The sequence below is a fragment of the Gaetbulibacter jejuensis genome (genome assembly GCF_039524015.1).
GTDB lineage: Bacteria > Bacteroidota > Bacteroidia > Flavobacteriales > Flavobacteriaceae > Gaetbulibacter_B > Gaetbulibacter_B jejuensis.
The window spans coordinates 115343-230685 of record NZ_BAAAGF010000002.1 but is presented as its reverse complement, the minus strand read 5'-3'; the positions used below and the strand labels follow the sequence as shown (position 1 = coordinate 230685).

103 protein-coding genes and 1 tRNA gene (1 of these 104 cut by a window edge) are annotated in these 115343 nt (G+C 32.9%); 72 read left to right on the top strand and 32 right to left on the bottom strand.

Annotated features, from left to right (window positions below; all coding sequences use genetic code 11):
- Positions 1-61 precede the first annotated feature (61 nt).
- Complete coding sequence (locus ABD011_RS07620) at positions 62-904, top strand: GIN domain-containing protein (RefSeq protein WP_343797145.1); 843 nt, start codon at positions 62-64, stop codon at positions 902-904.
- 21 nt (positions 905-925) lie between these two features.
- Entirely contained in the window at positions 926-2746 is a 1821-nt protein-coding gene (locus ABD011_RS07615) for a M2 family metallopeptidase (protein WP_343797143.1), read from the top strand.
- A gap of 72 nt (positions 2747-2818) precedes the next feature.
- Here ABD011_RS07615 and trxB read toward each other — a convergent pair whose 3' ends face one another.
- Entirely contained in the window at positions 2819-3799 is a 981-nt protein-coding gene (gene trxB, locus ABD011_RS07610) for a thioredoxin-disulfide reductase (RefSeq protein WP_262732692.1), read from the bottom strand.
- A 195-nt stretch (positions 3800-3994) separates the two neighbouring features.
- Between trxB and ABD011_RS07605 the strand changes: the two genes are divergently transcribed.
- Positions 3995-4465: a hypothetical protein gene (locus ABD011_RS07605; protein WP_343797140.1), complete on the top strand. Its 471-nt coding sequence runs from the start codon at positions 3995-3997 to the stop codon at positions 4463-4465.
- Between the two features lie 35 nt (positions 4466-4500).
- Here the strand turns inward: ABD011_RS07605 and ABD011_RS07600 are convergent.
- Positions 4501-4575 (bottom strand) — tRNA-Pro (locus ABD011_RS07600).
- A 94-nt stretch (positions 4576-4669) separates the two neighbouring features.
- Here ABD011_RS07600 and ABD011_RS07595 point away from each other — a divergent pair.
- The 14 genes from ABD011_RS07595 (at position 4670) to ABD011_RS07530 (ending at position 17329) form a co-directional block, all read left to right on the top strand.
- Complete coding sequence (locus ABD011_RS07595) at positions 4670-5776, top strand: PQQ-dependent sugar dehydrogenase (RefSeq protein ID WP_343797138.1); 1107 nt, start codon at positions 4670-4672, stop codon at positions 5774-5776.
- Positions 5773-6189: a c-type cytochrome gene (locus tag ABD011_RS07590; RefSeq protein ID WP_262732669.1), complete on the top strand. Its 417-nt coding sequence runs from the start codon at positions 5773-5775 to the stop codon at positions 6187-6189. Before ABD011_RS07595 ends, ABD011_RS07590 begins: the two co-directional genes overlap by 4 nt.
- 46 nt (positions 6190-6235) lie before the next feature.
- The gene (gene udk, locus ABD011_RS07585) at positions 6236-6841 is read left to right on the top strand and encodes a uridine kinase (RefSeq protein ID WP_131507661.1); all 606 of its coding nucleotides are present in this window, start codon (positions 6236-6238) and stop codon (positions 6839-6841) included.
- 6 nt (positions 6842-6847) lie between these two features.
- Positions 6848-7177, top strand: a complete 330-nt coding sequence (locus tag ABD011_RS07580; RefSeq protein ID WP_129760500.1) for an FtsB family cell division protein — start codon at positions 6848-6850, stop codon at positions 7175-7177.
- On the top strand, positions 7167-8540 hold the full coding sequence (locus tag ABD011_RS07575) for a methylmalonyl-CoA mutase subunit beta (RefSeq protein WP_343797131.1): 1374 nt from the start codon (positions 7167-7169) through the stop codon (positions 8538-8540). Before ABD011_RS07580 ends, ABD011_RS07575 begins: the two co-directional genes overlap by 11 nt.
- Before the next feature lie 10 nt (positions 8541-8550).
- Positions 8551-9219 (top strand): hypothetical protein, encoded by a 669-nt coding sequence (locus ABD011_RS07570; RefSeq protein ID WP_129760496.1) that lies wholly within the window; start codon positions 8551-8553, stop codon positions 9217-9219.
- A complete protein-coding gene (locus tag ABD011_RS07565; protein WP_343797129.1) occupies positions 9200-9841 on the top strand; it encodes a hypothetical protein in 642 nt (213 codons plus the stop codon). Before ABD011_RS07570 ends, ABD011_RS07565 begins: the two co-directional genes overlap by 20 nt.
- A complete protein-coding gene (gene scpA / locus ABD011_RS07560) occupies positions 9841-11997 on the top strand; it encodes a methylmalonyl-CoA mutase (protein WP_343797127.1) in 2157 nt (718 codons plus the stop codon). The genes ABD011_RS07565 and scpA overlap by 1 nt, the downstream gene beginning before the upstream one ends.
- Before the next feature lie 106 nt (positions 11998-12103).
- Positions 12104-12868: a ParA family protein gene (locus ABD011_RS07555; protein WP_131507669.1), complete on the top strand. Its 765-nt coding sequence runs from the start codon at positions 12104-12106 to the stop codon at positions 12866-12868.
- Complete coding sequence (locus tag ABD011_RS07550) at positions 12868-13767, top strand: ParB/RepB/Spo0J family partition protein (RefSeq protein ID WP_131507671.1); 900 nt, start codon at positions 12868-12870, stop codon at positions 13765-13767. The genes ABD011_RS07555 and ABD011_RS07550 overlap by 1 nt, the downstream gene beginning before the upstream one ends.
- Entirely contained in the window at positions 13757-14374 is a 618-nt protein-coding gene (locus tag ABD011_RS07545; protein ID WP_131507673.1) for a DUF5683 domain-containing protein, read from the top strand. Before ABD011_RS07550 ends, ABD011_RS07545 begins: the two co-directional genes overlap by 11 nt.
- A 29-nt stretch (positions 14375-14403) precedes the next feature.
- Positions 14404-15102 (top strand): 4-hydroxy-tetrahydrodipicolinate reductase, encoded by a 699-nt coding sequence (gene dapB / locus ABD011_RS07540; protein WP_131507675.1) that lies wholly within the window; start codon positions 14404-14406, stop codon positions 15100-15102.
- 57 nt (positions 15103-15159) lie between these two features.
- Positions 15160-16695, top strand: coding sequence for a signal peptidase I (lepB, locus tag ABD011_RS07535; RefSeq protein ID WP_343797122.1), 1536 nt, complete (start codon positions 15160-15162; stop codon positions 16693-16695).
- A gap of 16 nt (positions 16696-16711) precedes the next feature.
- Positions 16712-17329 (top strand): WbqC family protein, encoded by a 618-nt coding sequence (locus tag ABD011_RS07530; RefSeq protein WP_343797120.1) that lies wholly within the window; start codon positions 16712-16714, stop codon positions 17327-17329.
- A 1-nt stretch (position 17330) separates the two neighbouring features.
- On the opposite strand, the gene ABD011_RS07525 is transcribed toward ABD011_RS07530, so the two are convergent.
- From ABD011_RS07525 to ABD011_RS07490, 8 genes are all read right to left on the bottom strand, one after another.
- Positions 17331-18353, bottom strand: a complete 1023-nt coding sequence (locus tag ABD011_RS07525; RefSeq protein ID WP_343797118.1) for an endonuclease/exonuclease/phosphatase family protein — start codon at positions 18351-18353, stop codon at positions 17331-17333.
- Positions 18354-18359: 6 nt separating this feature from the next.
- Positions 18360-19229, bottom strand: a complete 870-nt coding sequence (locus ABD011_RS07520; RefSeq protein ID WP_343797116.1) for a rhomboid family intramembrane serine protease — start codon at positions 19227-19229, stop codon at positions 18360-18362.
- A complete protein-coding gene (locus ABD011_RS07515; RefSeq protein ID WP_131507685.1) occupies positions 19230-19982 on the bottom strand; it encodes a rhomboid family intramembrane serine protease in 753 nt (250 codons plus the stop codon).
- Between the two features lie 3 nt (positions 19983-19985).
- A complete protein-coding gene (gene mutL / locus ABD011_RS07510; protein WP_343797113.1) occupies positions 19986-21848 on the bottom strand; it encodes a DNA mismatch repair endonuclease MutL in 1863 nt (620 codons plus the stop codon).
- Positions 21848-22129, bottom strand: a complete 282-nt coding sequence (locus ABD011_RS07505) for a riboflavin synthase subunit beta (RefSeq protein ID WP_129760470.1) — start codon at positions 22127-22129, stop codon at positions 21848-21850. The genes mutL and ABD011_RS07505 overlap by 1 nt, the downstream gene beginning before the upstream one ends.
- Positions 22130-22143: 14 nt before the next feature.
- Positions 22144-22362 (bottom strand): hypothetical protein, encoded by a 219-nt coding sequence (locus ABD011_RS07500; RefSeq protein ID WP_343797111.1) that lies wholly within the window; start codon positions 22360-22362, stop codon positions 22144-22146.
- 107 nt (positions 22363-22469) lie between these two features.
- Positions 22470-22949 (bottom strand): 6,7-dimethyl-8-ribityllumazine synthase, encoded by a 480-nt coding sequence (gene ribH, locus ABD011_RS07495; RefSeq protein WP_343797109.1) that lies wholly within the window; start codon positions 22947-22949, stop codon positions 22470-22472.
- Between the two features lie 5 nt (positions 22950-22954).
- Positions 22955-23719: a tetratricopeptide repeat protein gene (locus ABD011_RS07490; protein WP_129760464.1), complete on the bottom strand. Its 765-nt coding sequence runs from the start codon at positions 23717-23719 to the stop codon at positions 22955-22957.
- 134 nt (positions 23720-23853) lie between these two features.
- Here ABD011_RS07490 and recF point away from each other — a divergent pair, with 134 nt between their 5' ends.
- Genes recF through ABD011_RS07475 form a run of 3 tightly spaced genes read left to right on the top strand, consistent with a single transcriptional unit; the run spans position 23854 to position 25648 of the window.
- Complete coding sequence (gene recF / locus ABD011_RS07485; protein WP_134200410.1) at positions 23854-24933, top strand: DNA replication/repair protein RecF; 1080 nt, start codon at positions 23854-23856, stop codon at positions 24931-24933.
- Positions 24930-25352, top strand: coding sequence for a hypothetical protein (locus ABD011_RS07480; RefSeq protein WP_343797105.1), 423 nt, complete (start codon positions 24930-24932; stop codon positions 25350-25352). Before recF ends, ABD011_RS07480 begins: the two co-directional genes overlap by 4 nt.
- Entirely contained in the window at positions 25352-25648 is a 297-nt protein-coding gene (locus ABD011_RS07475; protein WP_129760459.1) for a DciA family protein, read from the top strand. The genes ABD011_RS07480 and ABD011_RS07475 overlap by 1 nt, the downstream gene beginning before the upstream one ends.
- Before the next feature lie 48 nt (positions 25649-25696).
- On the opposite strand, the gene ABD011_RS07470 is transcribed toward ABD011_RS07475, so the two are convergent.
- Positions 25697-26116 (bottom strand): nucleoside-diphosphate kinase, encoded by a 420-nt coding sequence (locus ABD011_RS07470; RefSeq protein ID WP_129760457.1) that lies wholly within the window; start codon positions 26114-26116, stop codon positions 25697-25699.
- An 88-nt stretch (positions 26117-26204) separates the two neighbouring features.
- Here ABD011_RS07470 and ABD011_RS07465 point away from each other — a divergent pair, with 88 nt between their 5' ends.
- Genes ABD011_RS07465 through ABD011_RS07455 form a run of 3 tightly spaced genes read left to right on the top strand, consistent with a single transcriptional unit; the run spans position 26205 to position 28996 of the window.
- Entirely contained in the window at positions 26205-27224 is a 1020-nt protein-coding gene (locus tag ABD011_RS07465; protein WP_343797102.1) for a DHH family phosphoesterase, read from the top strand.
- Positions 27217-27762, top strand: coding sequence for a gliding motility-associated peptidyl-prolyl isomerase GldI (gene gldI / locus ABD011_RS07460; RefSeq protein WP_131507697.1), 546 nt, complete (start codon positions 27217-27219; stop codon positions 27760-27762). The genes ABD011_RS07465 and gldI overlap by 8 nt, the downstream gene beginning before the upstream one ends.
- A gap of 10 nt (positions 27763-27772) precedes the next feature.
- Positions 27773-28996, top strand: coding sequence for a peptidylprolyl isomerase (locus tag ABD011_RS07455; RefSeq protein ID WP_131507699.1), 1224 nt, complete (start codon positions 27773-27775; stop codon positions 28994-28996).
- Positions 28997-29064: 68 nt separating this feature from the next.
- Here the strand turns inward: ABD011_RS07455 and ABD011_RS07450 are convergent, their stop codons facing one another.
- The gene (locus ABD011_RS07450) at positions 29065-30528 is read right to left on the bottom strand and encodes an aminoacyl-histidine dipeptidase (protein ID WP_343797099.1); all 1464 of its coding nucleotides are present in this window, start codon (positions 30526-30528) and stop codon (positions 29065-29067) included.
- Between the two features lie 194 nt (positions 30529-30722).
- On the opposite strand from ABD011_RS07450, the gene ABD011_RS07445 reads away from it, so the two are divergent.
- The 16 genes from ABD011_RS07445 to ABD011_RS07370 all read left to right on the top strand — a co-directional run bounded on the left by ABD011_RS07445 (position 30723) and on the right by ABD011_RS07370 (position 53507).
- Positions 30723-31790, top strand: a complete 1068-nt coding sequence (locus tag ABD011_RS07445) for a DUF3810 domain-containing protein (RefSeq protein ID WP_343797097.1) — start codon at positions 30723-30725, stop codon at positions 31788-31790.
- A gap of 84 nt (positions 31791-31874) precedes the next feature.
- Entirely contained in the window at positions 31875-34859 is a 2985-nt protein-coding gene (locus tag ABD011_RS07440; protein ID WP_343797095.1) for an amidohydrolase family protein, read from the top strand.
- A 13-nt stretch (positions 34860-34872) separates the two neighbouring features.
- A complete protein-coding gene (locus ABD011_RS07435; RefSeq protein WP_343797092.1) occupies positions 34873-36183 on the top strand; it encodes an amidohydrolase family protein in 1311 nt (436 codons plus the stop codon).
- An 89-nt stretch (positions 36184-36272) separates the two neighbouring features.
- Positions 36273-37073, top strand: coding sequence for a TrmH family RNA methyltransferase (locus tag ABD011_RS07430; RefSeq protein ID WP_343797090.1), 801 nt, complete (start codon positions 36273-36275; stop codon positions 37071-37073).
- Between the two features lie 13 nt (positions 37074-37086).
- A complete protein-coding gene (locus tag ABD011_RS07425) occupies positions 37087-38319 on the top strand; it encodes a M48 family metallopeptidase (RefSeq protein WP_343797088.1) in 1233 nt (410 codons plus the stop codon).
- A gap of 35 nt (positions 38320-38354) precedes the next feature.
- A complete protein-coding gene (locus ABD011_RS07420; protein WP_343797086.1) occupies positions 38355-39980 on the top strand; it encodes an aryl-sulfate sulfotransferase in 1626 nt (541 codons plus the stop codon).
- A gap of 69 nt (positions 39981-40049) precedes the next feature.
- A complete protein-coding gene (locus ABD011_RS07415) occupies positions 40050-42260 on the top strand; it encodes a RelA/SpoT family protein (protein WP_343797084.1) in 2211 nt (736 codons plus the stop codon).
- A 25-nt stretch (positions 42261-42285) separates the two neighbouring features.
- Positions 42286-42732 carry a Fur family transcriptional regulator gene (locus ABD011_RS07410; RefSeq protein ID WP_343797082.1) on the top strand — a complete coding sequence of 149 codons (447 nt, stop codon included), beginning with the start codon at positions 42286-42288 and terminating at the stop codon, positions 42730-42732.
- A 16-nt stretch (positions 42733-42748) separates the two neighbouring features.
- The gene (locus ABD011_RS07405; protein WP_343797080.1) at positions 42749-44023 is read left to right on the top strand and encodes an adenylosuccinate synthase; all 1275 of its coding nucleotides are present in this window, start codon (positions 42749-42751) and stop codon (positions 44021-44023) included.
- Positions 44024-44146: 123 nt separating this feature from the next.
- Positions 44147-45946: an OstA-like protein gene (locus ABD011_RS07400; RefSeq protein ID WP_343797078.1), complete on the top strand. Its 1800-nt coding sequence runs from the start codon at positions 44147-44149 to the stop codon at positions 45944-45946.
- 1 nt (position 45947) lies between these two features.
- A complete protein-coding gene (locus ABD011_RS07395) occupies positions 45948-47126 on the top strand; it encodes an aspartate aminotransferase family protein (RefSeq protein WP_343797076.1) in 1179 nt (392 codons plus the stop codon).
- Between the two features lie 171 nt (positions 47127-47297).
- Complete coding sequence (locus tag ABD011_RS07390; RefSeq protein ID WP_131507719.1) at positions 47298-48701, top strand: tetratricopeptide repeat protein; 1404 nt, start codon at positions 47298-47300, stop codon at positions 48699-48701.
- Positions 48702-48746: 45 nt separating this feature from the next.
- Complete coding sequence (locus ABD011_RS07385; protein WP_343797073.1) at positions 48747-49667, top strand: polyprenyl-phosphate transporter; 921 nt, start codon at positions 48747-48749, stop codon at positions 49665-49667.
- A 2-nt stretch (positions 49668-49669) separates the two neighbouring features.
- Positions 49670-50689 carry a DUF368 domain-containing protein gene (locus ABD011_RS07380; RefSeq protein ID WP_343797071.1) on the top strand — a complete coding sequence of 340 codons (1020 nt, stop codon included), beginning with the start codon at positions 49670-49672 and terminating at the stop codon, positions 50687-50689.
- Positions 50682-51419 (top strand): shikimate dehydrogenase family protein, encoded by a 738-nt coding sequence (locus tag ABD011_RS07375; RefSeq protein ID WP_131507725.1) that lies wholly within the window; start codon positions 50682-50684, stop codon positions 51417-51419. The genes ABD011_RS07380 and ABD011_RS07375 overlap by 8 nt, the downstream gene beginning before the upstream one ends.
- A gap of 87 nt (positions 51420-51506) precedes the next feature.
- The gene (locus tag ABD011_RS07370; protein ID WP_343797068.1) at positions 51507-53507 is read left to right on the top strand and encodes a DUF349 domain-containing protein; all 2001 of its coding nucleotides are present in this window, start codon (positions 51507-51509) and stop codon (positions 53505-53507) included.
- 192 nt (positions 53508-53699) lie between these two features.
- Here ABD011_RS07370 and mazG read toward each other — a convergent pair whose 3' ends face one another.
- From mazG to ruvX, 5 genes are all read right to left on the bottom strand, one after another.
- Complete coding sequence (gene mazG / locus ABD011_RS07365) at positions 53700-54473, bottom strand: nucleoside triphosphate pyrophosphohydrolase (RefSeq protein ID WP_262732632.1); 774 nt, start codon at positions 54471-54473, stop codon at positions 53700-53702.
- A gap of 103 nt (positions 54474-54576) precedes the next feature.
- Positions 54577-55002 carry a DUF5606 family protein gene (locus ABD011_RS07360; RefSeq protein WP_129760430.1) on the bottom strand — a complete coding sequence of 142 codons (426 nt, stop codon included), beginning with the start codon at positions 55000-55002 and terminating at the stop codon, positions 54577-54579.
- 63 nt (positions 55003-55065) lie between these two features.
- The gene (gene def, locus ABD011_RS07355; protein ID WP_129760429.1) at positions 55066-55656 is read right to left on the bottom strand and encodes a peptide deformylase; all 591 of its coding nucleotides are present in this window, start codon (positions 55654-55656) and stop codon (positions 55066-55068) included.
- A 112-nt stretch (positions 55657-55768) separates the two neighbouring features.
- The gene (locus ABD011_RS07350) at positions 55769-56365 is read right to left on the bottom strand and encodes a T9SS type A sorting domain-containing protein (protein WP_343797064.1); all 597 of its coding nucleotides are present in this window, start codon (positions 56363-56365) and stop codon (positions 55769-55771) included.
- A 114-nt stretch (positions 56366-56479) separates the two neighbouring features.
- Positions 56480-56890 carry a Holliday junction resolvase RuvX gene (gene ruvX, locus ABD011_RS07345; RefSeq protein WP_335974727.1) on the bottom strand — a complete coding sequence of 137 codons (411 nt, stop codon included), beginning with the start codon at positions 56888-56890 and terminating at the stop codon, positions 56480-56482.
- Between the two features lie 231 nt (positions 56891-57121).
- On the opposite strand from ruvX, the gene ABD011_RS07340 reads away from it, so the two are divergent.
- Together ABD011_RS07340 and ABD011_RS07335 are read left to right on the top strand one after the other, a co-directional pair.
- A complete protein-coding gene (locus ABD011_RS07340; protein WP_129760426.1) occupies positions 57122-57937 on the top strand; it encodes a 2,3,4,5-tetrahydropyridine-2,6-dicarboxylate N-succinyltransferase in 816 nt (271 codons plus the stop codon).
- Positions 57938-57986: 49 nt separating this feature from the next.
- On the top strand, positions 57987-59054 hold the full coding sequence (locus tag ABD011_RS07335; RefSeq protein WP_343797060.1) for a glycosyltransferase family 9 protein: 1068 nt from the start codon (positions 57987-57989) through the stop codon (positions 59052-59054).
- Here ABD011_RS07335 and ABD011_RS07330 read toward each other — a convergent pair.
- Positions 59051-59872, bottom strand: coding sequence for a glycosyltransferase family 2 protein (locus tag ABD011_RS07330; RefSeq protein WP_335974723.1), 822 nt, complete (start codon positions 59870-59872; stop codon positions 59051-59053). The genes ABD011_RS07335 and ABD011_RS07330 overlap by 4 nt on opposite strands.
- A 145-nt stretch (positions 59873-60017) precedes the next feature.
- Here ABD011_RS07330 and ABD011_RS07325 point away from each other — a divergent pair, with 145 nt between their 5' ends.
- Positions 60018-60779 (top strand): glycosyltransferase family 2 protein, encoded by a 762-nt coding sequence (locus ABD011_RS07325; protein WP_343797057.1) that lies wholly within the window; start codon positions 60018-60020, stop codon positions 60777-60779.
- Here ABD011_RS07325 and ABD011_RS07320 read toward each other — a convergent pair.
- Entirely contained in the window at positions 60776-61549 is a 774-nt protein-coding gene (locus tag ABD011_RS07320; protein ID WP_343797055.1) for a lipopolysaccharide kinase InaA family protein, read from the bottom strand. The two genes, ABD011_RS07325 and ABD011_RS07320, sit on opposite strands and share 4 nt — an antisense overlap.
- A 103-nt stretch (positions 61550-61652) precedes the next feature.
- Between ABD011_RS07320 and ABD011_RS07315 the strand changes: the two genes are divergently transcribed.
- From ABD011_RS07315 to ABD011_RS07285, 7 genes are all read left to right on the top strand, one after another.
- Positions 61653-62570, top strand: a complete 918-nt coding sequence (locus tag ABD011_RS07315) for a polysaccharide pyruvyl transferase family protein (RefSeq protein WP_343797053.1) — start codon at positions 61653-61655, stop codon at positions 62568-62570.
- Between the two features lie 5 nt (positions 62571-62575).
- Complete coding sequence (locus ABD011_RS07310) at positions 62576-63433, top strand: glycosyltransferase (RefSeq protein WP_343797051.1); 858 nt, start codon at positions 62576-62578, stop codon at positions 63431-63433.
- 1 nt (position 63434) lies between these two features.
- Entirely contained in the window at positions 63435-63995 is a 561-nt protein-coding gene (locus ABD011_RS07305; protein ID WP_343797049.1) for an L-threonylcarbamoyladenylate synthase, read from the top strand.
- 43 nt (positions 63996-64038) lie between these two features.
- Positions 64039-65457 carry a CCA tRNA nucleotidyltransferase gene (locus tag ABD011_RS07300; protein WP_343797047.1) on the top strand — a complete coding sequence of 473 codons (1419 nt, stop codon included), beginning with the start codon at positions 64039-64041 and terminating at the stop codon, positions 65455-65457.
- Positions 65454-66479 carry a COX15/CtaA family protein gene (locus tag ABD011_RS07295; RefSeq protein ID WP_343797046.1) on the top strand — a complete coding sequence of 342 codons (1026 nt, stop codon included), beginning with the start codon at positions 65454-65456 and terminating at the stop codon, positions 66477-66479. The genes ABD011_RS07300 and ABD011_RS07295 overlap by 4 nt, the downstream gene beginning before the upstream one ends.
- Positions 66480-66510: 31 nt before the next feature.
- A complete protein-coding gene (locus ABD011_RS07290; RefSeq protein ID WP_343797044.1) occupies positions 66511-67026 on the top strand; it encodes an IS1096 element passenger TnpR family protein in 516 nt (171 codons plus the stop codon).
- 78 nt (positions 67027-67104) lie between these two features.
- The gene (locus ABD011_RS07285) at positions 67105-68070 is read left to right on the top strand and encodes a hypothetical protein (protein WP_343797042.1); all 966 of its coding nucleotides are present in this window, start codon (positions 67105-67107) and stop codon (positions 68068-68070) included.
- Between the two features lie 238 nt (positions 68071-68308).
- Here the strand turns inward: ABD011_RS07285 and ABD011_RS07280 are convergent, their stop codons facing one another.
- On the bottom strand, positions 68309-69385 hold the full coding sequence (locus ABD011_RS07280) for a hypothetical protein (RefSeq protein ID WP_370450272.1): 1077 nt from the start codon (positions 69383-69385) through the stop codon (positions 68309-68311).
- A gap of 84 nt (positions 69386-69469) precedes the next feature.
- On the opposite strand from ABD011_RS07280, the gene ABD011_RS07275 reads away from it, so the two are divergent.
- The 5 genes from ABD011_RS07275 to ABD011_RS07255 all read left to right on the top strand — a co-directional run bounded on the left by ABD011_RS07275 (position 69470) and on the right by ABD011_RS07255 (position 81537).
- Positions 69470-70366, top strand: coding sequence for an ABC transporter ATP-binding protein (locus ABD011_RS07275; protein WP_131507756.1), 897 nt, complete (start codon positions 69470-69472; stop codon positions 70364-70366).
- A gap of 32 nt (positions 70367-70398) precedes the next feature.
- A complete protein-coding gene (locus ABD011_RS07270; RefSeq protein WP_129760413.1) occupies positions 70399-71226 on the top strand; it encodes an ABC transporter permease in 828 nt (275 codons plus the stop codon).
- Between the two features lie 123 nt (positions 71227-71349).
- Positions 71350-74751: a T9SS type B sorting domain-containing protein gene (locus ABD011_RS07265; RefSeq protein ID WP_343797036.1), complete on the top strand. Its 3402-nt coding sequence runs from the start codon at positions 71350-71352 to the stop codon at positions 74749-74751.
- A gap of 36 nt (positions 74752-74787) precedes the next feature.
- Positions 74788-76572: a T9SS type B sorting domain-containing protein gene (locus ABD011_RS07260; protein ID WP_343797034.1), complete on the top strand. Its 1785-nt coding sequence runs from the start codon at positions 74788-74790 to the stop codon at positions 76570-76572.
- A 141-nt stretch (positions 76573-76713) separates the two neighbouring features.
- Positions 76714-81537 (top strand): choice-of-anchor L domain-containing protein, encoded by a 4824-nt coding sequence (locus ABD011_RS07255; RefSeq protein WP_343797032.1) that lies wholly within the window; start codon positions 76714-76716, stop codon positions 81535-81537.
- Positions 81538-81540: 3 nt separating this feature from the next.
- On the opposite strand, the gene ABD011_RS07250 is transcribed toward ABD011_RS07255, so the two are convergent.
- Entirely contained in the window at positions 81541-83109 is a 1569-nt protein-coding gene (locus ABD011_RS07250; RefSeq protein ID WP_343797030.1) for a TlpA family protein disulfide reductase, read from the bottom strand.
- Positions 83110-83232: 123 nt separating this feature from the next.
- On the opposite strand from ABD011_RS07250, the gene ABD011_RS07245 reads away from it, so the two are divergent.
- The 3 genes from ABD011_RS07245 (at position 83233) to uvrB (ending at position 90598) form a co-directional block, all read left to right on the top strand.
- Positions 83233-85575, top strand: a complete 2343-nt coding sequence (locus ABD011_RS07245; RefSeq protein ID WP_343797028.1) for a choice-of-anchor L domain-containing protein — start codon at positions 83233-83235, stop codon at positions 85573-85575.
- A 68-nt stretch (positions 85576-85643) separates the two neighbouring features.
- Positions 85644-88556: a T9SS type B sorting domain-containing protein gene (locus tag ABD011_RS07240; RefSeq protein ID WP_343797026.1), complete on the top strand. Its 2913-nt coding sequence runs from the start codon at positions 85644-85646 to the stop codon at positions 88554-88556.
- Between the two features lie 35 nt (positions 88557-88591).
- Positions 88592-90598, top strand: a complete 2007-nt coding sequence (uvrB, locus tag ABD011_RS07235) for an excinuclease ABC subunit UvrB (RefSeq protein ID WP_343797023.1) — start codon at positions 88592-88594, stop codon at positions 90596-90598.
- A gap of 42 nt (positions 90599-90640) precedes the next feature.
- Here uvrB and ABD011_RS07230 read toward each other — a convergent pair whose 3' ends face one another.
- Complete coding sequence (locus tag ABD011_RS07230) at positions 90641-91042, bottom strand: TerB family tellurite resistance protein (RefSeq protein ID WP_129761634.1); 402 nt, start codon at positions 91040-91042, stop codon at positions 90641-90643.
- A 314-nt stretch (positions 91043-91356) separates the two neighbouring features.
- Between ABD011_RS07230 and ABD011_RS07225 the strand changes: the two genes are divergently transcribed.
- The gene (locus ABD011_RS07225) at positions 91357-91614 is read left to right on the top strand and encodes a DUF1456 family protein (protein ID WP_129761633.1); all 258 of its coding nucleotides are present in this window, start codon (positions 91357-91359) and stop codon (positions 91612-91614) included.
- Positions 91615-91661: 47 nt separating this feature from the next.
- On the opposite strand, the gene sucC is transcribed toward ABD011_RS07225, so the two are convergent.
- Positions 91662-92852, bottom strand: coding sequence for an ADP-forming succinate--CoA ligase subunit beta (sucC, locus tag ABD011_RS07220; protein ID WP_343797021.1), 1191 nt, complete (start codon positions 92850-92852; stop codon positions 91662-91664).
- Positions 92853-93089: 237 nt separating this feature from the next.
- On the opposite strand from sucC, the gene lysA reads away from it, so the two are divergent.
- The 14 genes from lysA (at position 93090) to ABD011_RS07150 (ending at position 107100) form a co-directional block, all read left to right on the top strand.
- Positions 93090-94295, top strand: coding sequence for a diaminopimelate decarboxylase (gene lysA / locus ABD011_RS07215; RefSeq protein ID WP_129761631.1), 1206 nt, complete (start codon positions 93090-93092; stop codon positions 94293-94295).
- Positions 94296-94355: 60 nt separating this feature from the next.
- Positions 94356-95711 carry a Kelch repeat-containing protein gene (locus ABD011_RS07210; RefSeq protein WP_343797017.1) on the top strand — a complete coding sequence of 452 codons (1356 nt, stop codon included), beginning with the start codon at positions 94356-94358 and terminating at the stop codon, positions 95709-95711.
- Between the two features lie 71 nt (positions 95712-95782).
- Entirely contained in the window at positions 95783-97666 is a 1884-nt protein-coding gene (locus ABD011_RS07205) for a sensor histidine kinase (protein WP_343797015.1), read from the top strand.
- Entirely contained in the window at positions 97666-98406 is a 741-nt protein-coding gene (locus ABD011_RS07200; protein ID WP_343797013.1) for a LytR/AlgR family response regulator transcription factor, read from the top strand. Before ABD011_RS07205 ends, ABD011_RS07200 begins: the two co-directional genes overlap by 1 nt.
- A gap of 148 nt (positions 98407-98554) precedes the next feature.
- On the top strand, positions 98555-98986 hold the full coding sequence (locus ABD011_RS07195; protein WP_131507778.1) for a hypothetical protein: 432 nt from the start codon (positions 98555-98557) through the stop codon (positions 98984-98986).
- A gap of 17 nt (positions 98987-99003) precedes the next feature.
- Positions 99004-99780, top strand: a complete 777-nt coding sequence (locus ABD011_RS07190) for a hypothetical protein (protein ID WP_343797010.1) — start codon at positions 99004-99006, stop codon at positions 99778-99780.
- Positions 99781-99791: 11 nt separating this feature from the next.
- The gene (locus ABD011_RS07185) at positions 99792-100310 is read left to right on the top strand and encodes a nuclear transport factor 2 family protein (protein WP_131507782.1); all 519 of its coding nucleotides are present in this window, start codon (positions 99792-99794) and stop codon (positions 100308-100310) included.
- Between the two features lie 151 nt (positions 100311-100461).
- Positions 100462-100920, top strand: a complete 459-nt coding sequence (locus ABD011_RS07180; RefSeq protein ID WP_343797006.1) for a hypothetical protein — start codon at positions 100462-100464, stop codon at positions 100918-100920.
- Positions 100877-101131, top strand: a complete 255-nt coding sequence (locus ABD011_RS07175; RefSeq protein WP_343797004.1) for a Rossmann-fold NAD(P)-binding domain-containing protein — start codon at positions 100877-100879, stop codon at positions 101129-101131. The genes ABD011_RS07180 and ABD011_RS07175 overlap by 44 nt, the downstream gene beginning before the upstream one ends.
- A 44-nt stretch (positions 101132-101175) precedes the next feature.
- On the top strand, positions 101176-102216 hold the full coding sequence (locus ABD011_RS07170; RefSeq protein WP_343797002.1) for a hypothetical protein: 1041 nt from the start codon (positions 101176-101178) through the stop codon (positions 102214-102216).
- A gap of 2 nt (positions 102217-102218) precedes the next feature.
- On the top strand, positions 102219-103634 hold the full coding sequence (locus ABD011_RS07165; protein ID WP_343797000.1) for an MBOAT family O-acyltransferase: 1416 nt from the start codon (positions 102219-102221) through the stop codon (positions 103632-103634).
- A gap of 139 nt (positions 103635-103773) precedes the next feature.
- The gene (locus ABD011_RS07160; protein ID WP_343796998.1) at positions 103774-105078 is read left to right on the top strand and encodes an APC family permease; all 1305 of its coding nucleotides are present in this window, start codon (positions 103774-103776) and stop codon (positions 105076-105078) included.
- A gap of 134 nt (positions 105079-105212) precedes the next feature.
- A complete protein-coding gene (locus ABD011_RS07155; protein WP_343796996.1) occupies positions 105213-106700 on the top strand; it encodes a PAS domain-containing sensor histidine kinase in 1488 nt (495 codons plus the stop codon).
- Positions 106687-107100 (top strand): response regulator, encoded by a 414-nt coding sequence (locus ABD011_RS07150; protein ID WP_343796994.1) that lies wholly within the window; start codon positions 106687-106689, stop codon positions 107098-107100. The genes ABD011_RS07155 and ABD011_RS07150 overlap by 14 nt, the downstream gene beginning before the upstream one ends.
- Here ABD011_RS07150 and ABD011_RS07145 read toward each other — a convergent pair.
- The 9 genes from ABD011_RS07145 to dnaJ all read right to left on the bottom strand — a co-directional run.
- The gene (locus ABD011_RS07145; protein ID WP_343796992.1) at positions 107097-107666 is read right to left on the bottom strand and encodes a DinB family protein; all 570 of its coding nucleotides are present in this window, start codon (positions 107664-107666) and stop codon (positions 107097-107099) included. The two genes, ABD011_RS07150 and ABD011_RS07145, sit on opposite strands and share 4 nt — an antisense overlap.
- A 12-nt stretch (positions 107667-107678) precedes the next feature.
- Entirely contained in the window at positions 107679-108413 is a 735-nt protein-coding gene (locus tag ABD011_RS07140) for a hypothetical protein (protein ID WP_262732600.1), read from the bottom strand.
- A gap of 88 nt (positions 108414-108501) precedes the next feature.
- Positions 108502-109905: a M20/M25/M40 family metallo-hydrolase gene (locus tag ABD011_RS07135; RefSeq protein ID WP_343796989.1), complete on the bottom strand. Its 1404-nt coding sequence runs from the start codon at positions 109903-109905 to the stop codon at positions 108502-108504.
- A 72-nt stretch (positions 109906-109977) separates the two neighbouring features.
- Positions 109978-110859 carry a PPK2 family polyphosphate kinase gene (locus ABD011_RS07130; RefSeq protein WP_343796987.1) on the bottom strand — a complete coding sequence of 294 codons (882 nt, stop codon included), beginning with the start codon at positions 110857-110859 and terminating at the stop codon, positions 109978-109980.
- An 11-nt stretch (positions 110860-110870) separates the two neighbouring features.
- The gene (locus ABD011_RS07125) at positions 110871-112034 is read right to left on the bottom strand and encodes a sigma-54-dependent transcriptional regulator (protein WP_129761614.1); all 1164 of its coding nucleotides are present in this window, start codon (positions 112032-112034) and stop codon (positions 110871-110873) included.
- A gap of 3 nt (positions 112035-112037) precedes the next feature.
- The gene (locus ABD011_RS07120) at positions 112038-112871 is read right to left on the bottom strand and encodes a mechanosensitive ion channel family protein (RefSeq protein WP_343796984.1); all 834 of its coding nucleotides are present in this window, start codon (positions 112869-112871) and stop codon (positions 112038-112040) included.
- 4 nt (positions 112872-112875) lie between these two features.
- Complete coding sequence (locus ABD011_RS07115) at positions 112876-114189, bottom strand: ABC transporter permease (protein WP_335974649.1); 1314 nt, start codon at positions 114187-114189, stop codon at positions 112876-112878.
- A gap of 2 nt (positions 114190-114191) precedes the next feature.
- The gene (locus tag ABD011_RS07110; protein ID WP_131507812.1) at positions 114192-115118 is read right to left on the bottom strand and encodes an ABC transporter ATP-binding protein; all 927 of its coding nucleotides are present in this window, start codon (positions 115116-115118) and stop codon (positions 114192-114194) included.
- A 223-nt stretch (positions 115119-115341) separates the two neighbouring features.
- Positions 115342-115343, bottom strand: partial view of a molecular chaperone DnaJ gene (gene dnaJ / locus ABD011_RS07105; protein WP_343796981.1) — a 2-nt sliver only. Its footprint extends 1123 nt past the window's final position; only 2 of the gene's 1125 nt are visible here; the start codon falls outside the window, past its right edge — the gene reads right to left on this strand; only part of the stop codon is in view: it crosses the right edge, with 2 bases visible at positions 115342-115343.

Sequence of the window (115343 nt, the reverse complement as noted above, 5' to 3'; positions counted from 1 at the left end):
CTCTAGTTAGAGTTTGGGATGGTTTTTGCATATATTTGTTGTACAATTTTAAATTTATACAATGAATAAAATCCTTTTCGTTTTACTATTCAGCTTAGGTTTTACATCATCCTTTTTTGCTCAAAACAGTGAAAAAGTAAAAGGTAATAGAGATGTTACCATTGAACAAACCTATTTAGATGATTTCACTAAAATAATTGTAGGTGGCGACTTTTCAATAGAAATCATATACAACTCAAAGTCTTCAGTAGAAATTGAAACTGACAGTAATCTTCATGATATCATTAAAGTTGAAGTCGTTGATAGTACACTAACTTTCTCTACAACTCAAGAAATTTCTTCTAAAAAGAGATTGAATATAACGGTAAATTACAGCACTCCATTAGAGTATATCGAAACTAAAGACGATGCTGAAATTCGCTCATTAACGTCTTTAGAGCTTAACGACGTTGTCTTAAAAACCACAGGAACCTCCAAAGCATACTTAAATATTAATGCCAATAACTTTGAGTACACAAGTTTAGACAAAGCAAAAGTAAAATTAAACCTTACAGCCAAAGGTACATCAACAGTTGTTTTAAGTGATAACAGTAAGTTAGACGCTCTTGTAAACAGTAAAGAAGCTAAAATTGACTTATACCAAAGAGCGACTATAAACATTGAAGGAGATACTAATAATGCAATTATTAGAACTGATAATAATTCTGATTTTAACGGAAAAAACTTTACAACCAAAACCTGTACTTTAATCTCTGAAGTTGCTAGTGATGCGCACGTAAATGTATCTGAAGCTATCACTCTAGAAATTACCGGAAGCAGTGAAGTTTACTTATACAACAACCCAAAGATAACTATCAATAAATTTATTGATACTGCAAAATTGCTTAAAAAAGAAACTAATTAACTTTTAACCCTTTTTATTTAAATGAAAAAACTAATTGCCTTATCAATTGTTCTTTTTTCCATGGTTTCATGTAAAGAAGACACATCTAAAACCAGCAATAATTCAGCTGAATTGAAAGCTGAAGTTCAAGCGTTTTTAGATGATTACACTTATACTTTCGTAAAATTATATTACGATTCTGCACTTGCTGAGTGGGATGCCAACACACGTATTGTTGCTGGCGACACAACCAATGCTTACAATGTTCAAAAAGCAAACGAAGCCTTTGCTAAATTTACAGGAAGCACTGAAAATATTGAAAAAACAAGAAAATTTTTAGAGAATAAAGATGCTTTAGATATTGTTCAAGTAAGACAACTTAATACAATTCTTTATGCTGCTGCTAACAACCCTGAAACAGTTTCCGATTTAGTTTCAGAACGTATTGCTGCCGAAAATGCTCAAAACGAAACTTTATTTGGTTTCGATTTTAAAGTTGATGGCAAATCAGTAACCACAGGAGACATCGACAAAGTATTAAGAGAATCTAACAATTTAAACGAAAGACTTGCCAATTGGGAAACTTCAAAAGCTGTTGGTAAAGATTTAAAAGATGGATTGGAAAACTTAAGATCGCTTCGTAACAAAACTGTACAAGCTCTAGGTTATGACGATTACTTTACTTACCAAGTATCAGATTATGGTATGTCACGTCAAGAAATGCGTGATGAAATGAACAAAATGGTTAAAGAAGTTTGGCCACTGTATAGAGAATTACACACTTGGGCTAGATATGAATTAGCTAAAAAATTCAATGCTGAAGTACCTCAGTATTTACCTGCACATTGGTTACCAAACCGTTGGGGACAAGATTGGAGCGCACTGGTTAATGTTGAAGGTTTAGATATTGATGCTGCTTTAGCTGACAAAGAACCAGAGTGGATTGTAAAAGAAGGTGAAAACTTCTATAAGAGTATTGGTTTTGACCCATTACCTGCAAGTTTCTACGAAAAATCTAGCATGTATCCTTTACCTGCTGATGCACCTTACAAAAAGAATAATCATGCTTCTGCATGGCATATGGATTTAGAAAACGACTTACGTTGTCTAATGAGTGTTGAAGCAACTGCCGATTATTATGAGACTATTCATCATGAATTAGGTCATATTTATTATTATCAAGCTTACACCAATCCTGATGTTCCACCTTTATTACGTGGAGGCGCAAACAGAGGATACCACGAAGCTATTGGTAGTTTATTAGGTTTAGCTGCTATGCAAAAGCCATTTTTAGCTGAAAAAGGATTAGTTGATGCTAATGTTGAAATTGATGAAACTCAAAACCTATTAAAAGAAGCTTTAAACTATGTTGTGTTTTTACCATTCTCAGCAGGTGTAATGACTGAGTTTGAAAATGCTGTTTATGCTGAAAACCTTCCAAAGGATGAGTTCAACAAAAAATGGTGGGAACTCGCTCAAAAATACCAAGGTATGGTTCCTCCTTCTGAAAGAGGTGAAGAGTTTTGTGATGCTGCTTCAAAAACACACATCAACAATGATGCTGCTCAATATTACGATTATGCAGTATCTTATATTTTATTATTCCAATTCCATGACCATATTTCTAAAAATATCTTGAAGCAAGATCCACATGCTACAAATTACTATGGTAGCAAACCTGTTGGAGATTTCCTTAAAGAAGTTTTAAAATCTGGTGCTAATAATGATTGGAGAGAGTTATTAAAAGAAAGTGTTGGTAGCGAAATGAGTGCAAAACCAATGTTAGACTATTTTGCTCCTCTTATGGATTACTTAAAAGAACAAAACAAAGGCAGAACATACACACTACCAGAAAGTTTATAATATTTAAACTTTAATACATAAAAAAAACCGAAGCTATAAACTTCGGTTTTTTTTATCTCTATTATTTATGTTCTAGTTATAGGTAGAAGTACTAACTTCAAAAGTAGTATCTTTTGCAGCTAACCAACGTTCTGCATCAAGAGCAGCCATACAACCTGTTCCAGCAGCAGTTATTGCTTGTCGGTAAACATGATCGGCAGCATCACCACTCACAAAAACACCTTCTACATTAGTTTTAGATGTTCCAGGAACATTTATAATATATCCAGTTTCATCTAAATCTAAATAATCTTTAAAAATATCAGTATTAGGCTTATGTCCAATAGCTACAAAAAATCCTGTTGCAGGAATTTCGTGCTTCTCATCAGTTTGGTTATTAAACACTTTAACACCTGTAACTACTTGTCCATCTCCTAAAACCTCTTCAGTTTCAGTATTGAATAGTATTTCAATATTTGGTGTGTTTTTAACGCGTTCAGCCATAATTTTTGAAGCTCTAAACTCATCACGTCTTACAAGCATTGTTACCTTTTTACAAAGCTTAGATAAATAATGTGCCTCTTCACAAGCACTATCTCCTGCTCCAACAATCACTACTTCTTGATTTCTGTAGAAAAAGCCATCACAAACAGCACATGCAGAAACACCTCCTCCTAATTTTAAATATTTTTGTTCAGATTCTAATCCTAAATATTTTGCTGAAGCTCCTGTAGAAATTATAACTGTATCGCAGTGTATTTCTTTAGTATCATTTACCCATACTTTGTGAACATCACCAGAAAAATCTACTTTGGTAATCCACCCATCTCTTACGTCAGTTTCAAAGCGCTCAGCCTGTTTTTGTAACTGAATCATCATTTCAGGACCAGTTATTCCTTCAGGGTAACCTGGGAAATTTTCAACTTCATTAGTAGTTGTCAATTGTCCTCCTGGTTGTGCTCCTTGGTATAAAACTGGAGACATATTTGCTCTTGCTGCATAAATAGCTGCTGTATAACCTGCAGGTCCAGAACCTATTATCAAACACTTTACTTTTTCAATTGTTTCAGACATAATCGTATCATTAATTTTACTAAACAAAAGTAGGTTTTTTGGGCAAATCCTTACATATAAGTTATTAACAGTTTGTATACAACTATAAGTAAAAATTATACATAGCTACATATTTTTTACATTGAATAGTTTAAAAATACCAGTAGATTTTTGTAAATTTAGAAGGCAACACATTTAAAACTAAAACATTCTGTCATGAAACATTTAGCACTAATAATATTCACTGCTCTATTAGTAATTGCTTGTAAAAACAATGCAAATCAAAACGTCCAAGACAACACTAAAACACAAGATTCAATCAACGCGTCACTAGAAGGCACTTGGGAATTGGTAGGTTTTTATAACTACATCAACAATAAAGTATCCGATTCGTTTAACCCATCTACAGGTTATCGTCAAGTAAAAATGTATACCTCAACCAAAGTAATGTGGAGTAAAAATGTACCAACCGACAGTACTGAATGGTTTGGTTATGGATATTATAATATTAATGGTGATACGCTTACCGAAGTTTTGGATTATGGCTCTAAAATGATGAAAAAAATTATTAATGAACGAAAAGAATTTAAATACGAGCTCGACTTAAAAGAAAACACCTTTAGTCAAATTGAAGTTGATGATGAGGGTAACCGTATTTACTCAGAAAACTACAAACGTATTGAATAAAAAAAAAGCTGAACAAAACAGTTCAGCTTTTAAAGTCGGGGTGGCAGGATTCGAACCTGCGACCTCCGCGTCCCAAACGCGGCGCGATAACCGGGCTACGCTACACCCCGAATTTTGGTTATCATTTTTAGGACTGCAAATATATACCTTTTTTTAAAAACTGACACATTTTATCATTAAATTTAAGCTCAAAATCATTTTTATATGAAATTTAAAAAACAGTACATGCTTTTTATAGCATTATTAAGTGTTTTTGCTTGCGCTCAAGATAAAAATCCCGTAAATACAAACCACGATTACGAACTAGTTGTAAAAGAACTTAATATACCTTGGGGATTTGCATTTTTACCTGATAACTCAATACTAATTACTGAAAAAAGTGGTGAACTCATTCATTTTAAAAATGGTCAAAAAACTACTATCTCTGGTTTACCGGAAATATATGTAAGAGGTCAAGGAGGTTTATTGGACATTTGTTTACATCCTGAGTATAAAGATAACGGTTGGATTTATTTCACCTATGCATCTCCTGAAGGAGAAGAAAAAGGAGGCAACACAGCCTTAATGAGAGCAAAACTAAAAAACAACACTTTAGTTGATAAACAACTATTGTACAAAGCTAGTCCTAATACAACAAGAGGTCAACATTTTGGTTCAAGAATAGTTTTTGACAACCAAGGGTATTTATATTTTACTATTGGTGAACGTGGAGATAGAGATACAAACCCACAAGACATAACAAGAGATTGCGGGAAAGTTTATAGGTTAAATAGTGATGGGTCAATCCCAATAGATAATCCGCTTGTAAACACACCTAACGCAAAACCTGCAATTTTTTCCTATGGTCATAGAAATCCGCAAGGTATGGTTTTACACTATGAAACTGGTGAAATATGGACTCATGAACATGGTCCTAGAGGAGGAGACGAAATCAATATTATAAAACCTGGAAAAAATTACGGATGGCCAGTTATAAGTTATGGTATCAATTATAGTGGAACAAAATTTACTGACATTACCGAAAAAGAAGGCATGGAACAACCCTTTCATTATTGGGATCCTTCAATTGCTCCTAGCGGAATGGCTTTTATAACTAGCGATAAATATCCTGGTTGGAAAGGAGACCTTCTAGTTGGTTCATTAAAATTTCAATACCTTGATAAATGTGTCATCAAAGATGGTAAAGTAATTAAGGAAGAACGTCTTTTAGACAACTTAGGCCGTGTGCGTTCAATAAACCAAGGACTAGACGGTTACATTTATGTAGGCATTGAAAACTTAGGAATTGTAAAACTGTTACCAAAAAAATGATAAAAACCAAACCACTATTATTTATTATAGCTTTCGCTACATTAACGTTTTGCAATAGCAAGAAAGAAGATAAAAGCCCAGAAATACAAGAAAGTATACAACGTGGTTCTGAAGTGTACAACGACTTTTGTATGGCTTGCCATTTACCAAACGGACAAGGTGTACCACGCACATTTCCGCCTTTGGCAAAATCGGATTATTTAATGAACAAAAGAGCTGAAAGTATAAAAGCTATTAAGTACGGACAAAAAGGAAAAATAACAGTTAATGGTGTTGAATATGATAATGTAATGACACCTTTAGGACTAAGCGACCAAGAAGTTGCCGATGTAATGAATTACATTACAAACTCTTGGGGAAACACCAATAATAAAATGATTACCGAAGATGAAGTTTCAAAAATTCAGCCTTAATTTTTCTTGTAAATACTTAAATTTGCCTAAATTCTAAACAAAAAATATGCTCATTATAGGAATCGCAGGAGGAACTGGTTGTGGTAAAACAACTGTGGTTAATCAAATATTAGCTCAACTTCCCGAAGGTGAAGTTGGGGTCATCTCTCAAGACTCATATTACAAAGATACGTCTCATTTGAGTTATGACGAACGTGTAAAAATCAATTTTGACCATCCTCGTTCTATCGATTTTGAACTTTTGGAAGAACACCTTAAAGAGTTAAAAAAAGGAAATACAATAGACCAACCTGTTTACTCTTTTGTAAAACATAACAGAACAGGTGATGTTGTAAAAACCAAACCAAGAAAAGTGATGATTGTTGAGGGTATTCTTATCCTTACCAATCCAGAGTTGAGAGACATGTTTGATATAAAAATATTTGTGCATGCTGATAGTGATGAACGCCTTATACGTCGTTTAAAACGAGATATTTCTGAAAGAGGAAGAGACATTGACGAAGTATTATCGCGTTACCAAAACACATTAAAACCTATGCATCAGCAATTTATAGAACCTATGAAAGAGTATGCAGACATTATTATACCAAACAATAAGTACAATACTGTAGCAGTTGATATAGTTAAAACTATTATTAATCAACGCTTGTAACTTACAATGCCAAAAAAGAAAAACATAAAATATTTAAAACCTTTCAAAAATCTTTTTGTAATCATACTTGTGCCTTTTGCAATATGGATGCTGTTTTTTGACACTAACTCCTTTTTAATTCATCATGAATTAAATTCAGAAATGGAGGATTTAGAAAACGAAAAAGAGTATTATAAAAAGGAAATTGAAAAAGACAATAAAGCTATTAAAGAGCTAAAAACCGAAGAAGGTATTGAAAAACTAGCTCGAGAAAAATACTATATGAAAAAGGAAAATGAAGAGATTTATATCATTGAGTACGAAGATAGCTTAGCAAAACAGAGTAATGAAAAATAATCCATTATTTTCCACCTTTGATGATGTTTCATCAAAGCAATGGAAACAAAAAATTCAAGCTGACCTTAAAGGTGCTGATTATAATGATACACTAATATGGAAATCAAACGAAGGCATTGATGTAAGACCATTTTATCATGCTGATGAGTTTGATACACTTCCTGAAATTTCAGATGCTAAAGCAACACAATGGCACATTTGCCAAACTATTTTTGTTGCTGATGCTAAGAAATCCAACGAAAAAGCTAATGATGCACTTTCTAGAGGAGCCGAAAGCATCAAGTTTATTATTCCTAACACTAAAATAAACTTAGAAGAACTCCTCAAATCAATTGACACCAACACTACGCTACTCTATTTTGAATTACAGTTTTTAGATACTGAATACGTTACTGAAATCCTCAGCAAAACTTCAAAAGACAAGGTTTATATCCCAACAGATATTATTGGTCAATTAGCAAGAGCTGGCAATTGGTTTAAAGACTTAAAAACCGATCATTCTATTTTTGAAAGTATTGTAAAAAGTACCAATTCTTTAAGTGTTGATGTTGCTTTATATCAAAATTCTGGAGCAACTATTGTGCAACAATTAGCATATGCGCTAGCACATGTTAATGAATATTTCAATCATCTTGATGCACTACTTTCAACTGAAGCAAAAAAAGAATTCAACATTATTTTTAATGTTTCAGTAGGCACAAATTATTTCTTTGAGATTGCCAAACTTCGTGCTTTAAGATTGTTGTTTTCAACACTTGCCGAAGCTTTCAATTTTAATACACAGTGTCACATTTTTGCTACACCTTCAAAGCGCAATAAAACCCTTTATGATTATAACACCAATATGCTACGTACTACAACAGAGTGTATGAGTGCAATTCTTGGTGGCTCAAATTCGGTATGTAATTTACCTTATGATGCTATTTATCATAAAGACAACGAATTCGGAGAGCGAATCTCGAGAAATCAGTTATTAGTTTTAAAGCACGAAAGTTACTTTGACAAAGTCAATAATCCTGCCGATGGTAATTATTATGTAGAAACGTTAACTGAGCAAATTTCAGAAAAAGCCTTAGCATTATTTAAAGATATAGAAAGTAATGGTGGGTTTTTAAACCAACTTAAAGAAGGCACTATTCAACGTAAAATAAAAGAAAGTGCTACTAAAGAACAAGAAGATTTTAATGCTAACAAACTCATTTTATTAGGAACAAACAAGCATCCAAACCCTAACGATAAAATGAAACACGAGCTTGAGCTATACCCTTTTGTAAAACACAATCCTGTAAAAACACTTATTGCTCCAATAATTGAAAACAGGTTAGCTGAGTCAATGGAACAAGAACGAATTAATAATGAATAAACACAACATCATGAAGTTTAAATTAATTATTACATGCCTTATTGCAAGTTTAGTATTGTGGAACTGTAAGCAAGAACCAAAAACGCCTGAAGTAGATTACAAATATGCTAACAATAACGAATTAAAAGACTGCAAAAGTAAAGACTCTCTTCTACTTAACGAAGCATTAATGTCTTTTGAAAAAGATTTAATAAACGCTTACGATCCAAAAACCCAAAGTCCAAATAGGTCTTATGTTAGGTTTTTAAGCGATGTAAGAGTTAATAAAGTTAATTATATAGCTATCACATCAAAACACACAAAAGAACTGTTTGAAGCTTTAAAATCTAAATCCGATTTATGGAATACTAAAGAGGGTGATTATACTTTAAACTACGCTAACCCTTTAGTCGCTTGTATTGCTTCTAATATGCAAGAAGGTGATTTAAAAATTACTTTCAATGCTTTAGTTGACACTAATAGTATGAGCTACAGAATGTATAGCGAAGAATTAAGACGAAACACCATAAGCATAACAAAAGACAAGTATTTAGCTCTTTTTGTAGCATTAGATTTATACTATGCTAAACTATTTGGTGTAGACTTTAACAAACAACCAGAAGCAAACATAGATTTCAATAAGAAACCTGTAAAAAAAGAAATTGAATCAAAAGATTCGCATGAAGGTCACAACCATTAAAATAACAGTATTATTAATTGTTGTAGTAACATTTCAATCGTGTCTTAATGTTGCCAATGACGTCAAAAGCTGGATAGAATTAAATGCTGAAGACGAAATTTTTGGTAAATACCACATGCTTGAAGACGATGGCATAAAAATATATCTACCTGATGTTTTTAAACGTTACTCATCAGTAGAGTATCAACAATTACTAGATTCTTTAGCCACAAAAAAAGACTATGAGTACGAGTCTAAAAGACTAAAGTCTATGAGAGAATTGGAAGGTAATTTGTATTTATATTTTGATGAAACCACGCGTTCTACCTATAGTATAAACACAATGCCTTATATGCCACTTTACAAAAGAGACGCTCAATATTTATTAGGAATGATACGTCTTGGCAATGAAAGAGTAGCTGAAAACACCGATTTAAAATTCACTAAAATCACAGCCAAGTATAATGCGAGTAATGGTCCGCAAATTTTCAAAGTTGTACACAGAATTGATAATGAAGCTAAACAAACATCAACCTTTAGTACAACTTATATTATTTCGTCTAATCACAAAACGGTCTTCATTAACCTAACCACACCTTTTGACGTCTATTTTGACCCATTTCTTCAAAAAATGATTTTATAATGTCTAGAAAAAACATTCAACATATTACCATAAAGAAGCAAGAATCAAGAGCAAAAAACCAAAATTCGCTCCCTTTGGGAGAGATGTCCGAAGGACAGAGAGGGCTTTTTATGACTGCAGAAGACATAAATGTTCAATCAACCTACTCTAAAGATGACCTTAAAGATATTGAACATCTAAATTTTGTAGCTGGAATAGCTCCAAACCTTCGTGGTCCATACAGCACAATGTATGTTCGAAGACCATGGACTATTCGTCAATATGCAGGATTTTCAACAGCAGAAGAAAGTAACGCTTTTTACAGACGTAATCTTGCTGCAGGTCAAAAAGGATTGTCTGTAGCCTTCGATTTGGCTACACATCGTGGATATGATAGTGACCACGAACGTGTTGTTGGAGATGTTGGAAAAGCAGGAGTTGCTATTGATAGTGTTGAGGACATGAAAATTCTCTTCGATCAAATTCCGCTAGACAAGATGAGTGTATCTATGACCATGAATGGTGCTGTACTACCAATTATGGCATTTTACATTGTTGCTGCCGAAGAACAAGGTGTAAAACCTGAACAGTTAGCTGGTACTATTCAAAACGACATTTTAAAGGAGTTTATGGTAAGAAACACTTACATCTATCCTCCTACACCATCCATGAAAATCATTTCAGATATTTTTGAATATACCAGTAAAAACATGCCTAAATTCAATAGTATTAGTATTTCCGGATACCACATGCAAGAAGCTGGTGCTACTTGTGATATTGAATTGGCTTATACTTTAGCTGATGGATTAGAATACATTAGAAAAGGGCTTGATGCAGGAATGGATATTGACACCTTTGCTCCACGATTGTCGTTCTTTTGGGCCATTGGAATGAACCATTTTATGGAAATTGCCAAAATGCGTGCTGCAAGAATGCTTTGGGCTAAATTGGTAAAACAATTCAATCCTAAAAATTCAAAATCTTTAGCATTGCGAACCCATTGTCAAACCAGTGGTTGGAGTTTAACAGAACAAGATCCTTTTAATAATGTAGCACGAACAACTATTGAAGCTGCAGCTGCAGCTTTTGGTGGCACACAAAGTTTACACACCAATGCATTGGATGAAGCTATTGCACTACCAACAGATTTTTCGGCTAGAATTGCGCGTAACACACAAATATTTTTACAAGAAGAAACCCATATTACGAAAACTGTTGACCCTTGGGCAGGAAGCTATTATGTTGAAAAACTAACACATGACATTGCTCAAAAGGCATGGGAATTGATTGAAGAAGTTGAAGCATTAGGCGGAATGACAAAAGCTATTGAAGCTGGTATTCCTAAAATTAGAATTGAAGAAGCTGCTGCACGAAAGCAAGCTCGAATTGATTCTGGTCAAGACATTATAGTTGGTGTAAACAAATATAGATTACAAGAAGAAGATCCAATCGCTACACTTGAAGTTGACAACCAAATTGTACGCAACTCCCAAATAGAACGCTTAAAAGCCATTAAAGCAGAAAGAAATACCGGAAAAGTACAAGCAGCATTATCAAAATTAACTGAAGTTGCTAAAACAGGACAAGAAAATTTATTAGCTTTAGCTGTAGAAGCAGCTCGAGAACGAGCAACTTTAGGAGAAATAAGTGATGCTTTAGAAGCTGCTTTTGGTCGCTATAAAGCGCAAATTAAATCATTTAGTGGTGTGTATAGTAAAGAAATCAAAGACGACGAATCCTTTAAAAAAGCTAAAGAATTAGCTGATAAATTTGCTGAACAAGATGGACGACGTCCTCGTATTATGATAGCAAAAATGGGACAAGATGGTCATGATCGTGGTGCAAAAGTTGTAGCTACAGGTTATGCTGATGTTGGTTTTGATGTAGATATTGGTCCACTGTTTCAAACACCACAAGAAGCCGCTAAACAAGCTGTAGAAAACGATGTACATATTTTAGGCGTTTCATCATTAGCTGCAGGACATAAAACTCTAGTTCCACAAGTTATTGAAGCACTTAAAAGTTATGGTCGTGATGATATTATGGTAATTGTTGGTGGCGTAATACCAAAACAAGACTATCAATATTTATTTGATGCAGGAGCTGTGGCTGTTTTTGGACCTGGAACAAAAATTAGTGATGCTGCTATAAAGATTTTGGAGATTTTGATTGATTAATAGCGGTTAAGTGCATTACATAAATATTCACGAACTGTTAACAACTTCCATTTTATAAACTCGTAAATAATTGTATTTTTACGGGACAAAAAACCAAATCATATTAATGGGTAAAATCATTGCAATTGCCAATCAAAAGGGAGGAGTAGGTAAAACAACTACTTCTGTTAACTTAGCCGCATCTTTAGGTGTTTTAGAAAAAAAAGTGTTGCTCATTGATGCTGACCCTCAAGCCAATGCTACTTCAGGTCTTGGTATTGATGTTGAAACTATTGAAATAGGAACCTATCAATTATTAGAGCATACTACTTCAGCTGAAGAATGTATAATGTCTACCGATTCACCAAATGTAGATATTATTCCAGCTCATATTGACCTAGTGGCTATTGAAATTGAACTAGTAGATAAAGATGAACGTGAGTACATGCTTAAAAAAGCGGTTTCTCACCTAAAATCATCTTACGATTATATTTTAATTGACTGTGCACCATCGTTAGGTTTGTTAACATTAAACGCTTTAACGGCTTCAGACTCTGTGATTATTCCAATTCAATGTGAATATTTTGCTTTGGAAGGTTTAGGCAAACTACTAAACACCGTAAAAAGTGTTCAAAAAATCCATAATCAAAACTTGGATATTGAAGGTATGCTTTTAACCATGTATGACCAACGTTTACGACTTTCAAATCAAGTTGTAGAAGAAGTTCAAAAGCATTTTAGTGATATGGTTTTTGAAACCATTATTCAGCGTAATGTAAGATTAGGTGAAGCTCCTAGCTATGGTGAAAGCATTATTAACTACGATGTAAGTAGTAAAGGTGCTACAAATTACTTAAGTTTGGCAAAGGAAATTATTAAAAAGAATGGCTAATGGCGAAGGCAACAAAAAAACAAGCATTAGGTAGAGGACTTTCAGCACTGCTTAAAGACCCTTCTAATGATATCAATTCAGTTCAGGACAAAAATGCAGATAAGGTAATTGGTAATATTGTTGATTTAGATATTGAAGCTATTGAGATTAACCCTTTTCAGCCTCGTACAAACTTTAACGAAGAAGCCTTACGTGAACTAGCATCCTCAATTAAAGAGCTTGGAGTTATTCAACCTATAACAGTAAGAAAACTAGAATTCAACAAATACCAACTGGTATCTGGAGAACGTAGGTTTAGAGCTTCAAAATTAATAGGTCTTGAAACTATTCCTGCTTATATTAGAATAGCCAATGACCAAGAGTCGCTAGAAATGGCTCTTGTTGAAAACATTCAACGTCAAGATTTAGACCCAATAGAAATTGCGCTATCTTACCAACGTTTAATTGACGAAATCAATTTAACGCAAGAACAAATGAGTGATCGTGTTGGTAAAAAGCGTTCTACTATTGCCAACTATTTACGTTTACTCAAACTAGATCCAATCATCCAAACAGGAATGCGAGATGGATTTATATCAATGGGTCATGGTAGAGCAATTATTAACATTGAAGATCAAAATACTCAGTTAGCTATTTATGAAAAAATAATTACTAATAAACTTTCGGTACGAGAAACTGAAAAACTGGTAAAAAACTATCATTCTAGCAATACTGTAACTGTCCCAGAAAAGCAAGAACTTCCAAAATATATTAAAAAAGGCATAAAAGAGTTTTCAGAATACTTTGGCCATAAAATAAACGTTAAGGTATCAAAGAATGGTAAAGGTAGTATTACGATTCCTTTCCATTCTGAAGAAGATTTTAATCGTATACAAAAACTTGTTAAAAGTGCCAAATAAGACATTTTATAGTATTCTATTTTTACTTTTTATAGGTTCTACTTGCTTTTCACAAACAGAAAGCGACAGCACCAAAGTAGATACTGACCTTATGGTAGTGAACGACACCATAACTCGTGAGCCTATAAACATTCTTGCGCCTTCAAAAGCTGCATTTTATTCTGCAGTGTTACCTGGTTTAGGTCAAGCTTACAATAAAAAATATTGGAAAATCCCTATTGTTGTTGGTGCTATTACAACCGGAATTTTAATTTACGACCACAACAATAGAGAGTATCATCGTTATAGAGATGCATACAAAAGCCGATTAGCAGGCTACTCAAACGATGAATTTTGGGGAACCCAAGCCGATGGCACAACTCCTCTAGCCTCTCCAAGAGTTTCTAACGATGGACTTATTAGAGCACAAGAATCGCTAAGACGAAATAAAGAAATTTCATTATTAGTAACCATTGGTATTTATGCTTTAAATATTATTGATGCTAATGTTGACGCGCACCTACTCCAATACAACGTCGACGAAAATTTAGCTCTAAAGCCTCATTTTAAATATAATGAGCTTGAAAACACTTCTGATTTGGGTGTGACAGTAAATTTCAAGTTTTAGCTTAGCAATACACAAACGATACTTAAATTATGAAGATAGCTTTATTAGGATATGGAAAAATGGGAAAAACCATTGAAAGAATTGCTGAAGAAAGAGGCCATACCATTGTTATAAAAGCTAAATTAGACACAGCATACACCATTACTGATGCCGATGTTGCAATAGATTTTAGTATTCCTGAAGCTGCTTACAATAATATTTCAAACTGCTTACTCAATAATGTTCCAGTTATATCTGGGACAACAGGTTGGTTAAAAGATTATGACAAAGCAGTTAATTTATGCAAAGCGCAAAATGGTGCTTTTATTTATGCCTCAAATTTTAGCTTAGGTGTAAATATCTTTTTTGAAGTTAATAAAGTATTGGCAAAACTTATGAATGGGCAACCTCAATACAATGTTGCGATGGAAGAAATTCATCATACTCAAAAACTCGATGCACCAAGTGGAACTGCCATTACACTAGCTGAAGACATTATTAAAAATTCCAATTACGACAATTGGACATTAGATAACCCAAATCCAAAAGACATAAAAATAGACGCAAAACGTATTGAAAACGTCCCTGGAACACATGAAATCACTTATCAATCCAATGTAGATACTATTCAAATAAAGCATACTGCCCACAATAGAGATGGGTTTGCTTTAGGTGCTGTTGTTGCAGCCGAATGGATTATTGGGAAAAAAGGTGTATTTTCAATGAACGATGTGTTAAACATTGGTTAATTGCACAAAGGTTTGTAACGTTTTTAAATACTTTTCAACTCATAAAAAAAACATAAAATGACGAGTACACAGTGGTTAATTTTTTTATTTGCTATTCAAATAATACATGGTCTAGGCACATGGAAACTTTATATTAAAGCAGGTAGAAAAGCTTGGGAAGCCTTTATACCATTTTACAATGCTGTAGTATTAATGAAAATCATTAATCGTCCTTGGTGGTGGACTATTTTACTTTTTGTTCCTATTGTTAATCTTATAATGCTTCCTGTAGTTTGGGTTGAAACAGCAAGAAGCTTTGGCAAAAACTCAGCAACTGATACGTTATTAGCTGTTGTTTTACTTGGATTTTATAATTTCTATCTCAATTATGTAGCAGATGTAAAATATATTGAAAACAGAGACTTACACCCTAAAACCGGTTTAGGAGATTGGGTAAACTCGATTTTATTTGCCATAGTTGCGGCAACTATTGTTCACACTTATTTTATCCAACCTTTTACAATTCCAACATCGTCTTTAGAAAAAACACTTTTAGTAGGTGATTTTCTTTTTGTAAGTAAAGTGCATTATGGTGCTCGTACACCAATGACCACCATAGCTACACCAATGGTACACGATACAATACCAGTAGCAAAAGTAAAATCGTACATTCCAAAATTTGAATTACCATACTTTAGACTTCCTGGTTTTCAAAAGATAAAGAGAAATGATATAGTGGTTTTCAACTGGCCTGTGGACACTATGAAGAACATGCGTCATACTGACAAATTCTACTATAAGCCAATTGACAAAAGAACAAACTATGTAAAACGCTGTGTTGGTATTCCTGGTGATTCGCTGTCTTTAAAAGATGGGTATGTATACATTAACGGTAAGCCAAATGATTTACCAGATAGAGCTAAACTTCAGTTTTCATATGATATTACCTTTAAGCGCAACCTACATCCTAATGATATCATGAATTTATTATCAAGATATGATATAACTGATGGTTTAGGTTATGGAACTACTGAAGGTTCATATTTAATTCCAGCAGCAACTGACGAAGCTGTAGCACGTTTAAAGAACCATCCTGAAGTTGCCAGTGTTGTACCATTAAAAAATGAAGATGGTGTTAGAGATGCTGGTATTTTTCCTAGTAATGTGAATTACAACTGGAATAATGATTATTTCGGGTCGTTATATATTCCTGAAAAAGGAAAAACAATAGAGTTAACTTTAGAAAATTTACCGCTTTACAAACGCATTATCACTGCTTATGAAGGTCATAAACTTTCAGTAAACGGAAATCAAATTATAATTGACGACCAACCAACAACGTCCTACACGTTTGCTCAAGATTACTATTGGATGATGGGAGACAATCGCCATAACTCACAAGACTCAAGAGTTTGGGGATTTGTTCCGTTTGACCACGTAGTTGGAAAACCAGTTTTTATCTGGATGAGTTGGGAAAACGGAAAACCACGTTGGGAGCGTTTCTTTACAACTGTAGGTGGTAGTGGAAAACCAACGTCATACCTCATCCCATTTTTGGTATTACTTTTAGGTTGGTTTGGGTTTAATAAATGGCGTAAACGTAAAAAGGCATAATACATTTATTTTATAAATGGATACCCTTATTCATCCTACATATTTCCCTAGTATAGCTCACTTTGTTACTATTGCTAAAGCTGATAATTTAACGTTTGAGGTTTGTGATAATTACCAAAAACAAACCTATAGAAATCGTGCATACATTTATGCAGCTAATGGAAAGCTGCTTTTAAACATTCCTATAAAGCATACACAAAAAAACCGTCAACTTTATAAGGATGTAAAAATTGCTAATGATAGTAGATGGCAGGATTTACATTGGAAATCATTAGAATCGGCTTACAGAACGTCTCCTTTTTTTGAGTTTTATGAAGACGAATTTCAACCTTTATTTACTGGTAATGAGACATTTCTTTTAGACTTTAATTTGAAATGTTTAGAAGTTGTTTTTGAGTGTCTTCAATTACCTTTTGAGTTTTCTGCTACTGAGCATTTTGAAATAGAACCAAACCACAAAACCGATTATAGATTTTTAGCAAACAGCAGAAAAGAACAACCTCATAATTTTGACTCCTACACACAAGTCTTTGATGACAAACATGGGTTCATTTCTAATTTGAGCATATTGGATTTGTTATTTAATGAAGGAACAAATGCTATGAGTTATTTAGAGTCTCAACAGCTTCCATAAACTACTTCGCTAATTTTAATTTAGCAAGTATAGGATAATGGTCAGATAATTCAACATCAAAAGTTTTAAAACCGTTTACTTCAAAAGCATCATCAGCTAAAATAAAGTCAATTCTCACAGGAAAAAACTTAAAGTTAAACGTACGTCCAAAGCCATTGCCTCCTTCAACAAAAGCATCTTGCAAATCGCCTTTTATCTCTTTATACACATAGGAATAGGCAGTGTTATTAAAGTCTCCACAAATAACCATTTTATACTTACATCTTGCTTTATGCTGTAAAAACAACTCGGTTTGTCTCTCCTGCATTTTAAACGTTTTACTTACACGCTTAAATAAGTTTTCAGAAGACTCATTTGCTAATTTTTCAACCGTTGGATCAATACCAAGCGATTGTAAGTGCACATTATAAATTCTTATCGTGTCCTTAGCCTTAACTATATCTACAAAAATGGCATTATTACTAGTGTTTGGAAACTCAATAGAACCCGAATTTATTATAGGAAATTTAGAAAATATTGCTTGACCGTTTTTCACCTTTTTACCTGAAAGCTCTTCGTACTTATAGTATCCTTTTAAGTTAATAGCTTCATCAGGCCTGTATTCTTGCATGCTTAACACATCAGGCTGTTTTTCAGAAATAAAATCGACTATTTGAGTTTTAACGGTTTCATCAGGAATCCATTCAAATACATTAAACAACCTCACATTATAATTCATTACTGAAATATTATTTGGATCTTCAATATTCTTGGATGATGAAAATTTATACAATGAAAACAGATAGTTATACCCAATAAACAATATAATAAGTGATAGTAAAAGCTGCTTTTTCACTTTTAAAAGCCAATACACAAAAAATAGAATATTGAGTAGTATTAAGAAAGGAACTGCAAGACTTAAAACTGATAATAAAGCGAAGTTTTTAGGCGACACATAAGGTAAAATATAAGACAGCAGCAACATTGTCGCTACAATGGAATTAACGAAGAACACCAATTTATCTACCAATTTTAGTCGCTTCATAGACTTTTAATCCTTACCTGATTTAAATAAAAACGCTTTTTCTTCTTTAGTTAAACTTTCATAACCGCTTTTACTGATTTTATCTAGAATGAGGTCAATTCGTTTTTGTTTAGTAAACTCATTAAAGTCGTCTTTATTATGGCCTGCAAACGGTTTTTTCTTGCTCTTATGAACTGTTTTTAAAGGTGACTTTCGTTTAAACATACTAGCAACGCTATCCATTATACGCTCAAAGCCTTTGCCTATATCATTTCCTTTAGTTAATTGTTGTGCATATAAATATCCTAACAAACTTCCTCCTAAATGCGCTACATAACCACCTTGGTTTATGGTAAACAATCCAAGAATATCAATAACAACCATTGCTACACCTATATACCAAAGCTTAATATTTATGGTTACCAATCGTGCTTCTTTATTAGGCATATAAGCACTTAAAAAAATAATTAGGGCCCTTACTCCTGCTGATGCTCCTACCAATGGCAATGTATAATTTACCAAGCTTCCAGAAAAAAGTGTATGAACCAATACAAATGCAAGTCCGCCAAATAAAATTCCTAAAAAGTAAATATTCAAAGATAGCTTTACACTAAAAAGATTAACCAGCATGTTAGAAATAAAATACAGAATAAGCATATTTAGAGCAATATGCCAAAAGCCGTAATGCACAAAACCATAGGTGAAAATAGACCAAGGTTGATATATAAAATCGTTAAGACTCACAGGTAATTCAAACCAATGCAATACATTGGTAGTGTTTTTAACCTTAGTAAGTATAAACCCAATTATATATATAACAACATTAACACCTATAATCTTTTCAAAGGCATTAAGACGTTTTAGTTTGTCTTGTATGTCTTGTGTAAGCGTTGTCATTTAATCCCATCTATTTTTATTAAACTGATTTTTTTTCCAATACCACATAATTATAAACCCTGTTAATGCACCACCAACGTGAGCAAAATGTGCAACACTAACTCCAAACATAGAATTCCCTCCTGTGAGACCTGAAATCACTTCGTAACCTAACAATAATGGAATAAAATACTTTGCTTTAATAGGAATCGGCAAAAAAATCAACATCAACTCAGCATTTGGAAAAGACATCCCAAACGCAACCAAAAGTCCCATTAAGGCTCCAGAAGCTCCTAAACTATTAGAATAAAATATTTTTTGCAAAGAGTTCCAATTACTTTCTCCTATAGTTTTTACCCAATCAGGGTTGTACTTTTCTTGATTTAAAATTGAAACTAAAGTTTCTTTATCTAATCCATCAGCAAGTAATGGACTTATTATAGAATTAAATTGTACATAGTCAATCAATAATGGAATAAGCACTGCTCCTAATCCACATGAAAAGTAAAAAAACAAAAACTTATTTCTTCCCCACATCTGCTCCAAAGGACTCCCAAACATCCATATACCCAACATATTGAAAAGAATATGTAAATAAAATGTAGGATGATGCATAAACATATGCGTAAAAATTTGCCAAACTTGAAAGTTGTCGTTTTCAGGAAACCACATAGATAAAAGAGCAAAGGCTTTATCTCCAACAACTTGACATCCTATAAAAACCAGGACATTTATAATAATAAGGTGCTTAACCGTTTCTGTAATTCTCATCATAGCTTACATAAATTTTTTGTCGATATCATCAACACTCATGGTTATAAAAGTCGTTTTATTTGTTGGCGAAACTGTAGGTTCCTTACAAGCAAATAGTGAATTTACCAAATGCTCTTGTTCTTGTTTATTAAGCGATTGACCTGTTTTTATAGCTAAACTTTTTGCCATAGATTTTGCTAATAAATCTGTAGCACTAAAATTACTGTCTGGTACTTCTTGCTCAACATCACTTATCAGTTGTTCTAAAATAATAGACACTTCACTCTCAGGAACACCTAAAGGAACACCTGTAATCTCTATAGTATGGTCTTTAACGCTAGAAAATGCAAAACCTGTACTTTCTAAGTCTTCTTTTAACTGAATAAGTATTGGCAATTCTGTTGAGGAAAAATGCAACTGCAACGGAAATAACAACTGCTGACTAACAGCTTCTTTCACAGTCATATTTTTCAATAAATTTTCGTACAACACACGTTGATGCGCTCTATGCTGATCTATCATCAACATACCAGATTTTATAGTACTCACAATGTATTTGTTGTGAAGCTGATAAGTAGCTTGTGTAGTTTCGGTTTGCGAATCATCAAACAAGGTTTCATTTTTTGAATCGCTTTCAAACTCTACTTCACTAAAATTATGGTCTTGCTGTGTACTTTTTGATTCTAATCCCACATACAAACTGTCCCAACTAGATGTATTTTGTTTCTTAAAGGTAACTGCAGGTTTACTGCTTCCAACTCCATGAGATACTTTTTCCTTAAAAGGATTGAAATCTCTATCAACTTCTATTGTTGGTGGTGTAGCAACACTCTTATCTTTATAATCGTAAGGCGTGTTTAGGTTAGGATCACTATCAAAATCTAAAACTGGCGCAATGTTAAATTGCCCTAAGCTGTGTTTTACTGCTGATCTTAAAATAGCATACAAAGTATGTTCATCATCAAACTTAATTTCGGTTTTTGTTGGATGAATATTGATATCAATAGTTTTTGGATCTACAGTAAGATTTAAAAAATAGCTTGGATGCGCTCCATCTTTTACCAAACCTTCAAATGCTGAATTGATAGCATGATTAAGGTAAGGACTTTTGATAAAACGATTATTTACAAAAAAGAACTGTTCGTTCTTTGTCTTTTTAGCAAACTCAGGTTTTCCTACAAACCCTGAAATTTTTAGAACTTCAGTAGTTTCTTCAACAGGAACTAACTTTTCGTTGGTTTTACCTCCAAAAATATTAACTACACGTTGTCTGTAATTACTACTTGGTAGATTAAAAATTTCGCTGCCATTATGATACATTGCAAACACAATACTTGGATGCGCTAATGCTACACGATGAAATTCATCGATAATATGTCGTAACTCTACTGCATTAGATTTTAAAAAATTGCGTCGAGCAGGAATATTAAAAAATAAATGTTTTACAGCTAAAGACGTTCCTTTAGGTGTTACCACAACATTTTGAGCTTTAAGGTCGCTACCTTCAATCTCAATTTGGGTTCCTAGTTCGTCTTGCTCTTGTTTGGTTTTAAGTTCAACATGAGCAATAGCAGCAATACTAGCTAATGCTTCGCCTCTAAACCCTTTTGTATGTAAATTGAATAAATCTTCAGCAGCGCGTATTTTGGATGTTGCATGACGCTCAAAGCTTAAACGTGCATCAGTAACACTCATGCCTTTACCATTATCAATAACCTGAATAAGTGTTTTACCTGAGTCTTTTATAATAAGTTTTATTTCAGTAGACTCAGCATCTATTGCATTTTCGAGAAGCTCCTTAACCACTGAAGCAGGTCTTTGCACGACTTCGCCTGCTGCAATTTGGTTAGCAACATGGTCTGGTAATAGTTGAATAATGTCTGCCATTAGCGTTTTGAAAAGAATATTGACAGGTCAAAATCAATAAAAATCAAAAAAACCAAAATCAATACACCTATAATAATCAATACACGTCTGTTGGCTCCTGCCGTATCTTCATTATGCTTATAATCGTCAATGGCATTAACAAACTTGGTTTTTAATCCTTTATTGCTTCCTACAGTTTGCCTGTGTTCGTCAAATTTATGCTTAATTTCATAAGGACTTCCCTCACCTTTATAGTATCTAGGAGTGTATTCAAACTTTTTATTTCTTCGTAATTTAAACATGATGTAACGCTTTATTATTCGTAACGACTTAATATGTAAAGTATTACTAATACACCAATCAAAAACAAGACCAAAAAGGGTAAAGTAGTAAAAATACTTTTCTTACGTTTGTTAGCAGCTCTTACCTCTTCCCATTGTGCTTCAACACTTTTCTTGGCAGTATCATCTTGGTCTCTAAGATGTTTAGGTGTATAACTGAAACGTTTATTTTTACGTTGCTTAAAAAACTCCACTATAAAATATAATCGTTGTTACACTTCAAATGTACTTAAAAAGCTAGGAAAACAAGCCTTTCAACTGCTAAAAATTGTTAACAGTTTTAAAATGAAGAATAGTGTTTTTAAGCTTTTCGTCTAAGCTCTGCCATTTTTATTGCAGCAACAGCAGCTTCAACACCTTTGTTACCATGTTTACCTCCAGACCTATCAATTGCTTGTTGCATATTGTTGTCGGTTAACACACAAAATATAACTGGTGTTTCACGCATCACGTTAAGGTCTTTGATACCTTGAGAAACAGCTTCACAAACAAAATCAAAATGCTTTGTTTCGCCTTGTATAACACTACCAATAGCAATAACAGCATTTACCATTTGCTCTTGCATTTTTTTGCTTCCATAAATTAGCTCGTAGCTACCAGGAACTTGCCAATATACAATGTTTTCAGGTAAAGCACCATGCTCAATTAATGTATCGTAAGCGCCTTTAAAAAGGCCATTTGTAATGGTATCGTTCCATTCAGAAACAACAATCCCAAACCGAAAGTCTTTCGCGTTTGGGATTGTGTTTTTATCGTATTCGGATAAATTTGCAGTTGCCATATGTATTATAAACTTGCTTCTGCTTTTCCTATAAGTACATCTATATTAGAAGCTTCATTTGAAGCAGAAAATTCTTCTTTTATTCTTGTAAAATAGTTTAATGCTTTTTGGTTTTCACCTTGAGACAATGCTAATGTACCAGCTTTGTATAAATATAATGGTGTTGTAAACTCATTATTAGAAATTGCAATAGCTTGCTCGTAGTAATCCATAGCATCTTTTGGCTGATTCAATTGCACAAAAGCATCACCAATTCCTCCTTTTGCAAGTGGTGCTAACATGATATCATCACTTGAAAAATTGTTTAAGTAAGAAATTGCTTCAGAATATTTATTTAGGTTTAAGTAAGCCATACCTGCATAATAGTTGGCTAAATTACCTGCAGGAGTACCACTGTATTTATCAGCAATATCAACCATACCATATTTACCTTCACCTCCATTTAAAGCTAATGTATATAAAGAATCTTTTTCAACACCATTAACCGCTTGGTCAAAATATTGTTGTGCTTTATACATTTCATTCATAGCTTCTCCAGCTTTTGGTTCAGCAACAAATTTATTGTAACCTAAGTATCCAAGTATAACTGCAACAGCTACACCAACAATAATATAAATATAGTTTTGATTTTTAACAGCCCATTCTTCAGTCTTAGAAGCTGTTTCATCTAAAGTGTTAAAAACTTCAGCTGTTGTTGAGTGTTCTTCAATAGCTTCAACTTTTTCTTCTTTAGTCTTTGGTTTATATCCTCTTTTCTTATAAGTTGCCATATATTCTCTATTTATGCGCCGCAAAAATAAAATTTTTATTGGTAAATAAAAGGTAAATTATTTGTTATTTTTCAATAATTTGCACATCCTTTTCCATAATTGTTAACCAAAAACATCAATATATTGTTTGTTTTATGATTTTAAATTCCCTTTCCCTACTTAATTACAAGAATTTTGAAAGCCAATCCTTTGCTTTTGACACTAAGATAAACTGCTTTGTAGGTTCAAACGGAGTTGGGAAGACTAATGTTTTAGATGCTATTTATCATTTAGCTTTTGGAAAAAGTTATTTTAATCCTGTAGCTACACAAAACATAAAACACGATGCTGATTTTTTTGTTGTTGATGGTGTGTTTGACAAAGATGATAAAACCGAAAAGATTATCGTGTCGCTAAAACGTGGTCAAAAAAAGATGATTAAGCGCAATGGAAAAGTGTACGATAAATTTAGCGACCATATTGGGTTTATTCCTTTGGTAATTATTTCGCCTGCTGATAGAGACCTAATTATTGAAGGTAGCGATACACGTCGAAAATTCATAGACAACGTTATTTCACAAAGCAACAAACAGTATTTAAGCGATTTAATTAACTACAACAAAGTACTCTCACAACGCAATGCGTTATTGAAGTATTTTGCACTCAACAATACATTTAATGCCCAAACACTAGAGGTTTATAACGACCAGTTAAATACTTACGGAACCTCTATTTTTAAAACTAGAGATGCTTTTTTAAAAGCCTTTATTCCTATTTTTAAATCGCGTTACAATGCTATTAGTAATAATAATGAAGTTGTAAATCTTAGTTATAAAAGCGATTTGTTTGAAGCACAATTAAGCGAACTCCTTAGCAAAAACCTCAATAAAGACAAAGCTTTACAATATACAAGTGTAGGCACTCATAAAGACGATCTTATTTTTGAAATTGAGCAATATCCTATCAAAAAATTTGGAAGCCAAGGACAGCAAAAATCGTTTTTAATTGCATTAAAACTGGCTCAGTTTGATTTCTTAAAACAAGAAAGTGGTGTTGCTCCTATTTTGCTTTTAGATGACATTTTTGATAAACTAGACGAACAACGCGTAGCACAAATAGTTGGTCTTGTTGACGATGAGCATTTTGGTCAACTCTTTATAAGCGATACGCATGCTGAACGTACCGAAAATGTTGTGAAACAAATTCATCAATCGTATAAAATATTTGAATTATGATAAGAGCCTTTTGCGTTAGCTTAGTGTTTATGGCATTTTTTAATTGCTCTAACAATCCTGATACATTTGTAGAACATGTTGAAGGTTATTGGGAAATTGACGAAGTAACTTTAAAAGATGGTTCAAAACGCGACTACAATTTTAACAGCACTATAGATTATATTGAAATTACTGACAGCTTAACAGGTTTTAGAAAAAAGTTGAAACCTAATTTCTCAGGAACTTTTGAAACGTCCAATGATGCTGAACAACTTAAGATTGTCTTAGAAAACGATAGTTTAAACCTCTATTACAAAACACCTTTTCACAGCTGGAAAGAAACGGTTTTAAACGCAACAAAAGATGAACTTTTAATTCTTAATGCCAATAAAGATATGTATCTTTATAAACGTTACGAACCTATAAATCTTGAAGAATAATGTCCAAACGCAACAACGAACACTCACCTATTAGTGACCTCCTAAAAGAGTTTGTAGACACTAACAACCTACAACAAGGTTTAGATAAGGTAAATGTGCGCAATGCTTGGGAAAACATGATGGGAAATGGTGTAAACAACTACACTACCAATATTGTTTTAAAACAAGACACACTTTATGTACAGTTAAGCAGTAGTGTTTTACGAGAAGAGTTAAGTTATGGAAAAGAAAAAATTATTGCTATGCTCAATGAAAGTTTAGGTAAAGACGTTATCAAAAAACTAGTCCTACGATAAATAAAAAAAGCAGCTGAATGAGCTGCTTTTTTTATGAATTATATGTTATTAAAACATTTCTCTTCCTGAAAAATGGAAAGCACCTTCAATAGCTGCGTTCTCATCGCTATCACTTCCGTGTACAGCATTTTCACCAATAGAAGCAGCATACATTTTACGTATTGTACCTTCAGCAGCCTCAGCAGGATTAGTAGCTCCAATTAAAGTTCTAAAATCTTCAACAGCATTATCTTTTTCTAAGATAGCTGCTACAATTGGTCCACGAGTCATGTACTCAACCAACTCACCAAAAAATGGTCTTTCACTGTGAATAGCATAAAAAGCTTTTGCATCTGCAGTAGTCATGTGAGTTAATTTCATTGCTACAATTCTAAATCCTGAAGCAGTTATTTTTTCTAATATTGCGCCAATGTGTCCTTTTTCAACAGCATCTGGCTTAAGCATTGTAAATGTTCTATTTGTTGCCATTTGTTTATTTTAATTTGGTTGCAAAAGTAATGTATTTCTTAACAAAAACAATATAAAGCAATATTAAAAAATTGTATCTTCGCCAGATATGACAAATGAAGATTACAGCAGCATAAAACAACTTTTAAGTTCCAAAAAAAACATTGTAATTGTACCTCATAAAAATCCTGATGGAGATGCTATAGGTTCAAGCTTAGGTTTATACCATTACCTTAAAAAGTACAATCATGAGGTTACAGTAATTGCACCTAATGATTATCCTGATTTTTTAAAGTGGATGCCTAGTGAAACCTCAATTTTAAAATACGAACTACAACAGGAAGATTGTGACACAGTAATTAATCAAGCAGATATTATTTTCACTTTAGATTTTAATGCGTTGAACCGAATTGGAGATATGGAAACTCCAATCCAATCTGCTAAAGGCATTAAGATAATGATTGACCACCATCAACAACCTGATGATTATGCATTGTATATGTATTCTGATGTTAGCATGTCATCAACCTGTGAAATGGTGTATAATTTCATTTGTAATTTAGGTGATAAAGATAGTATAGACCAAGACATTTCAACCTGTTTATATACAGGAATTATGACTGACACTGGTTCGTTTAGGTTTCCCTCAACCACAAGTACGACCCACAAAGTCATTGCCAATTTAATTGAAAAAGGAGCAAATAACGCTCAAATACACAATAACATTTACGACACCAATACTTATAGCAGATTACAATTATTAGGTTGTGCACTCAGCAACCTAAAAGTATTGCCAGAGTACAGAACAGCTTACATAAGTTTGTCGCAACAAGAACTTAACACATTCAACTTTAAAAAAGGTGACACCGAAGGTTTTGTTAATTACGGCCTCTCGCTAGAAGGTATTGTATTTGCTGTTATTTTTATAGAAAACGAGCAAGAAAACATTGTAAAAGTGTCACTAAGAAGTAAAGGAGCATTTTCAGTAAACGAATTTTCAAGAGCACATTTTAATGGTGGTGGACACACAAATGCTGCTGGTGGAAAAAGTGATTTGGGCTTAAAAGAAACTATTGAAAAATTTATTAGTATATTACCAAGCTATAAAGAGGTCCTAAATCATGAATAAAAGCATCATTATATTACTAATAAGTTTTATGGCTTTTAGCTGTAAATCACCTGAAGCTAGACTTCCTAAGACCGTTAAATCTGGTTCATTTATTAATGCTTCAGTAGAACGAAATATTAAACTAAATAAAAAAGAGCAACAGTTTATTGAAGGTATTATTAAAGATAATCCTGAAATAGATTATATAGCTTCTGAAAGTGGTTTTTGGTACTATTACAATACAAAAATTGAACAAGATACCATTACACCACAGTTTGGTGACATTGTAAACTTTGATTACGATGTTAAAGACTTGAATGGTTCACAAATTTATTCTGAAGAAGACATAGCACCTCAAGATTATGCTATGGACAAAGAAGAATTGTTTACAGGCCTTAGAGAAGGTTTAAAACTTATGAAACCAGGAGAAACAGTAACATTCTTATTTCCTTCACAAAAAGCCTATGGCTATTATGGCGACACCAATAAAATAGGTGTTAACACACCTTTAATGTGTAAGGTAACCGTAAATACAATAACAAAAAAACAAAACAATTAATTAAAATTTTATGAAACTGATTAGTAAAGCCCTACAGTTATTTATTTTATTTATACTAGTAACTGCAACCTCATGCAAAGAAGACCTTTATCCAGATTTAGAAGATGGTCTTTATGCTGAAATAGTGACTTCAAAAGACACTATGGTCGCTAAGTTATTCTTTGAAAAAGTACCTGTTACTGTTGCCAATTTTGTGGCTTTAGCCGAAGGTACTCACCCTTTAGTTAGCGAGCAATTTAAAGGAAAACCATTTTACGATAGTTTGACTTTTCATAGAGTTATGGATAAATTTATGATTCAAGGTGGAGACCATACTGCTACTGGATCTGGCGATCCTGGTTACAGATTTGTTGCCGATTTTGACCCAAGCTTAAAACATGATAAAGCAGGTGTATTATCAATGGCAAATGGTGGAGGAATTGACACCAACGGAAGTCAGTTTTTTATTACCGAAGTACCATACCCAAGCTTAGACGCTTTTGATGCTAATGGTGACTTTAAACCTTGCGACCAACGTGGTGTTAGCTGTCATTCGGTTTTTGGACAATTGGTAAAAGGTATTGAAGTACAAGATTCAATCTCTAACGTAAAAGTTGGACGTGGTAACAAGCCTCTTGAAAATGTATACATTTACAAAGTAAACATTATCAGAAAAGGATCAGCTGCAAAATCTTTCAACGCTGCTAAGGTTTTTGAAGAGCAAATGCCTAAGGTAAAAGAAGATTTAGAAAACATGAAAGAACAAGCTCGTATAAGAGCAGAAGAAGAAAAGAAAGCTAGAGAAGCTAAAAATGCTGAAGCTGGTGCTGAAATAAAAATACAATTAGATGAATACCTAACTAAAGCTACCGAAACAGCTTCAGGTTTAAGAGTATATTACATTAACAAAGGTGATGGAGAAAAGCCTGCGCAAGGTAAAAGAGCTTACGTAAACTACGAAGGTTATTATGAAGATGGACGTTTATTTGACAGTAATGTTGAAGCTGTTGCTGAGCGTCATGGTATGTTGGACGAACGTAGAAAAGAAGCTAATATGTACAAACCTTTCCCAATGAAAATTAGTCCAGATGCACAACTTATTGCTGGTATGAAAGAAGCCCTTGCTGATATGCGTGTTGGTGATAAAGTATATATGTACATTCCTTATCACTTAGCCTATGGCGAACGTGATTATGGACCAATTCCTGCAAAATCAAATCTATCGTTTATTGCTGAAATGACAGGAATAGAATAGATTTCTAAATATTAAGAATAAAAAAAATCCATTTTCAGATGAAAATGGATTTTTTTATTGAGTTCAATTTATTTTTTCGGAATCTGTTTTAAGATTTCTAGTACATAGTTCCAGTATTTTTGAGCCGAAGAAATTTGAGCACGCTCATCAGGTGAATGTGCACCTTTAATATTGGGTCCAAAACTTATCATGTCCATTTCAGGATAGTTTTGTCCTAAAATACCACATTCCAATCCTGCATGACAAGCAGCAACATGAGGTTCCTCTCCATTATTAAGTGTTTTATATAATGGCACCATTACTTTTAGTATTTCAGAGTCCATATTAGGCTGCCAACCAGGATAATCGCCACTAAATTCAACTTCACAACCTGTTAGTTCAAATGTTGCTCTTAATGTATTGGCTAAATCCCATTTAGAACTTTCTACCGAAGAACGCGTTAAACAACCTATTTTAATATTCCCTTCTTTTACAATTACACGTGCAATATTATTTGAAGTCTCAACCAAATCAGGAATATCAGCACTCATACGATACACACCATTTAACGCAGCATAAATAGCTCTTGTTAATCCTTCTTGCACACCTAAATCCATAATAGATTTTGGTGTTTCAATTTTAGAAATCACAACAGTTAAATCTGGTTCCATTGTTTTATACTCTGCTTTTATCTCTTGAGCCAACGCTTCTGTTTCGGCAACAAACGCTTCTTCATGTATCGCATCTACAACAACAGTAGCGACACTTTCACGAGGGATTGCATTACGTAAACTTCCACCATCAATTTCACTAATTCTCAAACCAAAGTTTTCAAATCCGTCAAACAATAAACGGTTCATTATTTTATTGGCATTACCTAAACCTTCATGGATTTGCATTCCAGAGTGTCCACCTTGTAAACCTTTTACAGTTAATTTAAAACCAGTTTTAAACTCAGGAGTTTCTACTTCTTTATAAGTTCTTGTAGCAGTAACATCAACACCTCCAGCGCAACCTACTCCAATTTCGTCATCTTCTTCGGTATCTAAATTTAAAAGTATATCTCCTTGCAATAAACCACCTTCAAGTCCCATTGCTCCTGTCATTCCTGTTTCTTCATCAATAGTAAATAAGGCTTCAATAGCAGGATGCTCAATATCTTTACTTTCTAAAATCGCCATTATAGTAGCTACTCCAAGTCCGTTGTCAGCACCAAGCGTTGTGCCTTTGGCTTTTACCCAATCACCTTCAATAAACATTTCAATTCCTTGTGTGTCAAAATCAAAAACGGTATCGTTATTTTTTTGGTGAACCATATCTAAATGCGATTGCATTACAATGGTTTTTCGGTCTTCCATACCAGCAGTTGCAGGCTTTTTTATAATGACGTTACCTACCTTATCAACAATCGTTTCTAAACCGAGTTGCTCTCCAAAATCTTTCATAAACGCGATAACACGCTCTTCTTTTTTAGATGGTCTTGGTACAGCATTTAGGTCTGCAAACTTGTTCCAAAGTTGGGTTGGTTCTAATTGTCTTATTTCTGAATTCATAGTATTTACTTTAAGTTTTACAAAGGTACAAATTGAATATTGCATTCTGTCTTAATTTAGCGTTCTCTTTTGTGTTTATAATTTGTCACGTTGAGCGCAGTCGAAACGTTGTTTCAGAATTCCATAAAGAAAATTGCATTAATGGATTCCGCATCAAGTGCGGAATGACAATAATTTTTATCTATTTTTGATTTATGCAGAAATACCTCAAATCCATACTAGCGTTTTCAATTGTACTTCAAATTATATTCTTGAAAATTATAGCACGTTTTCCTGATGTTGTTGAACAATTATACAGCAATGGTCTTTATGTATACATCTCAAAACTGATGCGATACGCTTTTGGTTGGGTGCCTTTTTCTATAGGTGATGTGTTATACACCTTAGCTACTGTTTATATATTAAGATGGTTGTTTGTAAATAGAAAACGTATAATAAAAGACACAAAAGCGTGGATTTTAGATGTATTATCAGCCGTATCTATTGGGTATTTTACATTTCATTTACTTTGGGCTTTTAATTATTACAGGCTACCACTACACAAAGCGCTTAATATAGAAAAAGACTATACTACTGAAGCACTTATTGCAACAACCGAACGCCTAATAAGCACTGTAAACACTGTCCATATAGCCATTACAAATAATGACACTATTAAGGTTGATATGCCTTACAGTAAAACAGAATTATTACAAAAAGTCCCTAAAGGCTATGATAAACTTTCTAAAAAATTTCCTCATTTAGCTTATCAGCCTAAAAGCGTTAAACGTTCTATTTATAGTTTACCACTAACTTATATGGGTTTTTCAGGGTATTTAAATCCGTTTACCAATGAAGCACAAATTGATGGACTGATTCCAACTTTTAAATATCCAACCACTGCAAGTCACGAAGTGGCACACCAATTGGGTTATGCTGCTGAAAATGAAGCTAATTTTATAGGTAGTATGGCAGCAATGCATCATGATGATATTTATTTTAAGTATTCTGGTTATGCGTTTGCATTAAGACATTGCCTACACGAAATTTATAGACGCGATCCTAAACAGTATGAAACTTTGGTTACTAAAGTGAATAAAGGCATTTTAAAAAACTATCAAGAGGTTAGAGACTTTTGGGACAATTATCAAAATCCAACTGAGCCTCTGTTTAAATCTACTTATGATACATTTCTAAAAGCTAACAACCAAATAGATGGTATGGAAAGCTACAGTTATGTAGTTGCACTTTTAGTAAATTATTTTGAAAATAATACATTCTAAAAAAGTTAAAAAAAGTGTATTAGTTCGTTACTAAAGGCAATATTTCTATCTTTAGCTTTCTATTTTTTAACCAACACTTACATAATGATAAGACCGTATCTCACTATCTTAACATTTTTGTGCTGTTTTTCTTTTTACGCACAAGAATATTTTCCAAAAAATGATGGTGTAGTTGCAACAAACACTAACTACACTGCATTTACAAATGCTAAAATTTATGTGACTCCTACTCAAGTTATTGAAAACGGGACACTTTTAATTAAAGACGGAAAAGTCGTTGCTACAGGAACCTCTGTTAGCATTCCAAAAAACACTAAAGTCATTAATGTTTCTGGAAAGAGCATCTACCCTTCTTTTATTGACATCTATTCCGACTTTGGTATCAAAGCCCCTGAACGAGACTCAGGAAGTGGACGAAGTGCACAGTACGAACCTAGCAGGTCAGGATATTACTGGAACGACCATGTAATGCCTGAAAACAAAGCAATAGACCGTTTTAGTTATGACAGCAAAAAAGCTTCAGAATACATTAAAGCAGGTTTTGGAACACTTAATGCACACATACAAGATGGAATTGTTAGAGGTAACGGAATGCTTGTAGCACTTGATAGCGAAGGCACAAATGCTAACCGAATTTTAGATGATAACTCTGCGCAATACTTCTCGTTTTCTAAAAGTGTGACTTCAAGACAGTCTTACCCTTCTTCTATTATGGGAAGTATGGCTTTACTAAGACAACTTTATATTGATGCTGATTGGTATGCTAAAGGAAACTCTAAAACAAAAGATTTATCTCTTGAAGCACTAAATAAGAATAAATCCTTAATTCAAATTTTTGCTGCAGGTAGTAGAGCTAATCTATTAAGAGCTGATAAAGTTGGTGATGAATATGGTGTACAATATGTTATACTTGGAGGTGGTGATGAATACGAACGTGTAAACGAAGTAAAAAACACAAACGCGTCGTTAATTATCCCAATTAACTTCCCAGACGCTTACGATGTTGAAAATCCGTTTTTAGCCTCAGGATTATCGCTAAGCGATATGAGAGCATGGAATCAAAAACCAGCAAACCCAAAGGTTTTAGCTGAAAACAATATCAAATTTGCGTTAACTACACATTCATTAAAATCGCCAAAAGAATTTAAATCCAACCTATTAAAAGCCATTGAATATGGACTTTCTGAAGAAAAAGCTTTGGAATCGCTTACTACTATTCCTGCTCAATTATTAGGAAAGCAAAATACTATTGGTTCTTTAAAGAATGGAACTTACGCTAACTTCTTAATTACTTCTGGAAACATTTTTGATAAAAAAACCACATTATATGAAAACTGGGTACTTGGTCAGCAAAATGTTATAGAAGACATGACTATTAAAGACATTAGAGGCGACTATGAGTTTAGATTAGCTGGTGAAGATTATAAAATGTCATTAAAAGGAGAACTTAGCAAATTGAAATCTGAAATTATCAGTGGCAACAATACTTTAGGCTCTAAAGCAAGCTACAGTGATAATTGGGTTACTATTTCAATGACAACAAAAGATTCTACAAAACAAGAATTTGTTAGAATTATAGCGAATGTTGACAGCGACAACAATCTTAGAGGTACAACTATAATGCCTACAGGTAACGAAATGTCATTTTTTGCTAAATCGTTAAAGAAAGAAGACGACACTAAATCTGACGACAAAAAGAAATCTAAAGACTCCACTGAAAAGGTATTTCCAGTAACATTCCCAAACAATGCATATGGTTTTACCGAATTACCAAAAGCCGAAACATTATTATTTAAAAATGCTACGGTTTGGACTAATGAAGCTGATGGAATTTTAGAAAACACTGATGTACTTATCAAAAACGGAAAGATTGCCAAAATAGGTCAAAACCTATCAGACAATAGCGCAAAAGTTATTGATGCAACAGGAAAACATCTTACTGCTGGAGTTATTGATGAACACTCACATATTGCTGCTGCATCTATAAACGAAGGTGGACAAAACTCTTCTGCCGAAGTATCTATAGAAGATGTTGTAGAACCAGGAGATATAAGTATTTACCGCAATCTTGCTGGAGGTGTAACTTCAATACAAATCTTACATGGTTCGGCCAACCCAATTGGAGGTCGCTCAGCAATTATAAAACTAAAATGGGGGGAATCTGCCGATAATTTAATTTATGACAACAGTCCTAAGTTTATCAAATTCGCATTAGGTGAAAACGTAAAACAGTCTAACTGGTCTAGTTATTCAAGATTCCCACAAACACGTATGGGAGTTGAGCAACTCTATATAGATTATTTCACTAGAGCAAAAGAATATGATGCTTTAAAGAAAAGCGGAAAACCTTACCGTAAGGATATAGAACTTGAAGTACTTGCTGAAATATTAAATAAAGAGCGCTTTATTTCTTGTCATTCTTATGTACAAAGCGAAATAAATATGCTAATGAAAGTCGCTGAAAAGTTCAATTTCAACATCAATACGTTTACACACATTTTAGAAGGCTATAAACTTGCTGACAAAATGAAAGAACATGGTGTTGGTGGTTCTACATTTAGTGATTGGTGGGCATACAAGTATGAAGTAAATGATGCCATTCCTTACAACGCTGCAATAATGCACAACCAAGGTGTTACAGTCGCTATAAATAGTGATGATGGCGAAATGTCTCGACGTTTAAACCAAGAAGCTGCAAAAACTGTAAAATATGGTGGTGTTAGTGAAGAAGAAGCTTGGAAATTCGTAACTCTTAATCCTGCTAAATTATTGCATATCGATGATAGAGTTGGCAGTATTAAAGTAGGTAAAGATGCTGATGTAGTTTTATGGACAGACCATCCACTTTCAATATATGCAAAAGCAGAAAAAACCATTATTGAAGGTGTTACCTATTTCGATTTAAAACGAGATGAAATGATGAGAAGCAAAATTCAAAATGAAAAAAGCGAACTCATCAACTTAATGTTACAAGCAAAGAACAAAGGGTTAAAAACACAACCTATTAAGAAAAAAGAAAAAGAATTTTTGCATTGCGATTCTATGGATAACGAACACCATGAACACTAAAAAAAACAGTATTATGAAACAAATTAAACAAGCCCTTATAGTGTTATTAGTGTTATGCTTTTCATCAGCAATAGCACAACAAACACCTGCTCCAAAGCAAACTAAAGACATTGCTATTGTAGGAGCTACAGCTCATATTGGTAATGGTGACGTTATCGATAACAGTATTATCATAATTAAAGATGGTAAATTACTTACAGTTGCCGATGCTGGAATTGTAAAAATCAATATCACTAACATGGAAACTATAAATGCCGAAGGCAAGCATGTGTATCCAGGATTTATAGTGCCTAATACTACTTTAGGATTAGTAGAAATTGATGCAGTTAGAGCAACTGATGACGATGCCGAAATTGGAACTTACAAACCACACATTAGAAGTTTAATTGCCTATAATGCAGAATCTAAAGTGGTTGAAAGTATGCGCCCAAACGGAGTGCTTATAGGACAAATAACACCAAGAGGTGGTACTATTTCAGGAACATCGTCTATCGTTCAGTTTGATGCTTGGAACTGGGAAGATGCTGCTATAAAAGTTGACGATGGCATTCATGTTAATTGGCCTAATAGTTTTTCTAGAGGTCGTTGGTGGCGTGGAGAAGACCCTGGTTTAAAACCTAACGAAAACTACTCGAAGCAAGTTAAAGAACTTCAAGATTATTTAGACCAATCTAAAGCCTATAACAATGGAGACAAAAAAATCACAAACTTACCTTTTGAAGCACTTAAAGGCATTTTTGATGGTTCTAAAAAACTATATGTAAATGTAGATGACGAAAAAGGAATTACTGATGTTATCAACTTCAAAAACAAAAATGGTATTAAACACATGGTTATTGTTGGAGGTTATTCAGCTTATAAAGTAGCTGATTTACTGAAACAAAACAATATTCCGGTTTTGGTACAACGTCTTCATAAAACACCAGGTAATGAAGATGACGATTACGATTTACCTTATAAACTAGCAAAATTGTTAGTAGACAAAGGTGTTACAGTTGCTTTAGAAAGTAGTGGTAGTATGGAGCGTATGAATGCTAGAAATCTTCCGTTTTTAGCAGGAACAGCTGTAGCTCATGGCGTAACAAAAGAGCAAGCATTACAAATGATAACACTTAATACTGCTAAAATTTTAGGTATTGATAATCAATATGGTTCTTTAGAAGAAGGTAAAAGTGCTACACTTTTTATTAGCGAAGGTGATGCATTAGATATGCGTACAAATGTTTTAACACACGCTTTTATTGATGGTCGCGATGTGAGTTTAGAAAGTCATCAAACTAAATTGTGGAAACGCTACTCCAATAAATTCAAAAATCAAGAATAACTTAAAGCGAACCAAATGGTTCGCTTTTTTATTCAATAGACATTCGTTACAATAAAATTATCGACTAAAATGGCTACTTTTGTCTGGTTATGACAAAAGAAATTACAAGCATACAAAATCCTTACATTAAACAACTTGTTCAGCTAAAAGACAAATCTCGCGAGCGTAAAAAGTCTGGATTGTTTCTTATTGAAGGAAAACGAGAATTATCTTTAGCTCTTAAAGGCAATTATGACGTGGATACCGTTTTGTTTTATCCTGAATTGATTTCGGAAGAAGAACTGTCTTCATTGATACCATCAAACATTAAGCGTATTGAAATTTCTAAAGATGTATTTCAAAAAATTGCACATAGAGACACAACCGAAGGGATTATTGCTGTTGCCAAAACAAAATCACATCTTTTAGATGATATTATCTTTAAAAGTGAAAACCCTTTGATTTTAGTAGCCGAAGCTCCTGAAAAACCTGGTAACATTGGTGCTTTATTGCGTACTGCTGATGCTGCCAATGTAGATGCTGTAATTATTGCAAACCCAAAAACCGATTTATACAATCCTAATATTATTCGTTCTAGCGTTGGCTGTGTATTTACCAAGCAAGTGGTTACAGGCTCAACAAAAGATATCGTTTCGTTTTTAAAACAACATCACATTAACATTTTTTGTGCTGCACTACAAGCTTCTGCAAATTATCACACACAAGATTATACATTACCTACTGCTATAGTTGTAGGTACTGAAGCGACTGGATTAAGTGACGAATGGTTGCAAGAGTCTACACATAACATTATTATTCCTATGCAAGGTGAAATTGACTCTATGAATGTGTCTGTTGCTGCAGGAATACTTATTTTTGAAGCTGTTCGCCAAAGAATTTTAAACGGATAATATTATTTCAAATATGACTGCCACTACTCTATTTTATATTATAATAGCAATAATCATTGTTAATTTTATAATTGATAAAATCCTAGATGCGCTTAACGCAAAACATTTTAACGATGCTATACCAAACGAGCTTAAAGATGTTTATGATGACGCTGAATATAAAAAATCGCAAGCCTATAAACTCACCAATTATAAGTTTGGTGTTTGGAGTTCAACTTTTTCGATAGCTTTAACATTGGCTTTTATTTGTTTTGGTGGTTTCGAATATGTTGATGTTTTAGCAAGACGTTTCAGCGATAACTCAATTGTAATCGCTTTGGTGTTTTTTGGTATAATCATGTTTGGAAGTGATATCCTATCTACTCCATTTTCTTACTATAAGACTTTTGTGATTGAAGAGCGTTTTGGCTTCAATAAAACTACCATAAAGACATTTATTCTAGACAAAGTAAAAGGCTTATTAATGATGGCTGTTATTGGTGGTGGAATTTTAGCTCTCATCATTTACATATTTCAACTTACCCAACAACATTTTTGGTTATACGCTTGGGCTATCATAACGATATTCTCGGTATTTATGAATATGTTCTACGCTAAGCTTATTGTACCACTATTCAACAAACAAACTCCTTTAGAAGAAAGCTCTTTACGTCATAAAATTTCAGAATACGCTCAATCAGTTGGGTTTAATCTTGAAAAAATATTTGTGATTGACGGTTCAAAACGTAGCACAAAAGCAAACGCTTACTTTTCGGGTTTTGGAAATGAAAAAAGAGTTACACTATATGATACCTTAATCAATGATTTGGAAGAAGAGGAAATTGTAGCAGTCTTAGCTCACGAAGTAGGTCATTACAAAAGAAAACACATTATTTACAACTTAGTAGCTTCAGTATTACTTACAGGACTTACCTTGTATGTGCTTTCCATTTTTATAACCAACCCATTACTTTCTAATGCCTTAGGCGTAAGCACACACAGTTTTCATGTTGGTTTAGTTGCTTTTGGACTACTCTACGCTCCTATTTCTGAAATCACAGGATTGGTAATGAATTGGCTGTCTAGAAAGTTTGAATATCAAGCTGATGATTACGCAAAAAACACTTATAAAGCGCAACCGCTTATCACAGCTTTAAAAAAACTAAACAAAAACAGCCTTAGCAATTTAACACCTCACAAAGCTTACGTTTTTGTGCATTATTCACATCCAACACTGTTACAACGTATGCGAAATTTAAACTTATAACAGACAACAAGATTGTTTACAATAGTAAAAAAAACATGAAAAAAACTCTACTTCAGCAATTTACAACTATCATACTTATAACAATAAGTATTACTTGTTTCTCTCAAGAGCCAACAATTGGCTTGTTACAGTATGATGAAACAGCAACTGAAGGCTATACTCTTTTTACTCCTGAATCTAATAATAGCGTGTATTTAATTAATAATTGTGGTGAAGTCATTAATTCTTGGGATTTTACAGAAAAACCCGGACTGACTTGCTATATACTTCAAAATGGAAATTTATTACGTGCAGGAAAAAACTATATTGAAATTAGAGCTTGGAATAATAACTTACTTTGGTCATATTCAGTTTCAGAATTGGGCTTAAACCAACACCATGATATTGAACCTCTACCTAATGGTAATATTTTATGTATTGTTGGAGATAATTATAGCACTAATGATATAATTGCCCAAGGAAAAAACCCTTCTTTAGTTGGTGCTAATCATAAATTGGATAAAATAATAGAAATCCAACCTATTGGGACTAATTCGGTAAATGTTGTTTGGGAATGGAAATTTATTGATCACCTAATTCAAGATTACGACGCAAGTAAACCTAACTATGGTGTTGTAGCTGACCATCCTGAACTTATTGACTTAAATTATATTGACCCAAATATTAGCAACCAAAGTGTAGATTACATTCATTTGAATGGTATTGACTATAATTCTGAATTAGACCAAATTCTAATATCTTCAAGGAATCTAAATGAAATTTTCATTATTGACCATAGTACAACTACTCTTGAGGCATCAGAACACACAGGAGGAAACTCAAATATGGGAGGAGATATACTCTGGAGATGGGGTAACCCAAGAGTATACAAACAAGGAAACGAGATGGACCAAAAGCTATTTGTTCAACATGATGCTAAATGGGTAGAATCTGGTTATTTAGATGAGGGTAAAATATCAGTTTTTAATAATGGTGGAGATGGAACAAGCACATATAGTTCAGTACATTTGTTAAATCCTGAATTTATTAATGACTCATACACTAAAGAAAACAGCAAGTTTAAACCCTTAGACTATGATTGGTCATGGAATGGTGAAATCTTAAATAACATGCTACTTGAAACAAAAAAATCAGGAGCACATTCATTACCAAATGGAAACTTTATTATAACTGAAACTAGTCTTGGTCAGGTTTCCGAAGTCACTAAAAGCGGTAATGTACTATGGACGTATAGAAACCCAACAGGCCCAAACTCGAATGTTTTTAATCAATTTGAGGATGCAACAGCTGGTAACAATTGTTTTCGATTTGAAAAATATCCAGTTAACTTTATTGGGTTTTCAGGAAAAGACATGTCTCCTCAATCTATTTTAGAAAACCAAAATTCAATTTCTGATTCTTGTTCAAACTCCTTAAGTCTATCAGATTTAGATTTAAATAAACTATCAGTTATAAATCCTGTAAAATCAAATACAATAGTATTTAGCAATCATCTAAAAGCTGACTCTATTTCAATTATAAACACTGAAGGTAAAACAGTTTTTTTTAGAAAAAACTACAGTGGAAAATTCTTAAACGTTGACCTAAACAACTCTATTTATTTTATTAAGTTTAGTTTAAAAAACAAAACAGTGTACAAGAAAATCATAGTTAGTAAATAGGCTCTTTTCCATTAAATAAAACCATAAAAAGCAATTGCACATTAAATTTCTAATGCGTACTTTAGTTTTATGACAGAAGTTGAGATAGAAAAAGAAAATGCAGCCATTGCTAAAGCTTACAAAGAACTCCTTAAAGTAAGTTACCAGACATTAACTAATGACGATAAAAAATTAATCCGTCATGCGTTTGATGTAGCTGTTGATGCGCACAAAGATCAACGTAGAAAATCTGGTGAAGCCTATATTTTTCATCCTATAGCTGTAGCAAAAATTGTCGCTTCAGAAATAGGCTTGGATGCTATCTCTATTGCTGCTGCTCTGCTCCATGATGTTGTTGAAGACAATGAGGATTACACCAAAAATGACATCGAACAATTATTTGGAGAAACTGTTGCTCGTATTGTTGACGGACTTACTAAAATTTCGTCACTAAGTAAAGAAACCGATGTTTCCACCCAAGCGGAAAACTTCCGTAAAATGCTATTGACACTCAATGACGACATTAGAGTTATCATTATCAAAATAGCCGACCGTCTTCATAACATGCAAACCATGGATGCGATGAGACGTGATAAACAGGAAAAAATAGCTTCTGAAACACTGTATATTTATGCACCATTAGCACATAGAATTGGGCTTTACAATATAAAAACCGAACTAGAAGACCTTGGTTTAAAATATACCGAGCCTGAAGTTTATCAAGACATTCATGATAAAATAAAGGAAAGTAAAGAAGAGCAAGACAAATACATTGAAACCTTTTCTAAAACCATTAAAGATGCTTTAGATACTGAAGGCTTAAATTACGACATTAAAGGTCGACCAAAATCTATTTATTCTATTCGTAGAAAAATGATAAAACAAGGCGTCACCTTTGATGAAGTATATGACAAATTTGCTGTTCGTATCATTTACAAGTCAGATGTCGCTAACGAAAAATTCCTAGCTTGGAAAATCTACTCTATAGTCACAGACCACTTCACACCCAACCCAACACGATTAAGAGATTGGATATCCTCTCCAAAATCTACTGGTTACGAAGCGTTGCATATAACGGTTATGGGACCTAAAGGACGTTGGGTAGAAGTTCAAATTCGTAGTGAGCGCATGAACGAAATCGCCGAAAAAGGCTATGCTGCACACTACAAATACAAACAAGGTAATACCGAAGATGCTCTAGACACCTGGATAAATAAACTACAAGAAGCATTAGAAACTAACGAAACCAATGCTGTTGATTTTGTTGAACAGTTTAAGCTCAACCTATATTCAAAAGAAATTTATGTCTTCTCGCCTAAAGGAGATTTAAAATCGTTACCAAAAGGCGCAACACCTTTAGATTTTGCCTTTAGTATCCATACCGAAATAGGTATGAAAACAAGAGGAGCTAAAGTAAATGGCAAACTGGTGCCTTTGAGTCAAGAATTGCAAAGTGGTGACCAAGTTGAAATTTTAACTTCCGAAAATGCCAAACCTAACTCCAACTGGTTAGACTATGCTACTACTGCAAGAGCACGAAGCAAAATTAAAGGGTCGTTAAAAGACGAGAAAAAAACAATTGCTGAAGACGGTAAAGAGATTTTAAAACGAAAACTAAAACAGCTTAAAATAAACCTTGATGAAAAGGCTGTAAACGACATGGTTGTTTACTTTAAGCTAAAAACAAGCTTAGACTTATTTTATCGTGTTGGCATTGGCACTATTGACAATAGTATGCTTAAGGACTTTGCTTCATCTAGAAGCAATGCTTTAGTTAGCTTTATCAAAAATAAAATCTCTAGAAGGCAAAACATTTCTAAGGAAGAATTAGAAAAAGATGAGATTACCTCAAAGTATGATTTATTAGTTTTTGGTAAAGAAGAAGAAAAACTAGATTATAAGTTAGCTAACTGTTGTAATCCTATTCCTGGAGATCCTGTATTTGGATTTTTAACTATTAATGAAGGTATAAAAATCCATAAAAAGAATTGCCCAAATGCCTTGAGTTTACAATCTAATTATGCCTACAGAATTATTCAGGCAAAATGGATAGATTCTTCGCAACAAGAATTTTCAGCTCAAATAAAATTATCTGGTATTGATAATTTAGGGTTGGTAAACAACATTACAAAAATTATTTCTTCAAATATGCACGTTAACATGAAGAGTATTAGTTTTCAAAGTGACGATGGTGTTTTCACAGGAAAAATCAACGTTGTAGTTAAAAACAACTCCATGTTAAAAAAACTTATGGATAACCTTAAAAAAATTAATGGTATAGATAAAGTTACTAGAGTGTAAAAAATGTGTAAATTTGCAACTTATTATGAGTGTAAAGACAGAACAAAGTAATCAAGAAATCGTAAAGAACGTTTTTACGGCTTTCTTAGAAGAAAAAGGACACAGAAAAACTCCTGAGCGTTATGCTATACTTCAGGAAATTTACGATAGTGAAGAACATTTTGATATTGAATCTCTATACATCAAAATGAAAAATAAAAACTATCGTGTAAGTCGTGCTACACTATACAATACTATAGAAATCCTTTTAGAGTGTGGCTTGGTAAGAAAACACCAATTTGGTCAAAACCAAGCACATTATGAAAAATCTTACTTCGACAAACAACACGATCATGTTATTTTAACTGACACTGGTGAGGTTATTGAATTTTGCGACCCAAGAATTCAATCTATCAAAAAAACCATCGAAGAAGTTTTTGATATAAATATCAACAATCACTCACTTTATTTTTACGGAACTAAAAACAAATAACACTAACTAAATTATAATGGCAGTAGATTTACTACTAGGTTTACAATGGGGAGACGAAGGCAAAGGAAAAATTGTTGATGTTCTCACCTCCAAATACGATATTATTGCAAGATTTCAAGGTGGTCCAAATGCTGGACATACATTGGTATTTAATGGTAAAAAACATGTATTACACACAATACCTTCTGGTATTTTTCATAACGATACTGCAAATGTAGTTGGAAATGGTGTAGTTATTGACCCTGTAATCTTCAAAAAAGAGCTTGATAAATTAGCAGAACAAGATGTGGACTACAAAGCATCACTTCTTATTTCTAGAAAAGCTCATATTATACTGCCTACGCATCGTTTATTAGATGCCGCAAGCGAAGCTTCAAAAGGAAAAGCTAAGATAGGTTCAACCCTTAAAGGTATTGGTCCAACTTATATGGACAAAACTGGGAGAAATGGTATAAGAGTTGGTGATATAGAACTTGCCGATTGGAAAGAAAAATATAGAGCTCTTGCAGATAAGCATGAAGCTATGATAGCATTTTATAATGTTGACATTCAGTACGATTTAAAAGAACTTGAAGCTGAATTTTTTGATGCTATAGAAACCTTAAAAACACTTCAATTTATAGATTCTGAAGAATACTTACACCAAGCACAAAAATCGGATAAATCCATTTTAGCCGAAGGTGCTCAAGGTTCGCTTTTAGATATCGATTTTGGAACCTATCCATTTGTAACTTCTAGTAACACTACAGCTGCAGGTGCTTGTACTGGACTTGGAATTGCTCCTAATAAAATTGGCGAAGTGTATGGCATTTTTAAAGCTTACACTACTCGTGTTGGTTCTGGACCATTCCCTACTGAATTATTTGATCAAGATGGAGAAACTATGGCTAAAGTTGGTCATGAGTTTGGAGCAACAACTGGTCGTCCACGTCGTTGCGGATGGTTAGATTTGGTAGCATTACGCTATGCATGTCAAGTAAATGGTGTTACGCAACTTATCATGATGAAAGGTGATGTACTTTCTGGATTCAAATCGTTAAAGGTATGTACTGCTTATAACTATAAAGGTGAAACCATACATCACTTACCGTTTAATATTGAAGAGAAAAATGTAACGCCTGTATACACAGAGTTTGACGGTTGGAATGAAGACTTAACAGAAATGACTGAAGCTTCTCAAATGCCAAAACAACTTAATGATTACATCGCTTTCTTAGAAAAAGAACTTGAACTTCCTATCACAATTGTTTCGGTAGGACCTGATAGAAAACAAACCATTGTAAGAAAGTAATTTACAAACCTAAATACTAAGCCTGCTCATTATTTTTAAGCAGGCTTTTTTCTGTTAAAAAATGTGTTAACACATACGAAAGCCTTTAGAATATAGTTATTTTTGAAAAAAATTAATTTTATCTTGAAAATACACAACCTACTCTATTACACTATACTTATACTTTTTGTAGTCACTAAAAGTTATGCTCAAGAAGGTAAAAGAATACAAATTGAGCATGCTGGTTTTATGGTTGCTGATTCTACTGTTGGTAAAGACATTGCAACCTTTGTAAGAAATGACCAGCAACAAATTCATGTCACTCATGATGGTGTAAACATGTGGTGTGATAAAGCCATATATTATAAGAACGAAAACTTTATTGAGGCATTCAGTAATGTAAGAATGCAGCAAGGAGATACTATAAACATGACTGCTAAGTATGTTGAATATAGCGGAACTACAAAACTAGCTTTTGCCAGTGGAGACGTTGTACTTACCGAACCGCAATCTACTTTAACAACTGACACGCTCTTTTTTGACAGAGCAAAACAACAAGCTTATTATAAGAGCAAAGGAAAAGTGGTTAGAGACTCATCTGGTACTATTACTAGTCAAATTGGTCGTTATTATATGGACAGCAAAAAATACCGTTTTTTAAAAGACGTGGTATTGGTTAATCCTGATTATACAATTAATTCCAACCAATTAGATTTTTATTCTGAAAGTGGTTACGCTTACCTTTATGGTCCAACAACTATTAAAGGCGAAGCTTCAAACATTTATTGCGAAAGAGGATTTTATGACACCAATAACGATGTTGGTTATTTCGTAAAAAAATCAAGAATAGATTATGAAAATCGAATTTTTGAAGGTGATAGTATGTTCTTTGATCGAAACCGAAGTTTTGCTTCTGCAACCAATAACATAAAAGTTACAGATACCACAAATAAAAGTATCATTAAAGGACATTATGCCGAAGTATTTAGAGAAAAAGACTCTGTGTTCATCACCAAACGCGCTTTAGCTATTACAGTACAAGAAAACGATTCCATTTACATACACAGTGATACGCTTATGGTTACTGGTAAACCCGAACATCGAATTACAAGAGCTTATTACAATGCCAAAATTTACAAAAGCGATTTAAGTGGAAAAGCAGATTCTATTCATGCTGACCATAAAACAGGATTGACCGAGCTTATCAATTTATCACGCTTTTCATCAACCGATGCTTTTGCTACTAAGCGCAAACCTATATTATGGAACTTAGGTAATCAAATGAGTGGAGACACTATTCACTTAATTTCAAACACTGAAACCGAAGAACTAGACTCTTTAAAAGTATTTGACAATGCCTTTTTAATAAGTAAAGACACTTTAGGCACTGGATTTAATCAAATTAAGGGTCAAAAACTATATGGCTTGTTTAAAAACAACGAATTATATAATGTTGATATCATAAAAAATGCTGAAATCATCTATTTCTCTAGAGATGGAGAAAATGAACTCATTGGAATAAACAAGTCTAAGTCTGGTAGTATCAACATTCAAATTACAGATAACACCATTAATGAAATTAGACTAATAAATCAGGTTGATGGAGACTTATTTCCTGAATCTCAATTCCCTGAAAACGCTAGACGACTTAGAGGTTTTGATTGGCGAGAAGAAGAACGTCCAACTAGTGTTGAAGATCTTTTTAAAGACGATCCTCCACTAGAACTTCCTATCATAAAAGGACTAGGAGAGTTTGTTCCTGAAGAAGAGTTTTTTGATGAAGCATTGTTAGACCGAGTTGAAGAAGCTGAAAGCGAAGACCCTAAAAAAGTAAACAAAGCTGCTCGTAATATTCCTAAACAAGTATTGCAAAAAAGAGATTCCATTAAAGCTCAAAACACACCTCTAAAAAAGGTGGTTAAGCCTAAAAAGGATAAGCAATAACATGAAATCAGATTTTTTTACATACCAAGCGCAAACGAGTCCACATCCTTTAGCTATGGAAATTTCTCATGCTAATGGTAGTTATATTTATGATTCAAACAATAAAGCATATTTAGATTTTGTAGCTGGTGTTTCTGCAAATAGCTTAGGTCACAATTACCCAAAAGTTGTTAACGCCATAAAAAATCAATTGGATAAGTATATGCATGTTATGGTTTATGGTGAATACATTCAAGAACCAGCAGTAGAACTCGCTAAACTTTTAGCTAAGCATTTACCCAAGTCTCTTGAAACAACGTATTTAACAAACTCTGGTACCGAAGCTATTGAAGGCGCTTTAAAACTAGCCAAACGTTTTACAGGTAGAAGTCAAATAATTGCTGCAAAACATGCTTATCATGGTAATACTATGGGCTCCATGAGTGTTATGGGTTACGAAGAACGCAAGCAAGCCTTTAGACCTTTACTACCTGATGTCCATTTTATTGAATTCAATAACGAAGTTGACATCAATACAATTACCACAAAAACTGCAGCAGTAATTTTAGAAACCATACAAGGAGGTGCAGGTTTTATTGAGCCTACCAATGATTACTTACAAAAGGTGAAAGCGAAATGTAAAGCTGTTGGTGCTGTTTTAATCTTAGACGAAATCCAACCTGGTTTTGGCAGAACAGGAAAACTATTTGGTTTTGAACACTACAACTGTGTTCCTGATATTTTGGTTACAGGTAAAGGCCTTGGTGGTGGAATGCCTATTGGTGCATTTACAGCTTCTAAAGACATGATGTCTAATTTAACTGAAAACCCAAAACTAGGACACATCACTACATTTGGAGGGCATCCTGTAATTGCAGCCTCAGCTTTAGCTACAGTAACAGAAATTATTGAAAGTAATGTAATGACTGAAGCTTTAGAAAAAGAGCAATTAATACGTAAAAAACTAAAACATCCTTTAATAAAAGAAATAAGAGGAAAAGGATTAATGCTAGCTGCAATGACACCTTCTGCAGACATAACAAATGAAGTTATTTTAAAGTGTCAAGACGAAGGATTAATACTTTTTTGGTTACTTTTTGAGCCAAAAGCCATCAGGATTACGCCTCCATTAACCATTTCAAACGAAGAAATTATTAAAGGTTGTGACATAATACTTAAAGTTTTAGACTCAATTTCTTAATCTTATTTGCTCTAAAAACACCACCTAAAACACTGATACAAAGCAAATAAAACCCATTTATATAAAATAAAAATTCACCTGTTAATTAATTTGTTAAAAACATTCATCGCAAAAACTTCAATTGCGCCAATAGAACAGTAAATTTATTACAAGTAACAATTATACCTGCCTATGGAGTTCAGTCGCAGTGACGAAAACAACTTATCGCTTACAAGATTTGAGTCAATGCTAAAAACCAACAATGTGTTGTTTTTTGATTCAAATGAGTTTGAAAACATAATCCAGCACTATCTGGAAATTGGTAAAATTGCCCTCGCAAAAAAAGCCATCAAATTAGGGTTAGAGCAACATCCAACGTCAGTTAACCTTAAACTTTTTCAGGTTGAGATTTATGTTATTGAAAACAAGCTAGAACATGCCGATAAAATTCTTGATGAACTTTATGAAATAGAACCTTCTAACGAAGAAATTTATGTTCAAAAAGCAAATGTTCTCTCTAAAAGAGATGAACACGAAATGGCAATCAACACGTTAAAGATTGCTTTAAAACTGAGTAATAATGACGAGGATGATTCCGATTTATACGCACTCATTGGTATGGAATACCTGTTTTTAGATAAGTTTGAAGAAGCAAAAGAGTATTTTATCAAGTGTCTTGAATTAGACATGCACGATTACTCTGCTTTGTATAATATTATTTACTGTTTTGACTTTCTTGACCAAAACGAAGAAGCTATCAACTTCTTAACTCAATATTTAGACAGCAATCCTTATTGCGAAGTTGCATGGCATCAATTAGGAAAACAATACTTTGCAATTAAAGACTATAAAAAAGCATTAGCAGCATTTGACTTTGCTATTATTTCAGACGACACTTTTGTAGGTGCTTATCTTGAAAAAGGAAAAGTTTTAGAAAAGCAACAACAGTACAATAATGCTATTGAAAATTATAAAATAACCTTAGCACTTGACGAGCCTACATCATTTGCACTGTTAAGAATTGGTCATTGTTATGAAAAATTAGGCAATGACGACTTAGCGGTTCAATATTTTTATAAAACTGTACACGAAGATCCGCTTTTAGATAAAGGATGGATTGCCATTACTAAGTTTTATAATAAGAAACGAAATTTCCAAAAGGCGCTTTATTACATCAACAAAGCAATAAATATTGATTGTGAAAATGTAATTTACTGGAAATTGTATGCGCAAATCAATCATCAGTTAAACTTTTTGGAAGAAGCTGAAAGAGGCTACAAAAAAACATTAGAACTTGGAAATTATGAACTTCAAACTTGGTTATCTAGGTCTGATATTCTAATCAGTTTAGGTGAGTTTGAAGCTTCAATTTACAACTTAATTCAAGCTGCAGAATTCTATCCTGAAACACCTGAAATTGAGTTTAGATTAGCTGGTTTATATTTTACATTACACGAATCAGAAAAAGCGCATTACCATTTAAAAAATGGCTTGTTGCTAGACGATGAGTTTTATTACATACTAGAAGAACTTTTCCCAAAAGTTTATAATAAAATTTCTGTAAAAGAGATTATTTCAAATTCTAAAAAGGCTTAAAGCGAAAATTCCATACCTTTACGTTTCTTATTTTTAAAATAACAAATGCAAAGACGCTTTTTAGATTATTTCATCCTTTCACTTAAAGGTATTGCCATGGGAGCAGCAGATGCAGTTCCTGGAGTTTCTGGCGGAACAATAGCCTTTATTTCTGGTATTTACGAAGAACTAATTACCACAATTAGCAACGTTAACTTATCTTTAATTACAACTCTTAGGAAAGAAGGTTTTAAAGCCTTTTGGAATCAGCTTAACGGTAACTTTTTGGTGGCACTATTAACTGGTATTGTTATTAGTTTTGTGTCCTTTATGCGATTAGCCAAATACCTTATTGAAAATCATCCTATTTTAATTTGGTCGTTCTTTTTTGGGTTAATTGTAGCTAGTATCTTCTTTGTAGGTAAGCAAATACAAAAATGGAATTTAGCAGTTATTATTTCTCTAATAGCTGGAGCCTTAATCGCTTATTACATTACAACACTACCTTCAATGGCTAATAATGACAATCCTTTGTTTTTATTTTTTGCTGGAGCTATTGCTATTTGCGCTATGATTTTACCAGGTATTTCGGGTTCATTCATTCTTGTTATTCTTGGTGCTTATAAAACTTTAAGTGATGCTTTGCATGACTTTGACATAAAAAAAATACTAATTTTTGCTGTTGGTGCAGTTGTTGGTTTATTGAGTTTTAGTCGCGTTTTAAAATGGTTGTTCAAAAACTACCACAATATCACATTAGCTATTCTTACTGGTTTTATTTTTGGGTCTTTAAACAAAATTTGGCCTTGGAAAAAAGTGCTAACATGGAGAACAAACTCTAAAGGAGAACAAATTCCTTTATTAGAAGAAAGCATATCTCCTTTTAACTTTGATGGAGATCCTAAATTAGCAATTGCCATTGTTTTAATGATTGTAGGTTTTTCTACAATTTTTATACTTGAAAAGTTAGGTTCTAAAAAACAATAACAATGCAAAGCACCAGAACTTTTAAAGACAAACTCTTTCTGGTCATTAAAGGACTAGCAATGGGAGCCGCAAATAAGGTTCCTGGAGTATCTGGTGGTGTGGTTGCTTTTGTTGCAGGGTTTTATGAAGAGTTTATATACTCACTTCAAAAGGTAAACAAAACAGCTTTTAAACTTTTATTCAACGGTAGGTTTAAGAGTTTTTACAATTACATAAACGGTCGGTTTCTTACCTTACTCCTCTTCGGGATGTTGGTAAGTTATTTTAGCGTATCCAAAATATTGGATTACTTCCTGGAGCATTATCAGCTTTTTGTATGGAGTTTGTTTTTTGGGATGATTATTGGCTCCATTTATTACATAAACAAAGATTTTAAAGACTGGAATTATAAAACAATACTCTCTTTAATTATAGGTATAGCCTTAGGTGTTGGTATTAGCTTTTTAGATCCTGCTAAAGAAAATGACAATCTTTGGTTTGTATTTTTCTGTGGAATCATTAGCGTTTCAGGAATGACACTTCCTGGATTTTCTGGCTCTTTCATATTAATTCTCTTAGGAAATTACGTATTACTTCTAGTGGACTCCGTTAATGCGTTATATGATACTTTTTCTGAAATATTTAGCGGCAATTTTGAGTTTGTTCACGATGCAAATAGAATAAGAATGCTAAAAGTTTTAGGAGTGTTCACTTTAGGCTCAGTTACTGGATTAGTAACATTTTCGCACATACTTAATTACATTTTAAAACATTATAAAAGTATTACCACAGCAACAATAATTGGTTTTATTATTGGCTCTCTTGGTGTTGTTTGGCCTTGGAAAGAGATTGTTTACAAACAAAACGCTTCAGGTGATTTCATTTTAGACTCTACTGGACAAAAAATTATAGAAAACTACACACGATTTATTCCTGAACTTAACAACGAAACATACATTGCAATTTTGTTTGTTTTAATAGGAATTTTAATAGTTTTGGCGTTGGAATGGTACGGACAAAAAACCAGAAAGATAAATGCATAAATTAGGATTAGTAGGTAAGAATATCTCCTATTCATTTTCCAAAAAATATTTCACTGAAAAATTTGAAAATGAACAACTTCCGTTTGAATACGAAAATTTTGACATCAAAGCAATTTCTGAATTAAAAGATATTATTGCTTCCAATAAAAAGTTAGTAGGATTAAACGTAACTATACCTTACAAAGAGGCTGTAATTCCTCTATTAGACGATATTAACAAAAGAGCTAAAAAAATTGGAGCTGTAAATACTATAAGAATTTCTCCTAAAGGAAAACTTAAAGGCTACAACACAGATTATTACGGATTCAAAAAATCATTACAACCTTTATTAAAACCTCATCATACTTCTGCTTTAATTTTAGGAACAGGTGGAGCTTCAAAAGCTATAGCATACACGCTTAAAAAATTAAAAATAGATTTTGATTATGTGTCTAGAACTCCAAAATCTGGCGTTAAATTTTTGTATTCAGATTTAACCGATCAAATCATAAGCTCATACTCAATTATTATTAACTGTACTCCTGTTGGAACTTATCCTGACGTTAACACATGTCCTGATATTCCTTACGATGGCATCACATCTAACCACATACTTTACGATTTAATCTACAATCCTGATCAAACAAAGTTTTTAACCTGTGGTGACATAAAAGGTGCACAAACTTGTAATGGCTATAAAATGCTAGAGCTACAAGCCGAAAAAGCATGGAAAATTTGGAATCTTAAATAAAGTACCAAAATTTCTATTCCTTTTTGTAATTCAGTGACTTGTTAGTATATTAGCTTTTTAAGTATTTAGAACTAAAAACATTGTAAAATGTCAGAGAAAGATAACCTGCAAAATGCAGATGGAAACGAAGAAACAAAAGCTACTGCAAATCAAGCTACTGAAAGTACTGGAGCTGAAACAACTCAAGATGCTACGTCATTAGAAAACCCAACAACTGATGAGAATACTAATTCTACTTCAGAACAGGTTGAAACTAATGAGGAAACCAAAACTGAGACTGTTGAAGAAAAATCCAACTCTCATGTAGATGAAATTGACGAGTCTAATGCCGAAGATGCTGAAGACGAAAGCAATAGTGAAAGGCACACACTAGAAGAAAAAGACTACCACGCCATGTCAATGGAGCAGTTGGTAAAAGAATTTGACAGTTTACTTAAACAACAAAAAGTTCAAACTATAAAATCTCATGTTGATGAGATAAGATCTGAATTCAATGCTAAATTCAGTGAACTTCTTGAAGAGAAAAAAGAAGAATTCATTAACGATGGTGGTAATGAAATAGATTTCTACTACTCTACTCCAACAAAAAAAGAGTTCAATTCACTTTATAAAGAGTATAAAAGCAACCTAAACGCTTACTACAAAAATCTAGAAAGCAGTTTAAAATCTAACCTTGAAAATCGTTTAAGAATTATTGAGGAAATTAAGGGACTTATTAATGTTGAAGAAAATATAAACACAACATACAAGCACTTTAAAGAACTACAAGAAGAATGGCGAAATGCTGGTCCTATCCCAAGAGACAAATACAATAACGCTTGGAATACATACCATCACCATGTTGAGATTTTCTATGACTTCCTGCATCTCAATCGTGATTTAAGAGATATGGATTTTAAACGCAACTTGGATCAAAAACTTAAAATTATTGAGCGCGCTGAAGAACTTGCAAAAGATGACAACGTAAACAGAGCGTTTAGAGAATTGCAAGTGCTACATAAAATGTGGAAAGAAGACCTTGGTCCTGTTGCTAAAGAACATCGAGAAGACATTTGGGATCGATTTAGTAATGCAACTAAAACCATACATGATAAACGACAAGCGTATTATGCCGATTTAGATAAGGCCTATGAAGCTAACTTAGAGCGTAAAGAAGAAATTATCGCTAAAATTGATGCAGTAGCTCAAGACAATGCCAACACACATCAAGCATGGCAAAAGAAAATAAAAACTATTGAAGCCTTAAGACAAGATTTCTTTAATGCTGGAAAAGTACCAATTAAAGTTAATGAAGCTACTTGGGCAAAATTTAAAGCTTCAGTAAGAGCTTTTAACAAAAAGAAAAATTCCTTTTATAAAAACTTAAAAAAGGAACAGTATGATAATCTTCAGAAAAAGCTAGACCTAATAAAAATTGCTGAAGACAATAAGGACAGTGAAGACTTTGAAACTGTAACACCTTTAATGAAGAAAATTCAAAGCGACTGGAAAAAAATTGGACATGTTCCAAGAAAAGACAGTGACAAAATTTGGCACAAGTTTAAAGCTGCTTGCAATCATTACTTCGATAAACTTCATGCAGAACGTAATGCTGCTAATAAAGAATTATTTGAAGCCTATGAAAAGAAGTCAAAGTTTTTAGAAGCCTTAAAAGATTTAAAATTATCAGGAACACCAGAAAGTGATATTGAAACTTTAAAAGCTAAAATAGACGAGTGGAAATCATTAGGCAATGTTCCTCACAGCAAACGTTATATTGAAGGAAAGTTCAATAAGGCTTTAGATGACATGTTTGGTAAACTTAAAATGGATAAGACCGAAATTGAAATGATTAAGTTTGAAAACAAACTTGAAGCCTTATCACAACCTGATGATACTAGACTTCTTGATAATGAACATAATTTTATTCGTAAAAAAATAGACGAAGTAAAAGGAGAAATCAACCAGCTAGAAAACAATCTTCAGTTTTTCTCTAATGTTGATGAAAGCAACCCTATGGTAAAAGATGTTTTAAACAATATTGAAAATCATAAAAACAATCTGAGCATTTGGGAAGAAAAACTTAGAAAGCTTAAGGATATGTATTAAAAATCAAATCCTACCTGCTAAAAACAGGTAGGATTGTGACCCCTAACTAAACTAAATTTTGAATCTTAATCACATCCGCTTAAAATATAATTAAGACTACCTACTTATGATTATGAAACTATAATTTCAAGTTTCTATCTGTATTATATACGTATTATCTTACATGTTTGGATCACGCAACGTGAAAAAAAATTATATTTTTTTTGCTTCTTCCCAATAAACGTCCATTTCTCTTAGGCTCATGTCCTGTAAACTTTTGTTTAGTGACTTCGCTTTTTCTTCTAAATACTGAAATCTTTTAATAAATTTTTTATTGGTTTTCTCTAAAGCATTCTCAGGATTAATTTTTAAAAACCTTGCATAGTTTATTAAAGAAAATAAAACATCTCCAAATTCATTCTCCATATTTTCTCTATTTCCACTATCTACTTCATGCTTCAATTCTTGGATTTCTTCCTCAACTTTTTCCCAAACTTGATGAGGCTCTTCCCAATCAAAACCTACTCCAGCAACTTTATCCTGTACTCTACTCGCTTTTACCATTGCTGGTAAACTTCTTGGAACACCTTCTAATACACTTTTCTTTCCTTCTTTTAGTTTTAACTGCTCCCAATTGCGTTTTACATCTTCTTCATTATCGACACTTACATCTCCATAAATATGCGGATGACGATCAATAAGCTTATCGCAAATGCTATTACAAACATCAGCAATATCAAAATGGTTGGTTTCGCTTCCTATTTTTGAATAAAATACAATATGTAAAAGCACATCACCTAGCTCCTTTTTTACTTCATCTAAATCATTATCCAAAATAGCATCACCTAACTCATAAACTTCTTCAATGGTTAGGTGTCGTAAGGATTCCATAGTTTGTTTTTTATCCCACGGACATTGCTCACGCAACTCATCCATAATGATTAACAAACGCTCAAATGCTTTTAGTTGTTGGGTTTTATCTGTCATGTTTTGATAATATTAAGACCCAAAAATACGATTAATAGCTATTTAGTAAAGCATGTATTACTACATGTTTATTAAAACATATTAACCAAAAAAATGTAAATTGTTATTCTTCTTCTTCAGAAGTTGAATCTTCAAGAGCTTCAAGGTTTTCCAACAGGTTGTGTTGGTGAAGTAAATTGTACCATTGTACAATCTTTTTTATGTCGCTTGCATATACTCTATCTTCGTCATAGTCTGGTAAAACTTCAAAGAAATATTCTTCTAAGGCATCTTTACCATCTTTATGACTTACTGATGTAGTTTGCCCGTTTTCTTTCTCTTTTATTTTAAGAAACACTTTGTATAGTGGCAATTCTTCTGATAGTGTATAAATAGCTATTTCACTAAGTACACTTACATTGCTGTGTATGTTAACTGATAGTCTTTTTTTATCAATTAATGATTCGGCAATTAATCCTCCACGTGTTTGCGTTACTATTTTAAATAATCCAGGTTTTCCGGAAATAGAAAGAATTTTATCTAAACTCATGTGTTAAACAGGCTTTTTTTGTTGTGGGCAAATATAATTTTTTGTGAATAAGAATTAAAACTATTAACGTTTCTTTTTCATTAAAGGAAACTTCATTTTATAGTCAATCTTTATTTTTCCTTTTGATATGTTAGCTAGCTTTCCTTTTATAAGTCGCTTTTTAAATGACGATAACTTATCAGTAAATAAAACACCTTCAATATGGTCGTATTCATGCTGAATAACTCTCGCAATTAAACCATCAAACTCTTTGACATGTGTTTCAAAATTTTCGTCTTGATATTGAATCTTTATTTTTGGTTGTCTAAACACATCTTCTCTTACATCTGGAATACTTAAGCAACCTTCGTTGAAAGCCCATTCATCACCTTCTTCTTCTAAAATTTTAGCGTTTATAAAAGTTTGTTTAAAAGCTTTTAATTGTTGCTTTTCTTCTTCAGTATGCGATTCATCTTCTGAAAACGGTTCAGTATCTACCAAGAACAAACGTATTGGCAACCCTATTTGTGGTGCTGCCAAACCTACACCATACGCACCATACATAGTATCGTACATATTATCAATAAGTTCATTAAGATTAGGATAATCTTTAGTAATCTCTTCTGCTTTTTTTCTTAAAACAGAATCGCCATAGGCAACAATAGGTAAAATCATAAATTCTTATTTTCGGATGCAAAAATACAATTCTTATGCCTTTTTTGAAGTTTTTAAGCACAAAAAAACTCCTTACACTGTAAGGAGTTTAATATTTGAGTTTGAATATTTTTTATCTCATTACTACAACCTTCTTTGAAATAGATAGATTGTTAGATGTAATTTGAACCATATAAATACCGTTAGGTAAATTAGAAATACTTAAAGGTTTTACACTTAAATTATCAGTATTTTCAGTTAAAACTAATTTTCCTGTTACTGAATATATATTAATACTTGCCGAAACATTAGATTGAAACTTTACGTTTAATGTATTTCCAGTAGTTACTGGGTTTGGAAACACTCTTAAAGAATTAAAAATTGCTTCAACTTGTTTTATCGATAGTGTTTCGTTAGTAAGTGTTCCGTCAGTGTATTCGCAAGTTGCATAACCAAAATCAGCTATAAAAGTGTTTGGTGGAGCAACTGGGTCTCCAGATGTTAATCCATAAATAGAATACTCGTCATCACAACTAGATAGTGTAAAAACACTAGTTCCTACATTTACAGTAGTTGGTCTGTTCTCACATAGAGAAGTTCCTGAGTCATAAAAGAAATACAATGAAGATCCATTAGAGAATCCTGTTGGAGGGCAAGATTGCGCGTTTACTTTATTAAAACCAAATAGGCCTATTATAAGTAATAAAAATAAATAGTAGTTGTTTTTCATAGTTTGGGGTTTTAAATAATTACCAAGCCAAACATATATCTCAGGAGCAAATGCCTAAAATAATTTAGTTGAAATACCTTAATTTACTGATAAAATACACTTTATAGCCCTATTTTATCTCGAATACAGGTAACTTTGAAGTATTATTGTAGCACTAATTTCATCTACTAAGGCTTTATTTTTTCGTTGTTTTTTAGTCAACCCACTATCTATCATGGTTTGAAACGCCATTTTAGAAGTAAAACGTTCATCAACTCTTGTAAATGGTATATCAGGAAAAGTCTTCGTAAGCTTATCAATAAATGGTTTAATAGCTACCTCACTTTCAGAGGCTTCATTATTTAAACGCTTAGGCTCTCCAATAACAAATAGCTCTACAGATTCATTAGAGACATACTCTTTTAAAAAAGCAAACAAGTCTTTAGTTTCAACAGTTGTTAACCCAGAAGCTATAATTTGCAACTCATCAGTTACAGCTATTCCTGTTCTTTTAGTACCAAAATCTATTGCTAAAATTCTTGCCATATTGATTGCAAAGGTAACATAATAAAAAACTCTCCCTTTATAAAAAGGAAGAGTTATTAAAATAATTAGCTATTAATTAACTGATGATTTAATTTCCCTCTAACTAAACAAAACCACTCATTAATCATTTTTAAGACACACATAAAACAGATAGGTCACATATTATTTTATTTTTTTCTCTTAAAATTATAGAACTATCTTTGTAGCTAGTTTAAAACTTAAATTATACCAATGACAGAATTACAGACCATTATTGAAAATGCTTGGGAAGACAGAGCACTTTTAAAAGATCAAAACACAATTGACAGCATTAGAAAAGTAGTTAACTTACTAGACGCTGGAGAATTAAGAGTTGCTGAACCTACCGCTAACGGTTGGCAAGTTAACGAATGGGTTAAAAAAGCTGTGGTATTGTATTTCCCTATTCAACAAATGGAAACGCTAGAAGTTGGTATTTTTGAGTATCATGATAAAATTCCTTTAAAACGTAACTATGCTGAAAAAGGTATAAGAGTAGTACCACATGCTGTAGCAAGACATGGTGCTTATATTTCATCTGGCACTATATTAATGCCTAGTTATGTTAATATTGGTGCTTATGTTGATGAAGGCACCATGGTTGACACTTGGGCAACTGTGGGTAGTTGCGCTCAAATAGGAAAAAACGTTCACCTTTCGGGTGGTGTTGGTATTGGTGGAGTTTTAGAACCTTTACAAGCTGCTCCTGTAATTATTGAAGATGGTGCATTTATTGGTAGTCGTTGTATAGTTGTTGAAGGCGTTCGTGTTGAAAAAGAAGCTGTACTTGGTGCTAATGTTGTACTGACTATGAGTACAAAAATTATTGATGTTACAGGAGATGAACCTGTTGAAATGAAAGGTATTGTGCCAGCACGTTCAGTTGTTATTCCTGGAAGTTATACCAAAAAATTTGCTGCTGGCGAATACCAAGTGCCATGTGCATTGATAATTGGTAAGCGTAAAGAAAGTACTGACAAGAAAACTTCTCTTAATGATGCTTTAAGAGAGTACGACGTTGCTGTGTAAATTTAAACTGAGTTAGTGTTTCTGCTAATGATTTAAGAAAACTTATAGTTTGAAAGTTTTAATCATTCAACAAAAAATGATAGGTGATGTTTTGGCAACAAGCATTTTGTTTGAGGCTATAAAGCAAAAATATCCTGATGCTGAAGTGCATTACATTATCAACTCTCACACCTATCCTGTTGTTGAAAACCATCCTTTTATTGATAAGTTTCATTTTTTTACACCCGAACTTGAAAAAAGCAAGCTAAAACTATATCAATTTGCGAAACAGCTAAAAAAGGAACATTATGATGCTGTAATAGATGTTTACTCTAAAATATCTAGTAATATAATAAGTTATTTTACGAAAGCTAAAATCAGAATTTCATTAGACAAAGGTCCTAACGCATTAATTTACAATCATCTTTTTAAAAATAAATTGAAAGCTGATACTAATGCAGGATTAGCTATAGAAAACAGACTGCAATTATTAACGCCTTTAGGAATTGACCCTTTACATATTGTTAGACCAAAAATTCACCTTACTGATTCTGAAAAGCAAAACGCTAGAGACTTTTTACTCGGTCATGATATTAGTTTAGAGAAACCTTTATACATGATAGGTGTTTTGGGAAGTGGTAGCTCCAAAACATATCCTTTTGAGTATATGGCAAAAACGATAAATACTATTGTTAATGAGCAACCTGAAGCTCAACTATTATTTAATTATATCCCTAAGCAAGAAGCTGAAGCCAAAACTATTTATGAGTTGTGCAATGCACAAACCAAAATGCAAATCTATTTTGAAGTGTTTGGAAAAAGCTTGCGAGATTTTTTAGCAATAACATCTCATTGCGATGCTTTAATAGGTAACGAAGGTGGTGCAATTAATATGGCCAAAGCGTTACAAATTCCAACGTTTACTATATTTTCTCCATGGATAAAAAAAGAAGCTTGGAATATGTTTGACGATGGTAAAACCCATGTTTCGGTTCACTTAAAAGATTATAATCAAGAGCCTTATTTAAACATAAAACATCCTAAGGAATTAAAATCTAAAGCTGCAGAATTATACTCTCAATTTAAACCAACGTATTTTGATGAGGAATTAAAAACGTTTTTAAAACGTTTAAACTAACCTTTCTTAATTCCGTACTCTGTCCACTTTAAGTTTTCCTTTTTCACTTTAGCTCTAATGGCTAAATTACGATCTAGCGACTCTTGCGTTTTATAACCTCTAGCATGATCCAAATGTAAACAAATGGCTTTATAGCGTATTTGTTTTGTTTTAATTCCATTATTAACTAGGCGTTCTCCCAATTCTCTATCAGGACCACCATATTGCATGCGTTCGTCATAACCGTTAATGGCAATTAAATCGGTTTTCCAAGCAGAAGAATTACAGTTATTAAATGTTGCTCCTGTTGGTGTTATCTTATCCATAAAATCAGCATATCCATTTTTAGCAGAAAGCTTCAACTTGTTTTTCCAGTTAAGTTCTCCTTGAGATTTTAACCATTTTACTTCAAAACAACGTTTTGATTTAATATCATCTTCAGCTATGGTTTCGCTAATATCCATTGGTAATTTGCAATAACCACCAGATAAGAAATACCCTTCTTCAGCAAATTTAGCATGCGTTTCTACAAAGTCTTCTCTTGGAATACAATCACCATCAGTAAATAGGATATACTCGTTTTTTGCCATTACAATGGCTTCATTTAATATTTTTTGGCGTCTATATCCTTTATCTTCATGCCAAGCATGAGTGATTTCTACAGGATAATCTGCTTTAAACCTATCAATAAGCTCTTTGGTTTCATGAGTAGAGCCATCATCAGCAATTATAATATCAAAATCCTTATAGGTTTGCACACTATAACCATAAAGTACTTTCTCTAACCAATCGGTTTTATTGTACGTAGCGATTATAACTGTTATTTTAGGAAATGCCATTTAATTGGGTTTTTCTTGTGTAATTAATTGGTGCAAATATAAGCAAATAGTATACATTATATTTTGAAAAAGGGGTTTTAAAACTATTGATATGGCTATTGAATAATTACAAAATACGTACTTTTACAACATCAATATTTTTTAAATGATAAAACTATCTGGTGTAATAATTACGTTTAACGAAGAACGCAAAATTGAAGAATGTCTTCAATCGTTAAGCAATGTAGTTGATGAAATAGTAGTTGTAGATTCGTTTTCGACTGATAACACTAAAGCTATTTGCGAAAAATTTAACGTAAGGTTTATTGAACAGAAGTTTTTAGGCTATATCGAACAAAAAAACTTTGCTATTGCGCAAGCAAAACATGACTACATTGTTTCTCTTGATGGTGACGAAGCCCTATCTGATAAGTTGCAACAATCTATTTTAGATGTAAAATCGAATTGGAAATATGATGGATATTACAGCAACCGTTTAAATTGTTTTTGTGGTCAATGGATAAAATACACAACATGGTATCCTGATAAAAAATTGCGTGTTTTTGACCGAAGAAAAGCAAAATGGTCTGGTATTAATCCGCATGATAGAATTGCTCTAACCGATAAAAACAATAAGGCAGGTTTTTTAAAAGGAGATATACTTCATTGGAATTATGACACCTACTCTGAGTACAATAAAAAAGTAGAATTATTTACCTCAATTTCGGCTGAAGCCTATTATAAATTAGGAAAAAAAGCACCTTTATATAAAATACTTTTTAATCCAACTTGGGCATTTTTTCAATCTTACTTTTTAAAACTTGGATTCTTAGATGGCTTTAATGGTTTTTTTATTTCAGTACAAACCGCCAACACACGGTTTTTAAAGTATTCAAAACTGCGTAACCTATACAAGCAAAATCGTTAGCGTTTTTTCTTCCTCCAAAAAAAGTATTTCTTTTTAAAAGCTTCTTTCTTTTTAAACCCTGAAGAAAATTTTTGAGAATAAAAGTACATGCGTTCTCTAACTTCATCACTAGGCTTGTTCATTAATTTAGCATACTCATCACTTATTATATCTAACATATAATCTTTTGGAGACAAGCGTGCAAAATTAGCTAAACGTTCTTGATAGTTTAATGTTTTAAAATCCATTCGGTTAAGGTCTACTAAATAAAACTCATAACCAGAATTGGTCTTTTTTATAAGTGTATTTCCTGGAGAATGATCTAAAAAATGAATTCCCTTTTCGTGCAAGTCATAGGTAAATTGAGTAAACTGTCTTAATATGTTTTCGTAATCTTCATATTTAGGCTCATCAATAAGTTTTCTTATAGTGAAATCATATTTTAACTGCTCACTAATGTAATAGCTTCTTCCAAATGTAAAAATAGATTTATACTCTACAAATGCCACTGGAGTTGGTGTTAAAACACCCATTTTTAGCAAACGCTTCGCGTATAAAAAAGAACGTTCAGCTTTACTTTTTCTAAAAAAACGATAGACAATTTGGTTAACTACATTAGGGTTTTTAAAGGACTTAATATTGTACTCTGCATTATCAATTGTTATCTTTTTAATTTTATTTCTAGAACCATAACCTATTAATTTCCCTTCGTGGTCAAAATTATCAATTGACTTAAGAACTTTTTCCTTATTCAATTTTGAGTTATCTGCCAATACTATTGTAATTCCCATAAACCTGCTCAATAATTTCGTATTTTTATATAAGAGTATAAAAGTAACATATAATCATAAAGTGTTTAATACTTTTATATAATTTATTTACTTTGCCAATTGTATGAGCTACCTTAATTTTTTCAAGAAAAAACTATCACACTTTGAGAGAGCGCGCAATAAAAAAGAAGTTATTGAGCGAATAGTTTCCAATCCGTATCAACACAATAACGATGTTGTTAACCTACATAGATTAGACCCAAACAATGTTGGCGACTTTTACTGTGCACCTCATCATTACTTTGATGAATTAAAAGGAAAAGCTCTCGATTTGTTTGATTACAAAAATAATGACGATAGCGTTAGAGACAATTGGCACAAGACTATTTGCGAAAATGCTCTTATTATTGGAGGAGGTGGATTGCTAAACCGACCAGGTTTTAACATGCACATGAATATGCTTGAAAAACTATCTCAAACCGATAAAAAAATTGTGTTTTGGGGAGTTGGTCATAATAGCAAAAGCTCAAAACTTTACGGAAAACAAATTAAATACAATATTACACCTAGCAATTATGGTTTAGTAGGTGTTAGAGATTATGGCAGAACTGAAGAATGGATACCTTGTGTAAGCTGCATGCATCCTATTTTTGATACTTCGTTTGATGAAACCAGAGAAATTGGTATTGTTTTTCATCAAAAAACACTCAGAAACAAAAAGGTTATTTCAAAATTTTCAGACTTTGAAAGTATAGCAAACAACTCCACTTTTGAAGCAATGGTTGAGTTTATAGCTTCATCAAACATAGTTTTGACCGATAGCTACCATGCTATGTATTGGGCAATGTTGTTTAATAAAAAAGTTATGGTGTTTCCTAATTCAACCAAGTTTTACGATTTTAAATACCAACCTGTTATTTCAACCTTTTCAAACTATAAAGACGATTTAAACAAACTTCAATCCTATGATGAAGTTCTAGAAGAATGTCGAACAGTTAATAATGCATTTGCTGAAAAAGCATTTAATTACTTAAACTTATAATTCCAATGTTTGAGCATTTCATAATCACAAGATTTAACCTTACTAATCCTGATTGGACCACAACAAAAAATAATGAGTTATTGCTCAATGACTCTTGGATGGAACAACGCATATGGTTGTTTAAAAGTTTTTGTCTACCCTCAGTTGTTAATCAAACCAACAAAAACTTTACTTGGTTAATTTTTGCAGATACAGCAACAAAATCTGATTATAAAACCATACTGAATGATTTGGTTAAAGACCATGACTTTATTCGATTGGAATATATTGATGGTATGGCAAAATTTCAAAGTTCAATAAACACTATAGTTTCTAAAATGTCGCAAGGCAAAAATCATATCATTTCAACCAGAATTGACAATGACGATGCTATACACAAAGATTTTATTAGTGAAATTCAAAGCCAATTTAATTCACAAAAATATCTTGTTATTGATGTTATTAAAGGGTACTCCTTACAAATAAAACCTCAAATAATGCTCGGAAAAAAGGAGCATATTTTCAATCCTTTTTTAAGCTTAATTGAAGAAAATAAAAACCCTAAAACCATTTGGCATAATAGTCATACCGATTGGAAAAATGAAACACGCATTAAGTACTACACAAAAAAGCGCTTGTGGATTGCTATAATACACGACAAAAACAAAATAAACAACTTTAATGGTTACGGAAATATAAACTGGAAAAACTTATCAAAGGAGTTTATTCTTTCTGATGAAATGAGCAACACTATATTAAATAATGCCATTGATAAAAGCCAATGGAGAAAATTGAGTTTAAAAAACCGCATTATCGTAAAGTACAAAGTGTTAAGCAAAATTTTCAAAAAGAGTATTGGTGTTTATAAACTAAAATCTAAGTAACATGACTGATGAAATTAACTCAGCACTAAAAGTTTTAAAACAAGGAGGTATTATCCTTTATCCTACAGATACGGTTTGGGGAATTGGTTGCGATGCTACCAATTACGAGGCAGTTGAAAAAGTTTTTAAACTTAAACAACGTGCCGAAAGTAAAACTATGATTTGTTTGGTTAACGATTTTAAGATGCTTAATCAGTATATCGAAGATGTACCAGAAGTAGCTTATGATATTTTAAAATACGCTGCAAAACCTACTACAATTATTTACGACAGACCATTACGTGTTGCTGAAAATTTAATCCCAAAAGACAATACACTAGCCATAAGAGTTGTTCGTAAAGGGTTTGCCAATGCATTGGTTAAAAAACTTAGAAGACCTATTGTTTCAACATCTGCTAATATTAGTGGACAACCTACACCAAAATCGTTTAAAGAAATAAGCGAAGACATTTTAAAAGGTGTGGACTATGTTGTAAATTTGCAAAATGTAAAATCAGCATCAAAACCATCTGCAATTATTAAATTAAGTAACGATGGTGCAGTAGAGGTTATAAGAAAATAATTTTCTACAAATAACAGCATTTGGTGTTTGAGATTATATGAGTATGAATTACAAGCAAGCACTTCAACACCCAATATTCGAGATTGTTTCCCAATCGGCTAAAGAACTTAATTTAGATAGCTACGTTATTGGTGGTTATGTACGAGATTTTCTACTTAAAAGAGATTCAAAAAAAGATATTGACATTGTAGCTATAGGAAGCGGAATAGAACTTGCTAAACAAGTTGCTAAAAACCTTCCTAACAACCCAAAAGTACAGGTTTTTAAAACCTATGGTACTGCTATGTTGCGTTATGACGATATTGAAGTTGAATTTGTAGGAGCTCGTAAAGAAAGTTATAACGAAGACAGTAGAAATCCTATTGTTGAAAATGGTACCTTGCAAGATGACCAAAACCGTCGTGATTTTACCATTAATGCTTTAGCGCTTAATTTAAATAAAGAACATTTTGGTGAATTACTAGATCCTTTTAATGGTGTAAACGATTTAGAGAACAAGTGTATAAAAACACCTTTAGACCCTGATATTACTTATAGTGACGACCCTTTAAGAATGATGCGTGCCATACGTTTTGCAACTCAATTAGATTTTGAAATTGAAAAAAAATCTTTGCAAGCCATTTCTAAAAACAGTCATAGAATACAAATTATAACTAACGAGCGCATTACTGTTGAGCTGAACAAAATTTTGGAAAGCAAAACACCTTCTATCGGTTTTTTACTTTTAGAAAAAACAGGATTGTTAGAGCGTATTTTACCAGAACTTACCGCTTTAAAAGGTATTGACGAAGTTGAAGGACAACGTCATAAAGATAATTTTTACCACACTCTAGAGGTTGTTGATAATATTAGCAAATATACCGACAACCTATGGTTACGTTGGGCTGCATTATTACATGACATTGGAAAAGCACCTACAAAACGCTTTAGTAAAAAAGTGGGCTGGACTTTTCATGGTCACGAGTTTGAAGGTTCAAAAATGGTGTATCATTTATTTAAAAGACTTAAAATGCCATTAAATGACAAAATGAAATTTGTTCAAAAAATGGTATTAATGAGCTCTAGACCTATTGTGTTGGCTAATGAAGAAGTTACCGATTCGGCAGTACGTCGTTTGGTATTTGATGCTGGTGATTATGTAGACGATTTAATGACGCTTTGTGAAGCCGATATTACTACCAAAAACCCTAAAAAGTTTAAAAAATATCATAACAATTTTAAAATTGTTCGTCACAAGATAGTTGAAGTTGAAGAACGCGACCATATAAGAAACTTTCAACCGCCTATTTCAGGAGAAGAAATCATGCAAACTTTCAACCTAAAGCCTTCTAAAGAAATAGGAATGATTAAAGAAACCATTAAAGAAGCTATTCTTGATGGTAAAATTCCTAATGAATATGAAGCAGCTTATCAATTAATGTTAGATAGAGGTGTACAGTTAGGTTTAACAATTCAAAAATGAAAACACATTTCAATACTATAGCAAAAGTAACCTTAGTCCTAACCTATTTAGTAATAATAGCAGGAGCTGTTGTACGTATGACAGGTAGCGGAATGGGTTGTCCTGATTGGCCTAAATGTTTTGGATACTACATTCCTCCTACTGAAAAGATTCAATTGGAATGGCATGCTAACCACGATTACAAAAAAGGTCAAGTTATTATTGTTGACGAAACCTTACAAGTAGCTAAAAGTAGTTTTACATCTTCCAATGAGTTTATAAAAACCAATTGGGACACCTATACAAAACATGATTATGCAGTATTTAATCCAACTCACACATGGGTTGAATACATTAATAGATTATTTGGTGCACTTGCTGGATTAGCAACTTTAGTCATGGCATTTGCATCTTTAAAGTATTGGAAACGCAACAAAAGTATTACGCTTCTATCGTTTTTTACTGTTTTTGCAATGGGCTTTCAAGCTTGGTTAGGAAAAACCGTAGTCGATTCAAACTTAGCGCCTTTAAAAATTACTATTCACATGGTAATGGCATTAGCAATAGTAGCTGTAATGCTCTACATAATCTTTAAAACCAAACAAAGTAACACATCCTTTACATTCAACATACAATTTAAAAACGCATTAATTGTAGCGTTAGCTTTAACTTGCATTCAGGTAGTTTTAGGAACTCAGGTAAGAGAATTTGTAGACCATCAAATAAAAGCTCTAGGAGAAGGCAATGCCTCTAACTGGTTAAACGATCCTACCACAAGTTTTTATATTCACAGGTCATTTTCTATACTTGTAGTATTAGTTAATGGCTACTTGCTGTTACTACTTAAAAAACACCAATTGCATTACAAAAAAGTATATTGGGTATTTGGTATTTTATTGGTTGAAATTGCTTCAGGAATTGCCATGGCAAACTTTAGCTTTCCTTTTGGTTCACAAACCTTACACCTTATATTAGCTAGTATATTATTCGGAATTCAATTCTACTTAATATTAGAAGCTACAAACGCTAAAAACAAAGCCTAAACTTTGTAACTTTGCACATTATTGAACATTTATGATTTACAGATTTAGAATAATACTTGACAACGATACAGAAGACGACGTATTTCGTGATTTAGAAATTCGTGAAGATGACACACTAGAAGACCTTCATAACATTATAACCCAATCTTTTGGTTTTGATGGCTCTGAAATGGCTTCTTTTTACCTAAGTAACGATGCTTGGGAACAAGGTGAAGAAATCTCTTTGTTTGATATGAGCGATGGTGTAAACCCAGTAAAATTAATGAACACAACATTAATTAACGATGTGGTACACGAAGCGCAAACCAAATTGATTTACGTCTATGACTTTTTGAGTATGTGGACCTTTTTTGTAGAGCTTGCCGAAATAGTTGATGAAGCTGAAGGTTTTGACTACCCTAACCTTATGTTTGTACATGGACAAATCCCTGACCAAGCACCTGACAAAAACTTTGAAGCTGAGGATTTTGACGACTTTAATGAGTTTGATGACGACCTTGATATTGACGACTACGAGAGTCTAGATTTTGATGAAAACTGGAATTAATTTTCCAATTTCCTAAATTTTTTACGCAACCATTCGGTTACTTTTTCATCTAAAGAGTATAACTCTAAATTATTTATTATGAAAAAGCAACCTATTTTTAAATTAGTATTACTAGTATGTATTGGTGTATTGGCACTTAACTGTACCAATGATGATGACAACCAAAACAACATTCCTGCTGATACCTACACATCACTCTCTAGTTTAGTTGAAGCTTTAAAAGAAGAACCTCAATCTCATGACATTACAGACCCATCTGTTGCTACAGTAATTACTGGAGACGATGGTACAATATTCAACATTGGACCAAACACATTTACTGATGATGATAACAATGTTATTACTACTCCTGTTGTAGCTAAATTAACAGAGTATCTTACATTAGATAAAATGTTTCTTAACAATGCGCAAACCTCAAGCAACGGTCAGTTATTGATTACTGGAGGAAGTTTTAACTTAACCTTTGAAGATGAAAACGGAAACCCTGTAAATGCAAATCCGTTTAACATTCAAGCACAAATGACTATCCAAACAGACACTACTGGTTTAGGGTTAACTAATATGGATTACTACGTAGGATCTGTCGTTACACAAGATGGTAGAGAAGTTGTAAACTGGGATTTAAACCAACAAAACGAAAACTGGTTTAATGATGGTTATTTTAATATTCTTGGACTAGAACAAGGTCTATCAAACTGTGATGTGCTTTATGATATGGCTGGTGAAACGGCAACTCAGTTTGAAGTTTCAGTGTCTGATGTTACTGATTACTCTCAAACTACAGTATGGATGTTTATTGAAGACTTTCCTTCAGTTGTTATGATTACAAGTTTAAATGATGCTGAAACTGCTTTAGAAACTTATGCTGGCTCAATTCCTCTTGGTTTAAATGCAACTTTACTTGCAATTACTATTGATGAAGACAGCTATTTAAAATTTGGTAGTTTACCTATTAGTGTTGAAGGTGATGATACTTTTAATGTTACTGTTGACTATGGTACAACTGAAGAACTAACACAATTGGTAAGCTCTATTGTAAACTAATATAAGTATTGAAAAACATAAATTTAAAAGCATCCTCTTTGGGATGCTTTTTTTGTTAGAAAAAACCATTGATTGAACCAAAGTAATTTCAAAAAGTCAGTTCGAGTGGTTTTTGATAGAAAAACTATATCAAGAACTATTTAAAAAAGACAAAAATTCTTATTCTCGATACATATCGACTATAAACGTCGATATACTCGAATTGACAGAATTTAGTCATAACACAACCAACAATAGGCTAGAAAAAGTTTTTCATGTTCATTCCTTGATAGTTTCGTTTTACAAAGGCTAGAGCATTTTTCATAATGTCTCCCATTGTTTTACTCTTCTTAAATTCAATATCTAGTGTATAATCATAAATTTGCTCTCGAAGCAGTTTTATATGCTCAGGAATTGATATTGTGTCGTCTTGCATACAATCTAGCAACTCCACTATTCTATCATGATAACTAATCATTCGACGTGCAACAATTGAGCGTTCTTCAATTTTATATTGCTCAATAGATTCTTTTTGAATTTTCTCGCGCACCAACTCTACCATTTTAAAATTCTCTTTAAAAAATTGAGGCCTGTACACATTAAACTTACCTTCATAACTCTGTTGGTCAAAATCGATAGCTCTAATTTTAAAAACCACATGATCAAAATCGTGTGTTGGTACAATTACATAATTGTATGATCTCATATCACCAAGTAATCTAATCATACAACGTTCGTTAAACTTTACAAACTCTTTAGCTATTTGCGATTTTTCAGAAGCAGTACATTCTGGCAACATGTTTTTAATAAACTCATCACCAGGAATACCAGCAATATGCTCTTCTATCAATGTATTTTTATAAACTAAAAAGTTAAGGTTATAAGGTGAAAGCATATGCTCAAACTCTAGTCCATACACACGAGAAGCATCGGCTTTTTTCACATAAAAATAGGTGTAATTATCGTTGAGTATGTTTCTAATTTTTACTCTAAATGGCTTTGAGTTCCCGAAGGTGCAAAAATCAATAGCATCAACACTTAGGTACTTAAAAATACTTTCATTACCATCAGAAATTAAAATAGAATACACACGCTTTAAGCTTAAATCTATTTCTTCGCGTTCAAACTCGTTATAGTACACACGAATCCAAAGTGTGTCTTCGTCATTCTTATCATAAACCACTACCGAACCTTGAAAACGCAACAGGTCTTCATAAAAAATAGGTAAGCGAATATTTCTGTTATAGTCTTGTAAATAGTTATGTAACTTACTATTTATTGGGTAAGATGGTTTCTTTTTCGATATCTTTAAGTCGTCCATAGCATTTAAAATCATTACTAATTTAATGTTTTATAAAATACTATGTAACAATAAGCGGTAATACTCGTCATATTTTTAACTAATCAATCATAATATATTTTGGAACAAATATTAACAATCAACAATCTCACCAAGAAATTTGGCTATTTAACTGCTGTAAAAGACCTTTCTTTTACCATAAATAAAGGTAATGTTTACGGAATTTTAGGACCCAACGGAAGTGGAAAATCAACCACTCTAGGTATTGTCCTTAACGTAGTTAATAGAACTTCAGGACAATTTAGCTGGTTTGATGGTAAAACATCTACACACGAAGCACTTAAAAAAGTAGGCGCTATTATTGAGCGTCCTAATTTTTACCCTTATATGACTGCACAACAAAACCTAAAACTGGTGTGTAAAATTAAAGGTGTTGACTATGCAAAAATTGACGAAAAGCTTGAAATTGTTGGTTTACTAGACAGAAAAGACCATAAATTTAGAACCTACTCTTTGGGTATGAAGCAACGTTTGGCAATCGCATCAGCATTGTTAAACGATCCTGAAATATTAATACTAGATGAACCTACTAACGGTCTTGACCCTCAAGGAATTCATCAAATTAGAGAGATTATAAAAAAAATTGCTGCTAATGGTACTACAATTCTTTTAGCATCTCACCTTTTAGATGAAGTTGAAAAAGTGTGCTCTCATGTAGTAGTACTTAGAAAAGGTGAAAAACTATACTCTGGTCGTGTTGACGAAATGATTAACAGTCATGGCTTTTTTGAGTTGAAGACAGATAAAGAAGATGAATTGGTTAAACTACTTGAAAGTGATACTTCTTTTGGTAAACTAAAGATTGATAACGGATTAATTACTGCGTTTTTAAACCAACCAATGGATGCCTCTTCCTTTAACAAGCTCATGTTTGAAAAAGGAATTGTGTTATCACACTTGGTAAAACGTAAAGAAAGTTTGGAAGAACAGTTCTTACAATTAACAGACAACAACTAATCAAAATCAATCAAAAAAAAAACACAGTATCCATGTTACGACTTATAAATTTAGAATTACAGAAACTTTGGCTAAACCGAACAAGCAAAGTATTAATTTTTGTATCGTTCATCCTGCCATTTACAGTACTCGTATTATCTTCAATTAAAATAAACTTTTTCGGATTTTTCACTTTAGAATTAGGTGAACTTGGTATTTTCAACTTCCCTATCATTTGGCACATTACCACATTTTTTGCATCGCAATTCAAGTTTTTCTTTGCAATAGTTGTGGTAAGTATGATAGGTAATGAATACAGCAACAAAACCATAAAACAAAACCTTATTGATGGACTCAGTAAAAAAGAGTTTATCTTATCAAAGTTCTACACTATTGTATTCTTTTCTCTAGTAGCAACATTACTTATTGGTTTGGCGTCGTTTTGTATAGGTATGTACTACTCTAGCTATACTGAAGCATCTATTGTTTTTAGAGAAACCGAATTTTTACTCGCCTATTTTGTAAAATTAGTAGGATTCTTTAGTCTATGTTTATTCTTTGGTATGCTAGTAAAACGCTCAGCTTTTGCATTAGGTTTTTTATTTGTACTCTACATTGTTGAATGGTTAATTTTTTGGGGAGCTTATGAAGTTTTAGGAACAGCAGATTCAGCCTTTAAAGTAAAAAACTTTTTACCGCTAGAGTCAATGTACAAACTTATTGACCAACCAGTACAACGTATAGTAATGACAAAGTTTCCTGAAAAAACAGAAATCGCTTATGACTATGCAGTGCATTGGTATGAAATTGTTACTGTAATAGGTTGGACTGCTCTATTTGTCTTTTTATCGTACAGATTATTAAAAAAGCGAGATTTGTAATATCTTTAGTGATTCAGTATTTGTATATACTTCTTGTTAACTCAACTTTAAATTTCTAAAGTTTTAATAGGATTTTCAGCATTTAACTTGTTGTATATACAAACGCTTTATCACTAATATTTCATGAAAAAGAACATCTTATTACTCTGCTTTAGTATTTACTGTACATTAAATATGTACTCCCAAAACGAAGCTGCTAATTGGTATTTTGGAAAAAATGCAGGTTTAAGATTTAACACAACTACTGGTACTGTTACAGCTGTTACCGATGGACAATTAAACACTTTAGAAGGTTGTACATCCATTTCTGATACTGATGGTAATTTACTATTTTACTCTGATGGTAGAACCATTTGGAATGCCAATCATATACCAATGCCCAACGCAAGTGAAGCATTTGGAACAGGACTTAAAGGTGACGACTCTAGTACGTCTTCTGGATTGATAGTACCAAAACCTCAAGATTTAAATCAGTACTATATTTTTACTGTTGATGAACCTCATCATTTTAATTCATCAGCATTTCCTAACCAACAAGATGGAGATGGCGTAAATGATGGTTTAATGTATTCTTTGGTTGATATGACTTTAGAAGGAGGTTTAGGTGATGTCGACCTATTAGAAAAAAACGTACCTCTAATTACCTATGACACTACAAACCAAACCGAATCTGAATTTAAATGTTCTGAAAAAATAACCGCTGTAAAAGCTGATGATTGCTTCTCCTTTTGGGTAATTACTCATTTTGTAGATAAATTTTATGCTTTTAAAGTAGACCAAAACGGTGTTAACACTACTCCTGTAGTATCAACTGTAGGACCTGTAGTTCCTGCCGAAGGTTATAGAAGAAATGCTTTAGGTTACTTAAAAGCATCTCCTGATGGTACAAAACTAGCAGTAGCACATCATGGATTTGCTACTGTGCTTCAAGGCGAAACAGGTGGTGGTGTTTACTTATTCGATTTTGATAATGACACAGGTGTAGTTTCTAATCCGCTAACGCTTTTTGGTCAAGAAAATAATGATAGCCCTTATGGTGTTGAGTTTTCGGCTGAAAATAGAAAAGTATATGCAACCATTAGCGATGGTATTGCTGGTAATGGCTCTAGCCATGTATTACAATGGGATCTTGAAAGCACAGATATTCCTGGTTCAATGACAGTTATTCATTCGTCAAATTCTTTTAGTGCTGGCGCATTACAACTTGGGTTAGATAAAAGAATTTACAGGGCTCAAGTCAGTTTTGCTAATATAAATGGAACTGGAAGACATATTGGAGTGATTCAAAACCCTGAAGCTGATGGAAACGCAGCTGGTTATAACGAAACAGGTGTTTTACTAGATATTAATGGCAGCTTTCAGAACTTAAGCCGCATAGGCTTACCTCCTTTTATCCAATCACTTTTTAATAGTCAAATAGATATCATCCAAAATGGTATAAGCACTACAGAACTTTTACTCTGCGATGGTGATAGTTACACGCTTATTGCCGAAGATGTTGCTGGAGCAACCTATAATTGGTCTAAAGATGGTGTACCGCTTACCGAGACCACTTTTGAGCTTTTTGTAGATACACCAGGTTTTTATGAGGTATTTATTGAACCTAACAATGGTGAATGTCCTATTGAAGGTGAAGCTATTGTAAGTTACCACGACATTCCATTTGCAAGCCAACCAGACGATATGGTGATGTGTGACATTACTGAAACCTCAACTTTTGACTTCACACAACAAGATGCACAAGCATTAGATACACAAGATGCTACTGAATATAATGTACACTATTATGCTTCTCAAGAAGATGCTGATAATAATGAAAATGAAATTATAGGTTTGTACAACAACACTTCTAATCCGCAAGAAATTTTTGTCCGTGTTGATAATGCATCTAATCCTAATTGTTATGCAACCTCTTCGTTTTTTATAGAAGTATTTATTACACCACAAATAGAAACTTTAGAAGATATTACAGTTTGTGATGAAGATTTTGGAGGAAATGTAATGGATGGTATAACAACTTTCGATTTATCAACATTGTACACTGACATTTATGGTAGTCAAGATCAAGCTTTATACACCATAACATTTCATTCCTCGCAATTAGATGCTGACGACAACTCAGACGCTTTAAATACAGACTATACCAACACAACACCTTACAGTGAAACTATTTTTGTTAGAATTGAAAATAACATCAATCCTGATTGTTACAGTACTGGAAGTTTTACTTTTATGGTAAACGATGCTCCTGAAGTTGTTAATTCAACCATAATCCAATGTGATGAAGATGGCATTCCAGAAGGATTTACAATCTTTAATATTAATCAGATTTTTGATGATATTACTGCAGGAGCAGCGAACCGAACTATAAATTACTATCTTTCAATGAATGATGCTCAAGGCAATACAAATGAAATTGATGGTAATGCGTTTGAAAACTTTTTCAACCCTCAATTGGTATATGCCAAAGTAACCGATGAAATTACTGGTTGCTATAACATTGCTGAAGTTACATTAGAAGTCAGCACAACTTCAGCAAACAACACTACAATAGAGGCATGTGATGACGATGGAACTGAAGATGGTTTTTATGCTTTTACATTAAACGATGCCAATGAAGCTGTCTTAAGTGGTTTACCTGATGACTTGGAACTTAGCTATTACGAAACCTATGAAGATGCGTTGCTAGAAACAAATGTACTATCAAATACATTTACTAATACTATAGCTTATTCTCAAACAATTTATGCTAGAGTTGAAAATTCAAATGCTTGCTATGGAATAAGTGAAGTAGAATTGGTGGTTTTTGAACTTCCAAATATTCAAACCGAAGCAGAAACTATATATTGTCTTAATTTTTACCCTGAAACCATAACATTAACAGGTGGTCTTATTGATGATTTACCTAATAATTATTACTACGAGTGGTCAACAGGTGAAACCACCACTACAATTGAAGTTAACGAACCTGGAATTTATACTGTACGTGTTATAAATACTGATGGATGTTATAAAGATAGAACCATTACTGTACTACCATCAAACATTGCTTCTTTTGACAATATAGAAGTTATTGATGCTACACAAAACAACATGGTTACTGTTTTTATATCTGGTGAAGGCGATTATGAATATGCAATAGATAATCCTGAAGGCCCTTACCAAGACAGCAATGTATTTGATAATGTAGCTGCTGGTTTACATACCATATATGTAAGAGATAAAAACGAATGTGGTATTGTAGATGAGCTTATTTCGGTAATAGGGTTTCCAAAGTTTTTCACACCAAATAATGATGGTTACCACGATTATTGGCAAGTTTATGGTCTTTCAGAAGAATTTCAGCCTCAAAGTGTTATTTATATTTTTGATCGTTATGGTAAATTGTTGAAAGAGCTAGACCCTGTTAGTCCTGGTTGGGACGGAACATATAATGGATTTCCTTTGCCTTCAAGCGATTATTGGTTTCATGTTACCTTAGAGGATGGAAGAGTGTTTAAAAGTCATTTCACTTTAAAACGCTAAATCCGATTGAGCCAGTTAATGTTCAAAAAAGTCATGATGATAAGGGTAACCCAACTCATATTGCTTTTCTTTCTTTTTTATAATCCTACTGCTGTTTTGGGTCAAGATGTTGAGTTATACCAACAGTTTAACGGCAGATACGATTACACTGCTATAGGAAACACATTAAACTTAGCTGAAAATGGAACAGGAGCTGATTGTATAATCTCAACAGAATCTTCAGCTACTTTATCACTAAACGCAAATCAAACTATTGTTGCTGCTTACTTATATTGGGCAGGTTCAGATACTGGTGATTTTAACGTATCACTAAATAACAATCCTGTTACTGCTGAACGCACTTTTAGTGACGCCTTAGATGCCAACAGAGTGTTTTTTGCAGCATTTGCTGATGTAACCACTTTAGTACAAAGTATTGGTTCTGATGAGTATACTTTGTCAGATTTAGACATACAATCTATAATTTCACCATATTGTCCTACAGGAACTAACTTCGCAGGTTGGGCAATTACTATTATTTATGAAGACGATAATCTACCTTTAAACCAATTGAATGTATATGATGGCTTACAAAGCGTACCTGATATATTAACTATTACTTTAGACAACCTAAATGTTTTAGATAATGAAAATGCAAAAATTGGTTTCATTGCTTGGGAAGGTGACCGCTCATTAGCTGTTAATGAACAACTAACTATTAATGGAAATATTATAGGAAATCCGCCACTCAATCCTATCAATAATGCTTTTAATGGTACGAACAGTTTTACTGGAGCGTCAGACCTATACAATATGGATATTGATGTTTACAATATTCAAAATAACATATCTATTGGTGATACTTCGGCAACTATTCAGCTTACGTCTGGGCAGGATTTTGTTATGATAAACAACATCATTACAGTTTTAAATAGTCAGCTACCTGATGCAACAATAAGTCTTGACAATTATATTGTGGAATGTGGTAATAGAAACATTGAAATTGAATACACTGTAAATAATTTCAACAGTACAGACGTACTTCCCAACAACACTCCTATTACATTTTATGCTAACGGAATAGTTGTTGGGCAAACCACAACCTTAAATACTATTGAAATTAACGAATCGGAAACCAACTCCATAGTTTTGACCATTCCTGAAACGGTTGGAGATGATTTTATTTTAACGCTTTCAGTAGATGATATTGGTGACAACTCAGGTATTGTAATTGAAATCAATGAAAACAATAACATGTTTGAGCAAACTATCAATTTACTTGTTGCTCCTCCTATTGAAACTTTGCCTGAAACCTTGCTCTGCGATGAAGGATTTAATTCAGCAACATTTAATCTCAATGAAATTTTTCAGCAATCAACAAACATTAATGATAATGTAGCGTTTTACACTAGTCTTTCAGATTTACAAAACCAAGAGAACGAAATTTTTGACCCAACAGCTTACAACAATACCACAAATCCTGAAACCATTTATGCAAGAGTTGAAAGTGATCCTTGTTATGATAGTTACAGTTTTGATGTGTTGGTAGAAAATTGCCCACCTTACATTCCTGATGGGTTTTCACCAAATAATGATGGTCCTAACGATTGGTTTAATATACAAGGTCTGTATGATATTTTTGAAAACCACAAACTTCTCATCTACAATCGATATGGCACTTTAATATTTGAAGGAGATAATTCCAAACCTTGGGATGGAAAAGCAAACAGAGGTATTAATAATTTAGGTAAATTATTACCAGTCGGCACATATTACTATGTGCTCCATTTAAACGACCCAAACTACAAATCAATGGCAGGTTGGGTCTATTTGAACTATTAAATGTTAATATTTTGTGTATTTCGTCGTATTTTTTTGCATTTCATCCTTGTTTACTTTAGTTTTCACAGCAAAATAAAAGAATCACTATTCAACATGTCCCAAAACCATGTGTCGCTGTGAGTAAAACTTAACCTATTGATAATGAAAACCATCAAAATTTCCCTCCTTGTATTTGCATGTTTTTTATGTAACCAAGTATTCTCTCAACAAATTACTGTTGATAATACACTAACTGAACAGCAACTTATTGAAAACACCCTTACTGAAGGTTGTGTAGAGATTACTAATATCAATTCGCAAGTTAATGGTAGCGTTAATGGATTTGGAAGTTTTGGTTATTTTGAAAGTGCGTCTTCTAACTTTCCTTTTGAAAATGGAATTATTCTTTCAACAGGTAATGCTGCTTCTGCAGGAAACACACAAAACAACGACATACTTAACGAAGGTGAAGACAATTGGCTTACCGATACCGATCTTGAAACTGCTTTAGGAATTACTGGGACATTAAACGCAACTTCTATTGAATTTGATTTTATCTCAATTTCAAACCAAGTGCAATTCAATTATATCTTAGCTTCCGAAGAATATTTTGGTAATTTCCCTTGTGAGTATTCTGATGGGTTTGCATTTCTTATTAGAGAAGCAGGAACCAATGATCCTTACACAAATATTGCAGTAATTCCTGGAACATCTACTCCTGTTAACACAAACACTATCCATGATGAAATTGCTGGGTTTTGTGCTGCTGAAAATGACGAGTATTTTGAAGGCTATAGTATTGGAGATACAAACTTCAATGGTCGAACTACTGTAATGACTGCTACTGCAACTATTACGCCTTATGTACAATATCATATAAAAATGATTATTGCCGACCAAACTGATGAAAACTATGATTCGGCTGTTTTTATTGAAGGGAACAGTTTTGATGCTGTTGTAGATTTAGGTGCAGACATTTCAACTTGTGCTGAATCTTTAACACTTAATGGAGATATCCAAAATGCTCAGGCTACTTACAGTTGGTATTTAAACAACACCTTAATTAATGGTGAAACTCAACCTGAACTTCATGTAACGCAATCTGGAACCTATACAGTTCAAATTGAAATTCCTATTTCAAACACAACTTGTATTATGGAAGATAGTGTTGACATTAGTTTAAGCTCTACACAATCTGCCGATCCAATTTCAGATTATGAAATTTGTGATGATTTAAGTGGTGATGGTATTGAAACTTTTGATTTATCAACTAAAGACGCTGAAGTTTTAGCATCTGTACCAAACTCAACCTACAATTACTCGTATCATTTAACAAATGATGATGCCATAAACAACACAAATGCTATTACAACACCAATACAAAACACCTCTAATCCACAGACTATTTTTGTAAGAATTGAAGATGTCAATAACGGTTGTTTAGCTTTTAGTACGTTCAACTTAATAGTTAACGAGCTACCTAATATTACAACTCCTACAGATTTAGATGTTTGTGATGATGATACTGCTGATGGTTTAACTTTAATTGATTTAAGTGAAAAGGATGATGAAATTACTTCAGGACAAACTATTCTTGATGTTACCTATCACTTTACTCAAGCCGATGCTGACTCTGGAGCAAATCCAATTGCTTTACCTTATAGTAACACCAGTCAAACAGAACAGTTATTTGTAAGAGTTACTAATTCGCAAACGGGTTGTGCATCAACTACAACACTAACTTTTAATGTGTTGAATAATCCTGTTATCAATACTGAAGACCTTTACATTGACGCTTGTGACCCAGAACATGATGGTTTTGCAACTTTTGACCTCAACACAATAACTGACGAGGTTTTAAATGGAATTACTGGAGTTTCAACTTCATTCCATGAAACATACGAAGATGCATTAACATTAAGTAATCCAATAGCAAACTCAACTAGTTACGACAATATTACGTTTGAAGAACAAACATTATATATAAGTGTTGTAGATGATGTTTCAGGATGTATTTCGGTTGCACCTTTTGAAATTCATGCAAATCTTTTACTAACAGGAACTACAATTAGAAATTTTTCGTTGTGCGACCAAGATAATGATGGTGAAGAAGCTTTCGACTTAGAAAGTATAGCTATTTCAATTATCAACGACATCCCAAACGTAACAGTATCTTTTTATGAAACTGAAAGCGATAGAGACAATCAAACAAATGAAATAGATGTTACTGTTGCGTATGTACCTGATGAAATTCCGCATACATTATATATCGCATTACATAGCGACACTTGCACTGAATATGAAGACATAGAACTTAATCTAAACCCAATTATAGAGTTTGACACCATAGGTAGTGTTAATTATTGTGATGACGACCAAGATGGTTTTACGCTTGTAGATCTTTCAATTTTTGACAGTATGGTTACTGAAGGGCAATCAGGATTTACGGTTATGTACTATGAAACTGAAAGTGATGCTAATAGCAACACAAATGCATTACCTACTATGTATAACAACATTTCTAATCCGCAAATACTATATACCAGAATTAGATATGACCAAACAGGTTGTGCTGATGTTAACTCGTTTGAGTTAAATATTATTCCTGCTCCTGTTACATCAACACCAACCGATTTTATAATTTGTGACGACAATCAAGATGGTATTTACACCATAGATTTAAATTCTAAAATTCCTGAATTGGTTTCAGATACAGCTAACAGAACATTTTCGTTCCACACCAGCTTATCTGATGCTGAAGCTAGTGCCAACGCAATTGCTAACCCTACTGCATACCCAAGTAATACTCAAACAATTTTCGCAAGGGTTGAAAATGCTACAACAGGATGCCATACTATTGAGTCTTTTGAAGTTATTGTAAACACACTTCCTACTTTTATAAACATAAGCAATTACAGTATTTGTGAGCAAAACAGCGACGGTTTTGGTGACTTTACATTCAATACAAAAGATGCTGAAATTCTCAACGGACAAGCAGGTAAAGAAGTGCTTTATTTTGAATCACAAAACGATGCAGAAAACCGCATAAATGCTATTGATAAAACTGTAGCTTATCAAAATTTAAGCAACCCACAAACCATTTTTGTAAGGGTTGAAAACACAACAGATCAAGATTGTTATGGCACTGCATCATTTACTATTGAAATGGGAAGCAATCCAGAGTTCAACGCACCAACCGATTGGTTTGTTTGTGACGATATTTCAAATGATGGCAGCGAAGTATTCGATTTAAACGAAAAAATAACTGAAATCTCTCAAGGTATTCCTGAGAATTTAGACATTACATTTTACACCTCTTTGGTAGATTCTGAAAATGGTACAAACCCTATCGCTTTAAACTATGCCAATACTTCAAATCCGCAAACTATTTATGTGAGAATTGATAATGGTACAATTTGTAATTCATTAACCGCTTTTGAGGTAAATGTTATTCCTGCTCCTGAAGCTAGTCCTTCAGAACCATTAGTGTCCTGTGATGTGGATTATGATGGTATCGTAACTTTTGATTTAACCGATGCTGAAGTTGATATTTTTGACGTAAGACAAGACGATATTGTTATTGCTTACTACGAAACACTTAACGATTTAGAAAACGAAACCAACCCAATTGCAGACCCTGAAAATTATAACAACATTTCAAACCCACAAACCGTTTATGTAAGAATTACAAATACGGTTTCTAACTGCTATTTAGGATTACCGTTAGAGTTAATTGTAAACCTACCTCCAACTATAAACGATTTTGAGTCAGTTAGTATTTGTGATAATGTTGACAGATACTATAATCTTAATGAAGTAGATGCGTTAGTGACTTCTGAAACTGATGCTGTTGTCACCTATTACCTTAATGCTAATGATGCCTTAACTGCAAATAATGTAATTGCTACAGACTACACGTATCAAACCAACAACGACACAATACACGTTAGAATTGAAAATAGTACAACAGGTTGCTTTACTACCTATGCATTTCAATTAGAGATAAACCCATTACCTGTTGCATATCAACCAAGTGATTTGGAAGATTGCGACGATGATTTTGACGGATTTTTAACCTTTGACATATCGCAACAAAACGCAACAATTTTAGGAACACAAAGCCCTAATAACTTTACTGTAACGTATCACAACAGTGAAGCTGATGTTAGTACAGGAGACAACAGTTTACCTGATTTGTATGATGCTATTGATGGAGAAATCATTTACGTAAGAGTTGAAAACAATACAACAGGATGTTACATAACCACTCAATTTACAACTTATGTTTATGCAAGACCTATTGTTGATATTGATGACCAAACCTTGTGTTTAAACAATTCACCTTTATATGTAACTGCTGAAACAAACAACCCTGGAGACGAATACATTTGGTCCACAAACCAAACCACTCCAGATATTGAAATTACTGAAATTGGTTCGTACTGGGTTACTGTAATCACACCTTTTGGATGCTCTACAACCAGTGAGTTTGAAGTTATAGAATCAGAAACTGCAATTATAGAGTTTACTGAAACTTTAGATTTTTCTGACCCAAATTCTATTACTGTTAATGTAAGCGGAATTGGTGACTATCTGTATATTTTAGATAATGGTGTACCACAAGAATCTAACTTTTTCAACAATGTTACTTTAGGATACCATACCATTACTGTAATGGATATTAATGGTTGTGCAGAAGCTACTAGAGAAGTTGTAGTGGTAGATGCACCTAAATTCTTCACACCAAATAACGATGGCTATTTTGATACTTGGCACATCTCTGGTATAGAAACCTTACCTGGTTCCATAGTATATATTTACGACCGTTATGGTAAACTTATTAAGCAATTAACCTCAAACTCTGCTGGATGGAATGGGTTCTATAATGGAAACCGAATGCCTACAAGCGACTACTGGTTTGTTGCTAAAATAATAAGTGATGATGGAGAGTTTGAAGTTAAAGGACATTTTACGTTGAAAATCTAAAAATCACTTCACTTTATTTATTATTCTTCTGAAATTTAAACTATCAGAAGGATGTGGAGCACTTCTTAAAACTATTTGGTTGTTCTTATTTAAAATCACATATCTAGGAATAGCAGTAATCTTTAAAAATTTTGCTAATGAAGAATTAGTACCATTTAATAAGAAATACTGATTTCTAACTGTTAGGTATTCACTTAATTCTTTAGACATATCCAACCATTTACTTTTATTCTCATCTATAGATAAATAAATCCACTCAACATTATCTTCAACAATAAGCTTATCTTTGAATGATTTTGTTGTTTGAATTTCTGAAATACAAGGTCCACACCAACTCGCCCAAAAATTTAAGACTCTTGTTCGCTTATCTGATCGTCCAAAAATTTCCCTTAACGTTAATGTATCTCCAAATTTATTAATCAACTTGGAATCTAAAGCTCTATCAGACAATTTATAATCGAAAGAGCTTAAATCTTCTTTCATTTCCTGAATTTTTTCTCTGTAGTCCTTCTTTGAAACTTTTACTTCGTATTCATCAAGTATATTTTTCATAAAATCTACATTTTGAATGCTGTGCCCAAATCCATGTAAATTATAATCATATAGCATTCGAATTATCGCATAATCTCGTATTTCCCCTTCAAGATTAGTCTCTATATATTCTTTTTCAGCTAAAAGTTTCTCTCTAGAATAGTCTGGATGATTTGAAGTTTCAAAATAATGACTAATAAAAGCGTTTAAAGTATTCTTATAACGAGGAATGTATAAAGAATTTGGTTCCTTAAAATCTTCAATTGTAGTATTGTTTAAATATTTATTACTATTAAAAACAGTCTCTTTGTTTACATATTCTTGTTCTATAAAAGTGTTTAACCCATCTAAAGAATTATAATAAGCTCCTTCCCAACCTCCTACTTTTTCATATCGTGGACAGATAAGATTATACAAATAAGTATATTTTAAATAATCTTTTACGATTTTTATTTCACTATTTGATGTTACATTATAATCATCAATATAGCTTTCAAATAATTTATTTCTTTCATTATTAATAGAATCAACTCTATTTTTATAATCTTCTATACTCCCTTTATAAGGGTTTCTGCCATACTCTAAATTAGAGTAGCTATTTATTTCATACAAAAAATTATTAATAGCTGCATTTTTTCCTTTAAACACAATTTTATGGTCTTTTATTTCATAAAAAACCGTGTCTCCTGGTACATATAAAATATCTGTGTAATAAAAGTGTTCATCATTTCCCCAAGACATTGTTTCCATTATCAATGGTTGACTTATTGAGTCTAATACCATAATCATTGTGTCTTGGTTTACTTCTTTTTTTGTGTCTTTATGATTTTTTCCAAATGAATAAGTGGGATTTAAAGGCACTAAAAAATTGAAAACATTCTCATCATCAGACACGCACTTAACAACTACTTTTTCTGAGTTATACTCTACTTTTTCTATAGCATCATTATTTACTTTAGTAGTCTTTTTTTCTTTAAGACAACTAGTAAAAAGTAGAATTAAAACACATATAATTCTATACCTCGATTGTTGAATTCTCATATTTATCATTAAATCCTTCTAAATATAAGAATTTCAGTTCTCTATATCACATTTCTTTCTTTAACATTTCTTCAACGAAATACATTAAAGCATTATGTATCTTTGCAATCGGAAAAATTGCAAATGAACAAAGTAGTTATTATAGTATTGTTGTGTATGTGTACGTTTACCTATGGCCAAAACATTCAGGTAGAAAGTCAAACCTATACACCTCAACAACTCATTGAAGACATTCTAATTGACAGCAACTGTATTGATAACGTTGTGGTGACCAATGTTTCTGGTGGCGATTTTGGAAACACCGACCAAAGTTACGGCTATTTCGATGCTGCTGGAACAACTTTTCCCTTACAAAGTGGTATTGTCCTTAGTACAGGACGTTTATCAAATGTACCTGGACCTAACACTTCATTAAGTGATGATGATGCTCCAAACTGGCTTGGAGATTCTGACCTTGAAAATGCATTAAACGAGTCTAACACTACTAATGCTACTATTATTGAATTTGAATTTTCTTCAGTAGCTTCACAAGTAAGTTTTAGATACTTATTTGCTTCAGAAGAATACCAAGAAGGCAACTCTAATACCTGTCAGTATTCTGATTTGTTTGGGTTTTTAATCAAACCTGCAAACCAACAACAATATACTAACATTGCTCTGATACCTAACACGCAAACGCCTGTAAAAGTAACTACAGTACATTCAGGAATTCCTGGAAGTTGCGCTCCTATTAACGAAGCGTATTTTGGAAGTTGGAATGGTGCTAACACTCCTATCAATTTTAATGGTCAAACTACTGTTTTAACTGCAACTGCTGACATAGTTCCTAATGAAACGTATCATGTAAAACTTGTCATTGCCGACGAGCAAAACTATAGGTACGACTCTGCTGTATTTTTAGAAGCTGGAAGTTTTGAGCTTTCAACAAACTTAGGTCCTGACAGATTATTAGCCAACAACAATGCTGTTTGTGAAGGAGAAACCTTAGAATTAAATGCTTACCAAAATGGACAAAACACCTACGAGTGGTATAGAGATGGTGTATTAGTTCAAGGTGCTCAAACAGGTTGTGGAACCTGTGGAACATATACTGTTTCTCAACCAGGTACATACACTGTAGAAGTAGGATTGGCTAATAGTTGTATTTCTTATGGTGAAGTGGTTGTTGAATACTCACCCAACCCAATAGTTTTTGATTCGGTATTAATTGAATGTGACCAAAATCAAGATGGTATTACTTATTACAACTTGTTTGATGCCTCACAAGATGTTACTAATAATGACGCTTCACTTCTTGTTACTAATTTTTACCTTTCGGAAAATGATGCGCTCAATGAGGTCAACGAAATACCAAATGCTAGCAATTTTCAAAATAGTAATCCTTTTCAAACAGTTTATGCTCGTGTAGAAAATGAAAACAGATGCTCTAACATTGCTGCTGTAGAATTACAAATATCCAATAACACCTTATCTATACCTAATGCCGAAGCTTGTGATGGCGAAATTATTGATGGCTTTGGAGAATTTGATTTAACCGAAATTTCAACCTCCTTTGAAGATCAAATTCCAACTGGAGCAACAGTTCAATACTACGAAACTGAAGCTGATGCCTTTAGTGAAACCAATGCGTTGAGCTCTCCTTATCAAAATAGTACAGCATACAATCAAACGCTTTTTGTTAAAGTAACAACAGCCAATAACCAATGTTATAGCATTGGCACTGTAGCTTTAGAAGTACTTTATACACCTACCCTTTTAGAAGACGAAACGTTTATCTACTGCCTCAACACCTATCCTGAAACCATAACATTATATGGAGGTGTTCTTAACGATTCTCCAAGTAATTACTATTACGAATGGTTATTTAATGGAAATTCAACAACAGTAAACACCTCTTTTAATAACATCAACGAAGTTGGCACGTACACTGTTATTGTAACTGACCCTAATGGATGCTCTGCTTCAAGAACCATTACGGTTGAAGCTTCAAACATAGCTACCATAGAAAATATTACTATTGAAGAAGGCACATTTAACAATACAATATCTGTAACCGTTAGTGGTGAAGGCATGTATGAATATGCTTTAGATAATGGTGCTTATCAAGACGAATCTGTATTTTATGATGTTCTTCCAGGATTTCACACTGTTTATGTTAAAGACAAAAATGATTGTGGAGTTGCTGAACAACTTATTTCAGTACTTGGTTTTCCTAAATTTTTCTCACCAAATGGCGACACAATTAAAGACACATGGAAAGTATATGGAACCAATGAGCAATTTAACCGAGGTATTGATATAAAAATATTTAATCGCTATGGTAAGTTATTAGCTTCAAGAAATCACCTTACTAATGGTTGGGATGGTACTTTTAAAGGTAAGGCTTTACCAAGTGACGACTATTGGTATCTTGTGACTTTACCAGACGGAAGAACTTACCGAGGACATTTTGCATTGCTTAGGTAATTAGATAACCCTAACTTAACAAAAGAATCAACTTACATTTATTACTTTTGCTCGTTCAAAAATAATAAATGAAAAAGCTCCTATTTATTTGTTTTGCTGTAATGGTTTATTCATTTGCAGTAAATGCTTCACCAAAAAGCAATTCTAATTCTACTTTTTACTGTCCAAGTCCTGTTATTAATTCTTTTAGCCCTTCTCAAGGTCCAGTTAATACTCAAATTACATTAGTAGGAAGTAATTTTGAAAACACCGCATCAGTTAATATAGATGGCGTCAGTACTAGTTTTACAATTGTTAGTAATAATGAATTGTTAGTCACTATTCCTGAAGGAGCTGAAAGTTCAGCTATTACTGTTTTAACAACTGGAGCTTGTTCTGGTACTTCCGCAAACAGTTTTACTGTTTTAGAAGATTCTTGTAGTATTGGAGAAGTTTACATTTCTGAGGTTTATGACTCCGAAACAGGAAGCTATGGTGCTGTAGAACTTTATAACCCTACCAACACTGTAATTAACTTAAATGGTGTATACGAATTACAACGTTTTGGCGATATTGGTGATGCTACTCCAAGCGCAATTATTCCACTAACAGGAACTATTGCTCCACAAAGCACATACATGATTGTAATGGGAAGCACAGGTAATACATGTAGTGGATTTCCTATTGGAGATGCTGTTGCTGCTGGTATTAATGATAATGATGAAATTAAACTCGTAAAAAACAGTACTGTAATTGATGTCGTTGAAGCTATTGATGAAAGAGGTTACACTATAATTAGAAATGCAAACGCTACTGCTCCTTTGGATACTTATAATGTTAGTGATTGGAGCATTAGTACTTTTGAAGACTGTAGTAATTTAAATACCCACACTGATACTGCTAACAATACTATTCCTGAAATTACCGATCCTATCTCACAAACAGTTTGTGAAAATGGAATGATAACTTTTTCCACATCTTTAAACAACAGTATTTTTCAGTACCAATGGAAAGTCCTAGATACGTCAGGAAACTGGGTAGATGTTCCTAATAGCAGCCCTTATTCTAACCCACAAAATAGTTGGCTAGATATTACAAATGTCCCTCTAAGTTTTAATGGTAATCAGTACTATTGTGAAGTCACTTACAACTCATGTACATTAATTACCAATGCTGCTCAAATTACTATAGATACACCAGAAGTCGACACACTTCCTGATGTTGAAGTTTGTACCGAATATACATTACCAACACTTACCAACGGAAACTACTTTACTGGAACTAATGGAACAGGAACAATGCTTAATGCTGGTGACAACATAACCACTAACCAAACTATTTATATTTACAATGAAGTTGGCACTGCTCCAAACACCTGCTCTAACGAAAGTAGTTTTGAAGTAACCATTACAGGAACACCTAACGTTGACTCGCTTCCTGATGTTGAAGTTTGTACCGAATACACATTGCCAACACTTACAAACGGAAACTATTACACAGCAACTAATGGAACAGGAACACAGCTTAATGCTGGTGACAACATAACCACTAACCAAACTATTTATATTTACAATGAAGTTGGCACTGCTCCAAACAACTGCTCTAACGAAAGTAGTTTTGAAATAACCATTACAGGAACACCTAGCGTTGACTCGCTTCCTGATCTTGAAGTTTGTACCGAATACACATTACCAACACTTACAAACGGAAACTACTTTACTGGAACTAACGGAACAGGAACACAGCTTAATGCTGGTGACAACATAACCACTAACCAAACTATTTATATTTACAATGAAGTTGGTATTGCTCCAAACACCTGCTCTAATGAAAGTAGTTTTGAGGTAACCATTACTGGAACACCTAGCGTTGACTCGCTTCCTGATGTTGACGTTTGCTCCGAATACACGTTGCCAACACTTACCAACGGAAACTATTACACAGCAACTAATGGAACAGGAACACAGCTTAATGCTGGTGACAACATAACCACTAACCAAACTATTTATATTTACAATGAAGTTGGCACTGCTCCAAACACCTGCTCTAACGAAAGTAGTTTTGAAGTAACCATTACAGGAACTCCTAGCGTTGACTCGCTTCCTGATGTTGAAGTTTGTACCGAATATACATTACCAACACTTACTAACGGAAACTATTACACAGCAACTAATGGAACAGGAACAATGCTTAATGCTGGTGACAACATAACCACTAACCAAACTATCTATATTTACAATGAAGTTGGCACTGCTCCAAACAACTGCTCTAACGAAAGTAGTTTTGAAATAACCATTACAGGAACACCTAGCGTTGACTCGCTTCCTGATGTTGACGTTTGTACCGAATACACATTACCAACTCTTACCAACGGAAACTATTACACAGCAACTAACGGAACAGGAACACAGCTTAATGCTGGTGACAACATAACCACTAACCAAACTATTTATATTTACAATGAAGTTGGTACTGCTCCAAACACCTGCTCTAATGAAAGTAGTTTTGAAGTAACCATATACCCAGCAACCGATTTTAGTTTAGACTCCACAAATATTATCATTGACGCTAATGACATTACTGTTGTTATGGACGACTCTAGTATTAATTATGAGTTTGCTATTGATAATTCCAATTTCCAAACGAGTACTATATTTAATAATCTAAGCGAAGGTTTCCATACTCTTTTTGTTCAAGATACAAATGGATGCGTTATAAAATCTTTACAATTCTTAATTCAAGCGAGTTTACATATCCCTAAATTTTTCACTCCAAATAGTGATGGTTTCAATGACACTTGGATGGTATATGACCCAAACAATAGTGTCAAAGAAATTTTTATATTCAATAGATACGGAAAACTACTTAAACAGCTTTCTCCAAACTCTTATGGTTGGGATGGAACATACAATGGCAAGAATCTAGAGTCTAATGATTATTGGTACCTTATTACTTTACATAACAACCAAGAACTTAGAGGTCATTTTACATTAAAACGGTAGTTGAATACTCGCAATCTTTATCGTAAATTTGTGTTATGCGATTTAAGATAGAGTCAGAATTTAAGCCTACAGGAGACCAGCCAAAAGCTATAAAACAATTAGCTACTGGTATAGAGAGTAATGAAAAATACCAAACGCTTCTTGGTGTTACAGGTTCAGGTAAGACATTTACTGTTGCCAATGTTGTTCAAGAAGTGCAAAGACCAACTTTGGTTTTAGCACATAACAAAACATTAGCAGCACAATTATACAGTGAGTTCAAGCAGTTTTTTCCTGATAATGCTGTAGAGTATTTTGTGTCTTATTATGACTACTACCAACCAGAAGCTTACATTCCAGTATCTGGTGTTTACATTGAAAAAGACTTATCAATAAACGAAGAAATTGAGAAGATGCGTTTAAGCACAACCTCTTCTCTGCTGTCAGGTCGTAGAGATGTTTTGGTAGTTGCTTCAGTGTCTTGTTTGTATGGTATTGGAAACCCAATTGAATTTCAAAAGAATGTAATTTCTATTGAAGTTGACCAAACTATTTCCCGAACCAAACTGCTCCATCAACTTGTGCAGAGTTTGTATTCGCGTACTGAAGCCGATTTTAACCATGGTAATTTCAGAATAAAAGGTGATACAGTAGATATTTTCCCTGGTTATGCAGATAATGCATTCAGAATTCATTTTTTTGGAGACGAAATTGAAGAGATTGAAGCGTTCAACCCAATGAGTAATGAAATTATTGAACGTTATGAAAAGCTCAACATCTATCCTGCAAATATGTTTGTAACCTCTCCTGAAGTCTTACAAAATGCAATAAAAGACATTCAAGGTGATTTAGTAAAACAACATGATTATTTCAAAGAAATTGGTAAACATTTGGAAGCCAAACGTCTTAAAGAACGTACCGAATTTGACCTTGAAATGATTCGCGAACTTGGGTATTGCTCAGGTATTGAAAACTATTCGAGATACCTAGATGGTAGAGCTCCTGGAACGCGACCGTTCTGTTTGCTAGATTATTTCCCTGATGATTTTCTTATGGTTGTAGATGAAAGTCATGTAACCATATCGCAAGTGCATGCTATGTATGGAGGCGACAGAAGCCGAAAAGAAAATCTGGTTGAATACGGTTTTAGGTTGCCTGCAGCTATGGATAATAGACCTTTAAAGTTTGAAGAGTTTGAAGCTTTACAAAACCAGGTAATTTACGTAAGTGCAACTCCTGCAGATTATGAACTTCAAAAAACCGATGGTGTTTATGTAGAGCAAGTGATTAGACCTACAGGTCTTTTAGACCCTGAAATTGAAGTTAGACCGAGTTTAAATCAAATTGATGATTTAATAGAAGAAATTCAGCAACGTGTTGAAAAAGATGAGCGCACACTAGTCACTACGCTTACCAAACGTATGGCTGAAGAGCTTACCAAATATCTGGAGCGCATACAAATTCGTTGTCGTTACATTCATAGCGATGTAGATACTTTGGAGCGTGTGGAGATTATGCAAGATTTAAGAAAAGGCTTGTTTGATGTACTTGTAGGTGTCAACTTGCTTCGTGAAGGGTTAGATTTACCCGAAGTGTCTTTAGTTGCTATTTTAGATGCTGATAAAGAAGGATTTTTACGTTCAGCACGTTCATTAACACAAACTGTTGGTAGAGCTGCGCGTAACCTTAACGGTAAAGCCATTATGTATGCTGATAAAATTACCAATAGCATGCAAAAAACCATTGATGAAACTAATTACAGACGTGAAAAACAAATTGCTTATAACACAGCTAACAATATTACACCAAAAGCATTAAACAAAAGTTTGGATAATGCCTTAGCAAAAAACTCAGTGAGTACTTATAGCTATGAATTAGAAGCTTTAAAAGCTGCAGAACCTGAAAGTGAGTATTTAACAAAAGGTGAATTAGAAAAGAAAATACGCGAAAAACGCAAATCAATGGAACAAGCTGCCAAAGCGTTGGACTTTATTGCTGCTGCTCAATTAAGGGATGAAATTAAAGTCTATCAAGAGAAGTTAGAAAAACTAAAAGTAAAGTGATTTGTGTTTAACATTTAGAACAACTGCTAACTGCTTACAAATCTAATTATATTGTACTTTAAAGATATCGATTAAAAAATCTGGTGGTACAATTTTGTTTGGGAAACTTTCCATTAAATCCAACACTCTATTTATAGATTCATGGCTTAAACCCATTCTCAATCCAAAATTATGTAACCTTACAAGTTCTTTGGAAGTAAATTCTTTATCCAAATTCATTAACAACACCAATCTATGGAATTGTACAATGCGTTCGCTGTGCGATTTTAAATGCACATAATGTACTGGAGACTTAAATAAATAATCAAAATCTTCTTTAGATATTTCTAATTGTTTAGCAATGCCTAAAAGAAAATTGTATTCAATGGATTTAATATTCTCATCTTTCATAGCGAATGCTATCATCTCGGATAACAGACTCAACTTTTCAACACGATTTATCATACCTGAGGGAGTAATTATTACTTTTTATAAAGTTAAATAGATAAATACTTTTATTGTCGTCGATATTTCGTCGCTTATCGAAAAAAAAGATGTCATTCATCGTAGTTTTCTTACGTTCGTACATTTATTTTATTTAAAACACTGGATATCAACACATTAACAACATGTGCGCATTTCGTCGATTTTATAGACTTAAAAAACAAGTTCGATGAAATGCACATTAGGAAATCGTTAAATTTATTGTACTTTGGTTTTTTATTAATGATTTCAAAAAATTCAGAGAAAAATCACCCTCTCAATTAAGTTAACAGACTATGACAAACAACGATATATTTAAAAAATTACGAGTAGCTCATAAATTAAGAGACGATGAAATTGTTGAAATTTTAGCTTTGGTTGATTTTAGAATTTCAAAAAGTGAACTTGGTGCTTTTTTCAGAAAAGAAGACCATCCTAAATATATGGAGTGTGGCGACCAAATTTTACGTAACTTTTTAAATGGACTTATCATTCATTTACGTGGTCCGATGCCTAAAAAGGAAAATTCAAATAAACCACAAAAAAAGAGTTGAAACTTTAAAGCTTCAACTCTTTTTTCTATTTTGTATTTATAAAATTCTTAAGCCAATACCTGCTGTACTTTATCTGCAGCTTCTTGGAACTCAGTAGCACTTAGTACATCTAATCCTGAATTATCAATTAATTCTTTAGCAATATCAGCATTAGTACCTTGTAAACGTACAATAATTGGCACGTTTATATTTCCCATGTTTTTATAGGCATCAATTACACCTTGTGCAACACGATCACAACGAACAATACCACCAAAGATGTTAATTAAAATAGCTTTTACGTTAGGATCTTTTAAGATAATCTTAAACGCAGCTTCTACACGAGCAGCATCAGCAGTACCACCAACGTCTAAGAAGTTAGCTGGCTCTCCACCTGCTTGCTTAATTAAATCCATAGTTGCCATTGCTAAACCAGCTCCATTTACCATACAACCAACGTTTCCGTCAAGGTCAACATAGTTAAGTCCAACTTCTTTAGCTTCAACTTCAATAGGATTTTCTTCGCGTAAATCTCTTAAATCTATATAGTCTTTGTGACGGTAAAGTGCATTGTCATCAATAGTCACTTTAGCATCAACAGCCATAATTTTGTCATCACTTGTTTTTAAAACCGGATTAATCTCAAAAAGAGAAGAATCAGACTTTACATAAGCAGTATATAATGAAGAAACAAATTTTGTCATTTCTTTAAAAGCTACTCCACTCAACCCTAAGTTAAATGCAATACGTCTTGCTTGAAAAGGCATTAAACCTACAGCAGGATCAACTTCTTCATGAAAAATTAAGTGTGGTGTTTCTTCAGCAACAGTTTCAATATCCATTCCACCTTCAGTAGAATACATAATCATATTTTTACCTGTACCACGATTTAAAAGCACAGACATATAAAATTCGTCTGGTTCACTATCACCTGGATAATACACATCCTCAGCAACTAACACTTGGTGTACTTTTTTACCCTCAGCAGAAGTTTGAGGCGTAACCAAATTCATTCCTATGATTTGTCCTGCTATACTTTCTACTTCTTGAAGGTTTTTGGCTAGTTTAACTCCTCCTCCTTTTCCGCGTCCACCTGCATGAACTTGAGCTTTTATAACATGCCAACCTGTTCCAGTTTCTTCAGTTAATTGCTTAGCAGCAGCTACTGCTTCTTGAGCGTTTTGGGCTACAATACCACGTTGTACGCGAACTCCAAAACCTGCTAATATGTCTTTTCCTTGATATTCGTGTAAATTCATAATTCGCTATAAAGTTTAAGTGGCACAAATGTAATTAATAGAGATTACTTACCCTAATATTTACTCGATAATTGAAATTTTAATCCTCTAAAAAAATACTGTCACAAAAGTCTTTTATTCTAGACAAAAATTATTTGTTAATTATTTAACACAATGTTTAAATTGTGTGATATTTTAAATCTTAAATTTCAATTTAAAGGGAATAAAATACCTTTGGAAAAAATTTGTACCAATATAATGTTAGAAAAGCAACTACTTAATATCGCTCAAGAATTCGGGAGTCCTGTTTATGTATATGATTCTGAAAAAATAACCTCTCAATACAAGAGATTAACTAATGCTTTTAATAAAGTAAAACATCTTAAAATCAATTATGCAGCTAAAGCATTATCAAACATTTCGGTTTTAAAACTATTAAAAGGATTAGGTTCAGGACTCGATACTGTTTCTATTCAAGAAGTACAATTAGGTTTAGCTGCTGGTTTTTCACCTGAAACTATTATTTATACGCCTAATGGTGTATCACTAGAAGAAATTGAAACTGCAGCAAAACTTGGTGTGCAAATAAATATTGACAACCTTTCTATTTTAGAGCAGTTTGGGACAAAGTATCCTAAAGTTCCTGTTTGCATTAGAATAAATCCGCATGTTATGGCTGGCGGAAACACTAACATTTCTGTTGGACATATTGATAGTAAGTTTGGTATTTCCATTCACCAAATTCCGCATATACTTCGTATTGTAGAAAACACCAAAATGACTATTAACGGTATACATATGCACACTGGTAGTGATATTTTGGATATTGATGTGTTTTTATATGCCAGCGAAATATTATTTGACACAGCTAAACACTTTAAAAACTTAGAGTTTTTAGATTTTGGTTCAGGATTTAAAGTTCCTTATAAAGAAGGTGACATTGAAACCAACATTGAAGAGTTTGGTAAAAAACTAACGAAACGATTTAACACATTTTGTAAAGAATATGGTAAAGAGCTCACTTTAGCTTTTGAACCAGGAAAATTTTTAGTGAGTGAAGCTGGTTACTTTTTAGCTAAAGTAAATGTTGTTAAACAAACTACCTCAACGGTTTTTGCTCAAATAGATTCTGGTTTTAATCATTTAATAAGACCAATGCTTTATGGTTCTCAGCACGAAATAGTCAATATTTCGAACCCAAAAGGAAGAGAACGCTTTTACTCGGTTGTAGGTTACATTTGTGAAACCGACACCTTTGCCAATAACAGACGAATAAATGAAATTGCTGAAGGTGATATTCTTGCGTTTAAAAACGCTGGAGCCTACTGCTACTCTATGTCTTCAAACTACAACTCACGTTATCGTCCTGCTGAAGTATTATGGCATAAAGGACAAGCGCAATTGATTAGAAAACGAGAAACTTTTGAGGATATTTTAAAAAATCAGGTAGAGATAGACATTTAACTTTTATTGGCTGTATTTACCATCTATATTTTTTAATTTTATTGCAAACTATACTACAATTTGCAAAAAATTGCACTAATACTGTTTTTGTTATCTATTTCATTACATGGTCAAGCCATTGATGGTGTAGTTTTAGATTTTAATACAAAAACTCCACTAGAAAGTGTTAGTGTTATTTTTAAAGACGGTAAAACAGGAACTGCAACTAATTCTTCTGGACAGTTTAGATTAAAACTCAAAGCCAAACCTTCAAACAAAGATAGCATCACCTTTTCAGCTATTGGTTATTCTACAATAAAAGTGAGTGTTGAAGATTTTCATAAAAACCAAAACACCATACTTTTAAAGGGCAAAATAGAAGCTCTGGATAAGGTTACAGTCACTTCAAACATAAAATTAAAACCTAAAATATCCTATGAAAAGATTGAACCTTTAAGTAAAGGTGTTTATGCTTCTAGCTCTATAATTATCAATAACAATGTATATATAATTGGTGGTGATGTATCACATGTTGAAGATATAAATAAAAGAGTATTTAAGCAGGTAAGCGAAATACCCGAAGCTACCATTAGTGATTTTTTAAAAGCATTGAGAAGTAATTATACTTGGGAAAAATACACTGATAAAATTCAGGTTTATAATCTTGACAACGAAACATTAACTACTTTACCTTCACAACTCCAAGAAAGAGCATATCATAAAATTGTTTCGGTTAATGATTCCATATATGTTTTAGGAGGAAAAAGTCTTTCAGTAAATAGAAAGCGTGAATACCTAAAAAACACAATTGAGGTTGTTGATTTAAACACTACCAAAATTATTGAAGATGAAACTTTTCCACATCAAGCAATAAATTTTACTGCAATTGCTTATGACAGAAACATAGTAATAATGGGAGGCTCAACTAAACTTAAAAAAAATGGAGACAAAATTTTTACTAATGAATCTCATATATACAACTTAGATTCTGGTCTTTGGTATGAATTGAAAAACCTCACAAAGCCTAAAGAAACACAAGGCATCATCATTGGAAACACAATTTACTTAATTGGCGGATTCAATGGTAAAGCATTAAAAGAAATTGAATCTTATAACTTAACCTTAGGAGAATGGACTCATGAAGCTGATTTATTTTTTGGTATTGAAAGACCTTCTCTCTGTAATTCCAACGACACAATTTATATTTTTGACGACGACAATATATTTACTTACAACACTACCGCAAAGACGCTTAAACAATTTAAAATAGATTTACATTTAAAGGAATCTGAAATGCATTATTACAATAATGCACTTTATATTTTTGGAGGCTATCATGTAGATGAATTTTCTAAAGTACCATCAAAAAAAGTGTATAAAATTAGTCTAAAAGCATTTTCATCTACAAAACCTATTGAAGCTAAGATTTTCAAATAAAAGCTTTATATTTCTTTTTTTATTACCTTTAGCTTACCCTAAAGTCTTAATTAATAGCTTATTTAAGGCTTATGAAACAACTAACCATTTTTTTTGTATTACTATTTGCAATCACCTGTTCTGCACAACATTCTAATTCTCAAAAATTAGATTCGCTGCTCAATTGGTTAGATAATCATATCTATAATTCAAAAGATTCTACGGATATTTCAAAAAATGCGCATAAAGCCATTGCACTATCAAACACTACCAAAAATTCTGATGCACTTGCCAAATCATACAGCTTTTTAATCACCTATCATAAAGACTATTCAAAACTAGATTCAGCTTTTATTTATCTTGAAAAAGCTAAAGACATCTATACTCAACAAGAAAACAACAATGCTTTAGCCAATGTATATCTAAAACACAAAGAACTTTTAATGGTAAAAGCCGATTATGCTCAGGCAACAAAAAAAACCTATGAAGCTCTGGAGTTATATGAGAAAACAAACAATAAAAAAGGGATTGCGCAATGCTATGCAGCTATTTGCGACCTAAAATATTACGAACGCAGTTATGCAGAAGGAGTTGAATGGTGTGACAAAGCCATTGCTATATTAGAACAGCTTGACGATGCAAAAGTTGAACTAGCCGAAACCTATCGTTTTAAGGCGTTTGATCAATTATTTTCTACTTCAAACCTAGAAGAAGCACTTGAAAGCATTAACACTTCAATTGACTTATACAAGGAATTGAACGAATACGGAATTCCTATGATGGCTTCAGTAAACTGGCGAGGAAATATTTACAAATACATGGAACGCTATGATGAAGCCATTGCAGATTATCAAGCTAACTATGACAATTCAACCAAATTGGGTTTAGAGCGTTATCTCATCCCATCACTTGCAAATACTGGTCATGTGTATTACATGCAAGGTAAATATCAAGAAGCATTACCATATAATCTCAAAGCCATTGAGCTTATAAAAAAAACAGGTAGAGTTAGAAACCTTTGGGAAAACTATATGCATGTATCTAACATTTATGAGTCATTAGGCAACTACGAGTCCGCATTGCATTATCATCATTTATATGCTCAAACTTTAGAAGAGTTTAAAGACAATGTCATTTTCGGGCTAGAATCTGAAGCTCAAGCAAAATATGAAACTGGTCAAAAAAATGCGACTATCTATTTTCAAGACGAAAAAATCGCGCAACAAAAGCGCACACAAATACTCTACATTATACTTGCTAGTTTATTAGCATTTATTCTCTTTGGGTTGTTTTACAATTACCGAAAACGTCAAAAGCGAAATCAAGAACTTCAAATCTTAAATAAAGAACTCGACACCAAAAACAAACAAAACGAATTACTACTCAGAGAAATTCACCATCGTGTAAAAAACAATCTCGAGATGGTTAAAAGTCTTATCAGTTTACAATCTGCGCAATTGAATGATTCAGCAACTAAAGAAGCTATGATAGCGAGCCAAAACAGAGTGCAATCTATGGGAATTATCCATCAAAAACTCTATCAAGGCGAAAACTTAGGAGCCATAGAAATGAAAGACTATTTTATAAACTTAGGCGATGGTATTTTAGATTCCTTTAATGCCGAAAACAAAGTAAAAATAGAATGTGCTATGGAAAATCTAGAACTAGACGTAGACACAGCTGTACCTATTGGCCTTATAGTAAACGAACTACTTACAAATGCAATAAAATATGCTTTTCCTGATGATGCAAAAGGGATTATAAACATTAGTCTTAAAAAAAATAACGACGCTACGCTTACATTAAAAGTAGAGGATAATGGCATTGGCAAAGTAAAAAATGCACCAGCAAAAGGCACAGGGTTTGGCTCACAGCTTATTCAATTATTAACACTTCAGCTTAATGGAAAAATGCAAGAAATCATTGATAAAGGAACAGCGGTTTTATTTCAATTTAAACTTAATACATCAACCTAATGTCGCAACCATCAAAAATATTAATTGTAGAAGACGAAATGGTTATTGGAGCTAATATTTCGTTACAACTCTCATCTTTGGGTTATGAAATTACTGGTGTTATTCCTCGTGGTGAAGAAGCTATTATTAATGTAAAACAAGACACTCCTGATATTATTTTAATGGATATTAACTTAAAAGGAGCTCTCGATGGAGTAGAAACCGTAAAACTGATTCAAAAAGAGTTTGATATCCCAATCATTTACCTTACAGCAAATGCTGATGATGCTCATTTTAATAAAGCAAAAGCTACCAATCCTCATGCGTTTATATCAAAACCTTTTAAAAAACTAGACCTTCAGCATGCTATTGAACTTGTAATTTCTAAACAAGACCTTAAACACAACGCCACAAAAACTGTAGAAGACAACCCTTCTCCTTTTATTTTAAGCGATTCTATATTTGTACGTCATCATGAAAAAATGGTAAAGGTGGATATTAAAGATATTCTTTACATAGAAGCCGAACGCAACTATTGTAGGATTCACTCCAAAAGCAAAGAGTACCTATTGGTTATCACTTTAAAGGATTTAGATGAAAAACTTCCAGAAATGCATTTTTTACGTATTCACAGATCATTTATCATTAATATTTCGCACATAGATGAAGTTGCCACAAGCCATGTGGTTATTGCAAAAAAAGCGATTCCTGTTAGTAAAACTTTAAAAGAAGAATTACTAAAAAGGCTACATACTATTTAATTTTCCCACTTAGAAAACTATAACCTACCCTTCGGACAGTATTTATATCCATTCGTCCTAAACCACTTCTTTCAATCATTGATTATTAGTTATTTAGATACCAAATCAAAAATAAATCACTATTAATTAACCATTAAAACTATTAATCATGAAAATTTTAAAAACTACGTTAGTATTAGCTTTATTATTAATACTTGCACCAACAAACGCAAGTGCTCAAGACAATACTGTATTTACAGTTACCACTTGGAAAATTACAATTCCAGAAAATGGCTCACAAGCCGAATTAGCTTCATTATTAGAAGAGTTCCAAAAAAAGGTTGTTCTACCTAATGACAAAATCATAAGCGAGCGTGCAATGAGACATCTTTCAGGTAGCGATTCTAGAGATTTAGTATTCGTTACAGAGTATGCCAACTGGAATGATGTTGAAGCTGCAAGTGTAAAGCAAGGAGAGTTAATTAATTCTGCTTGGAAAACTGAAAATGATAGAGATGCATTTTTCAAAAAGTTTGATAAATACTTTTTAATGCATACAGACGAACTGTTTTCAGGGTTACCTCAATTAGACAAAAAATAATTCAAACACTATTAATCATGAAAATTTTAAAAACAATCAGTGCCTCAAACACATTGAAATCTAAACTATTGCTTTTGGCTCTACTTGTATTGCCTTTAGTAACAGTAGCTCAAGTACAAGCTTATCTTGTTCATGAAGATCAAGTAAAACCCTCAAAGCACAATGACTATATTGAAGTTTCTAAAGAGTTTAAAGCGCTTTGTGAAAAGCACAATTTTTCAGAATCTTGGAGTGTTGCACAAATGGATGATGGTACATTTTTAACTATTACTCCTGTTGAAAAATTTGCAGATTTAGATGAAGATCCAATGGAAGATTTTGCTAAAACCGTAGGTGAAGAAAAATTCACCTCTTACTTTGAGCGTTTTAACGAATGCTACGACAAACACGGTAGCTACATTACATTACTAAATGAAAACCTGTCTTACATGCCAGATGGGATGAGTACAACTCAAGAAGGGCAAAACTACCGAAGATGGATTTTTATGGATGTTGCAGCCAAAAACGTAAGTAAAACCAGAGAAGCAATAAAAGCTATTAAAGATTTGTTTGCACAAAAAAATTCCAAAATGCACTATCGCATTTACCAAAACGGTTTTGGGCATGTTGGAGATAGATTTGTTGTGGTTATTTCAGCTAAAAGCGCTTTGGATTATGAACAAATTTCTGAAGACAATTGGAAACTCTTAGGTGAAGAAGCTAGACCGCTTTTTGACAATTTAAATAGTCTTATTTCAAGTTACAGTGAAATATCTGGCTGGATGCGACCTGATTTAAGCTACAGTAAACAATAAAACCTAAACCAATGAAAAAGCTATTTATTTTAAGTATTGTACTAGTTTTATTTACAGCTTGCCAAGAACAAAGCAAACGCTACACACAACAGTCGCCTGAAATTGAAACAGTAAAAAAAGCGATACAGCAATACAATGCCAAGAATTATGATACCAGCTTTTATGCTGACACTTGTAAAACTTACTTCAACTCTGATAAGTTTATGACTGTAGAAGAAACCATGTCGTTTCATAAAGCTAATGAAAATTACTACTCTAGCAGAGGGTTTACCGACAATGATCCAGAATATGAAATGGTAGTAACTGACGATGGCGAAACTTGGGTAAACTGTTGGCTAGAATGGAAAGGTACAATGAAAGAAACTGGTAAAGAAATTACAATGCCTGTTCATCTTACCTATAGATTTGCTGATGGTAAAATTGTAAGACAATTAGGTTACTGGGATCCAACAGAGGTTATCTTAGAACTTCAAGCTATTGAAGCTAGTAAAAAAGAATTGTCGAAAGAAGAAGCTGAAGCTTCTAAATAACCAACTCACAAAAAGGTAGATTTTAGTTTTGGTGGAGATGACTAAATCAATGGTTATAAGTAAAACATCATTAAAGTTTAGTGTTAAATATTTATAGAGCTGATCTTATAACCATTGCATCTACCTTAAGTAATACAAAATCACAAAAATAATGGGTAAAATAATTCTATACTCAGCTTTACTGTTACTATCAAACTTTGGGTTTTCTCAATCAACAATAAACAATAAAGACTTAAACTCCATAACACAGTATTACAACTCATTACAAGACAACAAACAATCATCAATTCATTTACAAACTCTAGAACAGTTAATGGGTTGGGAGTTTTTGAGAACTGAGACCGCAAACCTAAATAACAGAAGCTTTATAACGCTAGAAGCTGTTTTAATCAACCAATGGACACAAATTGAAATCACTAGTCTAGAGTTAAAAGTTGTTAGTGAAAATAAAATAATAGCTTCAGGTATTTTATCAGGTCGTCAACCAACAGAATGCGATTACATCTCTACAAGTTTTGAACATCTTTGGATTAAAAAAAGTAGAACATTAAACCAAATAACCCAACATGAAAATAGTAGGTATCATAGGTGGTTCAGGATACATAGATGACAATGTTGTATCCCTATTTTTAAATCAAAATTTTGATGTGAAAATTTCAACTTTAGACATTAAAAAGAAAGAAAACTATCATCATTTAATGGAACTAGAACATGCCGAAAATCTTTATGTCTGTGAACTAGATTCATCAATAAAATCTGCATTAAACAGTTTCACAAAAGGCTGTGATATCGTCATTTTTATGAATCCTTCTGAAATATAACAACTTAAAATTGGAAGACTATTGAAAGCTAAAACCAACCAAAAATGAATCTAAAACAATCCCTTTTTATTGCAATTGCCTTAAGCATTATTGCAGTAACCTCATGGGAACTCTATTGGAGATCTCAAGGTAAAACCCCAGATTTAGATGACAATAAAGACCTTTGGGCAGTACAAAGAGCTAAAGTAGACAAACTAACCAGCAATGATGTTGTGCTTACAGGATCATCTCGCGTTTTATTTGATATTCAGCTTAATGAATGGGAAGCCGAAACTGGAGTAAGACCCATACAATTAGCAAGTGCTGGTACATCTCCTCTACCTATTTTTCATGACATTGTAAATAACACAGATTTTAAAGGCACTGTTGTAGTTGGTGTAACTCCTGGGTTATTCTTTTCAACGACTTACCCAGAAGCTGGACCTTGGAAACGAGCACAAGCTAGAGTCGACTATTTCAAAGACCGAACTTATGCGCAACGCTTAAACCATTGGTTTTCTTTACCACTTCAAAAAAACTTAGTATTAGTATCAACAAGTGAAGAAGGTTGGTCTGACGATATTGATTTAAAATCTTTATTAAACAACTTTAATTCAGGAAACAGAACAGGCAAACCTCAGTATCCTCCTTTTGAGGCTTTTTCATATATGGATGAGGACAGAAATAATGTGATGAGTGAAAAAACTGCTACTGATACCGCATTTGCAAATACCATAATTGCAGCTTGGAAATTTGTAATAATGGGTAACAACAATCCACCTGACGTAGAAGCAACAACTAATTTTTTTGTTGCAGATGCTAAGAAATTTATAGAACGAGGTGGGAATTTAATTTTATTGAGATGTCCATCCAGTGGCTGGATAAAAGAAGGCGAAGACAAGTTTTTGTCGCGTGCAGACCTTTGGGAGCCTCTTGTTAAAGCTACAAATGCAAAAGCGTATTATTATGAGGACTACGACCAGTTTAAAAACCTAAAATGCCCTGAATTATCTCATTTATCGGCAGACGATGCTCGATTTTTCACAACCGAATTAGTGAAAATCATGAAAGCTGAAGGAGCTTTATTTAACTCTAAAACCAACTAACTATGTTATTCAACTCATTAAGTTTCATTGTGTTTTTAACTGTAGTTTTAGCACTTTATTATTTAAAACTATTCAATTGGGCTGGTAAAAAAAGAATGCTTCTTCTTGCTAGCTATGTTTTTTATGGTCTATGGAATCCTCCTTTGGTCATACTGCTATGGATATCAACTATTGTAGATTGGACAGCAGGAAAAAAACTAGCTATTGAAGAGAATCAAAAGAAAAGAAAAATGTGGCTATTACTAAGTATGACCGTAAATTTAGGATTTCTTGCATTTTTTAAATACGGTAATTTTTTACTAGAAAATTTCACTTCGATTATCAATACTATTGGCATTGAATATCAAGCTCTACCAATGGATATTATTTTACCAATGGGTATTTCGTTTTATACGTTTCAAACCATGTCTTATACCATTGATATGTATTATAAAAAGATTGAACCTGCTAGAACATTTTTAGACTTTGCTTTATATGTTACTTTTTTCCCACAATTAGTAGCAGGACCTATAGTTAGAGCTAAAGATTTAATCACTCAATTTTATGAAGAAAAAAAGGCTACTACAAACCAGTTTATTTGGGGTGTTTTTTTGTTGACGATTGGTTTGTTTCAAAAAGTCGTATTAGCTGACACATTATTGGCCGACACTTCTGATGAAATATTTGGTTCAAAAGCAATTCTAAACACTTTAGATGCATGGACTGGTACTTTGGCTTTCTCTGGTCAAATTTTCTTTGATTTTGCAGGATACTCAACTTGTGCTATAGGTATTGCATTAATGCTTGGTATCGTTTTACCAGATAACTTTAGGTATCCTTACGCTTCCATTGGTTTTTCTGAGCTATGGAAACGTTGGCACATTTCATTATCAAGTTGGTTAAGAGATTATTTATATATTCCTTTAGGTGGTAATAGATATGGCATTACAAGAATGTACATAGCTTTAATGCTAACTATGCTACTAGGTGGCTTATGGCATGGTGCTGCTTGGACTTTTGTTGTTTGGGGAGCGTTGCATGGAATTTATCTTGTTGTAGAACGCTTACTTAAAAACAAAATACATGTTAAAATTAATAAGTACAATGGTATTTTTTTAGCACTATTAACTTATACGCTTGTTAACTTTACTTGGGTGTTTTTTAGAGCCAGAGAGTTTTCAACTGCTAAAAACATAATAACCTCAATGCTATTTGTGAATAATGATGGTGAAAAGATTTTACAAAGTTTCGAAATCATCAAGGTTTTTTCTCTCATTACCTTGTTATTTATATGTCATTGGATGATGCGAAATACTTCAATGAAAGAGGTTTCATTAAAAACCAAACCTTGGGTTTTAGGATTGGTTTGGGCTATTATGTTTTTCCTTATCGTTATTGCACAAGGTAGTGGAGAGCAGTTTATTTATTTTCAATTTTAAAAAGTAGTATCTTTAAGTCAAAACCCAAAGTCTTATAATTAACAGCACTAATTATAATACTTATGTGAAACATGCAACAATTACGCGTTCATTCGTTTTACTTTGAAAACAACAATTTACTTTTAATTAAATTAAATCTATGATAAAAAAAGATGAAGGCTTAAAACGCTCCATTGGTGTTTTTGGGTTATCTGCCAATATAATGAACATTATGATTGGAGCTGGAATTTTTGCTCTTCCTGCTGTAATTGCTGGCATTATGGGTTCAGCAAGTATTTTTTCTTACATCTTTTGTGGAATTCTTATTGCATTAATAGTACTCTGCTTTGCTGAAGCAGGAAGTAAAGTAAATAATACTGGAGGTCCTTACACTTACATTGAAACCGCTTTTGGTGATTATGCAGGTTTTCTTGCAGGTATTTTTGCTTCAGGTAGTAATATACTTGCTTCTGCAGCAGTAGCTAATGCGCTATTAAATATTATAGCAACATTCAACCCTTTGTTTGAATTAACTTCTTACAGAGTTCTTTCGTTACTTATAGTGTATGTATTACTGGTTACAATTAATGTAAGAGGTATAAAACAAGGTATTGGTTTGGTAAAAATCAACACACTTTTAAAAGTTATTCCTTTAATTGTTTTAGTGGTTTTAGGGCTTAAAAACATATCAGTGTCTAATTTGCATATTGAGACATTACCTACCTTAGATCAACTTGGTGAATCCTCATTAATTCTCTTTTTTGCTTTTTTAGGTTGTGAAACTGGGTTAATTGTTGGTGGAGAAATTAAAAACCCTAAACGTACAATACCTCGTTCAATTTTTTTAAGCATAGGCTCTGTAGTAGTATTATATATTCTTATTCAAACGGTGTCGCAAGGTGTTCTTGGAACTGATTTAGTAAACCACAAAGCAACACCTCTAGCTGAAACCGCAAAAATATCAATGGGAACATTTGGTTATGTTTTACTTACCATTGGAGCCGCTGTTTCAATGTTTGGTATGGTTAGTGGCGACTTGCTAAACTCACCAAGAGTAATCTATGCTTTAGCTAGAGACAAAGTTATTCCTATAAAACCACTAGCTAAAATCCACCCTAAATTTGCTACACCATACATTGCAATTATTGTACATGGTTTTTTGGTGTTTTTATTTGCATCTACAGGAAGTTTTGAACAACTTGTAATTATTGCTACTAGCTCTATTCTTTTACTTTACTTGGGTGTAGCACTTTCAGTTATAAAACTTAGGAAAACTAAAAAATCTGAGGCTGGTGAATTTAAAATTCCTGGTGGACTAACTGTTCCAATTCTATCAATTGGCATTATTATATATTTCTTATCTAATCTTTCTAATAAAGAAATGATAGCTACAGCTGTTTTTATAGGTTTACTAAGTGCTATTTTCTTTGTTATAAGATTTATTAAACGTAAAAAGACCGATTAAATGTTTAAGAAGCATACTCAAACATTGTTAAGTAATCAAAACCATTAAGTTATTAGTAACGGTATAATTGCAAATTTCATTTCAAATTGTATATTTGAATTATCCCAATAATACCTTAAAACTAATAGCTATATATGCAATTCAATGTAAACGACTCTCAGCAAGTTCTCGATTTTATTCAGAAAGCTGCAAAAATTGGAACATGGCAAGTATTACTAGAACCTTATGAAATTCAATGGAGTGATATAACCAGAGAAATTCATGATGTTGGAAAATCCTATAATATAGAACTTGAAAAAGCACTAGATTTTTACAAAGAAGGCTACTCTAGAGATAAAATAACTTACTATTTCAATAGATGTATTGAGCAAGGAGAACCTTATGACGTAGAATTAGAACTTGTAAGTGCTAAAGGTCGAGAAAAATGGGTTCGCGCTATTGGTTTTCCTGTATTAGAGAATGAAAAATGCGTAAAAGTTCAAGGACTATTTCAAGACATTACTGAGAAAAATAAAACTCAAAAAAAGGTTGCACTTAGAGAACAACAGTTTAGAAAAACTTTTGACAGTGCCTCCATTGGAATGGCTATTGTAAGTTTAGAGGGTAAATTCATTAGGGTAAACCAAAGCTTAAGAAACATACTAGGTTATACTACTGATGAGTTTAAAACTTTTAATTTTAAAGATATAACTCACAAAGAAGACACTACTTTAGGAGATAAAAAATTTGCAAAATTATTAAGTAATGAAATCTCAAATTTTCAGATAGAAAAAAGATATCTTCATAAAAATGGAAGTATAATTTGGGCTAGTCTTAGTGTATCTTTAGTTAGTAATGAAGATGGCACACCTCTTCACCTAGTCGCTCAAATAAATGATATTACTAAACGAAAAGAATCTGAAAAAAAAGTTAACACCCTTTTAGAAATCACTAAAGACCAAAACTCAAGATTATTAAACTTTGCTCACATAGTTTCGCATAATTTGCGTTCACATTCTGGTAACTTAGAAATGTTACTAGACTTGATGAAACACGAAGAACCTGAAGCTACTGATAATAGCTATTTTCCTCTAGTTGACACTGCAGTTAATAATTTAAGTGAAACGGTAGAAAACCTTAACCAAGTTGCTATTTTAAACACAAAACTGCATGAAGATTTAACACCAACCAATCTTTATGAAGCCATAAACAAAACAAAAGAAAGCTTAAAAGCACACATCTTAGAAAATGATGGAAGCATAATCAATAATGTACCAGAACATCTTATCATAAATACTGTACCTGCTTATTTAGACAGCATTCTTTTAAATTTTATTAGCAATAGTATAAAGTATAGAAAGCCTGATGTTACTCCAAAAATTAATATCAGCACTAGTTTTACTGACGATAACCAATATCTTGTTTTAAAAATTGAAGACAATGGAATGGGTATCGACCTAAACAGACACAGAAAAAAATTATTTGGAATGTACAAAACCTTTCACAAGCACAAAGATTCTAGAGGTCTTGGGTTATTTATAACCAAAAATCAGGTAGAAGCAATAGGTGGAAAAATAGAAGTTGAAAGTGAAGTAGGTATTGGTACAACATTTTTACTACATTTAAAACATGAAATCAATTAACACCCTATACATAATAGACGACGATCCTATTTTTGTTTTTACAACAAAAAAGATGTTCGATAAGGAAAAAATCTGTCAAAACATTTTAGTATTCTCTAATGGAGAAGATGCTATAAATCACTTAACGCCATTAATGAAAGCTAATAATGAAGAAGAACTTCCTGAACTTATTTTACTGGATTTGAATATGCCTATTATGGATGGATGGCAGTTTCTTGACGAGTTTGTAAAACACAAAACCAAAAAGAAAATTATCATTTTTATTGTTAGTTCCTCAATTGATCCTAACGATATTCAAAAAGCTAACGAGTACCAAAACGTTTCAAACTACATTATTAAACCTATTACTCGCGAAAAAATAAAACATATAGCTAGTGAAATTACAGCCTTAGTAAACTAATTACTTTTCACAGTGCCTGTAAAATGATTAATATTAGAATTTATTGGATTTCCTGAAGTTCTTCTATAAGATGCTATTTGTCCTGAATGCCATATTGCATCGGCAATTGGGCCATTAATAGCATTCCAAAAAGGATTTTCTCTTTCTCCAAAAACAATAACAAATTTTGATACATCATCACTAGCTCTTAAAATATCAGCAGCTGTTTTTAAATTGATTAATGTTTGTTTACGTTTTTCTTCAAAACTTAATTGTGAGGTGTCTTTTTTATCATATGGTTGATGTAAAGCTGCACTTAAAATCACATAAGAAAGTGTTAAAACATGATCAACGGTTTCTCCTGTAGAGCGTGAGCCACCAATAGGTTTATAACTTAAATCCTCTTCTGTCAATCCATCTGTAGCCCAATAAAACCTAAACCCTAAACCATCTATCATTCTTGCGGCTACAGTTCCTGCTGTGTAAGTATCTGAATATTCAGGGATTTCGTAATAAGGTAAATTATCTTGTGCTTTCACATTTATAGATACAAAAATTAAAAGTGCAGTAATGCTTATCTTTTTCATTGATTTAAAAGGTTACTTTGATTTTATTGTAAAATTATGTTTTTCATTTATTACGCCATGATAAACCAAGATTTGTTCAATACCATTTTCATCAGTAAATGGTATTTCTTGAGCAGGATATAGCTTCTGTCTTTTACCATTTAGTATAAAATAAGAATATCTACTAGTCTCACTATAAACTGCTATTTGGTTTTTACCATCAATAGTTAAAGCCGATTTTTCACCAACAGGAATAGAAAACTCTGGAATTAATTTTGCTTTAGTTCCAACATCTTTAATTGTAAGTGACCGATTAAGCGAACTCATTAGATTTTTAGATGATGAAGAGTAGGCTTCTATGTTTTCGGTCAATTCAGATATTGAATTACTAATAGCATTTGTTTTACTACCTTGTCTATCCAATTGCTTTTTAAGCTTTTCAAAACCAGAAAATATTTGAGCTTGTTGATTGTTTAATTTTTCATTTGCTTCATTTAAAAGTGATTTGGACTGACTAATGTTTTTCTTTAAATCATCATTCTCATTTGCTTCAGTTTGTATCATTATGTAGGACACAACCAATGCAGCAACATTAACTGCAAACAAAAGAATATTTTTAGTTGTTAAACTACTTTTATTAAAAATGAACTTTGATTTTTTCCCTTCTTCATCGGGAGTTGTGTCGTTTGACTTTTTATCTTCATCAAAGAAAATTCCAATAGTGGTTATGATTAAAGATAAACCTAGTGAAAATAGCACGAGTTTCATAGTGGTTGATTTTATACATATAATAAATATATAAAATTTTTACTCTTACTCGTCTTAAATTCAGAGTTTTAAAAACATTTATAAGCTATTAATCTTTCAACTCAGTTTTATCTGTAATTGTTTCAGTACCATATTTATCAAACAAATATACCAAAGCAGTCATTGTTGCAGCACCAAGCTCTAGCTCTCTTTTATTAACATGCTCAAAAGTATCATTAGCAGCATGATGGTGATCAAAATAACGTTGAGAATCTGGTCTTAAACCTGCTAATACAATATTATCATCTTTTAAAGGTCCAATATCTGCTCCACTTCCTCCTTTTTCAAAATAATGAATTAAGTAGGGTTTAAAGAGTTCTTTCCAACCTAAAACTTTATTAAAAACTGCATCACTGCAATCAAAAGTAAAGCCTCTAGGTGTAAATCCACCTGAATCACTTTCTAAAGCAAAAACGTGCTTCTCGCCTTTTGCCTTTGCAACTTCAGCATATTTTCGTCCTCCTCTAAGTCCGTTTTCTTCATTCATAAACAACACCACACGAATACTACGCTTTGGTTTTATACCACTTTCTTTTAGCAGTCGTAATACATCCATAGATTGCACACAACCTGCTCCATCATCGTGAGAACCATCACCTAAATCCCATGAATCTAAATGACCACCAACAATAATATATTCGTTAGGAAATTCACTACCTGTAATTTCTCCAATAACATTATAAGACTGCACATCTTTTAATTGTTGACAATGCTGACTGAAGTAAAACTTAATATCTTTATTTAAACCTAGCATATTACTAAGCAACTCAGCATCGTTAGTGCTTATTGCTGCTGAAGGAATACGTTGTGAGTTAGGTAAATCGCCATAACTCATGCTTCCTGTATGCGGATAATCGTCTAACCTTAAATTAACTGAACGTACAATTACACCAACAGCTCCAAACTTTCCTGCTTCTCTTGCTCCTGCATATCTTTGGTCTACACAACCTCCATAAGCTTCAAAAGTATTGATTAAGTCAGCTTGCATTGGCCTATTAAAAAATACAATCTTACCTTCTATTTTTTCTTTGCCTAGAGTCTCTAATTCATCCAAACTTTTAACCTCAACTACATTAGCTTTTATACCTCCACTTGGAGTTGCTATCGAGCCTCCTAAGGCACAAATATTTACACTGGTAGTTTTTCCTGGAGAGGTTTCAATATATGCAAACTCAGGTGCTCCTCTTACCCATCTTGGTACCATAACTGGTTGCAACCATACTTTGTCTAAACCTAATTTTTCTAGTTCTTCTTTAGTATATTCAACTGCCTTTTCAGCATTTAAAGAACCTGAAAGTCGACCTCCAATTTGATTAGATAAATGGTCTAACCATTCGTAGCTTTTTCCGTTGGTTAATGATGTTGAGTATATTTTTTTAATGTTATCAGCATCTTCTTGTGCAGTTACTGAAATGGATACAAGAATACTGAGTAGAAATAAAATGTTTCTCATAGATGGTTAATGTTTTAAAAAGCTAAAGATAAGTTTTAAATGACATTAAACTCTAAAAGAAAACTTAAAAACTTATTCGTTTTCTAATTGCTGTTTGTAAATATGAAGGTTTTCTTTTACGTCATCATCTAATTCAGGCTCCTTGATATCGTCATACTGCTTCAGTGTATTGTATAAAATTTTGGCTACAATATAACGTGCTGTAGGTTTATCATCAGCAGGAATAGTGTACCAAGGTGCATGTGCTTTAGACGTTCTATTAATAGCATCTTCATAGCACTCTTGATAGTTGTCCCAAAGTTTGCGCTCTTTTAAATCGCCTGGAGAAAATTTCCAGTTCTTTTCTTGTTTTTCCAACCTACGAAGTAATCGGTTTTTCTGTTCTTCTTTTGAAAGGTGTAAAAAGAATTTGAAGATAATAGTTCCGTTATCAGCAATGTGTTTTTCAAAATTATTAATTTGTTCAAAACGTTTATCCCAAAAGGCTTCGTTAACATCTTCTACCGAATGAACATCAGGCAAGTTTTCATTTAAAATATAATTAGGATGCACTCTTGTTACCAATACATTTTCGTAATGCGTACGATTAAAAACTCCAAACTTTCCACGAGCAGGTAAAGCAATGTAATGCCTCCAAAGGTAATCGTGTTTAAGCTCTAATTCGGTTGGAACTTTAAAGCTATGCACCACAACACCTCTTGCGTTTAGCTCCTTAAAAACCTCGCGTATCATACTGTCTTTTCCTGCTGTATCCATACCTTGAATACAAATTAAAACAGCATATTTACCATGCGCATACATTGCATTTTGAATATCAGCAAGGTCTTCGCACACCTCTTCCATTTCATCTTCAATCTTATCTTTATCAGCTCCAAGGTCATAGGTAGTACTTACATTTTTTAAAGAAATGTTTTGCGTTACCTTAAAATCGTTGATATCAATGTTTTTTTTCATACGGTTAGGTTTTATTTTGAAGCAAACAACTTCACGTCATTTTCGCTCACTATTTTTTCACCAAGAATAATTAAACGTTCTACTACGTTTCTTAACTCTCTAATGTTACCAGTCCAATCATATTCTTGTAACAGTTTTATAGCCTTATCAGAGAATTCTTTTTTGGTTGAGCCTTGTTCTGTCGCTATTTTATTGGCAAAGAAATCCACCAATAACGGAATGTCTTCTCTCCTATCATTTAAGGCTGGCACTTGAATTAATATTACCGCTAACCTATGGTACAAATCTTCTCTAAACTTTCCGTCAGCGATTTCCTTTTTCAAATCTTTGTTAGTTGCAGCAACAACTCTTACATCTACTTTTATGTCTTTATCGTTACCTACGCGCTGAATTTTATTTTCCTGTAATGCTCTAAGAACTTTAGCTTGAGCAGACAAACTCATATCACCAATTTCATCGAGAAAAATAGTACCTCCATTAGCCGCTTCAAACTTACCTGCCCTGTCTTTAACAGCACTAGTAAACGCACCTTTTACATGGCCAAATAATTCACTCTCGATAAGTTCTGACGGAATTGCAGCACAGTTCACCTCTATTAAAGGACCTTTAGAACGATCACTTTTTTGATGTAACCAATGCGCTACGAGCTCTTTTCCTGTTCCGTTTGGTCCAGTAATAAGTACACGAGCGTCTGTAGCAGACACTTTTTCTATCATTTCTTTAATATGAAGAATCGCCTTACTCTCACCTATCATCTCATAGTTTTTGCTCACTTTCTTTTTAAGCCTAGTGTTCTCAACCACAAGTTCTTTTCTATCTAAAGCAATACGAACAGTATTCAGCAACCTATTAAGATCTGGTGGTTTTGAAATATAATCAAACGCACCAAGTCGCATGGTATTTACAGCGGTATCAAGATCTCCATGACCAGAAATCATAACCATAGGAGTTTCAGGTTTTAACTTTTTAACAGCTTCTAAAACCTCAACACCATCCATTTTTGGCATTTTTATATCGCAAAGTACTAGGTCAAAATCGTCTTTTTTAATCTTTTCAATTCCAACAAGACCATCTTCAGCTTCAAAAACCTCATAAGTGTCATTTTCTTCTGATAGTATTTTAACCAATACTCTTCTAATAGCTGCTTCGTCTTCTATAATTAATATTTTAGGCATGTTTTATTCTTTAGGTTTTGATATAATGTGAATATCTCTTTGCGGAAATGGTATAGATATATTATGCTCTCTAAATAATCGGTCAATTTCAAAACGAATATCGCTTCTCGGAAATTGTCCTTTAAAACTATCATTAAGCGTAAAAACCACTTTAAAGTTAAGTGAACTGTCTCCAAAATCGGTAAAAACAACAGCTGTTTCTGGTTCGCTTAAAGTATCAGGATGCGAATTGGCAGCTTGTAACAACAGCTTTTTAACCAACTGTACATCACTTCCATAAGCAACACCAACTGACACACTATCTCTAGTTATAGTTCCGTTTTGAGTCCAATTGTATAAAGTATTGGTTAAGTATAAGTGATTAGGAATAATTAACACTTTATTATCTATAGTTACTGCTCGAGTTGTTCTTAATTTAATTTCTTCAACACGTCCTACTTTTCCATCTATTTCAATAATATCTCCAACGTGTACTGTTTGATCTATAAGTATAAAAACACCTGAAATAATATCTTGAAACAAGGTCTGTAGCGCAAGACCAATACCAATTAAAAGTGCTGCTGATGCTGCAAAAATACCAGTAACATTTACACCTAAAGTGTGTAGCGTTATTAGCATTATTACAACATATATAAACCATCTTCCGTAGGAAAAAACTACTTTAAATTTTTGCTTATCAGAATACGGTAGATTTCTAGTAATTAGCTTACGAATAAGTCTTAATATTACACTTGCAATAACCAAGACTACAACCAATATAATAACATCCATGATGCTTATGGAGATATTATCAGTAATCTTGTAAGATTCTTTTAAAGTTTTTAAAAAATCTTTCATGCAATTAGTATTTCAACCATTTATAAAGCTCTTTGTAGCTTGGTTTTTTACCATACATTAAAATACCTACTCTGTAAATTTTTGCTGCAAACCAAACCGTAAACATAAATGTACCAATTAATAATGCCAATGACAATAGTTGTTGCCAAATTGGTACTCCAAAAGGAATACGCATAAGCATAACCACAGGAGAGGTTAACGGAATAAATGAGAATACTGTTGAAACGGTTCCGTGTGGATCTTCAATTACTGTGAATACGCCAACATATACTGCCAAAATTAAAGGCATTAGAATAGGCATCATAAACTGTTGTGTGTCTGTTTCATTATCTACTGCTGCACCAATGGCTGCATATAGAGAACTGTACAGTAAATAGCCTCCAACAAAGAAAAAGATGAATGCGAGTATGAGGTTAGCTATTGGTAAGTTTTGAAATGCTGCAAAAGCAAGTTTTAGTTGCGACTCAAACTCAGGACTCTCCATTGCTTGCTGCATTAGCTGTTGTTGAGAGGATTGCATCTCACTGAAATCAATTCCGAAAATTGTAGAGACAATAAGCATCATTAAACCTCCTAAAATCACCCAAATTACAAATTGCGTAATTCCTGCTAAGGATGTTCCAATAATCTTACCCATCATAAGCTGAATAGGCTTTACTGAAGAAATGATGACTTCAATTATTCTACTGGTTTTTTCCTCGATAACGCTTCTCATAATCATGTTTCCATAAATAATGATAAACATGAACAGTAAGTAACCTGCTATACCACCAAAAGCTAATTTTAATACATTATCAATTTTTGAAGTGGTTTCTCCTGAAAAGCTTTCCTGCGAAATATCAACACTTGTTTTTGAAGATTTTATCTTCTCTAAGTCTACTCCATCTCTTTCCAATTTTATATCCTGAAATTTCTTTTCGAGTTTGTTTTCTAAAGAAGATATTACAGTTAAAGATGGTGTGTCTTCTGAGTAAAACGTAACATTGTTATAAAACTGAGTGGTATCTGCACTTTTGGTGATGTACAATAAACCATAAGTTTCATTAGTTTTTACGTCTTCCTTAGCGGCTTCAAGAGTAGTATTAGTTAAAACTTTGTAAGTGGTATGTTCTGTATCTTTAAAAATATCGCTTACCAATCCTGACTCGTCTAAAATGGCAATAGTACGTTCTTTATTATTGTTAAGCTGAGTCAAATAAGCCACCACAGCAATAAGAGCAATCATAATCAACGGACTCAAAATTGTCATGATTATGAATGATTTATTCTTAACTTTTGTAAGGTATTCTCTTTTTATTATAAGTGATAAATGATTCATTCTTAATTATTTTTTACAGTTTGAATAAAAATATCATTAGCACTTGGCACAACTTCAACAAAGTGGTGAACTTCTGCTTTAGATGTTAAAAACGATAGTAGGTCGTTAGAGGTGTCGTTTGTGTTTAGTTTGATATTCAGCTTTAAATCGTCATTAAGATTTTTAAACGTAGCTGGAAACACTTCAAACTTATCTTTTATTAATTTAGTCACCTCATCAATGTTATCTGTTTGTAGTCCAACCTCAAAAGTATTGGTTTTAAACTGACGCTTAATATCTGTTAATTTACCATCCAATATTTTATTAGACTCGTGTATTAACGCAATGTGGTCGCACAACTCTTCAACCGATTCCATACGATGTGTTGAAAAGATAACAGTTGCTCCTTCATCTCTCAATTGTAAAATCTCGTCTTTAATCAAGTTGGCGTTTATAGGGTCAAAGCCTGAAAATGGTTCATCAAAAATCAACAGTTTAGGTTGATGCAAAACTGTGACTATAAATTGAATTTTTTGAGCTTGTCCTTTACTGAGTTCTTGTATTTTTTTATTCCACCAATCACCAATATCTAATTTATCAAACCAGTATTTTAGACGCTCTTTAGCAACAGATTTTGATAATCCTTTCAGTTGTGCCAAGTATAATGCTTGCTCACCAACTTTCATGGATTTGTATAGTCCACGTTCTTCAGGTAAATAACCAATATCCTGAATATGGTGAGGTTGCAATGCATCTCCATCTAACATTACGCTACCTTCATCTGGCATTGTAATTTGATTGATAATTCTAATAAGTGTTGTTTTCCCTGCTCCATTAGGTCCAAGAAGACCAAATATACTTCCTGTAGGTACAGAAATGGAGACATTGTTTAGTGCTTTAAAGTTTCCAAAACTTTTAGAAACAGAATTAGCCACTAATAAATTGCTCATATATGTTGTTTTGTGAAATATATTTATTTGTTGCGTAAAGATATTAAATGTTACACAAGTAGCCTTTTTATAGGCATTTAAATATCAACAATTGTGTCTAAAAAAACAAAACCCACCCTTAAAAAATTAAGGATGGGAAAAAATTGCTATGAAAAAGAAAAATTACCACTAAAGTTAATTAGTGATATTCAAATATAGTGTTTTTTATTAAATTAAGAGTTTTTT

Coding starts and splice junctions, on each gene's coding strand:
- ABD011_RS07295 (WP_343797046.1), top strand. CDS start 65,454: ATGAAAACACATTTCAATACTATAGCAAAAGTAACCTTAGTCCTAACC.
- ABD011_RS07430 (WP_343797090.1), top strand. CDS start 36,273: ATGACAAAAGAAATTACAAGCATACAAAATCCTTACATTAAACAACTT.
- ABD011_RS07475 (WP_129760459.1), top strand. CDS start 25,352: ATGTCCAAACGCAACAACGAACACTCACCTATTAGTGACCTCCTAAAA.
- ABD011_RS07480 (WP_343797105.1), top strand. CDS start 24,930: ATGATAAGAGCCTTTTGCGTTAGCTTAGTGTTTATGGCATTTTTTAAT.
- ABD011_RS07155 (WP_343796996.1), top strand. CDS start 105,213: ATGCAATTCAATGTAAACGACTCTCAGCAAGTTCTCGATTTTATTCAG.
- ABD011_RS07390 (WP_131507719.1), top strand. CDS start 47,298: ATGGAGTTCAGTCGCAGTGACGAAAACAACTTATCGCTTACAAGATTT.
- mutL (WP_343797113.1), bottom strand. CDS start 21,848: ATGGCAGACATTATTCAACTATTACCAGACCATGTTGCTAACCAAATT.
- ABD011_RS07620 (WP_343797145.1), top strand. CDS start 62: ATGAATAAAATCCTTTTCGTTTTACTATTCAGCTTAGGTTTTACATCA.
- ABD011_RS07245 (WP_343797028.1), top strand. CDS start 83,233: ATGAACAAAGTAGTTATTATAGTATTGTTGTGTATGTGTACGTTTACC.
- ABD011_RS07230 (WP_129761634.1), bottom strand. CDS start 91,042: ATGATAAATCGTGTTGAAAAGTTGAGTCTGTTATCCGAGATGATAGCA.
- ABD011_RS07455 (WP_131507699.1), top strand. CDS start 27,773: ATGAAACTGATTAGTAAAGCCCTACAGTTATTTATTTTATTTATACTA.
- ABD011_RS07305 (WP_343797049.1), top strand. CDS start 63,435: ATGACTGATGAAATTAACTCAGCACTAAAAGTTTTAAAACAAGGAGGT.
- ABD011_RS07265 (WP_343797036.1), top strand. CDS start 71,350: ATGAAAAAGAACATCTTATTACTCTGCTTTAGTATTTACTGTACATTA.
- ABD011_RS07470 (WP_129760457.1), bottom strand. CDS start 26,116: ATGGCAACAAATAGAACATTTACAATGCTTAAGCCAGATGCTGTTGAA.
- ribH (WP_343797109.1), bottom strand. CDS start 22,949: ATGGCAACTGCAAATTTATCCGAATACGATAAAAACACAATCCCAAAC.
- ABD011_RS07385 (WP_343797073.1), top strand. CDS start 48,747: ATGCAAAGACGCTTTTTAGATTATTTCATCCTTTCACTTAAAGGTATT.
- ABD011_RS07415 (WP_343797084.1), top strand. CDS start 40,050: ATGACAGAAGTTGAGATAGAAAAAGAAAATGCAGCCATTGCTAAAGCT.
- ABD011_RS07200 (WP_343797013.1), top strand. CDS start 97,666: ATGTCGCAACCATCAAAAATATTAATTGTAGAAGACGAAATGGTTATT.
- ruvX (WP_335974727.1), bottom strand. CDS start 56,890: ATGGCAAGAATTTTAGCAATAGATTTTGGTACTAAAAGAACAGGAATA.
- ABD011_RS07505 (WP_129760470.1), bottom strand. CDS start 22,129: ATGTTTAAATTACGAAGAAATAAAAAGTTTGAATACACTCCTAGATAC.
- ABD011_RS07190 (WP_343797010.1), top strand. CDS start 99,004: ATGAAAATTTTAAAAACAATCAGTGCCTCAAACACATTGAAATCTAAA.
- ABD011_RS07280 (WP_370450272.1), bottom strand. CDS start 69,385: ATGATTTTAAATGCTATGGACGACTTAAAGATATCGAAAAAGAAACCA.
- ABD011_RS07565 (WP_343797129.1), top strand. CDS start 9,200: ATGAAGGTCACAACCATTAAAATAACAGTATTATTAATTGTTGTAGTA.
- ABD011_RS07340 (WP_129760426.1), top strand. CDS start 57,122: ATGACAGAATTACAGACCATTATTGAAAATGCTTGGGAAGACAGAGCA.
- ABD011_RS07330 (WP_335974723.1), bottom strand. CDS start 59,872: ATGGCATTTCCTAAAATAACAGTTATAATCGCTACGTACAATAAAACC.
- ABD011_RS07185 (WP_131507782.1), top strand. CDS start 99,792: ATGAAAAAGCTATTTATTTTAAGTATTGTACTAGTTTTATTTACAGCT.
- ABD011_RS07250 (WP_343797030.1), bottom strand. CDS start 83,109: ATGAGAATTCAACAATCGAGGTATAGAATTATATGTGTTTTAATTCTA.
- scpA (WP_343797127.1), top strand. CDS start 9,841: ATGTCTAGAAAAAACATTCAACATATTACCATAAAGAAGCAAGAATCA.
- ABD011_RS07615 (WP_343797143.1), top strand. CDS start 926: ATGAAAAAACTAATTGCCTTATCAATTGTTCTTTTTTCCATGGTTTCA.
- ABD011_RS07160 (WP_343796998.1), top strand. CDS start 103,774: ATGATAAAAAAAGATGAAGGCTTAAAACGCTCCATTGGTGTTTTTGGG.
- mazG (WP_262732632.1), bottom strand. CDS start 54,473: ATGACAGATAAAACCCAACAACTAAAAGCATTTGAGCGTTTGTTAATC.
- ABD011_RS07260 (WP_343797034.1), top strand. CDS start 74,788: ATGATAAGGGTAACCCAACTCATATTGCTTTTCTTTCTTTTTTATAAT.
- ABD011_RS07550 (WP_131507671.1), top strand. CDS start 12,868: ATGGCGAAGGCAACAAAAAAACAAGCATTAGGTAGAGGACTTTCAGCA.
- ABD011_RS07530 (WP_343797120.1), top strand. CDS start 16,712: ATGGATACCCTTATTCATCCTACATATTTCCCTAGTATAGCTCACTTT.
- ABD011_RS07195 (WP_131507778.1), top strand. CDS start 98,555: ATGAAAATTTTAAAAACTACGTTAGTATTAGCTTTATTATTAATACTT.
- ABD011_RS07290 (WP_343797044.1), top strand. CDS start 66,511: ATGATTTACAGATTTAGAATAATACTTGACAACGATACAGAAGACGAC.
- ABD011_RS07605 (WP_343797140.1), top strand. CDS start 3,995: ATGAAACATTTAGCACTAATAATATTCACTGCTCTATTAGTAATTGCT.
- ABD011_RS07595 (WP_343797138.1), top strand. CDS start 4,670: ATGAAATTTAAAAAACAGTACATGCTTTTTATAGCATTATTAAGTGTT.
- ABD011_RS07255 (WP_343797032.1), top strand. CDS start 76,714: ATGAAAACCATCAAAATTTCCCTCCTTGTATTTGCATGTTTTTTATGT.
- ABD011_RS07490 (WP_129760464.1), bottom strand. CDS start 23,719: ATGGCAACTTATAAGAAAAGAGGATATAAACCAAAGACTAAAGAAGAA.
- ABD011_RS07405 (WP_343797080.1), top strand. CDS start 42,749: ATGGCAGTAGATTTACTACTAGGTTTACAATGGGGAGACGAAGGCAAA.
- sucC (WP_343797021.1), bottom strand. CDS start 92,852: ATGAATTTACACGAATATCAAGGAAAAGACATATTAGCAGGTTTTGGA.
- trxB (WP_262732692.1), bottom strand. CDS start 3,799: ATGTCTGAAACAATTGAAAAAGTAAAGTGTTTGATAATAGGTTCTGGA.
- ABD011_RS07445 (WP_343797097.1), top strand. CDS start 30,723: ATGCAGAAATACCTCAAATCCATACTAGCGTTTTCAATTGTACTTCAA.
- dapB (WP_131507675.1), top strand. CDS start 14,404: ATGAAGATAGCTTTATTAGGATATGGAAAAATGGGAAAAACCATTGAA.
- ABD011_RS07180 (WP_343797006.1), top strand. CDS start 100,462: ATGGGTAAAATAATTCTATACTCAGCTTTACTGTTACTATCAAACTTT.
- udk (WP_131507661.1), top strand. CDS start 6,236: ATGCTCATTATAGGAATCGCAGGAGGAACTGGTTGTGGTAAAACAACT.
- ABD011_RS07590 (WP_262732669.1), top strand. CDS start 5,773: ATGATAAAAACCAAACCACTATTATTTATTATAGCTTTCGCTACATTA.
- ABD011_RS07150 (WP_343796994.1), top strand. CDS start 106,687: ATGAAATCAATTAACACCCTATACATAATAGACGACGATCCTATTTTT.
- ABD011_RS07110 (WP_131507812.1), bottom strand. CDS start 115,118: ATGAGCAATTTATTAGTGGCTAATTCTGTTTCTAAAAGTTTTGGAAAC.
- ABD011_RS07145 (WP_343796992.1), bottom strand. CDS start 107,666: ATGAAAAAGATAAGCATTACTGCACTTTTAATTTTTGTATCTATAAAT.
- ABD011_RS07170 (WP_343797002.1), top strand. CDS start 101,176: ATGAATCTAAAACAATCCCTTTTTATTGCAATTGCCTTAAGCATTATT.
- ABD011_RS07570 (WP_129760496.1), top strand. CDS start 8,551: ATGAAGTTTAAATTAATTATTACATGCCTTATTGCAAGTTTAGTATTG.
- ABD011_RS07175 (WP_343797004.1), top strand. CDS start 100,877: ATGAAAATAGTAGGTATCATAGGTGGTTCAGGATACATAGATGACAAT.
- ABD011_RS07420 (WP_343797086.1), top strand. CDS start 38,355: ATGAAAAAAACTCTACTTCAGCAATTTACAACTATCATACTTATAACA.
- ABD011_RS07285 (WP_343797042.1), top strand. CDS start 67,105: ATGAAAAAGCAACCTATTTTTAAATTAGTATTACTAGTATGTATTGGT.
- ABD011_RS07135 (WP_343796989.1), bottom strand. CDS start 109,905: ATGAGAAACATTTTATTTCTACTCAGTATTCTTGTATCCATTTCAGTA.
- ABD011_RS07140 (WP_262732600.1), bottom strand. CDS start 108,413: ATGAAACTCGTGCTATTTTCACTAGGTTTATCTTTAATCATAACCACT.
- ABD011_RS07350 (WP_343797064.1), bottom strand. CDS start 56,365: ATGAAAAACAACTACTATTTATTTTTATTACTTATAATAGGCCTATTT.
- ABD011_RS07395 (WP_343797076.1), top strand. CDS start 45,948: ATGAAATCAGATTTTTTTACATACCAAGCGCAAACGAGTCCACATCCT.
- ABD011_RS07440 (WP_343797095.1), top strand. CDS start 31,875: ATGATAAGACCGTATCTCACTATCTTAACATTTTTGTGCTGTTTTTCT.
- ABD011_RS07380 (WP_343797071.1), top strand. CDS start 49,670: ATGCAAAGCACCAGAACTTTTAAAGACAAACTCTTTCTGGTCATTAAA.
- lysA (WP_129761631.1), top strand. CDS start 93,090: ATGTTAGAAAAGCAACTACTTAATATCGCTCAAGAATTCGGGAGTCCT.
- ABD011_RS07525 (WP_343797118.1), bottom strand. CDS start 18,353: ATGAAGCGACTAAAATTGGTAGATAAATTGGTGTTCTTCGTTAATTCC.
- uvrB (WP_343797023.1), top strand. CDS start 88,592: ATGCGATTTAAGATAGAGTCAGAATTTAAGCCTACAGGAGACCAGCCA.
- ABD011_RS07320 (WP_343797055.1), bottom strand. CDS start 61,549: ATGGGAATTACAATAGTATTGGCAGATAACTCAAAATTGAATAAGGAA.
- ABD011_RS07205 (WP_343797015.1), top strand. CDS start 95,783: ATGAAACAACTAACCATTTTTTTTGTATTACTATTTGCAATCACCTGT.
- ABD011_RS07125 (WP_129761614.1), bottom strand. CDS start 112,034: ATGCCTAAAATATTAATTATAGAAGACGAAGCAGCTATTAGAAGAGTA.
- ABD011_RS07300 (WP_343797047.1), top strand. CDS start 64,039: ATGAATTACAAGCAAGCACTTCAACACCCAATATTCGAGATTGTTTCC.
- ABD011_RS07375 (WP_131507725.1), top strand. CDS start 50,682: ATGCATAAATTAGGATTAGTAGGTAAGAATATCTCCTATTCATTTTCC.
- ABD011_RS07360 (WP_129760430.1), bottom strand. CDS start 55,002: ATGAGTTTAGATAAAATTCTTTCTATTTCCGGAAAACCTGGATTATTT.
- ABD011_RS07315 (WP_343797053.1), top strand. CDS start 61,653: ATGAGCTACCTTAATTTTTTCAAGAAAAAACTATCACACTTTGAGAGA.
- recF (WP_134200410.1), top strand. CDS start 23,854: ATGATTTTAAATTCCCTTTCCCTACTTAATTACAAGAATTTTGAAAGC.
- ABD011_RS07225 (WP_129761633.1), top strand. CDS start 91,357: ATGACAAACAACGATATATTTAAAAAATTACGAGTAGCTCATAAATTA.
- ABD011_RS07370 (WP_343797068.1), top strand. CDS start 51,507: ATGTCAGAGAAAGATAACCTGCAAAATGCAGATGGAAACGAAGAAACA.
- ABD011_RS07425 (WP_343797088.1), top strand. CDS start 37,087: ATGACTGCCACTACTCTATTTTATATTATAATAGCAATAATCATTGTT.
- ABD011_RS07165 (WP_343797000.1), top strand. CDS start 102,219: ATGTTATTCAACTCATTAAGTTTCATTGTGTTTTTAACTGTAGTTTTA.
- ABD011_RS07120 (WP_343796984.1), bottom strand. CDS start 112,871: ATGAAAGATTTTTTAAAAACTTTAAAAGAATCTTACAAGATTACTGAT.
- ABD011_RS07115 (WP_335974649.1), bottom strand. CDS start 114,189: ATGAATCATTTATCACTTATAATAAAAAGAGAATACCTTACAAAAGTT.
- ABD011_RS07515 (WP_131507685.1), bottom strand. CDS start 19,982: ATGATGAGAATTACAGAAACGGTTAAGCACCTTATTATTATAAATGTC.
- ABD011_RS07410 (WP_343797082.1), top strand. CDS start 42,286: ATGAGTGTAAAGACAGAACAAAGTAATCAAGAAATCGTAAAGAACGTT.
- ABD011_RS07575 (WP_343797131.1), top strand. CDS start 7,167: ATGAAAAATAATCCATTATTTTCCACCTTTGATGATGTTTCATCAAAG.
- ABD011_RS07465 (WP_343797102.1), top strand. CDS start 26,205: ATGACAAATGAAGATTACAGCAGCATAAAACAACTTTTAAGTTCCAAA.
- gldI (WP_131507697.1), top strand. CDS start 27,217: ATGAATAAAAGCATCATTATATTACTAATAAGTTTTATGGCTTTTAGC.
- ABD011_RS07310 (WP_343797051.1), top strand. CDS start 62,576: ATGTTTGAGCATTTCATAATCACAAGATTTAACCTTACTAATCCTGAT.
- ABD011_RS07325 (WP_343797057.1), top strand. CDS start 60,018: ATGATAAAACTATCTGGTGTAATAATTACGTTTAACGAAGAACGCAAA.
- def (WP_129760429.1), bottom strand. CDS start 55,656: ATGATTTTACCTATTGTTGCCTATGGCGATTCTGTTTTAAGAAAAAAA.
- ABD011_RS07580 (WP_129760500.1), top strand. CDS start 6,848: ATGCCAAAAAAGAAAAACATAAAATATTTAAAACCTTTCAAAAATCTT.
- ABD011_RS07130 (WP_343796987.1), bottom strand. CDS start 110,859: ATGAAAAAAAACATTGATATCAACGATTTTAAGGTAACGCAAAACATT.
- ABD011_RS07555 (WP_131507669.1), top strand. CDS start 12,104: ATGGGTAAAATCATTGCAATTGCCAATCAAAAGGGAGGAGTAGGTAAA.
- ABD011_RS07450 (WP_343797099.1), bottom strand. CDS start 30,528: ATGAATTCAGAAATAAGACAATTAGAACCAACCCAACTTTGGAACAAG.
- ABD011_RS07435 (WP_343797092.1), top strand. CDS start 34,873: ATGAAACAAATTAAACAAGCCCTTATAGTGTTATTAGTGTTATGCTTT.
- lepB (WP_343797122.1), top strand. CDS start 15,160: ATGACGAGTACACAGTGGTTAATTTTTTTATTTGCTATTCAAATAATA.
- ABD011_RS07240 (WP_343797026.1), top strand. CDS start 85,644: ATGAAAAAGCTCCTATTTATTTGTTTTGCTGTAATGGTTTATTCATTT.
- ABD011_RS07270 (WP_129760413.1), top strand. CDS start 70,399: ATGTTACGACTTATAAATTTAGAATTACAGAAACTTTGGCTAAACCGA.
- ABD011_RS07520 (WP_343797116.1), bottom strand. CDS start 19,229: ATGACAACGCTTACACAAGACATACAAGACAAACTAAAACGTCTTAAT.